A 110,168-nucleotide genomic window follows, 5' to 3' on the forward strand; every position below is an offset into this window, starting at 1 on the left:
AGGCGATCTTCTTGGTTCGCGCCTTCCGCGCCACGCTGCCGCGCCTCGGTGCGAGCGAGCCGGTCAATACGGGGGCCATGCGCGTGCAACGGCGGGTGTCGTCGACCTTCAAGGACATTCCCGGCGGCCAGATCCTCGGGCCGACCTTCGACTATACCCATCGCCTGCTCGATCCCTCGCTCGCTGAGGGCTTTGTGCCGGAAGCTCCGGCGACGGCCGAAGCCTCGACCACGGCGACACCGCGCGTGACGGACATTCTGGGCCGCGACGGGCTGATCGAGTCCTCGCCGCAGGCCGAGGAGGGGGCCAGCGTTGGTGACCTCACCCGCGAACCGCTGAACTTTCCGGCGGACCGCGACCTGCGCCTGCAGAACCTCGCGCGCGGCGATGAGGGTTTTCTGCTGGCGATGGGTTATTCCACCCAGCGCGGCTATGGCCGCAACCATCCCTTCGCCGGCGAGATCCGCTTCGGCGAGGTCGAGGTCGAGTTCTTCGCCGAGGACGTCGGCTTCGCCGTGCCGCTCGGCTCCGTCGCGCTGACCGAGTGCCAGATGGTCAACCAGTTCAAGGGGTCGACGACGGAAGCGCCGTGCTTCACCCGCGGCTATGGCCTTGCCTTCGGCCAGAGCGAGCGTAAGACGATGTCGATGGCGCTGGTCGACCGTGCGCTTCGTGCCCGCGAGCTCGGTGAGGAGGCGCTCGCCCCCGCGCAAGATGAAGAATTCGTGATGTCGCATTCGGACAACGTGCAGGCAACCGGCTTCGTCGAGCATCTGAAGCTGCCGCACTATGTCGACTTTCAGTCCGAGCTCGGCCTGCTGCGCAAACTGCGTCAGGAGTTCACTGAAGCCAATGCGCCTGATGCCCTGAAGGAGGCCGCGGAATGAACGCGCCCGCCTACAATTTCGCTTATCTCGACGAGCAGACCAAGCGGATGATCCGCCGCGCGATTCTCAAGGCGATTGCGATCCCCGGCTATCAGGTGCCGTTCGCCAGCCGCGAAATGCCGATGCCCTATGGCTGGGGCACCGGCGGCGTGCAGGTCACGGCCGCGATCCTCGGCCCCGCCGACGTGCTGAAGGTGATCGATCAGGGCTCCGACGACACCACCAACGCGATCTCGATTCGGAAGTTCTTTGCGAAGACCGCCGGCGTTGCCACGACCACGTCGACCGACGAGGCAACCGTAATCCAGACCCGTCACCGCATTCCCGAGGCGGCGCTGAACGAGAATCAGGTGCTGGTCTATCAGGTACCGATCCCCGAGCCGCTGCGTTTCCTCGAGCCGCGCGAGACCGAGACGCGGCGCATGCACGCGCTCGCCGAATACGGCCTCATGCACGTCAAGCTCTATGAGGACATCGCCCGCTTCGGCCACATCGCGACCGCCTACGCGTATCCCGTCAAGGTGAACGCGCGTTATGTGATGGATCCGTCGCCGACGCCGAAATTCGACAATCCCAAGATGGACAATTGCCCGGCGCTGCAACTCTTCGGCGCCGGCCGCGAGAAGCGAATCTACGCGATCCCGCCCTATACGCAGGTGGTGTCGCTCGATTTCGAGGACCATCCGTTCGAGCCCTACCGCTTCAACGCGCCCTGCGCGCTGTGTGGCGCGGAAAACTCCTATCTCGACGAAATCGTCACCGACGACAGGGGCGGGCGCATGTTCGTGTGCTCCGACACCGATTATTGCGAGGGCCGCCAGGCCGCCGGCCATCACGGCAGCCTCAGCGCCGCGCCGTACAAGGAGAAGGCGGGCTCACATGGCTGATACGCTCGACAATGACCAGCCGCTGCTGATCGCGAAATCGCTCAGCAAGTCTTTCGGCCGCATCGCCGCTTGCCGCGATGTGTCCTTTTCGCTGTATCCGGGCGAGGTGCTGGCGATCGTCGGCGAATCGGGCTCTGGCAAGTCGACGCTGCTGCAGATGCTGTCGGGCCAGCTCGCGCCGAGCGCCGGTCATGTGTCGTATCGCATGCGCGACGGAATCACCCGCGATCTGACGACGCTGGGCGAGGCCGAGCGCCGCTTTCTGTTTCGCACCGATTGGGGCTATGTGCACCAGGATCCCGCGCAGGGCCTGCGCATGGCGGTCTCGGCCGGCGCCAATGTCGGCGAGCGGCTGATGGCGGTGGGGTGGAACCACTATGGCCGCATCCGCGACACTGCGTCGGACTGGCTCACCCGCGTCGAGATCGACATCGCGCGCATCGACGATGCGCCGCGGACCTATTCCGGCGGCATGCGCCAGCGGCTTCAGATCGCGCGCAACCTCGTCACCGAGCCGCGGCTGGTGTTCATGGACGAGCCGACCGGCGGGCTCGACGTCTCGGTGCAGGCGCGCCTGCTCGATCTCCTGCGCAGTCTCGTCGCCGAGCTGCACCTCGCCGTCATCATCGTCACCCACGACCTCGCGGTGGCGCGGCTGTTGTCGCACCGCGTGATGGTGATGAAGGGCGGCCGCGTCATCGAGACCGGCCTGACCGACCAGGTGCTCGACGACCCCCGCGAGCCCTATACGCAACTCCTCGTCTCCTCGATCCTGCCGCCATGAATCTTCCAAGATGAGTGTTCCGATGACCGCGATGATCGACGTCACCGATGCGAAGAAGACCTTTACGATGCACCTGCAGGGCGGCATCGCATTGCCTGTCGTGAGCGGGGTGACCTTCCACGTCGATCCCGGCGAATGCGTCGTGCTCTCGGGACCGTCAGGCGCCGGAAAATCGTCGATCCTGAAGATGATTTTCGGCAATTACCGCTGCGATTCCGGCCGCATCGGCATCCGCCATCGCGGCGCGGTCATCGATCTCGCCTGCGCCGAGCCGCGGCAGGTGCTCAATGTCCGCCGCTCCACGATCGGCTATGTCAGTCAGTTCCTGCGGGCGGTGCCGCGGGTTGCCACGATCGACGTCGTGGCCGAGCCGCTGATCGTGAACGGGATGGGTCGGGCCGATGCGCAGGCCCGCGCCGGCGAGCTGCTGCATCGTCTCAACATTCCCGAGCGCCTCTGGCAACTCCCGCCCGCGACCTTCTCCGGCGGCGAGCAGCAGCGCGTCAACATCGCGCGCGGATTCATCTCGGAGCTCCCGATCCTGCTGCTGGACGAGCCCACCGCGTCGCTGGACGCCGCCAACCGCGCCGTCGTGGTCGAGCTGGTCGCTGAAAAGAAACGCCGGGGCGTCGCCATGGTCGCCATTGTCCATGACGACGAAATCCGGCATCTGATCGCCGACCGCATCGTCGACGTCACCAGCTTCGCCGCCGCGGCCTGAAGGAGGAGGGACATGAACGCCAAGCCGAAAGACACTGTGATCGCCAACGCCAGGATCGTGCTGGCCGACCGGGTGATCGAGCAGGGCTGGCTCGCCCTTGCCGATGGACGCATTGCCGAGATCGGCGAGGGCCGGGCGCCCGCGGGCGCGGAGGATGCCGGCGGCGATCTGATCATGCCCGGCCTGATCGAGCTCCACACCGATCATCTCGAAGCGCATTACGTGCCGCGGCCGAAGGTGTTCTGGAATCCGGTGGCCGCCGTCATCTCCTATGACGGCCAGCTCGCGACCTCGGGCATCACCACGGTGTTCGATTCGCTCCGGGTCTGGCGCGAGGACGGCGCCGAGGAAGTCGACGGCCGTTCCGGCGTGCTCGCCGCCGCGATCACGACGGCGCGCGACGCCAGCCTGCTGCGTGCCGACCACTTCCTGCATCTGCGCTGCGAGATCCCGATGCCGAGCGTGGTCGAGGAGGCCAAGGAGCTGATCGACCGCCCCGACGTCAAGCTGATGTCGCTGATGGATCACACCCCCGGCCAGCGCCAGTTCCGCGACGAGGTGAAGCTGCGCGACTATTACCGCGGCAAGGGCGGCGGCAAGACCGACGCCGAACTCGACGAGCTGTTCGCCAAGCGCTTCGAATATCAGAAACAATATGCCGCGACCAACATGCGCGAGATCGTGGCGCTGGCGCAGGCGTACAAGATCCCGCTTGCCAGCCATGACGACACCACCGAGGAGAATGTCGCGGATGCCGTGCGCGACGGCGTTGCGGTCGCGGAATTCCCCACCACGCTGGAAGCCGCGCGCGGCCTGCATCAGGCCGGCATCGACATCCTCATGGGCGCGCCCAACGTCGTGCGCGGCGGCTCGCACTCCGGCAACATCGCCGCCGTCGATCTCGCCCGCGAAGGCCTGCTCGACATCCTGTCGTCCGACTACATCCCGTCGAGCCTGCTGATGGGGGCGCTGCAGCTGCCCGAGCATGTGCCCGCGATCAGCCTTCCCGCCGCGATCCGCACCGTGACGAAGGCGCCTGCCGATGCGGTCGGGCTCACCGACCGCGGCGAGATCGCGATGGGCAAGCGCGCCGATCTGATCCGCGTGCATGTCGCCGGAAGCGTTCCCGTGGTCCGCAGCGTCTGGCGGGAAGGAAGCCGCGTCGCATGAGCGAGACTGGCGCCATCGCGCAGGAGGCGGCAGGCGGGATTGGCCCCGGGCGGCTCGTGCTCGTGGTCGGCCCCAGCGGCGCGGGCAAGGACACGCTGCTGCGACTGGCGCGGGCGGCGTGTGTCGATGACCACAGCGTCGTCTTTCCGCGCCGTGTCGTGACGCGCGAATCCTCCGCCGACGAGGACAACATCGCGGTCACACCCGACGAATTCCGCCGCGCGCGCGACAACGGCGATTTCGCCGTGCACTGGGATGCGCACGGACATTCCTACGCCTTGTCGACCGAGATCGACGACGATATCCGCGCCGGACGCACGGTCGTGGTCAACGTCTCGCGCACCGTGCTCGGTGCACTGCGCCAGACCTATGCCGACGTCGTGGTGGTGGCGATCACGGCGCCGCCGGATGTGCTGGCGACGCGGCTTGCGGCACGGGCGCGTCACAGTGACGGCAACATCGACGAACGCCTCGCGCGCAGCGTCGATGGCACATCGGCCGTTGCCGATGTCACCATCCTCAATGCGGGCAGCGCCGAATATCACGGCCGCCAGCTCCTGCGCGTGATCAGGAACGAAGGTTGGCAGGAATAGCCGGGGCAGCAAGGAGAACGGAATGTCGGTGATCGAAACGGTCGAGCAGCTGGAAGCCATCTACGGCGCCACCAATGACGCCTCGACCGTGAAAGTCGCCGACCATGTCACGCCGCTCTACCGCGTCTTCATCGAGAAGGCGCCGTTTGCTGCGCTCGCGACCATCGGGCCCGAAGGCATCGACTGCTCGCCGCGCGGCGACCTGCCTGGCTTCGTCCGCATCCACGATCCCAAGACCTTGATGCTGCCGGACCGCCGCGGCAACAACCGGGTCGATTCCCTGCGCAACATCGTGCGTGATCCCAGGGTGTCGCTGATGTTCCTGATTCCCGGCTCCGGCAATGCGGTCCGGGCCAACGGCCGCGCGCATCTTTCGGTCGATGCCGATCTGCTGGCCTCGTTCAAGGTCGAGGGCAAGGCGCCGCGCAGCGTCATGGTGATGAATGTGGACGAAATCTATTTCCAGTGCGCCCGCGCCATCGTCCGCTCCGATCTCTGGAATCCCGACAAGCGCGTCGATCCGAAGACGCTGCCGACGCCCGGCCAGATTCTTGCGGAGATGAGTCAGAACAAGGTCGGCGGCGTGGAGTATGATCGGATTTGGCCCGAGCGCGCGGCTGCGACGATGTGGTGATCTCTCTTACCTTCTCCGGCAAAGGCAGAAGGAAGACGGCGCCCGCGGCGCACGGCAGTGCCCCTCAATTAAACGCCATCCCGCCGCTGAGTGCGATCGTCTGCCCGGTCATGTAGGCATTGTCGACCAGCAGCATCACGGCTTTCGCCACCTCGTCGGCCGTGCCGAACCGGCCGAGCGGGATGCGGCTGACGAGCTGCGGCTGTCCGCTCATCATGTCGGTCTCGATCAGGGACGGCGCCACCGCGTTGACCGTTATGCCGTCCTTGACCAGCCGCGCCGCATAGCCCCGCGTCAGGCCTTCCATGCCGGCCTTTGATGCATTGTAGTGAGGGCCGATCGAGCCGGCGCCGCGCGCGGCCCCGGAGGAGATGTTGACGATGCGGCCCCATTTCCTGGCGCGCATCGACGGCAGCACCGCCTGGGTGCACAGGAACGCGGATTTCAGATTGACCAGGATGGTGCGGTCGAAATCGTCCTCGGTGAGGTCGTCGATTCCGCGCGTGATGGCAATGCCGGCATTGTTGACGAGGATATCGATAGGGCCGAGTCCAGCTGTAACGCGTTCGACCATGCCGGCCACGGCCTCGCGTTGAGACACATCGGCGGCGACGATGATGGCGCGGCCGCCCTGCTTGCCGATCTCGCCTGCCAACTGCTCGGCCTGTCCGATCTGCTCACGGCAATTGATCGCCACGGCCGCGCCGGCGTTGGCCAGTGCACGACAGACGGCCGCGCCGATTCCGCGCGAGCCGCCGGTGACGAGGGCCGTGCGCCCCTTCAGATCGTTCACCATGCCTGGAACTCCGAATTCGTCTGCTGTGTTTCTGCAAGAAGCCTATCATGCCGGCCGCGCAGGAGTGTTGAACTCATCGCGAGATGAATCCGCCTGCCGGTGCTTCCTGCGGGAGAAGTGCTCGAGCGCGCTCTCGGCAAATATGGATAGCCATTTCATTGACCAGGGGCCCCAATCGCTGGATATTCGCAAGACACCAAACTGCTCCTCGAGCGTGATGCCGCGATATGAGATTCGATCACCAGCGCAATCCGAACGGCATGCATGCGTGCATGACGCGGCGCTGTTTCTCGGCGGCAACGGGCGCCTGTTGTTGTTGCTGACCGCCTCCTAGCAGCCCCCAACATCGCACAGGCCTAGTCAGGAACGCCGAGAATTTCGGCGCATGAGCAGCCATGTCCCAAGCACGATCGAACGCTTACATCATCGAAATCCACGACCGCGCCGCCGGTATCGTCACGCGAGATGCGCGCGGTTTCCGCTTCTTCTCCTCCGAGCGCCTGTTCGACAGCCTCGAGGGCCGCCAGTTCCGCTCGGCGCGTGAGGCCGAGCGGGCCGCCCGGGCCGTGTTCTCCGAGCGGAGCCGCCGCGCGAACGCCTCACTCTTCGCCAACTGAACCGAGACGCAAAGATCGTCTGGAAGTGGACGCCTGGCTCCTACGATCGTCCAAGTCTTAGGGCTGCAAGTCTTAGCGCTTGCAAGTCCTAACGCTTGCGGCGCGCCCTCGTGCGCGCCGCCTTCTTGGCGGCGGCGGCGCGAACCTTGGCGCCCTTGGTATGGCTCGCCTTTCGCGCAGCGGCCGATCGCGATGCGGCGGATCGGCGGCTTGCGGCGCTCCTGGCCTGCTTCGACAATGCGCTATGCGATGCCGTCGAGCGCGGCTCCTTCTTCAGGACGTTCTCGACGGCACGCGATACGCGCGGCCGCCGTTTGGGCATGCGTTTGCCCTGGCCGACCTCATAGGCATATTTGGCGCTGCGGCGCGTCGACTTTTTGGTTCGACCTTTGCGCGGCGGCGGCAGATCGACGCCGGCCCGGCGCGCCTCGGAAAGGCCGATGGCAATGGCCTGCTTCGTCGAGCGTGCGCCGTGCCTGCCCTTCCTGATCTTGTCGATCTGGTCCTTGACGAATTCGCCGGCCTGCGTGCTCGCCGATTTTCCGGCGCGCTTGTCCTGCTTGGCTTTGCGGATGATGTCCTGTCTTGGCATGGGTCGAGTTCCCTTGGAATTGCAGGGATGTCCGACCGCAACGCGCTGGCGCGAAGATTGATCCTTCTCAGGTCCTCAGCGCCGCCAGCAGCTCGTCAGGCCGCTCGGCCATGATCATGTGACCGGCGCCCGGCACGACGACGGTCCTGGCATGCGGAATGGCCGCCGCAAGCGCCTTGCCGGCCTTGGCCGGCGTCATCATGTCCCGTTCGCCAAGAATGAGCGTGGTCGGCACCTTCACGCTCGCGGCGGCGGCAAGCGCGTTCGCGTAGGAATTGCAGGCCGACAGATCCCTGAACAGCACCCCCGGCTCGCAAGCCTTCAGCACCGCCTGAGCGCCGCCATGCATCCACAGGCCCGGCGCGAGGCTGCCGCCGAGCTCCGCGTTGAAGCCGAGACCCCAGATCGAAACCATGTCGTTTGCGTCCTGCGAATTGGCTTCGGCCGCCTTCAAGAGATCCGGACCGACCGTCATGGTCGCAGCGGTGCCGATCAGGCTCAGCGCGGAGACCTTGCTCGGGTGGCGTGCCGCCGTCTCCAGCGAGATCAGCGACCCCATGGAATGGCCGATCAGATGCGCCTTCGCCGCGCCCGCCGCGTCAAGAAGCGCCGCGGTCCAGTCGGCCATCTCGGCGATGTCAGACAGCGAGGGGCCGGCCGAGCGGCCGTGGCCGGGCAGATCAGGCGCCAGCACGCCAAAGCCGTGATGGGCGAACCAGCGCGTGTGCAGCGCCCAGGTGGAATGATCGAAGCCGGCGCCGTGGATGAAGACGACCGCGGGCAGGGACTTGTCGAATTCGCGGCCGCCGGTTGCGACAAATACCTCGGTGCCGTTGACGGAGAGATTCATGGCTCAAACCTTTTGCGAGATGCGCAGCGCCTGGGCGAGATCGTCGATGATGTCGCTTGCCGTCTCGATCCCGACCGAGAGCCGCACCAGTTCCTCGCCGATGCCGGCGGCCTTGAGCTGTTCGGCATCCATCTGCTGGTGCGTGGTCGAGGCGGGGTGGATCACCAGCGTCTTGGCGTCGCCGACATTGGCGAGATGGCTGATCATGCGCAGCGATTCGATGAACTTGCGGCCGGCGGTTCGCCCACCCTTGATGCCGAAGGAGATGATGGAGCCGGCACCTCGCGGCAACAGCTGCTTTGCCAGTTGATAGTCCGTGTGATTCTCCAGCGAGGGATGCAGCACCCAGTCCACGGCCTTGTTGGCGCTCAAAGCGTCCAGCACGAGGTGCGTGTTCTGCATATGCCGGTCCATGCGCACGCCGAGCGTCTCCACGCCCTGCAGCAGCTGGAACGCATTGGTCGGCGACAGGCAGGCCCCGAAATCGCGCAGGCCCTCGGTTCGGGCGCGCATGATGAAGGCGGCGGTGCCGAACTGCTCGTCGAAGACGATGCCGTGATAGCCGCCATAGGGCTCGGTCAGCACGCCGAATTTGCCGGATCCGCGCCAGTCGAACCGGCCGCCGTCGACGATGGCGCCGCCGATCGCGATACCGTGGCCGCCGATCCATTTGGTCGCCGAATGCATCACGATGTCGGCCCCGAGCTCGATCGGCCGGCTGAGATAGGGCGTGGCAAAGGTGTTGTCGATCAGCAGCGGAATCTTCGCCTCATGCGCGATCGCCGCGACCTTGGGAATGTCGAGCACTTCAAGTCCGGGATTGCCGATGGTCTCGCCGATCACGAGCTTCGTAATCGGCTTGATCGCCGCGCGGAACGCGTCGAGATCGCGCGGCTTGACGAAGGTCGTGGTGATGCCGAAGCGCGGCAGCGTGTGCGCCAGCAGGTTGATGGTGCCGCCATAGAGCGAGCTCGACGCTACGATGTGGTCGCCGGCGCTGAGCAGCGTCGCGATCGCCAGATGCAGCGCCGCCATGCCGCTGGCGGTGCAGATCGCGCCGACGCCGCCCTCCAGCGCCGCAAGCCGCTCCTCCAGCACGCCGGTGGTTGGATTGGAGATGCGCGTATAGATGTGGCCGGCGCGCTCCAAGTTGAACAGCGCGGCGGCGTGGTCGGAATCCTGGAACACATAAGATGTGGTCTGGTAGATCGGCACCGCGCGGGCGCCGGTCGCGGGATCTGGGTGCTGGCCCGCATGCAGGCTCAGGGTCTCGAAGGCGGGCGGTTTGGGTGCGGGCATGCGTGACCTCGTTGGTCGATCGGCGATGGGGCGTTGTGCCACAAAAGCACGCACGAAGTCAGCCCATTGACTCTTCTCGAGCGGTCGTCATGCCCGGGCATCGCCGTCCGAAGGACGGCGGCGCTTCCGCTCGCCAGGTCCCGTGCATTCACGGTCTTCGTGCGGTTGAAAAGGCGTGGATGGCCGGGTCAAGCCCGGCCATGACGCTGCGGTAGGGGCCGCGTCCTAATCGAGAGTCCCCCGGATCGCCTGCTCGATGCTGCGCGCCTCGCGCAGCAGGATCTCCGCGACCTCCTGCTCGCGGCGCGGGCCGAGCCTCGTCCGAACGGCGGAGACTGTCATCGCGGCAGCCGGCTGCCCGTCCGGCGTCTTGATCCAGGTCGAGATCGATTTCGTGCCCTGCACGAGGCCGATCTCCCGCAGGCCATAGCCGAGCCGTCTTGCCGCGGTCACCTCGCCCATCACCGTCGCCACATCGGTCCGGTAGGCTTCGAACCGCTTCTCGTTCGCCGCGACGATTTTACGGGCGTCCTGCGCCGGCATCGCGGCGAGGATGGCGACGCCGGCGCTGGAGACGCCGAGCGGCCGGCGCGCGCCGACCTCGATCGACAGCACCTGGATCGGATAGACGCCGATCCTGCGATCGACGCACAGCGTGTCGTTGCCGGTGCGCACCGTCAGGAACAGCGTGTCGCCGATCTCGCTGGAAGTGCGCCGCAGGGATGGATTGGCGGCGACCAGCAGCCGCGACGGCCGGGGGCGCGCGAGTGCCAGCTCCGGCACCTGGTTGCCGATCGCATAGCGGCCAGTCCGCTCGTGCCGCTCGACGATGCCTTCCTCGATCAGCACATGGACGATGCGATGCACGGTCGGGCGGGTGAGGCCGGTGGCCCGCACCACCTCGGCCAGCGGCACACCGTCTTCGCGACCTGCGGCAAGAATGCGCAGCACCGCGAGCGCGCGGCGGATTGCCTGCGCGCCCTGGCGCGGCTCCATCGCATTGCGGGCGAATCTCGTTCTGTCCATAATATGGACAAGAACGCCACAATTCCCTCGACAGGACAAGCGCCCATCTGAAGATGCGCCCCGATCGGGATGCCATGCGCGACGTCATCGGCACCCGATATGGAATTGGAAGCGCCGTCGGGAGGTTGAGATGCGATTGATCTGGATTGCCATGGCCGCCGCTGCCGCGATGCTGGCAGGGCCTGCGTCGGGCCAGCAATGGCCGGCGCGCAACGTCAAGCTGATCGTGCCCTATCCGGCCGGCGGCAATGTCGACAGCGCGGCGCGCATCATCGCCGACAAGCTCCAGGAAAAGCTCGGCCAGCCCTTCGTCATCGAGAACAAGGCCGGCGCCGGCGGCATGATCGCGGGCGAAGCCTTCGCGAAATCGGCGCCCGACGGCTACACGCTGTTCGTCGGCGCCAACGGCCCGGTGCTGTTCGCGACCGAGATCAACAAACGCGACGCCTATAGCTGGAAGAAGGATTTTCTGCCGATCTCGACGATCTCGATGACGCCGCTGGTGCTCGAGGTGCATCCGTCGGTGCAGGCGACGAACTTCAAGGCGTTCATCGATCTCGCCAAGCGCGAGCCCGGCAAGCTGACCATGGCCTCGCCGGGTCCCGGCACCACCAACCATCTCCTCAGCGAGCTGATGCAGTCGAACCTCGACCTGCAATGGGTCACCGCGCATTACCGCGGCAACGCGCCCGCGATCAACGACCTGCTCGGCGGCCAGGTGCAGTTCGCGTTCGACCAGCTCACGGTCAGCCTCCAGCACATCAAGGCCGGCCTGTTCCGCCCGCTGGCCGTCACCAGTCCGCACCGCCTGAAATCGTTGCCTGACGTGCCGACCTTCGCCGAGCTCGGCTACAAGGACTTCGACGGCCAGACCTTCACCGGCCTGTTCGCGCCCGCGGGCACGCCGGCGCCGATCGTGGAGAAGCTGCACGAGACGCTGGTTGCGATCCTGAAGGACTCGGCCATTGCCGACAAGTTCGAGAAGCTCGGCGGCGAGGCGACACCAATGACGCCCGACGAGTTCAAGGCCTATCTCGCGCGCGAGGACGCCAAGTGGATCCCGGTCGTGCGCAAGGCCAACATCAAGGCTGACTGATCGATGCGGATCGATCCCACCGAGCTCGGCGCGGAGCGCATCTACCGGCTGATGACCGGCATCGTGGTGCCGCGCCCGATCGCGTGGGTCACCAGCCTGTCGCGCAGCGGCGTGCTCAATCTCGCGCCGTTCAGCGCCTTCACGTTCGTCTCGCAGAAGCCGCCAATGCTCGCCATCAGCGTCGGCCGCAAGGGCGCCGACTACAAGGACACCGCGCACAACATCCTCGATACCGAGGAATATGTCATCCACATCGCCGATACCCCGCTGATGACCGCGCTGCATGACAGCTCGGTCGAGCATCCGCCTGAGATCAGCGAGGTCGAGCATCTCGGGCTGGAAACGCTGTCCTGCGAGCTCATCAAGGTGCGCCGGCTCGCTGCGGCGCCCGTCGCCATGGAATGCCGCTTCCGGCAGTGCCTGGAATTCGGCGAGGCGCGCAGCCGGTTGATCGTCGGCGAGGTCGTGATGTTCCACATCCGCGACGGGCTCGTGAATGACGGCAAGGTCGAGACCGGGGCGCTCGACCCGATCGCGCGCATCGGCGGTCCACGTTATGCCCGGCTCGGCGAGATCGTGACGCTGAACACCGTGTTCCAGACGCCCAAATCGAAAGACTGAGCGCGCGGGCCGGTCATCCCGCCCAGCCGCCTCGAGATCATCGGAGGACATGACAATGCGACTGCTGAGCTATCTCCTCGACGGGGAGCCGCGCTATGGCGCGGCCGTCGAAGGCGGGGTGGTCGATCTGACCAGGCGCATCGGCCGCGATTATTCGGACGTGAAAGCGCTGATCGCCGCCAACGCACTCGCCGATGCGCAGGAAGCAGTCGCCGGACAACGACCGGACTACGCGCTGGACAAGCTCGTGCTGCTGCCGCCGGTGCTGGCACCGGAAAAGCTCTGGTGCATCGGCGTCAACTACGCCGAGCGCAACGCCGAGTACAAGGACAATTCGGAGCTGCCCAAATATCCGAGCCTGTTCGTGCGCAGCATGTCCTCCATGGCCGGCTCCGGCCAGCCGCTCGAGAAGCCGAAGGTTTCCGATCAGCTCGACTATGAAGGCGAGCTCGTTGTGGTGGTCGGGCAGGGCGGCCGTCACATTTCGCGCGACAAGGCGTGGTCGCACATCTTCGGCATGACGCTGTGCAACGAGGGCACGATCCGCGACTGGCTGCGTCATGGCAAGTTCAACGTCACGCAAGGCAAGAACTTCGACCGCTCCGGCAGCATCGGCCCGTGGATCGTCACGTCGGACGAGCTCGACCCGCGCGGGCCGCACGATATCGTCACCCGCGTCAACGGCGAGGTGCGGCAGCAGGACACGACCGAGCGGCTGATGTTCCCGTTCGATGTCCTGATCTCCTATCTCTCCACCTTCGCGACCCTCAAACCCGGCGACATGATCGTGACGGGCACGCCGACGGGGGCCGGCGCGCGCTTCGATCCGCCGCGCTGGCTCAAGGTGGGCGACGTCGTCGAGGTCGAATCCAGCCGCATCGGCGTGCTGCACAACACCGTCGCCGCGGAGCAGTAGACGATGCTGGACGCCGCCACGATCGAACGGCTCGCCGCGCGCCTTGACGAGGCCGAGCGCACGAAATCGCTGATCCCGATGCTCACGAAGGAATATCCCGACTTCAGCATCGAGGACGCCTATGCCGTCCAGCGCGCCTGGACCAGGCTTCAGCTCGGCCGTGGCCGCGTCATCAAGGGACACAAGATCGGCCTGACCTCCAAGGCGATGCAGAACGCGGTCGGTATCAACGAGCCCGATTACGGCGTGCTGTTCGCCGACATGTTCTATGCCGACGCGACGCCGATCCCGTTCGACCGCTTCCATGCGCCCCGCATCGAGGTCGAGCTCGCCTTCGTACTGAAGGCGCCGCTGCGGGGACCCGACTGCACCATCTTCGACGTGCTCAACGCCACCGACTACGTCACGCCCGCGCTGGAAATCCTGGAGACGCGCATGCATCGCGTGGACCCCGAGACGGGCAAGACCCGCAAGGTGATGGACACGATCTCGGACAACGCCGCAAACGCCGCGCTGGTCCTTGGTGGCCGGCCGTTCCGCCCCCTGGATGCGGATCTGCGCTGGATCGGCGCGCTCTTGTTCCGCAACGGCGAGGTCGAGGAGACCGGTCTTGCCGCCGGCGTGCTGAACCACCCCGCCAACGGCATCGCCTGGCTCGCCAACCGCCTCGCGCCACACGACGAGCATCTCGCCGCCGGCGAGGTGGTGCTGGCGGGATCGTTCACGCGGCCGGTCGACATTCGCCGCGGCGACACCTTCCACGCCGACTACGGCGCGTTCGGCTCGGTGTCGTGCCAGTTCGTCTGAACCAACTGGAAACAGGGAGCGCATCATGACGGGTCAATCGCGGCGCAGGAGCATCCACATCGGCGGCTTCAAGCACGTCAATCCGATTCCGAATGCTTGCCGCATCGGCAATCTCGTGATGTCGGGCGTCATCCTCGGCCGCGATCCCGCGACCAATGCGATGCCCGAGAGCCTCGACGCGCAATGCGCCAACATGTTCGCGCACATGAAGGCGACGGTGGAAGCCGCCGGCGGCACCACCGACGACATCATCAAGATGACGGTATGGCTGAAGGACCGCACGCAGCGCGGCCCCGTCAATGTCGAGTGGCTGAAGATGTTTCCGGACGAGCATTCTCGGCCCGCGCGCCACGCGCTGCCGATGGACAACATGGACGGCGGCGCGCTGGTGAGTTGCGACTTCACCGCCGTGATCGACTGAAGGAGCTTCGCGCATGCCGACCTATCTGCCGTTCGATCCCAATCCGCGCCGCCCGGTCAAGGCACCGCCGCCGAAGACCGTGGACAGCCAGTTTCACGTGCTGGGGCCGATCGACAAATATCCGGAGCGGCCCGGCGCGGCCTATCGGATGCCGACCGCGACCTGGGAAGCGGCGCTGCGCATGCACAAGACGCTCGGCATCGAGCGCGGCATCATCGTGCAGACCACCACTTACGGCGCCGACCATGCCGTCGTGCTCGACGGCCTCGCCGCGATGGGCCCGAACTATCGCGGCTGCGCCAACGCGCTGGTGTTTGCGGAGGCGAACGATTCCTATCTCGCCAGGCTGCATGACGCCGGCGTGCGCGGGGCCCGCTTCAGCTTCCGCCAGGAGCTCGGCGCGGTGCTGTCGGATGCCGATTTCGCCCGCGCCATCGCCCGCATCCGCGAGCTCGGCTGGTACGTCAAGATCCAGCCGGAGAAGGACGGCATCGTCTCCAGCGTCGCCAAATACGAGAACCTCGACGTGCCCGTGCTGATCGACCACATGGCGCGCCCCGATCCGGAGGCCGGCAGGAACGATCCGAATCTGCGCAAGATGCTGGAGCTGCTCACGAAGGGCAATTTCTGGGTCATGCTGTCGCTCGGCGAGAAGACATCGAAGGCCGGCGCCCCCTACGACGACGTGATTCCGATCGCGCGGACCTATATCGAGGCTGCACCCGACCGCTGCGTCTGGGCCAGCGACTGGCCGCATCCGGTCTCGGTGAAGCAGCCGCCGAACGATGCCGATCTGCTCAAGCTGATGTACCGCTACGCGCCCGACCAGGCGGAGCTGGAGAAGATCCTCGTCCACAATCCGGCAAAGCTGTTCGGCTTTCCGGATTAGACGGGGCCGCCGTCATTGCGAGGAGCGAAGCGACGAAGCAATCTAGACTGTTTCCGCGAAGGCAGCCTGGATTGCTTCGCGGAGCCTGTCATCGGGCCGCGCTTCGCGCGGACCCGGTGGCTCGCAATGACGAGCGCGATCCCGCTCACACGGCCGGCTGCTTCGCCAGCCGATCCCGCACCGCCGCTGCGATCTCGAACGAGCGCAGCCGCGCGGAATGGTCGTAGATCTGCCCCGTCGTCATCAGCTCGTCGGCCCCGGTCTCGAGGATCAGCGTTTTCAGCTTCTCTTCCCCCACCTCGAGCGAGCCGACCGCGGAGCACGACAGGGACTGGCCGACCATGGCCTTCTCCGCCGGCGACCACAGCGCGTCCATGTCGTCGACGGGCGGCGGCAGCGGGCCGGGCGTGCCGCGGCGCAGGTTGATGAACTGCTGCTGGAGCGAGGAGAACATCCGCCGCGCCTCGGCGTCGCTGTCCGCCGCGAACACGTTGACGCCGACGATTGCATAGGGCTTGTCGAGCTGTGCCGAGGGCTCGAAGCGCGCGCGATATTCGCGCAGCGCCGGCATCATCATCTGCGGCGCGAAATGCGAGGCGAAGGCGAAGGGCAGGCCGAGCATGGCCGCGAGCTGCGCGCCGAAGGTGCTCGATCCCAGGATCCACAGCGGCACCTTCGTCCCCATGCCGGGCACGGCGCGGATCGCCTGGTTTGGCTGCAAATCGCCGAGCAGCGCCTGCAATTCCAGGACGTCATGCGGAAAATTCTCGGACGTGGTGGCGAGGTCGCGACGCAGCGCCCGCGCGGTGAACTGGTCGGTGCCCGGCGCGCGGCCCAGCCCCAGATCGATCCGCCCGGGATAGAGCGATTCCAGCGTGCCGAACTGCTCGGCGATGACCAGCGGCGAATGGTTCGGCAGCATGATCCCGCCGGACCCGACGCGGATCGTCTTGGTCCCCCCCGCGACATGGGCGATCACCACCGAGGTCGCCGCGCTCGCGATCCCGGTCATGTTGTGATGCTCGGCTAGCCAGAACCGCTTGAAGCCCCAGCGTTCGGCATGCTGGGCGAGATCGAGCGAGTTGCGAAACGCCTGCGACGCGTCGCCACCCTGGCGGATGGGCGCGAGGTCGAGCACGGAGAAGGGGATCATGGGGGGCACCGGCGGGAGGGGGAGCGCCATCACATGTAGTGTCACGGCGCAGGATGGGTAGAGCACTTGAGAACCCATCCTCTTCGCCGCCGAACGAGCGGAGGGTTTCACTCCGTTCGACCATCCCACGAAGCTATTCGGGCAGCCCGCATCCTCGTTCACAACACTGTTATTGCGGCCCTTGGCGCCCTTCGTCGCAACTGGGCGTTTTGCGCCTGTTGTTGTAGCCTGCAGGAGCAACCGAAGGGTTGCCAGGAGGAACCGACATGACCACGGTCGTATTCAACCGCCGAAGCCTGCTCGTCGCGGGCGGCTCCGTCCTCGCAACCGGGGTCTTGGCATCAGGCGTTTCCGGATTGCTGTTGCCGGCCCGCGCGGCGGGCCTCGCGCCGACCGAAACGATGTCGGGCGGGGCGAATAATTACCGCAAGGGCGCGGCGGTCGTGGAGCGGATCGGCAAGGGCGGCTTCTGGATGAGCGGCACCGTCCGCCGCGCCGGCGACGGCACGCCGCTCGCGGGGCAGCGCATTCAGATCTGGGCGCACACGGTCGAAGGGCAGGAGCACGAGCCGCAAAGCCACGGCGCCACGCTCACCGACAAGGACGGCAAGTTCCGGCTGGAGATGCCGCAGATCATTCCCATCTTCGGCCAGCCGCATGGCCACCTCGCCTATGACAGCGGTGACTTCAAGACCGTGTTCCTGCGGCCGGTGATGCGCAGCGCAAAGGAAACCAGCCTCGAGGCGCACTTCGTGCTTCAGCCGGCCTGAGCCGACTTGCCGATGAAAGGATGGAGATCGGCAAGGGCGCCCCTGATCTGGGTCGCCCTTGCCTTGGCCATCGGCGTGCCGGTCGCGCTCGCCGCGACAAGCGAGCAGCTCGCATGGCGCGGTCCGGTCTACATCCTCGCCGGATTCACGGGGATCATCGCCCTCGGCCTCGTGCTCGTTCAGCCCCTGCTGATCGGCGGCTATCTGCCGGGCCTGTCGGCCTATCGCGGCCGGCGTGCCCATCACTGGATCGGCGGCGCGCTGGTCGTCGCGGTGGTGATCCACGTCGCCGGCCTCTGGATCACCAGCCCGCCCGACATGATCGACGCGCTGACCTATGCGTCGCCGACGCCGTTCTCCCCCTTCGGCGTGACCGCCATGTGGGCCATCTTCATCGTCGCGCTCCTGGCTCTGCTGCGCCGGCGGTTGGGACTGCGGCTGCGAACCTGGCGCGTCATCCATATCCCCCTCGCGATCGTCATCGTCGCAGGCAGCGTGGTCCATTGCCTGCTGATCGAGGGGACGATGGAGGCGATCTCGAAGGCGGCGCTGTGTGCGTTGATCCTGCTGGCGGCCGCAAAGGTGATGGCTGACCTTTGGCGGAGGCGGGCGCTGCGCGGCGAGAGTGTCGCACGGGAACAGGCCAAGGCGGATTAGCTTCCACCCGACACTTTCCCCATCCCAACCTTTGTGCGCAGAATGACACGCGCCAAGGATCGTCATCGGGCCGGGAGGATCTCGGAATGGCAGAGCAGACAATTCGCTTCGACGACGGTGCCGCCTACGAGCAGATGATGGGAATCTGGAGCCGGTCCGCCGGCGAGATATTCCTCGATTGGCTGGCGCCTCCCGCAGGCTTGCGATGGATCGACATCGGTTGCGGCAACGGGGCCTTCACCGAACTGTTGGTCGAGCGATGCGCCCCCGTCGAGGTCCAGGGCATCGATCCCTCGGCCGAGCAACTCGCCTTTGCGCGGACGCGACCTGCCGCGCGCCTGGCGAAGTTTCGCCAGGGTGATGCCATGGCGCTTCCTTTCGCCGACCGCAGCTTCGATGCGGCTGTGATGGCACTGGTTCTCGTGTTCCTTCCGGACCCCGTCAAGGGCATCAGTGAAATGGTTCGGGTCGTTGTCCCCGGTGGTTCCGTTGTGACGTATATGTGGGACATGCTGGGTGGCGGCTTTCCGCTCGATCCGATCTACGACGAGATCAAGGCCATGGGCATTCCGGCAAACCGGCCGCCGCGAATGGACGCGTCTCGCATGGACGCGTTGCGCGAGCTGTGGCTCGGGGCAGGTCTTGCGGACGTGCAAACGCGGGAGATTACGGTGCAGCGGACGTTTTCTGGCTTCGACGATTTCTGGGCCACGAGCCTGAAGTCTCCCGCGCTTCGGCCGTCGGTTGCCGCGATGAAGCCCGCGGACGTCGAGGCGCTCATCGCGCAGGTCCGTGCGCGCATGCCGACCGATACCGATGGCCGCATCACCTGCAATGCGCGCGCACACGCGATCAAGGGACGCCGGCCCGGATAGCTCGAGTTTGAGGAAGGGGCGATGCCTGCTCTGCTTGCCGCAGATAGCGGCGGGGCGTATCTTAGCGCGATGGTTGTCGCTGTCCCCGACCTGAAAGCGTTCCTGCTCGCGACGCCGTTCTTCGGTGGTCTTCCGGACGCAGGCCTCGACCTCCTGATGTCGATGCTGGTCGAACGCCACTTCGATGCCGGTGCGATCGTGGTGGCGGAAGGCGAGCCGGGACGCTCGATGTTCATCGTCAAATCCGGCCTGCTGGCGGTGAGCAAGCGGGCGAATGCGGGGCGTGTCGTACAGATTTCCCGTTTGAAGCCCGGCGATTTCTTTGGTGAGATGACGCTGATCGAAATGCAAAACCGCTCCGCCACGGTGGTCGCTGAGAGTGCGACGGTGCTGTACGAGCTGACGGCCCAAAATCTCTATGCCTGCTACAAGGCCGATATCCACGCCTACGTGATCGTCCTGCAGAACATCAATCGCGAGCTATGCCGGCGCCTGCGCCGCGCCGACGACCGCCTCACCCGACAGCAGCTGGGTGGCGACAATTGATCGTGCCGGATAGGTAGAGCGTAGCGAAACGCCGCCAGCCGCCTCGACAAGGGCCAGGCGAGGACATTCCAGGGAGGCTGTTCGATCGCCTCGTCGCCGCGCACAAGAAAGCACGTCGGCACTTTCGAGCTAGCAGCGCCCACGGCGACCCGCGATCGGGCGGCCAAGTCGCACCACGTTCGTCGTGCCGCTGGAATCATTCGCAGGTCTCGGCGAGCGGCGACGCATAAAGAAGGATACGCCGCAAAGTGTCTGCTTCCTCCACACGACGCGACAGAAGAACATCCCGGAATGGCCGTCGAATGACAGCTTAAATTCGTGGGCAAATATGTAGTACGGCGTGGAGACGCAGGCCCCGAGGGCGCTGATGTCGCGTACCACGCACGGATACGTTCCGCTCATTTCGCCAAATGACAGCCGGGCCGCCCGGTTGATCGGTATCCGCTTCATGACACGACGTTCGATCATGGCGAGTGTCTCCGAACCAAGAGGTCCGATCGAACGATCTCGATGGCACTCTTCGAGAGATCGGTTTTCCGCGCCCGCCGATGCGCGGAAAATAGCAATGGTCGGCACGTTGATCTGCGCGGCGCGCGCTAACAAGCAGGATTATTGTCTCATTAAAATTGGATCGAGATAAATGGTTAATTGGAACGCCAGACACGAAATTTTGAAGGCTGGCGAAGCTGTTCAGGGATGCATTTTTTACGCGCTTTGTGCGGTGTTTCACAGCTTTTTCATGCGCCTGCCCTACGATTAAATTCGCAGCTTGGGTTGTTTTATTTTCCCGATAACAATTATTTGGCAGTCACAGTAGGGGGCGCTGATGTGTAATCGTGGTCTGGTGCGCGACCGCATCGTGGTTCTGCGCGAACGCATCGGGTTGCTGAGCTCTCAATTGGCCGAGCTTCAAAGCCTTCGCGGCCGGGTGGAACAGGCCGAGAAACGAAGGGCCGAAAGGCGTCCAAAGCTTGCGGATATCTCTGCGATGCGCCGCCGATTGCAGCGATAGCGACAGTTGCGGAGTGTTCATGACCGCAAACCGTGACGCGCCAGAGGGGCATGCAGGCTCGAGCCTTCGTTGAACATCGCTTCGGGCACAAAACAGCTCCCGGGTTGCTTTGGTCGTGAGCGGATGTCGGTCGACCCGTCGGGCAAAACACACTCTCCCGCGCAAGACGAGCGGAGGAACGGCACCAACATCCGGTGAAGCCTCTTGGCGGAGCCGGAAGCTGCGTACGGCGAAAACGCGTGGTCCTTCGTCGTTGCTACGGTCAAGCCTTGCGGAGATGCTTTGAGGCTCGACCGGGCCGAAAGGCATCGCCAATTGCTAATATGCCGAGGTGATCCAGGTGGCAAAAATTGCGATCAAATGATTGATTGCTTCCGCTTTGGGGCCACAACCGGACTGATGAGTTGCGGAGAATGGAAGCTACTCAATCACCTCGTCGGCGCTGGCGAGCAATGCTGGCGGCACGGTGAGACCTAGCGCTTTGGCTGTTTTCATATTGATCACTAGTTCGTATTTGGTCGGCTGCTCGACGGGCAGGCCGGAAGGCGCCGTACCTTTGAGGATTTTATCGACGTAGCCACCCGCACGAAGCCACATATCAGGAAAATCAGGACCGTACGAAATCAGTCCGCCATCAACAGCATAGTTGCGGCCGAGATATATTGCGGGAATCCGATGCTTGGCCGCCAGCGTGGTTATGCGGGTCGAGTTGCGAAGGGTGGTAAAATCGGCAAAAACAACGATTGCTTCGGCATGCTGAGCTGCGGCCGAGACAAACGCTGCATCGTACTCCTCAGCTACCGTCGCTTCTACTACGGGGAACGTGACCCCCAGTTGCCGAGACGTTTGTGGCAGTTCCTCGGCTATCACCCTCCTATGGATCAGGTTGCCAGGATTGCTCAGGATCATGATTCTCGTGGCGTTGGGAACCAGCTCTCGAACGAACTGGACTTGCTTACTGATGAACTGTCCGGGGACAAAGGTCGCAAGCCCCGTTATGTTGCCGCCGGGCCGCGATAGGCTTTGGACAAAGCCGATCCCGACAGGGTCCGCCGTCCCCACGAATACAATTGGTATACTGGACGTGGCCGACTTCAAGGCTGCGGCTGATGCAGGGTTGCCAGCCATAATCAATTCCGGGTTGAGCGCGATCAGTTCAGCGGCCAGAGCAGGCAAACGATCCGCTGATCGAGCAAAGCGATATTCGATGGTCAAGTTGCTTCCATCGACCCAGCCATGATTTCGTAGGCCGCCAAGCCAAGCGCTCTGCCAACTCGGCATGAGCTCATTGACAGCAAGAAAGCCAATGCGCCGACGTGCCTGTTGCGCCAGCGAACGTCGCGAGGAAACAATCAGCGCGGCAGCAGCCGCAACGAATTCTCTTCGCCTCATCTGCTCCTCCCCTGAATGACTGGATCAAGCGTAGTTGCGCTTCGCCGCCAGTCCATGCGGTTGAATGTCCGTTTTGGGGGCACAAGCAGAAATCATCCACCGGTCAATAAACCAATGGCGTCGAGCGCAGGAGCTTCTACAGCCATTTAATCAGTTGTTGCCGTGCCTGCACCAGAACGTAGTTCGGTAGGAGCGATTCCATACCACCGCTTGAACGCGTGCGTAAACGTGCTCACTTCTCGATAACCCAGCAGCCAAGCAATTTGGGATATTGAGAGATCGCCATGTGTCAAATAAGACTTCGCAAGATCGGCCTTGCTTTGATCCAGTATCCCGGAATAGGTGAGTCCTTCCGCTGCCAATAAGCGCGCAAGGGTGCGATGGCTTACGCCAAGCTCCTTTGCGACGATTGTGGCCTTTGCCTTTCCGTGCGGAAGCAGGTGACCAATCGCATGCTCTACTCTTGAGCGAAGGCTGGCTCGTTCCGGTGTCCGCTCCGTTAAGGCTTCATCTGCGTACCGCACCAGCATCTCGTGCAAGTAGGGGTCGGCGCCGACAATCGGAAGCGCGTTCACCTGCGCTGGAAGAACAATTTCGTCAACATCCGCTCCGTATGTCACATCACATCCCAGAAACGTGCGACACTCCGGTGGCGTTGCCTCGCGCGAATGCCTGAAGCTAAACCGTTTCGGCGCAAGTCGCGTCCCGGTGATTTGTCGGCACAAACGCACTATCGAAAATAGCCAAAACTCAAACTGATGCCGGTCAGATAGGCGTTCCACGCCGACGCAGTCGATTGTAATGACTGCGCGGTTGGCCTCAAAATTTATCTTAATGCTGTCATTGACGATACTCGTGTAGCGCTCGCTGTTGCTCATGGCATCCACGAAGCTGCCCGACGACGACAGAATATAGTAGAGCAGCCCGATTTCACGCATCTCAAAAGCCTGAGATAGTCGGAATCCAAGAAGATCATCTTGCAGCGCATCGGCTGCAACCTTCAAAAACTTCACCTGGGCCGCAACTTCAAGCCGACGGCTGGGGTCTTCAACTTCGTCGACCGTCAGACCTGCCCTTTCCAACAAGGGCGGCAGCGGCACTCCGATGGCGTGCAGCTTTGCACATGCCATTCGTGCGGCAGCACCGGCCGCACTTGGGACTGCATATAGCGGTGACTTCGCGGGAATACCCATGCCAGTTACCGTCCTGTCGCAGCTTTGCGACGTAGGCACCAAACATCAAACAATTGGCTCAAGATGACAACATGCGACACGGCTTATTCCAAAAATTGCCATCGACGCATCCAATTTGATCAGCTTAAGAAATTTGAAGAGGAAGTAAATGGTATTTCAGCCATCGTCCAAGATCGGCCTCTTTATCGATGGCCCCAATCTTCATGCAGCGTCCAAAGCGCTCGGTTTCGACATCGACTTCATACGCCTTCTTCGGGAATTCCAGTATTTCGGATCAACATTGCGCGCGTTCTACTACACGACCATTTCCGAGGAGGCGAACCGTTCGATCGGTCCACTAGTCGAGTGGCTCAACTACAACGGCTACACGGTAGTCACCAAGACAGCCAAAGAGTTCGTCGACGCAAATGGCCGGCGCAGGATAAAGGGCGATATGAATGTCGAGCTCACGGTGGATGCGATGGCGCTCGCAAAACAATTTGACGAGATGGTGTTGTTCTCTGGCGACGGCGGCTTCCGCTCGCTAGTGGAAGCTGTTCAGCGTCTGGGCATTCGTGTCTCCGTGGTGTCGACGATCTCAACCCAACCAGCAATGATTGCCGATGAGCTCAGGCGTCAGGCTGACGAATTTATCGATCTTGCCGCGCTGCGGCACAAACTTGACCGCAATACGTCCGAACGTTCGGCTGCGGGCGGGCGGGAGGTTTGATCAGGTTCCCGCATAAAATCAGCACGCCCTGAGGAGCAACATCCGAAGGAATCAACCTGAGCAAATCGGGCCCGCAATGCCTCAAGGAGCGGACCTCATTGGGACGTGCCGCCACTTCGCTCATGGGCCAATTCCGGACGTAACGTAAACCGCCCGTTTCATGCCGACGCCCATCGGACTGACCGTCGTCGGCGGGTGATGAAGTTGGCGCAGAACATCAAACTGTCGATCTCTGCGAACACGTTGCCTTAATAGGTTAGCTTGGGATACCAGTCGGTGCCTCGCCCGCCCGGCGTCAGGTCGAGGATTGACCATAGCGAAGCAACGTCGGGCGCGTCGCGTGGGTCTTGGTCCGGGTCCGCCATTTCTTGCGTCATCTCGCTCGCCCAAAACAACCGCACCTTGTCGCCGTCACGTTTGAACACAACCAGCGCAGGATTTTCCGAGCCGTTGGCGTTGAGCAGGCCGAGGTCGTTGGCATAGTCGTCCCCGACCGTCTGCACGAAGTCGAGATGCCGCCAGGTCCGCTCGCTTGCAAAGGCCAACTGCCGCTCGACACTGCTGCGGCCGAGGATCTTGAGCGCGACCCTCTGTTTAATGTCTGCGGCATTGCCATTCACTGCCCCGAGCCAATTGGTGCACATCGGGCAGGGACGCTCACGTTGCGGGCCATACATCCAGAAATAAGTGACAAGCGCGTCATTTTTGCCGAACAAGTCGATCAGGCCCACATCGCTGCCATTCGCGTCTTTGAAACGATAATCCTTCATAATGAGCGGCCCGGGCGGCAACGCGCGGCGTTCGTCGGCAAGTCGCGTCATATGGCGCCTGAATTCGATCTCGTCCGCGAGCAAAGTCTCGCGCGCCTTGCGATAGGCGTCGCTTTCGCCAGGGAACGGCGTCTTCCCTTTTTTTGCGAGTGTAGCAGCTGGTGTCAGCGTGTTCATGGGTTTCTCCTGGATCATCCATAATTCTGACAACGGCCGACAGAAAATTAGGTTGCGGCGGGACCGAGGGTGCCAGGGCCGAACTCCTACCGGTGTTCATGGTGATCTCGTTCAAGCGGCGGAATGTCTCCTAAGGGTGGTCGTAAACGGTCATCGTCGACCCGTCGGGCAAAACACCCTCTTTTGCGCAAAACCGGTCAACCCCCGCTCGCAAAAAGATTCCACTTTACCGAAATTCGGATTTGCGGCACCATCGTGCCATCCCGGCCCTCGGAGAGGGGCGATCGTACGTCGTAACGAAACGTGGGCGGGGGTGCGGTGGACGCGGCTGCGTCGGGCACGCGAAGGTGAGGCCAGGGCGAGATGAACCTCGTGAGGCTCTCACTGCGTGCGGACGGACGGCGCCAACATCCGGCGAAGCCTTTTGGCGGAGCCGGAAGCTGCGTACGGCGAAAACGCGTGGTCCTGACCGTCGTTGCTACGGTCAAGCCTTGCGGAGATGCTTTTGGGCTCGACCGGGTCTGGATGCATCGCCAATTCGCGAGGTGACGGAGGCCAGAAGGAACTCGGCTCCGGGGAGAGCGCGCATAAGCCGTCAACCCATCGCGCAGGGAAGGCCGGGTGTTTTCCGGCCCACCTGTTGTCCGCCTGTGCATTTGCGTGCGCAAATTCTTCGCACAGCGGATCGTGGGTGCCAGCCGGCACCCGGCCTTCCCTGCGCCCTCTTCACTTCAAGAGGGCGAAAGAGAAGAGCAAAACTCGGGCGCCTTGAGCCGCGAGAACGCCGATCTGTGCGTGATTGAACGGAAGAAAATGGTGCTGCCAGACAGGATTGAACTGTCGACCTCTCCATTACCAATGGAGTGCTCTACCACTGAGCTACGGCAGCATGTGCTGGTGAAGAATCGGGCGCCCGAGGGGCCTACCAAGCGGGCCGATATCTGCCACAAGCCCCCCTCCTGTGCAAGCTTGCAGGTCCCGTCAGAATGAGAAAAACGGGGCGATATCGGGGTCAAAATGGCGATTTTGGCCGGAAAGCATCGACTCTCCGCTGTTCCAGGGGCCATATCCCCGGCCAAGTGGCCAGTTGCCCAAGGGCGGGATTCGATCCATTTCGCGTTTCGCACGAATGGATGGTGTAGGCCTCTTGAGCTGTCGCCATTCGGTGGCATCCTGCCGCCGACCATTGTGATGGACCTGTCATGGCTGACGAGACCGACAAGAGCGCGCGACCGGCGAGGGCGTCCCGCGACGACCGCTTGAAATCGGCGCTGCGCGAAAACCTGAAGCGGCGGAAGCTGCAGGCGCGTGAGCGCGCCGCAACGGCCGCCCCCTCGCAGAACGACGATGGTTCCCTAAATGAGGGGACCGCCGGCAAGTCTGGCGGTTGAAGTCTGGCAGTTGAAGAACTGCGGCTGAATATTTGGAGTGCGTGACAGTGGCCATGGGGCAGGACGGACAGCAGCAAGCCGAACGCGACGCGCTGATGGCGCGCTTCACCCGTCCCGAGCAGACCTTCCCGACGCTGACGCCCGCCGAAATCGAGCGGGTCAGGCATTTCGGCGAGGTCCGCAATTACGCCGATGGCGCGTTCCTGTTCGAGACCGGCAAGCCCGGGCCCGGCATGTTCGTCGTGCTGAAGGGACACGTCGCCATCACCCAGCGCGATGGCCTCGGTCATGTCACGCCGGTGATCGATCAGGGACCGGGACAGTTCCTGGCCGAGCTCAGCCAGCTCTCGGGACAGCCGGCGCTGGTCGACGGCCGCGCTGAGGGCGATGTCGAGACGCTGCTGCTGCCGCCGGAGCGGCTGCGCGCGCTGCTGGTCGCCGAGGCCGAGCTCGGCGAGCGCATCATGCGCGCGCTGATCCTGCGCCGGGTCAATCTGATCCAGGGCGGCATCGGCGGACCGGTGCTGATCGGTCCGTCGCATTCGGCCGGCGTGGTGCGCTTGCAGGGCTTTCTCACGCGCAACGGTCAGCCGCATCATCTGCTCGATCCCGAGCGTGACCGCGATGCGGCCGAATTGATCGCGCGCTATTCGCCGAAGCCCGAAGACTGGCCGCTGGTGGTCGCCGCGAGCGGCGCCGTGTTGCGCAACCCCAATGAGACCGAGCTTGCGCGCGCCATTGGCATGATCGGCGGGGCGAAGGATGATCGTATCTACGACGTCGCGGTCGTCGGCTGCGGACCGGCCGGGCTTGCCACCGCCGTGTATGCGGCGTCCGAGGGGCTGTCCGTCGCCGTGCTCGACATCCGCGCCTTCGGCGGCCAGGCCGGTGCGAGTGCGCGCATCGAAAACTATCTGGGCTTTCCGACCGGCATTTCCGGCCAGGCGCTGACCGCGCGCGCCTTTACCCAGGCCCAGAAATTCGGCGCCGACATCATGATTCCCGTCACGGTGAAGTCGCTCGATTGCACGCGCAAGGACGGCGCGTTTTCGGTCGCACTCGAGGGCTGCGATCCCTTGCGCTCGCGTTCGGTCGTGGTCGCGAGCGGCGCACGCTATCGCCGGCCTGACATCGCGAACCTCGACAAGTTCGAGGGACGCGGCGTCTGGTACTGGGCCTCACCGGTCGAGGCGCGGCTCTGTGCCGGCGAGGAGGTGGCTCTCGTCGGTGCCGGCAATTCCGCCGGCCAGGCTGCCGTGTTCCTGTCGGGTCATGCGAAGAAGGTGCTGATGATCATCCGCGGCGGTGGCCTCGGCGCCAGCATGTCGCGCTACCTCATCGAGCGCATCGAAGCCACGCCCAACATCGAGTTGATGTTCAACACCGAGATCACCGCGCTCGAAGGCGACGAGGCCTCGCTGCTGCGGCGCATCCGCTGGAAGAGCCGCTTGTCCGATGACGGGGATTCTGCCGACATCCGCAATCTCTTCCTGTTCGTCGGCGCCGATCCCGCCACCTCCTGGCTCGACGGCTGCGGCGTGACGCTCGATCGCGGCGGCTTCGTCGTGACGGGCGCGCAGTCCGAACTGAATCAGGGCCGGCTCGTGGCGCCGCTGGAGACCTCCGTGCCCGGCGTCTATGCCGTGGGGGACGTCCGCTCCGGCTCGGTCAAGCGCGTCGGCGGCGCCATCGGCGAAGGCGCGCAGGTCGTGGCCTCCCTGCACGGTTATCTCGGCGACGCCGCAAAACCGGCGCTTTAGAGCACGATCCGGACCCGAAGGGCCGCGCCGGCGCAAAGCGTGGCGCGGTTTTCCGGCAAGATCGTGCTCAAAGAATAAGTCAAGGACAAGACAGGGGAATGGCAAGTCGAATGAGGCTTGCCATCGCGCCGCATCCTGCGGACTATCGCCCGTCGCGAGGCCGATGGCGCTTCGAAGAACAAAGCTTCACATGGGAGGACCAAATGGCTGAAGTCGTCGTGCTCTACAAAACGCCCAAGGATGCTGCCGCCTTCGACAAGTACTATGCCGAAACGCACATCCCGCTCGCGAAGAAACTTCCCGGCTTGAAGAAATACGCCGTCAGCAAGGGGCCGGTCGGCTCCCCCGCCGGCCCTTCCGGAATCCATCTCGTCGCCGTCCTCACCTTCGACAGCGTGGCCGACGTCCAGGCCGCATTCGGCAGCCCGGAAGGCCAGGCCACCGGCGCCGACGTGCCGAAATTCGCCAGCGGCGGCGCCGACATCCTGATCTTCGACACGAAGGAAGTTTGAGATGCGCAACATCGGCCCGCCGATTGCGGGCCGATGTTGCGGCGCTCGATTCAACTTTCGTCGAAAGCCTGCCGCCGTTCGTGACAGCGCTGCAAAAAATCCGGGCATGCGTTGTCAATTCGCACGACGGCGCATGGCTTGCTGCGCATATGCGGCGATAGTACATGTGGCAATCTCATGAGGGCCGTAATACTACTCTCGTCACCTCAATGCTGAGAGTAGGAGAGATGGCATGATGCTTGGGTTGAGCCTGCCCGCCCTGACGCTGATCCATGTCATCATCAGCCTGATCGCCATCGCTGCCGGCCTCGTCGTGATGTTCGGCCTGCTCGGCTCGAAGTCGATGCCGGGCCTCACCGCGACCTTCCTGCTGTTCACGATCCTCACCAGCGCCACCGGCTTCCTGTTTCCGTTCAAGGAGCTCCTGCCCTCGCACATCATCGGCATCATCTCGCTGGTGCTGCTCGCGGCCGCCTGCTTCGCGCTCTACGGCAAGAAGCTCGCCGGCGTCTGGCGCCCGGTCTACATCGTGACCGCGATGATCTCGCTCTATTTCAACGTCTTCGTGCTGGTGATCCAGTCGTTCCTGAAGGTGCCGGCGCTCGCCGCGCTCGCGCCCGCCGTGCCGCCGGCGCCGCCGTCGGGCCCGGTGTTCGCGGTGGTGCAGGGCATCGTGCTGGTGTTCTTCGTCGTGCTCACTGTCGGTGCCTGGCGCCGCTACAAGCCGATGGCGTTTGCCTGATCGGCATGCTCTCCGTGATTCCGGGCATCCGCAGTGATGAATCCGGAATCCTCGATCCAGCAATCTCCAGATTCCGGGTTCGCGCTGGCGCGCGCCCCGGAATGACGTCTTTCACCGAAGGAGCTCCGCAATGCCCACCATCACCACCAAAGACGGCGTCGAGATCTTCTACAAGGATTGGGGCTCGGGCCAGCCGATCGTGTTCAGCCATGGCTGGCCGCTGTCCTCAGACGATTGGGACGCGCAGATGATGTACTTCGTCACACGCGGCTATCGCGTCGTCGCCCATGACCGCCGCGGCCACGGCCGCTCGGCGCAGGTCGCCGATGGTCACGACATGGACCACTATGCAGATGACCTTGCGGCGGTGACGGCGCATCTCGACCTCAAGAACGCCATCCATGTCGGCCATTCCACCGGCGGCGGCGAAGTCGTGCATTATATCGCGCGCCATGGCGAGAGCCGGGTGGCGAAGGCTGCGATCCTCTCGGCCGTGCCGCCGCTGATGGTGCAAACCGCGGCCAACCCGGGCGGTCTGCCGAAGAGCGTGTTCGACGATCTCCAGGCGCAACTCGCCGCCAGCCGCACGCAATTCTATCGCGACCTCCCTGCCGGCCCGTTCTACGGCTACAACCGCCCCGGCGCAAAACCGTCGGAAGCGGTGATCCAGAACTGGTGGCGCCAGGGCATGATGGGCGGCGCGAAGGCGCATTACGACGGCATCGTCGCGTTCTCGCAGACCGATTTCACCGAGGATCTGAAGAAGATCAACGTGCCCGTGTTGGTGATGCACGGCGACGACGACCAGATCGTGCCTTACGCCGATTCCGGCCCGCTGTCGGCCAAGCTGCTGAAGAACGGCACGCTGAAGACCTACAAGGGCTTCCCGCACGGCATGCCGACCACGCACGCCGAGACGATCAACGCGGACTTGCTGGCGTTTTTCAAGGCGTAAAGCTTCAAAAAGATGGGCTCGCGGTGAGAGCTGCGAGCCCGTTGGGGACGCTCCGATGAAAGTCATCGTTTTCGGCGCGACCGGCATGGTCGGGCAGGGCGTCTTGCGCGAATGCCTGATCGATCCCGGTATCGACCGCGTGCTCGTGGTCGGTCGCAGCCCGACCGGCCACCGCGACGCCAAGCTCGTCGAGATCGTGCACGGCGATTTCACGGACTATTCGGCGATCGAGGCGCAGCTCACGGGCTTCGATGCCTGCTTTTTCTGCCTCGGCGTTTCCTCGATCGGCATGAACGAAGAGCGCTACCGTCATCTGACCCATGATCTCACGCTCGCTGCCGCGACGACGCTGGCGCGGCTCAATCCGCAGATGACCTTCGTCTATGTCACCGGCGCCGGCACCGATTCCACGGAGCAGGGATCGCTGATGTGGGCGCGGATCAAGGGCAAGACCGAGAACGATCTTCTGAAGCTGCCGTTCAAGGCTGCTTACATGTTCCGGCCCGGCGCGATCCAGCCCCTGCACGGCGCCCGGTCGAAGACCGCCTGGGTGCAGGCGGTGTATGCCGCAACCTGGCCGCTCTGGTCGGTGCTGCGCCGGATCTCGCCGTCGCTGGTCACCTCGACCGAGCAGATCGGCCGCGGCATGATCCGCGTCGCCCGGGAGGGGTATCCGCGGAAGGTGCTGGAGATGGAGGATATCAATAGCCTCTAATCCGTTGACCCGTTAGCTTGCCGCGGAAATTTCGGCGCCCGCGCGCGTTGAGCCCCATCCGCCCTGAAGGAAAAGCGTCGGCGATGTCTCCCCAGCTCAAACTGATCGCACTCGATGCCGATGATCTCGCTGTCATCTCGACCCATGTCCAGGACGCCCGTGTCCAGGCCTCCGACATCATCTGGCGGCAGAACGAGAAACGGCTCGTGGTCGGCATGAGCCGGCTGGACTGGGAGCAGACGCTGGAAGGCGAGGCCGAGCCGCGCCGGCTGGTCGCCGCGCTCCGCTTCGACCGCGTGCTCGCCTGCAAATCGCGCAATATCGATCTCGCCGCGCCGGACAAGGTTCTGGACCTCGTCGGCATCGAGTTTCACCCCCAGCATGGCCGCGACCAGGAGCCCGGCGGCAGCGCTCTGCTTTTGTTCGCCCAAGGCGGCGCCATCCGCCTCGACGTCGAGTGCCTGGAATGCGAGCTGACCGACCTGGGGGCGGACGCGCTGGGAACGGGACCGGCGATCGACGGGGAGGGGTGAGGTGGCCTGCAAAGGTCTCGCATTCCGCCGTCGTCCTGGCGAAAGCCAGGACCCATAACCCCAAGACCCTCCTGTTGAAACGAGCTGTGGCTCGATTCCGCCTCCTCACATCCGCCGGTGGCAATGGGTCCTGGCTTTCGCCAGGACGACGCCGAGGGGTAACGGATCGGCCGAAGGGTTGACGCCGCTTCCCCGCCGCGCCATTGAGCAGGGGGTCGGGTCAGCCAACCCGCCCAAAGACCAGCCAAAAGACCATCGCAAAATGCCCGTTCGTCTCGACCGCAGCAGCGCCGATTTTGACCAGCGATTCGCGGCCTTCCTCGCCGCCAAGCGCGAGGTGTCGGCCGACGTCGAGGCCGCCGCGCGTGCGATCGTCGACGACGTCGCCAGACGGGGCGATGCGGCCCTGCTCGAGGCCACGCAAAAGTTCGACCGGCTGACGCTGGATGCGGCGTCCATGCGCGTCACGGCCGCCGAGGTCGACGCCGCGACAAAGGCCTGCGATGCGGCGACGCTGGACGCGCTCAAGCTCGCGCGTGACCGCATCGAGGCCTATCACCGTCGGCAGCTGCCGACCGACGAACGCTTCACCGATGCCCTCGGCGTCGAGCTCGGCTGGCGCTACACCGCGATCGAATCTGCTGGCCTCTACGTGCCCGGCGGCACCGCGGCCTATCCGTCCTCGGTGCTGATGAACGCGGTGCCCGCCAGGGTCGCCGGCGTCGCGCGCCTCGTGATGGTGGTGCCCTCGCCCGACGGCAAGCTCAACCCGCTGGTGCTGGCGGCAGCGTCGCTCGGCGGCGTCACCGAGATCTATCGCGTCGGCGGTGCGCAGGCCGTGGCCGCGCTCGCGCACGGCACCGCGACGATCGCGCCGGTGGCGAAGATCGTCGGCCCCGGCAACGCCTATGTCGCAGCGGCGAAGCGGCTGGTGTTCGGCAAGGTCGGCATCGACATGATCGCCGGTCCGTCCGAGGTGCTGGTGATCGCCGACGACACCGGCAATGCCGACTGGATCGCCGCCGATCTCCTCGCACAGGCCGAGCACGATGCCAGCGCGCAGTCGATCCTGATCACCGATTCCGCGCGCCTTGCCGCCGATGTCGAGAAGGCGGTCGCGGCGCAGTTGAAGACGCTGCCGCGCGCCGCGATCGCCGGCGCTTCCTGGGCCGATTTCGGCGCCATCATCATGGTGAAGACTCTCACTGAGGCCATCCCGCTCGCGGACGCCATTGCCGCCGAGCATCTCGAGATCATGACGGATGATCCCGATGCGCTCGCCGCAAAGATCCGCAACGCCGGCGCGGTGTTCCTCGGGGCGCATACGCCGGAGGCCATCGGCGACTATGTCGGCGGCTCCAACCACGTGCTGCCGACCGCGCGCTCGGCGCGATTCTCCTCAGGGCTGGGGGTCGCCGACTTCATGAAGCGCACCTCGATCCTGAAATGCGGCCCGGATCAGCTGCGTGCGCTGGGACCTGCCGCGATGACGCTCGGACAAGCGGAGGGGCTCGACGCCCATTCGCGCTCGATTGGATTGCGCCTCAATCTGTCATGACAAAGCCGCCCGAACAGGACGACTCGACCAATCGCATCGTCGGCGTCACGCTCGACGAGGACTCGATCGGCCGTTCCGGGCCCGACATCGAGCATGAGCGCGCCATCGCGATCTACGACCTGATCGAGCAGAACCTGTTCGCGCCCGACGGTGCCGAGGGGCAGGGCCCGTTCACCCTGCATATCGGCATCACCGGCAATCGCCTGATGTTCGACATCCGCCGCGAGGACGCTACGCCCGTCGTCGCGCATCTGTTGTCGCTGACGCCGTTCCGGCGGATCGTGAAGGACTATTTCATGATCTGCGACAGCTACTATCAGGCGATCCGCACCGCGACGCCGGACAAGATCGAGGCCATCGACATGGGCCGCCGCGGCATCCATGACGAGGGATCGCGCACGCTGCAGGAGCGTCTGAAGGGCAAGGTGCGGATCGACTTCGAGACCTCGCGCCGGCTGTTCACGCTCATCACCGTCCTGCATTGGAAGGGGTGAGCGCGCATGATCCCGAAAAGTGGGAACCGGTTTTCGGATCGGATCATACGCAAAAACAAAAGAGCGTAGACGATGGCTGCGCCGCCACGCGCACGCGATCCGCAATCGGTGCTGTTCGCCTGCGCGATGAACAGCGTGCGCTCGCCGATGGCCGTGAGCCTGTTGCAGCATATGTTTCCGCAGGGCCTCTACGTGAAGTCGGCTGGTGCCAGGAAGGGCGAGCTCGACCCGTTCGCGGTGTCCGTGATGGCCGAGCTCGGCCAGGACATCTCCGCCCACAAGCCGCAGACCTTCGAGGAGCTGGAGGACTGGGAGGGGTTGAACTTCGACCTCATCATCACGCTGTCGCCGGAAGCTCACCACAAGGCGTTGGAGCTGACCCGCACGCTCGCGGCCGATGTCGAATATTGGCCGACGCAGGATCCCACCACCATCGAAGGCAGCCGCGACCAGAAGCTCGCCGCCTATCGCGAGGTCTGCGACCAGCTCCTGATGCGCATCCGCCGGCGCTTCGCGAAGGTGGGCGCAGCGAGCGGGTAGCGGTGCGGCCCCGTAACACCCGCGTCACAGACTAAGGGCACACGCGTGGTGGCAACCTCGAATCACCTCCGGTTCCCGGGTTGTGAAATCAGCCCCCTTCCGATAGGTTCCGCGCGCAATTCACCCCGCTTCATCCCCCAAATCACCTGATGCTTGGCCGCCCCAAATTCGTACTTGCCTCCGGTTCGCCGCGACGCCTGTCGCTGCTCAACCAGGCCGGCATCGAGCCGGATGCCCTCCGGCCGGCCGACGTCGACGAGACGCCGAAGCGGGGCGAGCTGCCGCGCGCCTGCGCCAACCGGCTCGCCCGGGCCAAGGCCGATGCGGCGCTCAAATCGGTGCAGCTGGACGATGAGCTGCGCGGCGCCTTCATCCTCTCCGCCGACACGGTGGTGGCGGTCGGCCGCCGCATCCTGCCCAAGGCCAACCTCGTCGACGAAGCCGCGCAGTGCCTGCGGCTGTTGTCGGGCCGCAACCACCGCGTCTACACGGCGATCTGCCTCGTCACGCCGCGCGAGGCCTTCCGCCAGCGTCTGGTCGAGACCCGCGTCCGCTTCAAACGCCTCTCGGAAGACGACATCCAGGCCTATATCGGCTCCGGCGAATGGCGCGGCAAAGCCGGCGGCTATGCCGTGCAGGGCATCGCCGGGTCCTTCGTGGTCAAGATGGTGGGGTCCTACACCAACGTGGTCGGCCTGCCGCTCTACGAGACCACCACGCTGCTCGGCGGCGAGGGCTTTCCGATCCGCTTCGGCTGGCTCAACGCCACCACCGCGGTGTGAGCGAACAGCCGATTCCGCAAAAATCGCGAAAACAACCCCATGCACAGTAGAATGGCCCGGCAGGGGACGCCGCGCCGTCAGCCGAGGAACCCGTTTGCCGGCAGGCGTTTGAACTGCCTCACCTCGTGTAGGCCGCGCCGATCATGAACGACCACGTCAAAACGCCCGCCGCCCCGCTCAAAACCTGCCCGATCTGCGGCAAGCCGCAGTCGCAGGCGACCCGCCCGTTCTGCTCCTCGCGCTGCCGCGACGTCGACCTGAACCGCTGGCTGAAGGGCTCCTACGTCATCCCCGGACGCGATGACGAAACCGATGATGTAGAATAGATAAGTAACATCAATAGCTTGATTTGAGGGGCGACTCGCTGCCCGCCAGCCACGGCAGGATCGCCCCACCTTGTGCACAGCCGGGCCGCGCCCGGCGAAGCCACTTGGCGAAGCCGGGTGGACAGGCCGCTTCCAGCCCACTATAAACCGCCCGCTCGATGGGCTTTGGCCCCTCTCTTGGAGCACGCCCAGGTAGCTCAGTTGGTAGAGCATGCGACTGAAAATCGCAGTGTCGGTGGTTCGATTCCGCCCCTGGGCACCATTTTCTTGCCCCGAACATCGCAGCCCGCCTCTGCTGGCGAAGTCCCCGGGGTCCTGACCCGCGTCAGCTTTGGCGTGCAAAGACCAGCTGCCGGACGTCGATCTTTCCGGCCCTGAATCCTGCCTCGCAGTAACAAAGATAATACTCCCAGAGCCGCCGGAAGGATTCGTCGAACCCAAGCGAGATCAGGCCGGTCCATGCTCTGCCGAAGTTCGTTCGCCACATCGCAACCGTCTTTGCATAGTCCTGCCCGAAGGCGCGCTCACGAACCAACGGAACCTGGAAGCGCTCGCCGAGCGAGAGCAAAATACCAGGCGAAGGCAGCATCCCTCCGGGAAATATGTAACGTTGGATGAAGTCCACACGCCGGCGATAGCTCTCGAACAGCTCGTCTCCGACGGTGATGGCCTGGATACCGGCCAGACCGCCAGGCTTTAGCCGCTGGTGCAACTGGCCGAAATATGCGGGCCAGAACCGCTCGCCGACGGCTTCGATCATCTCGATCGAGGCGATGCGATCGAAATGACCGTCTTGATCGCGATAGTCCTGGAGTCGGACCTCGACCTTTTCGGCAAGCCCAGCTTCGTGAATCCGCCGGCGTGCAAATTCATACTGCTCTTTGCTGATGGTCAGCGCCAACACGCTGGCGCCATAAGTCTTGGCGGCAAATTCAGCAAAGCCACCCCAGCCGCATCCGATCTCGAGCACGGTCTGGCCGGGTTGCAACTCGATGGCCTTCGCGAGCTGCCCATACTTGTTCTGTTGAGCGGCGAAGAGGTCGGGCGTCTCCGCCGAGAACAGGGCCGATGAGTAGGTCATGCTCGGATCGAGCCATGCCGCGAAGAACACGTTTCCGAGATCATAATGCGCGTGGATGTTGAGTCGCGATCCCTGTCTCGTATTTCGGCGCACCCGATGAAGCGCACGCCGGCACAGCCGGACCAGCATATTGCCTGCGAAGGCGCTGTCGACCAGGTCTGCGTTGAGGCAGAACACGTACAGAAGCTGGGTCAGATCCGGAGTGGTCCAATCTCCTCGGACGTAAGCCTCCGCCATGCCGATGTCGCCGCCCAGCACCAGGCTTCGCGCAAATCCGTAATTGTTGAGCTCGATGACCGCCGCCGGACCCGGCTGCGATCCGCGCAACGCAATCGTCCTGCCGTCGGGAAGGCGAACGCTCACCGCGCCGCGTTTCAGCCGCGATGCTAAACGCAGGGCGAGCCGCGCGAGGATGGGAACGTCATCGAAATGGGCAGATTGACGAGCGGCTGCGAGGTCCATTGGATCACATCTGGCTTGGGTTCGGACGGGGAACGTAAGGGACACCTTTCAGCCATAGCCGGATGGCTTCCCAATGAATGGCTGCGATGACCTTGAATGTGAGGAAAGGCAGGGTGATGAGTGCCCCCAACAGCGAGCGACTGGTCAGCGCGCGGCGCCGTCCCGAGAATGCTGCTGCGAACACCGCACCATGCTCGTCAGTCTGCAGGATCCTGACCGTCACTTGCTGTGCCGGCGGCGAAACCCTGAAGTGATAATGGGTCTGCATTCTCATGAAGGGCGAGACGTAGAATTCTTTCGCCTGGCTTTGTCGTATGGCGTAGCCGGCAGGAGCGTTCTCTACCGGGAGGATGTAGGAATGCATGTCGCCGAAGGTATTGCGCACCTCGTAAATCAGCAGCGCAAGGTTGCCACAACGGTCATAGCAGAAGTAGACCGAAAGCGGATTGAACACGTAGCCGAAGACCCGGGGGTAACACAGGAGAAGGATGCGCCCGCCCGAGAGATCTATCGCGCGTTCTGCCGCCAAGCGCCTCACATACTCGCCCAATGATCCGCCGTGTCGCTCCCCGTGATCGGACTCATAAAAGCCGAAAGCCGCCGCCCGATTGACGCCGAACAAGCGGGACTGGCGATCCGCTTCATCAAGCCGGTCGAGGTCGACCAGCAGACTCATGACGCGATAGCTGAACCTGTGATGCGCAGGCCGCAATCGCGCATGCATCACGCTGCCGCGGTAGAGCGCGGCTGCTAATGAGGCTTCTACTCGCTCGGGTTCGGTCGGCATCGGCTTACTCGGCGGCCTGCGCCAGTGAACCGGACTGCCGCCACGGCACGACGGCGCCGAGGGCCTCGGCGACGGATATGCCGGAGCGCAAGCCGTCCTCATGGAAACCGTAGCCGGTCCAGGCGCCGCAAAACCACGTGCGGCGGCTTCCCTGAATTTCGGGCAGCCGCCTCTGCGCGCCGAAGGCTGCCGCATCATATTGTGGATGAGCGAAGGTGAACTTGCCGAAGGTGAGGTGGGGGGCCGGCGCGCAGGGGGGATTGAGGCTGACGAACAGCGGCTTGCGGTCGTCGATCCCCTGGAGCCGGTTCATCCAATAAGTGACCGAAACGTCGTTCTGGACAGGCATTTCGCGCCGCCACCGCAGAAAATTCCAGGACGCCCACGCATTGCGGCGCTTCGGCATGAGGTTGTGATCGCGGTGCAGATAGGCCGTGTTCGGCGCGTAACGGATCGCGCCGAGGATCGACCTCTCGCTCGGATCGGCATCCGACAGCGCTGCCAAAGCCTGATCGCTGTGACAGGCCATCACGACGGCGTCATACGTGCTCTGATGGCCGTGACTGTCGCGGATCGCCACACCGTGATCGGTTCGGTCGATCGACGTCACCGCACAACCTAGCCGGATGCTGTTCCTGAACCTGGAGGTCAGCTTCTCGACATAGTGCCGGCTGCCGCCATGTACGGTCCGCCACCGCGGCCGCTCCAGATGCAGCAGCCGATGATTATCGAAGAAGCTGACGAAGTTTTCCGCGGGGAAAGAGAGGATATCGCTCGACGGCGAGGACCAGATGGCGGACGCCATCGGTCCCAGGTAATCGGTGAACACGCGCGCTCCGAACCCTTCCTTGCGCAGGTATTCGCCGAGGCTCAGGTCGCGGAGCCGGCCAGAACGCAAGTCCGAGACACTTTGCCGGTTGAACCGCTGGACTTCGGCGAGCATGCGGAAATACGCCGGCGAGATGACATTGCGGGGTTGGGCGAACAGGCCGGAGGCAATTTGCGACAAGGTCTCGCCACCGCCCCGCCACTCGAAGCGGCCATGGTCGGCAGACATCGCGAAGCTCATGCATGTCTCGACGGTCTTCACGCCCAGATGCTCGAACAGAGACGTCAATTCCGGATAGTTTGGCTCGTTGAAGACGATAAATCCGATATCAACGTCGATCAGGTCGCCATCGTAGTCAACGCGCACGGTGTGACTGTGTCCACCCGGCCGCAATTCCCGCTCATACACCGTCACCGCGTGACGTTCGGACAGGAGCCATGCAGCCGCATTGCCCGCAATTCCCGTTCCAATCACCGCCAAACGCATGCTTTGCTGCCCCGCTGCAATACCACTAGCTACGCCGGGATGGACATCCGGTTTCGTGGTCGATGTCTGCCGCGGCGTGGCCTTGGCTCAGCTCGAATGCTGACCAGCCACATGCGGCATCTGGAAACGACCGAGCGCCTGGCGTGGATCACTCTGTTCAGCTCAATCGCCCGGGCCCTGTTGTGAAACCGGGGGACGGGAGCGGACGTAATGAGCAGAGCCTGGTGTGAGACGCGTGGGACTTCTGCAAATTCAGATCATTGTTGGCATCGCCCTGGCCCTTTCAGTGTTGATGGGGCTGGCCTGGGTCGCTCAGCAGCGCACGGGCAATTCCGGCTGGGTGGACACGTTCTGGGCCTACTCGGTCGGCCTCGTTGGTGCGGTTGCTGCGCTGTGGCCGCACGGCGATGGGCTGCCGGCGCGCCAGGTGCTCGTCGCCGGCCTCGTGCTGCTCTGGTCGGCGAGGCTGGGGACTCATATCGCGCGCCGCGCTGCATCCGGCATCGACGATCCGCGATACGCGAATTATGCGCGCGAATGGGGCCGCAGGGCGCCGTTTCGCATGTTCACCTTTCTGCAGGCGCAGGCCTGGGTTTCGGTGCCGCTCCCATTCGCCGTTTTCCTGGCGGCGCACGCCCCAAGGCCTGCATTGGGTGTCCAGGACTTTGCCGGGGCCGCCATCATTCTGACCGCGATCGTCGGGGAAGCGATCGCTGACGAGCAATTGCGCCGCTTCAAGCATCATCCGTCGAACGCCGCTCTGGTCTGCGATGCCGGGGTTTGGCGCTGGTCGCGTCATCCAAATTACTTTTTCGAATGGCTGGGATGGCTGGCCTACCCAATCATTGCGTTTTCGTCCGACTATGCATGGGGGTGGGCGAGCCTGGTGGCGCCGGCGCTCATGTACTGGATATTGGTGCACGCAACCGGAATACCTCCGCTCGAGGAACAGATGCTTCGCTCCCGCGGCCACCGGTATCGGGACTACCAGACCCGAACCAGCGCATTCTTTCCACGGCCGCCGAAGCGACCGCCCGAATGAGTGACGCGCACTGTCTGCTTGACCAGGTCGGGCAGGCTCGTTGGGCGATCCGCAAATTGCGCTTCGTTTGATCCGGCGCGAGGTTTGGATCGTTTCAACAGGCCGTTGCTTTTGGTCATACCGGTTTACGAGACACCCGGACGGAGATCCGACATGAACTTCCTCGTTACGTATCTTTCTGTCGCGGTGACCTTCGTCGCCCTCGACATGATCTGGCTCGGGACCATGGTTGAGCGGCTCTACCGGCCGGTAATGGGCGATATGTTGCGATCCGAACCCAATCTGGCCGCCGCTGCGCTGTTCTATCTGACTTACCCACTCGGGTTGATCTGGTTCGCAGTGCTGCCCGCGCAGCAGGATGGCAGCGCGCTCCGCGCCTTCGCGTCCGGCGCGTTGCTGGGCTGCTTCAGCTACGCAACTTATGATCTGACCAACCAGGCAACACTGCGGAATTGGTCGACCGGATTGACACTCGCAGACGTATGCTGGGGGGCGCTTCTTGCCGGAGTCAGTGCGTGGACCGGATTTCTCCTCGCCCAGAAGATGGCGCACTGATCATTCGTCCCCGGGAGCCGCGCGATAGCGGCCCTATTGGAAGGGCGTTGTTATTGCCGGATTCATGAATGCTTCGGATCCCCAAGCTCATCGAATGCTTCTCTGGTGTCCGCGATCTTGGCCGACAAGGATTTGAATGCCGCCCGGCCCTGTCCGTTGGCATGGTCGTCGCGCAATAACGAAGCGGATTCAACCAGCCTGTGTCCCAGGCGCTCGATGACGGTGAGCAAACGATCGAGACCGTCCGTGGGCTGTTCGGCTGCGAGACGTTCGACCTCCCGAACGAGCTCCTCGAGCCTCATGACAGCGGACACGAGGCGATCCCCGTGCCTACGCACGGGGAATTCAAAGATCTGCGCGGTCAACCCCGATTCTCCATCGGCTTCAGGCTGTGGCAGATGCCGCAAGGCAGTCCTTGCGCACCACCAGGAGTGTTCGGTGCAGCCAGGTCTTGATGGTACCCACCGGCACGCCGAAGCGCCTCGAAAGGCTCGCGCGGCTTTCGCCTTCCAGATAGGCCAAGGCCACCAGCCTGCGGCGATCTTCCGGCAAGCGAGCCAGCGCTCCGAACGCGATGGGCTCGGCGCTGGCGTAATCCAGGCCGTCGGTCGGGGACGGATCGGCGTTCGCCGTGATCAAAAGCGTCTCGTCCAGCACGTCAGTCGGCAGTCTTCGTACCCGCAGATGATCGATGGCCGTATTGCGGACGATCGCAGACAGCCAGGCTGTCGCAGGTGCGCGGCCAGCGTCGAAGCGACCGGCGTTGCGCCAAATCTTCAGATAGGCATCCTGCAAAATGTCCTCGATGTCGTGAGGCGGCGCTCCGACTGCGAGCGCGGTCCTGCGCAGCCTGCCGCGTGTCCGCATGTGCAGCTCCGAGAACGCTCGGGTGTCGCCGCACGAAACCCGCGCGAGGAGTTCGGGCAATGCGTCGTTCTCTGCCTGTCTTGACGTGCGCGCGCAGGCCATGGCCGATCTCCCTTGCGTTTGCTTTTGAAACGCTCCGGGCTCGTGCCTGGATCACCCGGCCGGGAGAAGACTGAATATGATCAGAGCCGCACGAACGGTCCGATCAGCCGGCCAAGCAGCCCGTGCATGCGCAGATCGCCTGTCATCGCGACCAGGCAGACACACGGCCCCTCGTCGCCGACGATCGGCCGGTGATCGATCTCGTCATCACCGTAGTCGAAATCGCCAGGACCAAAGCGGCCGCCTTTGTGGCTGAAGCTGCCTTCAAGAACGAGGGTCAATTCGGTACCGGTGTGAGTATGCTCGAGCATCCGCGTGCCAGGCGCCGACCGAAGCAGGAAGGCTCGCGCCTTGCCCGAGCCCGAAAGCTCGATCGGTCGCAGGCTGAGCCCTGGTGCCACGCGTCTGGGTTTGCCGATCCGGTAGTTTCGCAATGCCACCGGAACATCTCGCTCGACCTCGCCAGTGTTCGTCGGGCGCGGCGGCACCTCACGTTCGGAAGCGTCATCGATCCGCGACAACACGCGCTCGAACGCATCCGAGGCCATCGGTACCGGAGGGACGTCCTCGAGTGCCAGGCCCGCAAGCTGCTCTATCGCATGTACGAACCGGGCGCACCGCGCACATTCTGCCACATGCACGCCCACGACCAGGTGATGGGCCTCTTCCAGCCTGCCGGCGGCATAGTCGGCCAGAAGATCTTCCGGCGGATGATGGCTGATGGTCATGCTTCTTCGTCCAATATGTCTCTCAAGCGGTTCATCGCCAGTCTGATCCGCGACTTCACCGTTCCGAGCGGAATTCCGAGCAGGCCTGCGATTTCGGGATGCGGCCTCTCCTCGATAAATGACAGCCTCACCACCATGGATTGCTCCGCCGACAATCGCGCGATGGCCAAAGTGATCCGGGCGGCATCCTGCACGCGTGACACGACCGCATCCGCCGGCTCGGCGGGATCCGGCGCATCCGTCAGTTCGGAGACGCCCCGCAGGCGGTTGGCGCGCGCCCTGCTACGGAACAGATCGATCCGCAAGTTACGCGCGATCGTGAATATCCATGCTGCGGCCCCGGATGTCGCCGGATCGAATTGGCCCGCCTTTCGCCATACGGCGATCAACGCACCCTGGGCGATCTCCTCCGCCTCATCGGAGCTGCATCCGGCCTTCTGCATCAATCCCTTGATGCGCGGCGCGAAATGCTCGAATAGGCGTCTGAATGCCTCCCGGTCACCGGAAGAGGCGACGCGTCCGATCAAATCAGCCCAGTCCACCTTTGCCTTCGGCCCTTTGCTCGCATTGGTCGACAGCCGCGCTACAACCCCGCGAGGGCGACCTGCCTCGGCCCGGATTGGTACGTTCAAAGCTCGGATAGCAGCGATCATAGCGCCTCGACAAGCGACCTCTGAGGTCAGAACGAATCTAAGGGGGCGCCAGATCACAGAGCGGCGGTCGATAATCATCGGTTCCAGGCGGGTGCCCGGACCCGCTTGTTCGAGAAGGGGCAGCCGCTTGAAAGCAGTCCGCCGCTGCGGGACCGGTCAAAGCGCCCTGGCCGTAACGCCAGTGTCCATTCGCAGTTTGTGAGGCTTCAGCACGAGCCGCCGTCGCGCCTCCGTGCTATGGCTGCTCCCGGTCATCTGCGTGAGGACATCCATGCTTCCCTTTCCTGCCGACATCTTCACCGAGCCCGAGGACGTCTCGCCTGACGGCCTTGCCAATCTCGGTCCGCTCCGCCGTCTCGCCGGCAGCTGGCAGGCGGACAAGGGCATCGACGTCAATCCGAAAGCGGAAGGGCCGGAGCGGCGCACCTTCATCGAGCGCATCCGCATGGATCCGATCGACCCGCAGGCCAATGGGCCGCAGCTGTTCTACGGGCTGCGCTATCACATCCACATCAACACGCCCGAGGAGGACGTCACCTTCCACGACCAGGTCGGTTATTGGCTGTGGGAGCCCGCGACCGGGCTGATCATGCAGACGCTGGCGATCCCGCGCGGGCAGGTGCTACTGGCCTCGGGCAAGGCCGGGCCGGACCACAGCACGATTTCCGTGACCGCAAAGCGCGGCGACACCGCTTACGGCATCTGCTCGACCGACTTCCTGGAGCAGGCCTTCCGCACCGATTCCTACCGCTGCGACATCAGCTTCAATGCCGACGGCAGCTGGACCTATCTGATCCAGACCGAATTGTTCGTGCGCGGCGCGCCGTTCAATCACCACGACACCAACACGCTCAAGCTCGTCGCCCCGCCAAAGCCCAATCCGCTGGCGGCGATCGTGAGCGACCGCGCCGGGACTGATCGAGCCGGGCGCGGCGGGCCGGCAGCGTGAGGCACAGCATGGGCCTGAGGGACGTTTTCGACGGTCGCATGATCGGGGTCATCATGCGCGTGCGGAGCAGCCGCCGAAGGAGGCGCGGTCGTGCCGCCGCAATCCCGGGGGCCGTCTCGCTGCCGGCCCTGCTTCTGGTTTCGGCCGCTGCTGCCGAGGAGGGCACATATCGCGAGCGCCTGTCGAGCCATATCGCGAGGTTTCCCTATTATCCGGATGCCGTAGCCGACCTGACCATTTCTGGAACGACCTATGTTCGCTTCAGAGTGAGCAGGGATGGACGGTTGCTCGGAAGCGACGTCAAGCAGAGCTCGGGAGACGACGACCTGGACAGAGCTGCGCTCGACGCCGTCGAGCGGAGCCAGCCGTTTCCAGCCGTTCCGCCGGAAATTCCCGACGCCAAGCTCGAATTCATCGTTCCGTTCGTCTTCAAGGACAGGACGGGCTTGGTGACATCGGTGACGGGAGATCTGCACCTTGCGGCGCGCATGACCGGAATGTGCGGATCGACGGCCGGCGGGATGGAGTTTTCCTGCAGGTTCGCCGCCTACTATCTGAGCAAGGCCGGCACCTCCTATTTTCGCATGCCGCTTGCCGGCTTCCGTTTCGGGCGTGAGCTCTGGTTCGCGGGATCGGCGGTTGCGATCACCGGCATGTCCTATCAGCTGACCGTCGATCGCGTGATCTTGCGAGGCCTGGCGGGGCAGGATGAAAATCCCGAGCCATCGATCAAGCCGGCGATAGGCAGCTGCGCGCAGATCGGAAACTTCACGCGGCGCAAGGTGTCCACGATCTCATGCGAGGCAACCGACGAAGCGGGCAACAAGTATACCGCGAATTTCGCGACGGATGGCTCCGCCGTAAAGGTCATGCGGGATACCGACGAGCGGCAGCTCGTTCCGGCAAAGTGACCGGTCCGTCGCGCGGCGATCTCGATCGCACATGAGTTCACACTATATTCGGACTGACCGGCCATTCCCGTTTCGTTGATATCCGAGCTTGGAGCTCCACATGAAGCCCTACGTGATCTGCCTGATGCACTCCAGCCTCGACGGCCGTACACATCCCAGCCGCTGGCGTCCGAAGGGCGCGGGCACGGATTGGTTCGAGAAGATCCACGACGAGCTTGGCGGGGATGCCTGGGTGATCGGCCGCGTCACCGGCTCGGAATTCGCCAAGGGCAAGCCCTACCCCGAGACGCCGGGCGAAAAACTTCAGCGCGAGAACTGGTTCGCGCGACGCGACGCGAAAACCTACGGCGTCGTGCTCGATGCCCGGGGCAAGATCGGCTGGGGCCGCTCCGACATCGGCGGCGATCCGATCGTCGTGGTGCTGACGGAGAGCGTGCCGGATTCGCATCTCGCGGGGCTCCGCGGCGAAGGCGTGTCCTACATCTTCGCCGGCAAGACCGAGATCGATCTGGCGCTGACAGTCGACATCCTCAATCGTGAGCTCGGCGTGAAGCGCCTGCTGGTGGAGGGCGGCGGCGTCGCCAATGGCGCATTCCTGCGCGCCGGCCTCATCGACGAATTCAATCTGATCCTCAGCCCCGCGATCGACGGCGCGACGGGCGCCCCCTTCGTGTTCGATTCGACGGAGGCGGACAGCGACAAGCGTGCACCCATCGCGGCGATGACGCTGGAGAGCATGCGCCAGCTCGGCGGCGGCGTCCTGCTGCTGCGCTATCTGATCCAGAACGATCCGCAAGCGGCGGCCAAGTAAGCGCCGTCATGTCACAACAATCGGAGCACATCGTCATCGTCGGCGCCGGCGCCGCCGGGCTGATGGCGGCGCGCGAGCTGGCGCGCGCGGGCCGGCGCGTGACCATCCTGGAGGCGCGCGAGCGCTGCGGGGGGCGTATCCATCCGCTGCCGGCATCGCAATTCGGCTATCCCGCCGATGGCGGCGCCGAGTTCGTCCATGGCGAGGCGCCGGTCACGCGGGCCCTGCTGCGCGAAGCCGGGCTGTCTCTTCAGGAGATCGAAGGCACGCAGTGGAGCTTTGACGGCGCAGGCCTGTCGCGTGCAGGCCGGCACGACCCGCATGAGGCCGAGTTGCACGCTGTGCTCCGGGACCTGAAGGACGATCTCGCCGTCGCCGACTTCCTGCGCCGCCATTTTGCCGGCGAGGAGTATGCGCGGCTGCGGTATTCGATCGGGCGCATGGTCGAGGGCTATGATGCGGCAGACCCCGAGCGCGCCTCGACGCTGGCGCTGCGCGAGGAATGGATGGATGGCGGCCACGCGCCGCAGGCGCGCATCAAGGGTGGCTATGGCGCGCTGATCGATTTTCTCGCCGCCGAATGCCGCGCCGGCGGCGTTGCGATCCGGCTCGGTTGTGCCGTAACGGCGATTGAGGAATCGGGCGGCGCCGCGGCGGTCCGCTGCGCCGGCGGCGATGGGCTTGCCTGCGACCGCGTCGTCCTCACTGTGCCGCTGCCGCTGCTGCGCGAGATCGCGCTGCCGGCGAACGCAAGCGCGAGGGCCGCGGCGGCCGACGACATCGGCTTCGGCAACGTCATCAAGATCCTGCTGCGCTTCGCGCGGCCATGGTGGCGCGACCATCGCGACGACCTGGGGAACATGACCTTCCTGCTGTCGGACGAAGCGATTCCGGTGTGGTGGACGCGATATCCAGATCAGCATCCGCTGCTCACCGGATGGTTCGGCGGCCCACGGACGGCGGAGTTGTCGCATCTCGATCCGCAAGGGCTGATCGAGGCCGGGCTCGATTCGCTCGCCGCCATCTTCAAGCTGCGAGCTGCCGAGATCGCGCGCGAACTCGTCGCGTCGGCCGCGACCAATTGGGCGCACGATCCCTTCGCCCGCGGCGCCTATTCCTGGGCGACACCACGGACGCGGCAGGCGCAGGCAATCCTTACGCGCGCCGACGGCGCGGTGCTGTTTTCCGGCGAAGCGCTCTATCGCGGCCGTGACATGGGTACGGTCGAGGCGGCGCTGGCGAGCGGGCTCGAGACGGCGGGGATGATCCTGCGGCGATAAGAAAGAAGGCCCGCATCTCTGCGGGCCTCTTGTCTCACCAGCGTCCGCCGCCGAAGCTGAACGTCACGCCGGGACCGCCGCCGTAATATCCATACGGGCCGCCGCCGTAATAGCCGTGGTGGCGCGGGTAATAGCCGTAGCTGCGATAATGCGGGCGATAATGGCCGTGGTGGTGATGTCGCCAGTGGTGATGGTGCCGATGACCATGATGGTGGTGCCTGTGCTGCGCACTGATGTCGGTCGATCCGCTTCCTTGCGTGGTCTGCTTCGCACCTGAACGATCGGCCGCGTTTGCCGCCGATCCGCCGGCAATCGCCGCAGCGCCGAGGGCCATCGCGACAAAGAGATACTTCATGTCATCACTCCAGTTGAATGTCGTGTGACAACAGATGAGTATCCGGCGCGTTCCGGCTAGTCGCAGGCGTCGAAACGACGCAGCGTGCGACACCTCGTGAGCGATCGCATTAACCAGATTTGTTGTTGCATGGAACGCGCGGCCGCATCGCCGCCATCACTCCGCCGCGAATGAGGCGGCGACGAATCGCTCGCCGTGATCTTCGCGACGCTGGAGAAAGCGTTCACGTGAAGGTCCGATATCGCGACCTCGCTGGCCTCCGCGATATGCAGCTATCGTTGCGCCGCCAGCGGCAGGCTGACGTGGAAGACGGCGCCCCCTGACGGTACGTTTTCGGCCCAGATGCGCCCGCCATGTGCCTCGACGATGGTATGCGCGATCGAGAGGCCGATGCCCATGCCTTGCGCCTTGGTCGTGAAAAACGGCTTGAAGATCTCGGTCATCTTTTCGGCGAGGACGCCGTCGCCTGTATCGGCGATGGAGACCAGGGCTTGATTGCCGTCGACGAGGCTGGTTCGACCGACGACATGGCGCCGATCGTCCGGAAGATGCGCCACCGCATCCATGGCGTTCACGACCAGATTCAGGATGGCTTGCTGCAATTGAATCTTGTCGGCTTTCACACGGATGTTCGCGGGCGACGGCTCGGTTGCGAGTTCGACATCATGGGTCAGGGCCTGCACGGAGAGGAATCGAAACACCTCGCCGACTGTCGCATTGAGGTCGAGCTCGCGCCGTTCGGCCGGGTCTCGCTTCAGAAACGAGCGCAGCCGGTGGATGACCTCGGCTGCCCGCTGATCGTCGCGGCGGATGTGGTCCAATATCTCGCTGATCTCGCCAAGGTCGGGAGCCGGATGTCGCAACACCTGCTGGGCCGCCTCGGCGTTGATCAGAATCGCGGCGAGCGGCTGGTTCAGCTCGTGGGCGATCGAGGCGGACATCTCTCCGACGGTCGCACGGCGGTTCAAGTGGGCGAGCTCAGACATGCGCTGGCGCGCCTCGATCTCGGCCAGGAAGCGCAGCCTGCGCTCGCGTAACAGAGCGGTGATCATCAACGCTTGTATCAGCACCACGCTCGCGACGATCGTGGAGTGCCAGTAATGCCGCTCCCAGAAGCTGGGCTCGCGGAACCGCACCTCGCTGCCTGCGGGCAGATTGGCTTCGTCGACGTTCCAGCGTTGCAGCTCCCGCCAGTCGAAGATCGGCTTCACGTTGTCCCCGCTGAAGGGCGGGATGCTCGACGGCGCTTCGCCGTCGAGGATCCGCATCGCCACTTCGCCGGCTTCCCGTCCGATGCTGTCAGGTAGTAGCAGGAAGCCGCCCACTCCCGACCGTCCGAGGAAGGTATCGGATGTGATGACGATCGGGCGGTTCGCGCTTTCGGCGACGCGTGCGAGCGCTGCAGCGGGGGAATAGTAGGTGCCTTCGCCGTCGGAATACATTGCCGAGGTCAGGATCGCAGAGCGGGCGGGCAGGGCGGCGACTTGCTTGCGGACCTCACGCAACGTTGCGTCGGACAGATCGGTGACCTCGAGACCGGGCATTGCGGCCGCGAAATCCTGCTTCCATTGGCCGTAGACCAGTGGATTCTTCCAGGCGCCACCGACGAGAACGACGTGGGTCAAGTCGGGAACGATCGCGCGCGCCGCAGTCAGGAGATGGGTGGGCCTCACCCTGGCGAAGATCGCCGTCGTGTCCGGCAGAAACAGCGCGCGCGTCTCGGGCAGATCGGGCACGAATCCGTAGACGACAGGAGCAGTGGGCCAAATCTCCTGCTTCCGCGTCTGAAGGAATTTCGCCGATGCAACGCCGATCGAAACGATGACGTCGATCTGGCGCTGCGCATATTTGGACTTGAGGTGGCCGACGAGGCTCTCTTCGTAGTCCGGTCCCGGGAAGCGGGCGAGATCGAGGCTCTCGCCGTAGATCACGGTGTGGATCTTGCCGTTCTGCTTCGCTGCAGCGCTGATGCCGGTGAAGATCTCCAGATAGAAGGGTGAGCGAAAATCAGCTTCCTCGAGCACGAGAATCGAGCGCTGCCGCGGTCCGTCTGCCCCTAAGCATTCGTGCGAGAGGATGACGAACAGGCAGACGATCAGGATGCGTGCGAGGCCGCTGAGGATGCGCATGCGTGCTGGCCCCGCCTCCGCTTGCAATCGGGCGCCTCGGTGAGGACGCACGAAAGAGCATACAAGGCCGACCTGGAGTTTCAACGGATGGATGCGCGCGCTCTTCGAGGCGCGGAAGGCGGTTACTTGAACGGGTCCTGGATCGACGGCGATGATTGCCGGATGCGGCGCACGCTCACCGGGGTGCCGTCGGAGACGAACAACAGCTCGTATTTGCGGCCCTCGCTGTCGGTGGCCGAGCAGGTGACGTCGTTCACCTTCCTGGCGGCGAAATTGCCGGTCTGGCGGCAGACACCCGTGGAGGTCTGCTCGGCCGGCACCGGCAGGCCGTCGACCTTCGGCCGGTGCTTGGAGTTGAGCAGCATGCGGTCGATCGGCAGCTCGTAGGAATTGTCGTCGGCGCGCTTGCCGTTCTCGCCGGAGAAGGAGACGACGTGATTAGCGTCGGCGGGATCGTCGACCGCGACCGCGAAATTGACCCGGCCCTTGTCGCCGTGGGCGTAGGCCACCGTCTTGCACGCCAAGGTCCGCCCGGCGATCTTCAGCGTCTTGCAATGGCCGGACATCAGCGCCAGCAGGTCAATGAAGTCGTTCTGCTGCGCCGGCGGATTGTTGACCGGGATGGGAGCAGAAGGCTCGGCAAAACAAGGACTTGCCAAGGCGAGTAGGGCAATACCGAGGACCGGCCAGCGGAGGCGCATCGGAAGGCTCACATGCCAGGGAACCATGGAAAAGTTCCGTTCGATAACCATCGAACCGCAAATTGGTTGCGATCCCGTTTGTTTTGCCGAACCCGACTGGAATACCATCGCGCCACCTCAAAGCGATCTGCCGAAAATCGCCCAGCCTCACCCGCCGTCACTTGCCGTCAGTCTGGTGTTTTTTTCGTGGCAGAGCTAGCCGGCCGCCGCCTGCCAGCGCGTATCGCGCAGGGACGGGCGGCGATGCAGGCGGGCGTCCAGCAGGGCGCGGGCGCGGGGCAGCCCGCCGCAGCGCATGAGGGCGACGATATAGGTGTCCTCGATCAACTCGCGCTGGGCGTGGCTGCCGCCGATGCGCACGACCTCGGCGAGAACCGGCGCGAGCGTCTGCACGCAGGCCGCGTAATCCTCATCCGCAAAGGCCAGAAGCGCGCGGCAGATCGCGGGCACCACCGGGCCGGCCGGCAGCTTGCCGTCCGCGAGTCGCTGTTCGATCACGGCGAGGCGCGCGGCAAGTGCCTCGCGATTTTGGGTTGCGGCAGCGAACAGCGCCATGTGGACGTCGGCGAAGGGCAGGCCGGATTTCGGGAATAGTTCTTGCGCGGCCGCGTCGGCCTCGCGCCAGAGCGGCGCGGGCACGGCGTGACCGTAGGCCGACAGGCGCCAGAGCAGCGAGGCGCCGTCGGTGACGACGTTGAGCGGCGGCGCCTGCGTGACGGACGGCTGGAGCACGTCGGCATAGATCGACAGCGCCCGCGCCGCATCGCCGTGCTCGAGTGCGCCGAGCGCCTGGTGCCAGCGGATGTGGCCATGCAAGATGCCGGCGCGGTCGTAAGAGGGGATCCAGTCGTCGACGAGACGATCGGCCTCCTCGATCGAGCCGTCCTCGAACATCGCATGCAGCACGGCATGCGCGGCATGGGCGTTGGCGCGGCGCAGATTGAAGCCGCGCTCGGTGACGCCGCGGCCGCGCGCGACATCGCCGTTCTCCGTCATCGCCCAGCCAGACATGGTGAGAAACCACCAGTCCTCGCCATAGTGCCGCGCGACGCGCTCGCACAGCTCATGTCGCGCGCGATCGTGATCGGCCATGCCGGAGAAGGCGAACAGGCCGAACGCGCCGAGCGGCAGCGACAGCACCAACGCATCGCGCGGCCAGCTCGCGACGTGCTCGCGCATCGCTGCAATCGCCTCGGGCAGCCGTCCCTCGATCGCCAGCGCCAGCGTCTCGACATGAGCGCGCTCGCGCTCCGTGCCGCGCCTGGCGACGAGCTCGCGCGCGACCGCCGCCTTGGCGCGCGCGAGATCGCCCTGCTGATAGAAGGCGTGCACGCGGGCACGGGCGATATGGGCCAGCGCAAAATCCGGGTCGGTCGCAATCGCGCGTTCCAGCGCTTCCGCCGTGCCGGTCCATCCCGCGAGCATGAGATCGACGCCCTCGCGATAGGCGGATGCCGCTTCGTGCGACGAGGTGGAGAGCGGAAGTCCGTAACGGTCTTCGAGCGTCATGGCCGTCTCCCCGTTCTCAAGCCGTCCGCGCGCGGCGTCCTTCGATCGGATAGGCCGGGTCGTTGTAGCCCGGCGTCGAGGGATGGCCCGGCACGACCAGGCGATCGATCAAGGCTTCGTCATCCGCAGTGAAGCGGTAGTTGAGCGCGCTGATGTAGTCGTCCCACTGCTCTTCCGTGCGGGGGCCGGCGATGATGGAGGTCACGAAGGCGGAGTTCAGCACCCAGGCGACCGCGAACTGGCCGGCGGTGATGCCCTTTTTCTCGGCGTGAGTCTTGATCTCCTGCGCGAGCTGGAGCGATTCCGGCCGCCATTCGGTCTGCATCATGCGGGTGTCGTTGCGACCCGCGCGCGTCTCCTTGTCCGGCGCGGCATCGGGCCTGTACTTGCCGGTGAGGACGCCGCGCGCGAGCGGACTGTAGGGCACGATGCCGAGGCCATAATAGGCGCAGGCCGGAAAATGCTCGACCTCCGGCATGCGGTTCATCGCGTTGTAATAGGGCTGGCTCACCGCGGGCCGGTCGATGCCGAGCCGGTCGCAGATGTTGCAGATCTCGGCGAGGCGCCAGGCGCGGTAATTGGAGACGCCGAAATAGCGCACCTTGCCGGCGCGGATCAAATCGCCCATCGCGCGTACCGTCTCCTCCAGCGGCGTCGCATGGTCTTCCTTGTGCAGATAGTAGATGTCGATGTGGTCGGTGCCGAGCCGCTTCAGGCTCTCGTCGGCGGCCTGCAACACCCAGCGCCGCGACAGCCCGCCGCGGTTGGGGTCGTTCCCCATGGGATTGGCGAGCTTCGTGGCGAGCACCCAGGCCTGGCGCTTGCCGCCAATGGCACGGCCGACGACCTCTTCCGATGCGCCCTTCGCATAGGCGTCCGCCGTGTCGATGAAATTGATCCCGGCATCGTGTGCCTTCGCGATGATCCGCCCGGAGCTGGCTTCATCGGTCGGCCCACCGAACATCATGGTGCCCAGACAAATCGGCGACACTTTCAGGCCGCTGCGGCCGAGCTGGCGGTATTGCATGGGCTGTCCTCGAGATTTTTGATTGCGACCAGCATAGCCGTCCGGTGCCGTCATTGCGAGCGCAGCGAAGCAATCCAGAGATGCGTCCGCGGAAAGATGCTGGATTGCTTTGCTGCCCTCGCAATGACGGGGGTGGGGGGCGCGTGCGCCTCATACTCGGTGTCATCGCCCGCGAAGGCGGGCGATCCAGTACTCCGAGACGGTTGCGATAGAGCCGAGAGGCTGCGGCGTACTTGATTCCCCGCCTACGCGGGGAATGACAGCGGTGGGTGTGGTTGGCTGCAGCGGCAGCCAGACAGAGCGCCTACCCCGGCCCTTTCAAAATCTTGAACACGCCATTCGCCATCACGATGCAGCGATCGTCCACCGTCACTTCGGTGCTCATGAAGATCAGGCTGCGCGTCGAGCGCACCACGCGCGGGCGGGAGATCAAGATGTCGCCGATCTGGCCGGCTTCGACGAAATGGGTATCGAGCTGCACCGTCGCCAAGTACTCCCTGCCGGAGACGTAGCGGGCGGTCATGCCGCAGGTGCGATCGGCGAAGGTCATCATCACGCCACCCTGGACCATGCCGCGGCGATTGTGGTGCTTGTCTTCGGTCGCAAGCGCGAACTCGTAATGGCCGTCGACCTTGCGCTCCCACAAGGGACCGATCAGATGCAGGAAGCCCGTGGTCTCCAGGATGGTCCAGCCGTCTGATTTGAGCCTTGCGGCGGCCTTGTTGGTCATCTCGTCCATTCCCGTGCATGCGATCTCGTTTCATCGAGGCCGGAGGTGGTGTAGTCAAGCATCATGAGACCGTTCGACGATGCCACACGGCGGAATATCGCGGCTGCCTGCGCCGCATTCGCGCGGCTGCCGGAGGAAGAAGCGCCGGCGGCATTGAAGCGGGCCGCGGTGGCGGTTGCGTTGACGGCAGCAGGCGAGGGCGACGACACCGCGTTGCTGCTCACGCTGCGCGCATCGCATCTGCGCGCCCATCGCGGCCAGTGGGCCTTGCCGGGCGGACGCTGCGACGCCGGCGAGACGCCGGTCGAGGCCGCGCTGCGCGAGCTCGACGAGGAGCTCAGCCTTCGCCTCACCAGCGCGGACGTGCTCGGCACGCTCGACGACTACCCGACCCGCTCGGGTTATCTGATCACGCCCGTCGTGGTCTGGGCCTCGAACAGCGCCGCGATCAGGCCGAACCCGGACGAGGTCGCCTCGGTCCATTGCATCGCGCTCGCCACGATCGAGCGCGAGGACGCTTTCGACTTCATCGCAATCCCCGAGAGCACGCGACGCGTGATCCGCTTCCATCACCAGATGAGCCTGATCCACGCGCCGACGGCGGCGCTGATCTACCAGTTCCGCGAGGTGCTGGCGGGGCGGCACACCCGCGTGACCGAGCTGGAACAGCCGGTTTTCGCCTGGAAATGACATGGTAAACGGCGCGTTAACGTGACGGTTACCGGATGCCTGCTAAGACGGCGTCATGCATCATTCGATTCGACATCGCCTTGCGCTGGTTCCACTCGCGCTCGTCCTGCTCGCGCCGGCCGCGCGCGGCGGCGAGGCCGACGCGTTGCCACCGGCCGTCCGCAATGCCAATGCCCAGCTGCTGTCGCAGTTTTTCGCGCAAGGCGGGGCCTCGCCCGCCGTGCTCGAATATCGCCGCAAGCTGGCGGAATATCAGGCGGCGCGCGCGGCCTTCGACGCCGAGGCCGGCGCCTATTGGAGCCAGATCTCCGAGAAGCGTCGTGGCCGCAACGCCAAGCGACGCAGCGGACAGCAGGTCACGATGGATGATTACGTGCTGGAGCATCCGCCGCTCTACAACGGGCCCAAGCGGCCGGTGAACCCGGAGCCGGAGGAAACGCCGGACCGCCCCGCCAAAAAGCCGATCCCCGTCGTGGCCGATTTCCTGCGCGCGGCGCAGGAGCTCTACCAGTTCACGCCGCAGCGCCCGGCCAGCGAGGTCGAGTTCAAGCGTGCTTATGCGCGCTACGCGCTGGCCAACGGCCTGACGCGCGAGCAGGCGGTGCGGGTCTATTCGTTCGAGACCGGCGGCACCGGCAGTTACGACGTGCAGGCGGGGATCGAGCACGGCGGCAAGCGCGCGATCTCGACCGCGATGGGTTACAACCAGCTCCTGACCACCAACAGCGTCGAGCTGCTGGCCGAGCAGGGCCATGAACTGATCCGTGCGCTTTCCGAGAAGGTGGCGCGGACCTCCGGGCCGGCGCGGCATGGGCTCGAGCACAAGCTCACTGTTCTCAAGAAGATGGTGGCCCACGCGAAGTCGGTGCCCGACACATGGTCCGAGCACGAGAAGATCGGCAACACCCCGCAGGGCTGGGCCATGCACGCGATGGTGCTCGACGTCGATATCGGCCCGATGCTGCAGACCCACAAGCTCCTGACCTCGGTGCTGTTCGCGCGCGCCAAGGGCTACACCCGCCCGCTCTCCGCGGCTGAGCTCGAGATGATGAACCTCACCGGCGATGGCACCGGTCTCGACATGGTCACGATGCCGCAAGCGATGCGCGAGCAGGTGCCGACCTCGAATTTCTTCCAGCGCGGCGGCTATGAGCGCAACCCGGTCGCGATTCGCCACAACACGGTGGCGAAGTTGCTCGCGGTGACGGATGAGCGCATGGACGTGAACAGCGGCAAACCCGGCGCGAAGGAGCTGGCGGGGGCGTTTTAGGAGCGCCCGCTTTTGCCGCGTCTTCCGCTGTCATGCCCCGGCTTGACCGGGGCATCCAGTACGCCGCGGCCTCTCCGCGTCCAATCGCCGTCTCTGGAATACTGGATCATCCGCCTTCGCGGGTGATGACACCGCGCATGTGCCGCCAGCTGGCGCCCCCTACTGATCTGGCCCGAACTTGAACTTGCCGTCGCCTTCGAGATAGGGGCCGGTGCGCATGTAGAGCTGACCGTTGTGGCCGATGAAGAACAGCGTGCCCTTCGGCACTTTCTTGGCGCCCTTGAGCAGCTCGCCGGCGTTGCTGGTGCCCATCTTGTAGGAATAGGTCTTGCCGTCCCTGTCATAGGCGTAGCCCATGTCGGATTTGAGCTCCCACGGCGTCGCTGCGGTCTGCGCCAATGCCGGCGCCGCAACGGCGCCGAGCGCGACTGCAATCGCAAATGTCTTGATTGAAAATGCCGTCATTCCCATCCTCCCGAGGTCGGGACATTCCAGGCTTGAACAAATCACGAACGGTATTTCAGGGTCAATTCGCGAAAGCGCCGCAGCGCATCACGTCCTGCCCAGCAGTTTGTGATTTTCCCTTCGTCCCCTCGCGACTATGTTCCGCTTTCCGTCTAGAACGCAACTCGACAAAATTATTGGCAGGGATGATTCGGATGCGCCATGTGATTAAATTTTGCTGGGCCGTTGCATTGTCGCTGACGGCGCTGTCGCCGGCCGCCTGGGCCGACGATTACCAGCTCAGCCACAACCAGCGCATTTCGTGCAGCCGCGGCCTCGCCCCCGGCAAGCTGAACACCGCGACCTGCAAGTCCTACACCTATCTGTTCAACACCAAGACCTCGGAATATTTCCGCTGCCAGGTCTCGCTGGCGCTGACCCGCGACAACAAGGAGGTCATCAACGTCCAGACCGACGGCGGCTGCACCAAGAGGCCGCGCATCTTCGAGACTGACGGCAAATACGATTTCGACGCCACCGAGACCGAGCCGCCGAACACCAACTCGTTCTTCGGCCCCGGCGGCTATTCGATCTGGGCCGCCGATGTCGGCGCGCAGAAGGTGCGCGGCTGCATCACGATCTCCTCCGGCCTCGGCTCCGACATCTCCAAGTGCCTGGACATGACGTTCCAGTGAGGGCGCTGCGCCACCTCGCCGCACCGTCCGGTTCCCGAAAATCCAGCCGGAACGGCCATTTACCGCAGTCCTGTTTTGCCTTTTGGATGGGTTGACCCGCTCCCCTCATCCGGCCAATTTCCCGGCCGGTTTGGGGAGTACAACAACCATGAAACGGACTTTCTTCGGCGTGGCCGCGGCTGTGGCTCTGGCGGCGTCGGTGCCTTGCGCACATGCGCAATCCTTCATCAACGTGCTGACCGGCGGCACTTCCGGCGTCTATTATCCGCTCGGGGTCGCGATCGGAAAGATCTACGGCGACAAGATTCCGAACGTGAAGACGCAGGTTCAGGCCACCAAGGCGTCGGTCGAGAACCTCATCCTGCTGCAGCAGGGCCGCGGCGAGCTGGCATTCACGCTGGGCGACTCGCTCAAAGCGGCCTGGGACGGCGAGGAAGAGGCGGGCTTCAAGACCAAGCTCGACAAGCTGCGCACGATCGGCGCGATCTATCCGAACTACATCCAGATCGTCGCGACCGCCGAGAGCGGTATCAAGACGCTCGCCGATCTCAAGGGCAAGAGCCTGTCGGTAGGTGCGCCGAAGTCGGGCACCGAGCTGAATTCCCGCGCGATCCTCGCGGCCGCCGGCATGAGCTACAAGGACCTCGGCAAGGTCGAATACCTGCCGTTCGCCGAATCGGTCGATCTCATGAAGAACCGGCAGCTCGCCGCGACCCTGCAATCGGCCGGCCTTGGCGTTGCCTCGCTGAAGGACCTGTCGACCTCGAGCCCGATCACGGTGGTGTCGGTGCCGAAGGAGACCGTCGACAAGATCGGCCCGCCCTTCATCTCCGCGATCATTCCGGCCAACACCTATACGGGTCAGGACAAGGATGTGCCGACGGCTGCCGTCGTGAACTACCTCGTGACCAGCTCGGCCGTGTCGGACGATCTCGCCTACCAGATGACCAAGCTGGTCTACGAGTCGTTGCCGGAGCTCGCCAATGCGCATGCAGCCGGCAAGGAGATCAAGCTCGAGGCGGCGGCCAATGGCAGCCCGGTTCCGCTGCACCCCGGCGCGATCCGCTATTACAAGGAAAAAGGGCTGATCAAGTAATTCTCTTCGACGTCATTCCGGGGCGGCTCGTCAGAGCCGAACCCGGAATCTCGCCATTCCGGGTTCGATGTTGCGCATCGCCCCGGAATGACGAAGAGGGAGTTTCGCAAATGCCCGGGAAATCCCGGGCATGACGTTTTTTGGACGCTGTGCCAACGCTAAAGGCGCATGGGCAGGCTGGGGACGAGTTAAATGCTGGAAAAGGCAGAGGGCACCGAAGCTGCGCCCATCAAGGTCGAGTTCGACAATTTCGAGCACGGCTTTCCCGAGGGCTTTGGTCCGGGCTGGTGGGGCCAGCTCGCCTACTGGATCGGCATCGCGTTTGCGACCTTCCAGCTCTATGTCGCCGCCTTCAACTATCTGCCGAGCCAGGTGGTGCGCGGCGTCCATGTCGGCTTCCTGGTCCTGCTCACCTTCGGCCTGATCGCCAACTTCACCGCGAAGGGCGCTTTCGGTCGCGCGCTCGGTTGGGTGATCGGCGGCGCGGGTTTCTTCTGCGGCCTCTACCAATGGATCTTCTACGCGGATCTGATCGCGCGTGACGGCGATCCGACGCGGCTTGATCTCGTGGTCGGCACGCTGCTCGCGGTGCTGATCTTCGAGGGCACGCGGCGGCTGATGGGTGCGGCGCTGCCGCTGATGTGCGGCGCGTGTCTGGTCTACTGGTTCTTCGGCCAATACCTGCCGTCGCCGCTCAACCATCGCGGCTATGATTTCGACCAGATCGTCACGCATCTGTCGTTCGGCACCGAAGGTTTTTACGGCGTGCCGATCTACGTCTCGGCGACCTACATCTTCCTGTTCATCCTGTTCGGCTCGTTCCTGGAGCGCGCCGGCATGATCCAGTTGTTCACCGATGTTTCTCTGGGGCTGTTTGGCAGGACCCGCGGCGGACCTGCCAAGGTCGCGGTGTTTGCCTCGGGCATGATGGGCACGATCTCCGGATCGGGCGTTGCCAACGTCGTCACCGTCGGCCAGTTCACGATTCCCCTGATGATCAGGTTCGGCTATCGCCGCGCGTTCGCCGCGGGCGTCGAGGCGACGGCCTCGATGGGCGGACAGATCATGCCGCCAGTGATGGGCGCGGTCGCCTTCATCATGGCCGAAACGCTCGGCGTCCAATATTCGGAGATCGTCAGGGCGGCGGCGATCCCTGCGATCCTCTATTTCGCCTCAGCCTTCTGGATGGTGCATCTGGAAGCCGGCAAGCACGGCCTTGTCGGCATGAAACGCTCGGAGATCCCCAACGCCTGGAAGGCCCTGGTGACGCGCTGGTACCTCGTGCTGCCGCTGGCGGCGCTGGTCTACATGCTGTTCGAAGGTTTTACGCCGCTCTATGCCGGCAGCATGGGCCTCGCTCTGACCGTGGCGCTGATCCTGGGCACCAGCATCACCGCCGGCGTGCCGGCGACGGTCGTCCGCTACATCTTCTGGATCGGCCTTGCGCTCGTCGTCGCCGCGCTGTCGCGGGACGGCCTGCAGATCGTGCCGGTCGCTTGCGTCGTGGTCGGGCTGATCGTGATCACCGCCTTCGTGCGCGGCGGCTTTGCGGCCTTGCGCGCCTGCCGCGATGCTTTGGCCGAGAGCGCGAAATCCGCCATCACGGTTGGCATGGCCTGCGCCATCGTCGGCGTCATCATCGGCATGATGTCGCAGACCGGTGTCGGCACCATTTTCGGCGGTTGGGTGATCGGGCTCGGCGAGAAGAGCCTGTTCCTGGCACTGGTCATGACCATGCTGCTGTCGATCCTGCTCGGTACCGGCATTCCGACCATCCCGACCTACATCATCACCGCTGCGCTTGCCGCGCCGGCGTTGGCAAAGCTGGGGGTACCGCTGATCGCGAGCCACATGTTCGCGTTCTACTACGGTATCATGGCCGATCTCTCGCCGCCCGTCGCGCTCGCGGCGCTTGCCGCGGCGCCGATCGCCAAGGAGAATCCGGACAAGATCGGCTGGGAGGCGATGCGCATCGCGCTTGCCGGTTATGTCATTCCCTTCATCTTCGTCTACTCGCCGGCCTTGATGCTGCAGGCCGGCGATCCCATGGCGGCCAAGCTAGGCTTCTACGGCGCGGTAGCCCTCGCGAGCTTCAAGGCGCTGGTTGCGATCGCGCTGTTCGGCATGGTCGCGATCGGCTTCCTGTTCACGCGGCTGACGCTGATCGAGCGCCTGATCGCGCTCGGCGCCGCGTTCTGCCTGCTCGGCGAATTCCCGTTCAGCGACACCGCGGGTTTTGTGCTCGCTGCGGCGCTGGCGCTGTGGCAATGGCGGCAGCGCCCGCCGGTGACTGTCGAGGCGGTGTGAGCCTCTGCCTCGCAACAGCCGGCAGCGTGAAAGCGCTCGCGCTGTCCGCCTTCACGCTGGTGTGGACGCATTCGATCGCGAAGGTCGATTGGCAGGAGGACTGGCGCGTCACGCGCGCCGGTCTCGAACTGGTGCAGGCCCGCGTCAAGGGCACCGGCCCCGGCATGGAGCCGCCGCCCGAGGCGCGGCTCGTTGGCGGCTGGTTTCAATGGCGGCCGAACCGCGCACCGATGCCGGAGGTCGTGCTCGGCAATTCCGGCGCGGCCGGCGAATGGCGGCTGTGCCATAATGGAAGCTGCCGCACGCTTTCGGAGATTGTCGGCCATCCCGTCGGTGCTAACGTCACCACGATGAAGGTTTGCGAAGATCCGTAGCCCGGATGAGCGCAGCGACATCCGGGAACAGTGGCCCCGGATATCGCTGCGCTCATCCGGGCTACAATCAGAACAACAACAAAGGAGAATCCCGATGGATCGGCTCAAGGGCAAGGTTGCGATGGTGGTGGGGGCCGGCTCGATCGGCCCCGGCTGGGGCAACGGCAAGGCCACCGCGGTGACCTTTGCGCGCGAGGGCGCGCTGGTGTTTTGCGTCGACCGCAATGCCGCTGCGGCCGCGGAGACCGCGAAGATTATCAATGACGAAGGCGGCAAGGCGACGGCGTTCACGGCCGATGTCTCGCGGCCGGCCGAGATCGAGGCGATGGTCGCATCGTGCCTGAAAGCCCACGGACGGATCGACGTGCTCGACAACAATGTCGGCATCGCGGAGATGGGCAGCGTGGTCGATGTCAGCGAGGAGAGCTGGGACCGCGTCTTCACCGTCAACCTCAAGAGCGCTTATCTCACCATGAAGCACGTCATCCCCGTGATGGTGAAGCAGGGGAGCGGCTCGATCATCAACATCTCCTCGATCGCCTCGATCCGCCATGTCGGGATTTCCTACGTCAGCTACAACGCCAGCAAGGCGGCGATGAACCAGTTGACGCGCTCCACCGCGATCGAGTTCGCGAAGCACCATGTGCGTGTGAATGCGATCCTGCCCGGTCTGATGAAGACGCCGATGGTCGAGCATTCCGCAGGGCTGGCCAACAGCTACGCCAAGGGCGATGTCGAGGCGATGTGGCGGGCCCGCGATGCCCAGGTGCCGATGGGGCACATGGGCGAGGCATGGGACGTGGCGAATGCTGCGCTGTTCCTGGCGTCGGACGAGTCGAAATACGTGACCGGGATCGAGCTCGTCGTGGACGGCGGGATCACATGCAAGGCGGGGGCGTAAGCGCCGCCTCACACTCCGCTGTCGTCCCGGGGCGCGCAAAGCGCGAACCCGGGACGACACCGAGAGCTACTGTGCCAGCGCGAGGATGCCGCCGGCAAACGCGTGCCAGGCCGCCGTCTCGCTGATCGGCCAGTTCAAGAACTTCACCGCCAGCAGCGCGAGCGTGCCGTATATATAGACGGGATGCACGCGGCCTTCGCTGCGCCAGTCGCGGACCATGGCAACGACGAGCAGAAGGCAGGCGACCACGGCCGGCGCGATCGTGACCGGCACCGGCGGCGGGCCCGGCGGTCCTGGCGGCGCGAGGAAGGTGAGAAACCAGCGCGCGATCGCGGCGTCGAGGATCGAGACAGCGGCGAGCAGCATCAGGCGCTTGTGGACCTCGGGCCGTCTCGTATTCACGATCGCGAGCACGAACACCACTGCGAAGAACGCAATTCCGCTCATTGGCACGATCGAGAAGCCGACGCCGGCCTCCTTCTGCCCGAGCGCGGCCGCGTGCTGCATCACGTGAACGGAGGCAAGGAAGCCGAAGATCGTCATCGCCGTCGCCAGCGACACGCCGGCGATGCCGAGCGAGCGATGGTTGACGACCCGGCCCGAGGCAGCGAGCCAGCTCTGGAGCACGAAATAGAGCGACCAGGTGAAGAACAAGAGCCCGTGAAAATGAATCACGGGACTGGCCGAGAGCGTCCGGTTGGCGAGGGGGATCCAGTAGGTCGGTGCGAAGCCGAGGAAAGCAGTGGCGGCGCAGGCCAGCGACATGTGGAAGTAAAAATATCGTGCAGGCGACGCATCACGCGCGCGAACACGACGGTCGTCGATCAAGGTCGTCATCTCGAGTAAGTCTGGAGAGGAAGGGATCGGTTCAACACCGCTGTCGCCGCGAAATGACGTAAAGCACCGATCCAGGGCCCATAACCACAGGATTGTGTTTGGCGAAGGCCCGGGTTACCAACCTCGTGTCATAAGCACGCCCTGTGGCTATGTCTTCCGGCTTTCGCCGGGACGACGAGAATCATCCGCCCGCGCTCAATTCTGCGCGATCCAGCTCTTCCTCGATCCGATGAAACGCGTCGTCGCCGATCACCTCGGTGGCGCGGAGATCGAAGATCGATTTGCGCGCAGCCTCGATGGCACGGAGGCGCAGCGCATCGGCGGGCAATCGGCCGTTGGTGACGCCGCCGTTCGGATCGTTCTCGGCCTGCATCAGGACCGCGCGATATTCGAGCCGCAGGATTTCCGCTTCCTCCGACGGATCGTCCTCGATCGTATCGAGCGCGGCGCGATAGGCCACCGCGCGTGCGCGGGCGACCTCGATACTGACCGGATCGTCGTCCCTAAGGCCAAAGGCCAGGATCAGCGGCCGCAAGGTCAGGCCCTGGATGATCAGCGATCCCAGCACCACCGCAAAGGCGATGAAGACGATGAAGTCGCGATAGGGAAAGTTCTCCGGCAGGGCAAAGGCGGTCGCGAGCGTGACGAGGCCGCGCATGCCGCACCAGGAAATGATGAGGCCGCCCTTGGCCGAGGCGACCTGCTTCGGATCCTTCGGATGATAGATCCCGTGGGCGACCAGCACGCGCAGCGTGGTGCGATAGAACGTGATCCAAAGCAGCCGCACTAGCACCACCGTGAGCAGGATCCAGGCCGCGGCCACGCAATATTCCCAGCGCACTTCCGCATCGAGGCGCGTCCAGATCGGGCGCATCTGCATGCCGATCAGCATGAAGGCAAGCACGTTGAGGACGAATACGATCGTCTCCCACACCGCATAGGAGGGTACCCGCAGCCGTGCCGGCATGCGCGCCCCGGCCGTGCGCGCGACGGTGATGGCGTAGACGACGATGGTGAGGATGCCGGAGAGACCGAGATGCTCGGCGGCAATCCAGACCATGAAGGTGGTGGCGAATTGCACGATGATCGCGCTTGGCGCTTCCTTCACGCGCTCCAGGAACAGCGGGATGATGCGCCCGGCGAGAAGACCGGCGAGGACGCTCCCGACCAGCCCGAGCGCAATCGTCGGCGCGACCTCGCTCCACTTCAGGTGCTCCATGACGACCGCGCCGACCGCGATGCGATAGATCAGCAGCGCGCTGGCGTCATTGAGCAGACTCTCGCCCTCCAGCACCTTGACCATGCGGTAGGGCAGCTTGACCTGGCTCAGGATGGCGACAGCTGCCGCAGCATCGGGCGGCGCCACGATGGCGCCGAGCGCGATCGCGGCGGCCCAGGGCATGTCAGGCATCAGCCGGTGCGCGACGAAGGCCACGCCCACCGTGGTCAGGCCGACCGCGGCCACTACCAGGGTCGACACCGGAACCCAGTTGTTGCGCAAGTCGCGCAGCGAGGTGTCGAAAGCGGCATCCATCAGCACCGGTGCGACAAAAAGCGCCAATGCCAGGTCGGGTTCGAGCGTCCAGGACGGGCTGTTGGGCACGAAGGCGATCAGGGCACCGCCGATGGCGAGAAAGGTCGGGTAGGGGACCTTGATCCGCCGCGCCAGCGCCGATAATGCAACGGCGCCGAGCAGGAGCGCGATGATCCATTCGAATGTCGACACGATGATCCCCGAAACCGATTTGAGCGACGCCACAACGTAGCACCAATCCGGCCGTAATGATGGATAGTGCAAGTCCAAGGCAAGACCTTCCGACTGCAACGAGCATGCGTTCTTTTCTCATTCAACTGACAGGCGCCGGACTGCTTTGCGCGCTCTCGCTCGCGGCGGCCCAAGCCGCGACCGGCGGCGAGCCGGTCGCGGTGCCGCAGATCGACGTCGCGCCTTGTCTTGCGGCCGCCGCAGCCGACGACATCGACAAGGCGGTCACGGCCTGTGCGGCCGTGATCGACAACGAGAAGACGGCGAAGGGGGATCTGGTCAAGGCGCTGATCGCGCGCGGCGCGCTCTATGCACGGCGCGGCCAGATCGACCGCGCGATCGCCGACGACAGCCGTGCACTTCTGCTCGACCCCGGCCTCGCGGACCTCTTCAACGCGCGCGGCGAGCTCTGGTTGAAGAAGGGCGACAAGCCCAAGGCGGTGCAGGATTTCGGTGCGGCGCTCAGGCTCGATCCGAACCACGAGAAGGCCAAGGCCAACCACAAGAGGATGGCGCGCGAGCTCGAGCGGATCGGGGCGCAGATGGCGGTTGCCGGCAAGCCGAGCTTCAATTGCGCGCGAGCGCGCCGTGCGGTGGAACGGGCGATCTGCGGCAATCGCGAGCTCGCCGATCTCGACCGGGAGATCTTTGCGTCCAACGCCCGCGTGATCCGCGAGGCGCGCAATCCGGGCGAAGCCAAGGACCTTCAGCGCGCGCAGGAAGATTTCATTGCCCGCCGCAATGCCGAATTCGGGCGGCCGGGTTATGATCTCAAAAAGGCGATGCAGGAGCGGCTGCAGCGGCTGAACGGGGTGGACGGCGACTAAGGCGCCTTCGTCTGAAGAAAGGTACTGATGCCCGGGCTCGTTCTGCCTTCCGGGCCGACTGAACTTCGGCCCAGCAGGCCGGACAGTCGCGTCCCTGACGGTGTGCACAGTGCCGATTTGAACCCATCCCTTGCCCGCCGCGACAACGGTGAGAACCCGACGTCACGGAGCCCTATGCCATGTGCGGCACCCATTCTTCCGCGCAAATGCCCCCGTTTGCCAAAATCTCGCTCCGCGCCTTCTTTCTCGGCGCGGCCATGAGTCTTGCTCTGATCGGCCCGACCTCCGCCGGCACCGATTGCGTGCTGGGCAGCAAGGCTGCTCCCGCGGAGCTGATCTCCGCGTGCAGTGCCATCATCGACCAGACGGCAAATGCCGCGCCTGACCGCTCCATGGCGCTCGTTGCTCGCGCCGACGCCAATGCGCGAACGTCCGGCGGCCTCTCGCAGGCCCTGCGCGATCTGGACCGCGCCATCGCGCTCGACGGCAAGAACGCAAAGGCCTGGCGCGTGCGCGGCGACCTCCTGCGCGAGGCGGGCGGCGACCTCAATCGCGCCGCGGCAGATCTGACCAAGGCGATCGAGCTCGATCCGAAGGATGCGGAATCTTACGAGCTGCGCGGCGTCGTCTACACCAATCAGCGGCGGCTCGACCGCGCGCTCGCCGATTACGACCAGGCGATCAAGTTGAAGCCGGACAACGCGCAAGCCTGGTCCGACCGCGGCGTGGCCTATTATCTCGGCGGCGACAACGAGAAGGCGATCAGGAATTTCGACGAGGCGCTGCGGCTGGAGCCCGACCGGGCGCGCACTTACACCAATCGCGGTGCGGCGTACAAGAAGCTCGGCCAGCTCGACAAGGCGGTCGCCGACGACGGCGAGGCGATCAGGCTCGATCCGAAGGTGCCGGAATATTACGACAATCGCGGCCTGACCTATGCCGCGATGGGCGAGTACGACAAGGCGATTGCCGATTACGACCAGGCAATCCGGCGGGAGCAGCGCGCCAACTTCCTGACCAACCGCGGCGATTCCTATCAGTTCAAGGGTGAGCTCGGGGCGGCGCTGAGCGACTATGAGGCTGCGCTGAAGCTCGATCCGAACTTCGCAAAGGCCTACAACAACCGCGCCGTGCTCTACAAGAAGATGGGCGAGCGCAGGAAGGCGCTGGCCGATTATGAGATGGCGCTCAAGCTGGACCCCGGCAACGAGAACGCGGCAAACGGCCGCCGCAGCATGATCGCCGAGATCGCGAAGTTCGGCGCCGAGCCACCGCGTGCTCTGAATGCGGAGGCGGGTAACGGCCCGTCCTTCGATTGCGCCACCGCGAAGCGCGAGGTCGAGAAGGTGATCTGCGCCGATCCCCAGCTCGGCGTGCTGGATCGTCAGATCGCCGAGACCTATGAACGTGTGCTGCGGATCTCGAAAGGACGTTCCGCGGGCGACCTGCGCAAGACCCAGCGTGCCTTCCTCACGACCCGCAATGCCGGCTTTGGCCGCCCTGGCTATGATCTGAAGAAGATCATGCAGGATCGCTTGCAGCGGCTGAACGCACTGCAAAGCTGAGAGGCGGTTCGTCTCCCTCGCCCCGTAAGGACCGGGGCAGGGATAAGACGTTCTTTTCGGCTTGAACAGCGGCCCGTTCCCGGGAAAATACCCGCCAAACAAGACCGGCACTTGATCCTGGTCATGGCGGGACGCTCGTCCTGTCGTCAGGTCAGGGCCAGGCGAGCAGCGGGAACGGGAGCGCGGGAATGAAGGTCCAGGGCAAGAGTCTCTATCACGACGTCCATGCGCGCTCGCTGGCGGATCCGCAAGGGTTCTGGGCCGAGGCGGCCAAGGAGATCGACTGGATCGAGCCGCCCAAGACCGTCTTCGATGCCACGCAAGGAACCTACGGCCGGTGGTTTGACGGCGGCGTGGTCAATACCTGCTACAACGCACTCGACCGCCATGTCGAACGCGGCCGCGGCGAGCAGGTCGCGCTGATCCATGATTCTCCGCTGACGAACAGCGTCACCGAATTCACCTACGCCGAGCTCCTGAAGGAGGTGCAGGCGCTCGCCGCCATCATGCAGGATTTCGGCGTCGCCAAGGGCGAACGCGTCATCCTCTATATGCCGATGGTGCCCGAGGCGGTGGTCGCGATGCTCGCCTGCGCGCGCATCGGCGCGGTGCATTCCGTGGTGTTCGGCGGCTTTGCCGCCAAGGAGCTCGCCACCCGCATCGACGACGCCCAGCCCAAGCTCATTCTCTCCGCCAGCTGCGGCATCGAGCCCGGCCGTATCGTGCAGTACAAGCCGCTGCTCGACGAGGCCATCAGGCTCGCGAGCACGAAGCCGAAGGCCTGCATCGTGCTGCAACGTCCGCAGCACACCTGCGACCTGACCCCGGGGCGCGACTACGATTGGGCGAGCCTGCGCCGCAAGGCGCTGAATGACGGCAAGGTGGCGCCTTGCGTGCCTGTCGCCGCCACCGATCCGCTCTACATCCTCTACACGTCGGGCACCACGGGCATTCCCAAGGGCGTGGTGCGCGACAATGGCGGGCACCTCGTCGCGGTGAAATGGTCGATGTTCAACCTCTATGGCGTCAAGCCGGGTGAGGTCTGGTGGTGCGGCTCCGACATCGGCTGGGTGGTCGGCCACAGCTACATCGTCTACGGCCCGCTGCTGCACGGCGCGACCTCGATCATGTATGAGGGCAAGCCGGTCGGCACGCCCGATGCCGGTGCGTTCTGGCGCGTGATCTCGGAGCACAAGGCAGTTGCCTTCTTCACCGCGCCGACCGCGTTCCGCGCGATCCGGAAAGAGGATCCGGAAGGAAAGTTCATCCGGCAATACGACCTCTCCACATTCCGCACGCTGTTCCTCGCCGGCGAGCGTGCCGATCCGCCGACCGTGGAATGGGCGGAGCAGCAGCTGAAGGTGCCGGTGATCGATCATTGGTGGCAGACCGAGACCGGCTGGTGCATCGCCGGCAATCCGGTCGGTCTCGGCATGCTGCCGGTGAAGCACGGCTCGCCGACGGTGCCGATGCCGGGCTATCAGGTCGACGTGGTCGACGAGGCGGCAAAGCCGGTCGGCCCCAACACGATGGGCTCGATCGTCATCAAGCTGCCGATGCCGCCGGGCTGCCTGCCGACGCTGTGGAATCAGGACGCGCGCTTCAGGGAAGCGTATTTGAGCGAATTCCCCGGCTATTACAAAACCTCCGACGCCGGCTACAAGGACGAGGACGGCTATGTCTTCGTCATGGGCCGCACCGACGACATCATCAACGTCGCCGGCCATCGTCTCTCCACCGGCGGCATGGAGGAGATTTTGGCCTCGCATCCGGACGTGGCCGAATGCGCCGTGCTCGGTGTCAAGGACGCGATCAAGGGCGAGGTGCCCTGCGGCTTCCTGGTGCTGAAGGCGGGCGTGACGCGTGCGCCTGCCGAGATCGAGAAGGAGATCGTCGCGCTGGTGCGCGACAGGCTCGGCCCGGTCGCCGCCTTCAAGCTGGCGATCACCGTCGGCCGCCTGCCCAAGACACGCTCCGGAAAGATCCTGCGCGGCACCATCAAGAAGATCGCCGACGGCGAGGCCTGGACCATGCCGGCGACGATCGAGGATCCCAAGGTGCTGGACGAGATCGGCGATGCGCTGAAGGGGCGGGTGTGAGGTTTGGGCTTCGGTTGTCATGCCAATGAGGCGCGACACCGTTGCACCAGCTTCCGCTGTCATCACCCGCGAAAGCTGGTGATCCAGTATTCCAGCGACGGCAATGCTAGAGCCGAGAGGCCGCGGCGAACTGGATTCCCCGCCTTCGCGGGGAATGACTGTGGGCGGGAACGGCGTCCAGCGACTTACATTCTCCGCATTCCGCGCTAAACAGGGTCGCCAACAGGGGACCTCATATGCCACTCGCCACCGCCTCGCGCCTGCTCACGGCGGTTCTGCTCGCCATCGCTCTCTCCGCCTGCTCCGCGCGCTATCAAACGCCGGTGGCGGTGGGCGGCGACGATGACGACGCGGTCTGCCAGAGCCGGGGCTATGCGCAAGGTTCGCCGGAATACGTGGCCTGCCGCAAGGACCGCGACGTCCAGCGCAATGCGGCCGTCGCCCGCGCCGACCGCCGCCAGCGCGATCTCGGCGAATACATGCTGAACAATCCCGTGCGGCCGTGATGCCGTTCGGCACGATCGTGCCGCAGCGCTCGCGTGCGGTCGCGTTTTCCGTCGCGACAAGAGATGGTTGAAGGAGAACGCAGACGGTTATCCCGCGTGCACCGTCCGCGGATGCCGCTCATGCAACAGCTTCGCCAGCGCGTCCCGATCGCCGGGGCGGTCCTTGACGGCAAGCTCGAACAGAGTTTCCTGGATATCCCGGGGCATGTCGCCCCACGCTGCCAGGACGGCGCGTCCCAGCATCGGAGCAAAATGGTTCTCGTCGTCCCGCATGGCTGATCCTCCGCGCTGGAAACAATGCAAGGTCAACCGCATCGTTCCCGGCGGAGCATGATCCGGAGCAGTGTGCAGCGGTTTTGGCGAGGATCACGCTCAAACAAAAACGAAAGCGCGATGACCTCGTCGCGCTTTCCTCCCACCGCGGAAGTTCCGCTCCCAAACGAAAACGCGACGGATCGCTCCGCCGCGTTCGAACCGGATACGGGACAGGGAAGGAAGACTACTCCTCCTCTTCCTCCTGCTTCTTGCCGCCGAGCGTCTTCAGCTTGGCGAACACGGCGTCGACATTGAGGTCGTCGCTGGATTTCTCCGCCGGCTCGTACTCGTCCTTGCGGGTGGTCTCGGAGGCCGGCAGCAGGGTGGCGCCACCATAGGCCGCGTCGATCGGCTTTTCCTTGGCGGCGCGCTGCACCTCGAAATCGAGCTCGATCTGCGAGCAGAGACCGAGGGTGACAGGGTCGATCGGGGTCAGGGACGATGTGTTCCAGTGGGTGCGGTCGCGCACGCTCGCGATCGTGCTCTTGGTGGTGCCGACCAGGCGCATGATCTGGGCGTCCTTCAGCTCCGCATGGTTGCGCAGCAGCCAGAGGATGGCGCTCGGACGCTCATGGCGGCGCGAGACCGGGGTGTAGCGCGGGCCCTTGCGCTTGGGCTGCGGCGGCAGCACCACCTTGCTCTCCTGGAGGCGGAGCCGGTAGTCCGGGTTGTTTTCGCCCTTTTCGATCTCTTCGCGGGTCAGCTGGCCGTTGGAGAGGGGATCCATGCCCTTGATGCCCTGGGCAGCGTCGCCGTCGGCAATCGCACGCACCTCGAGGGGATGCATCTTGGTGAAATCGGCGACCTGGTCGAAGGTCAGCGCTGTGTTGTCGAGCAGCCAGACGGCGGTCGCCTTGGGCATCAGAGGTGCGTTGCTCATGGCAAATCTCCTTTGTGCTTCGCCCACCCCTCTGGAGGCGAAACCGGTGGTCATCAGCGATGACAGGGAATTCGCGCTATATAAGCCCGGAGGGGGTGGACACGCAATGGTTCTGCTATAGATAGTGCCTTGACAGCGCCCGAAAGGGGGCCCCAATTCCGTTGAACCGCCGTAAGGTTCAAGCCGACCCTTTTAAGCCTATTCCATCCATCGACCGCCCCCGCCAGAAGGCGAAACGGGTGATTCGGTCCCGAGATCGCTCAATGTCAGCCAAACCAGACCTCAAGATCGTGCTTTGTTCTCCCCGCGGCTTCTGTGCCGGCGTGGTCCGGGCGATCGACACCGTGGAACGGGCGCTCGATAAGTACGGCGCCCCCGTCTATGTTCGCCACGAGATTGTGCACAACAAATACGTCGTCGACGGGTTGAAGAAAAAGGGCGCCATCTTCGTCGAAGAGTTGGCGGAAATCCCCGAGAACACGACCGCTCCGGTGGTGTTCTCGGCCCATGGCGTCCCGAAATCGGTTCCGGCCGATGCCCAGTCGCGCAATCTGTTCTCGCTGGATGCGACCTGCCCGCTGGTGACCAAGGTGCACCGCGAGGCCGCGATCCACTTCAAGCGGGGCCGCGAGATCTTCCTGATCGGCCATTCGCATCACCCCGAAGTGGTCGGCACTCTCGGCCAGCTTCCGGTCGGCGCCGTGACCTTGATCGAGACCGCCGAGGACGCCAAGACCATCACGCCGAAGAACCCTGACAATCTCGCCTTCGTGACCCAGACCACGCTGTCGATCGACGACACCGCGGAGATCGTGGCGCTGCTCAAGGAGCGCTTCCCGAACATCAACGGCCCGCACAAGGAAGACATCTGCTACGCCACCACCAACCGCCAGCTCGCGGTGAAGAAGGTGGCGCCGGTGGTGGACGCCTTGATCGTGGTCGGCGCGCCGAACTCGTCGAACTCGCAGCGCCTGCGCGAGGTCGCCGAGCGCGAGGGCTGCAGGATCGCGGTGCTGGCGCAGCGCGCCACCGACATCGACTGGGACAAGTTCGGCAACATCGCGAGCCTCGGCATCACCGCGGGCGCATCCGCGCCCGAAGTGATCGTCGAGGAGATCATGGACGCGTTCGCCGAGCGCTACACGCTGCATGTGGAGACGGTCTCGGCTGCGGAAGAGAACGAGTTCTTCCCGCTGCCGCGTCAGGTGCGCCCCGAAGCCGCCGCCGAGTAAACCTTTATGGCGGTCTACACCGACGTCGCCGCCGACGAGCTTGCGGATTTTCTGAAGCAATACCATCTCGGCGAATTGCTCTCCTACAAGGGCATCGCCGAGGGCGTCGAGAATACCAACTTCCTGCTGCACACCAGCCAGGGGTCGTTCATCCTTACGCTCTATGAGAAGCGCGTGGCGAAGAACGATCTGCCGTTCTTCCTCGCGCTGATGACGCATCTCGCCGAGCATGGCGTCACCTGCCCGTTGCCGGTGAAGGGAAGCGACGGTGAGGCGCTGCGCGAGCTGTCGGGCCGGCCGGCCGCGATCATCACCTTTCTCGAAGGCGTCTGGCCGCGCAAGCCGAACGCAGCCCATTGCGCCGGCGTCGGCGAGGGGCTGGCGAGGATGCATCTGGCCGGCGCCAATTTCGCGGTTCGGCGCGCCAATGCGCTCTCGGTCTCCGGCTGGCGGCCGCTGTTCGATGCGGCTGCAAGCCGTGCCGACGAGGTGCAGCCGGGCCTGCGCGGTTTTCTTTCCGCCGAGCTCGATCATCTCTCGAGCGGGGTCTGGCCCACCGGTCTGCCCGAGGGCGTGATCCACGCCGACCTCTTCAACGACAACGTCTTCTTTCTCGGCGACCGGCTCTCGGGCATCATCGACTTCACCTTCGCCTGCAACGACATGCTGGCCTATGACGTCGCGATCTGCCTCAACGCCTGGTGCTTCGAGCCGGACCATTCCTTCAACGTCACCAAGGCGCGCGCCTTCCTCAATGCCTATGGCCGGGTGCGAAAGCTCACCATGGCGGAAGAGGCGGCGCTGCCGCTGCTCGCGCGCGGCGCGGCGATCCGTTTCCTGCTGACGCGGCTGGTCGACTGGCTCAACGTGCCGCCCGGCGCGCTGGTGAAGCCGAAGGATCCCTTGGAATATGTCCGCAAGCTGCGCTTCCACCAGAGCGTGACGAGCGTGCGCGATTACGGGCTGATGCCGTCAGGACTGGTCGCGTGAGCGAGCTTCCCAAGGTCACGATCTATACCGATGGCGCCTGCTCGGGAAATCCCGGGCCCGGCGGCTGGGGTGCGATCCTGAAGTTCGGCGACAAGGAGAAGGAGCTGAACGGCGGCGAGCGCCACACCACCAACAACCAGATGGAATTGATGGCGGCGATCTCCGCGCTCGAAGCGCTGAAGAAGCCGTGCACCGTCGACCTCTACACCGACAGCCAATATGTCCGTCAGGGCATCACGGGGTGGATCCACGGCTGGAAGCGTAACGGCTGGCGCACCGCCGATAAGAAGCCGGTGAAGAATGTCGAGCTGTGGCAGCGCCTGGATGCCGCGCTGAAGCAGCACGAGGTCCGCTGGCACTGGGTCAAGGGCCACGCCGGGCACCCCGAGAACGAGCGCGCCGATCAGCTGGCGCGGGACGGGATCGTGAAGGCAAGGACGCAGCAGAGGGTGGGCGAGTAAGGCGCCGCATTTCGCTTGTGCCGTCGTCTCGCGCCCCAATCCCCGCCGTCATCCCGGCGAAGGCCGGGTTCCATAACCACAGGATCAAGTTTGGCGAATACTCGTGGTTGCCAGCTCGCGCCGCAACTCTACCCTGGGAGTATGGGTCCCGGCCTTCGCCGGGACGACACCGAGAATGTGGCTAAGAGCGGGCCGCCTACAGCTGCCCGAGCAGCGTATCGCCGCCGGAAACCTCGACCTTGCCGGGCATCGCCTCGAGGTTCAGCTTCTTGACCACGCCGTCCTCGACCAGCATCGAGTAGCGCTTGGAGCGGATGCCGAGGCCGTTGGCGGAGGCGTCCAGCTCCATGCCGATCGCCTTGGCGAACTCGGCGTTGCCGTCGGCGAGGAAGATGGCCTCGTCGCGCTGGTCGGTATCGCGCTTCCAGGCGTTCATGACGAAGGCGTCGTTGACCGAGACGATGGCGATGGTCTCGACGCCCTTGTCCTTCATGGCGTAGGCGTTGAGGAAGATGCTCGGCAGATGCATCTTGTGGCAGGTGCCGGTATAGGCGCCGGGCACCGCGAACAGCGCCACCTTCTTGCCCTTGAAGATATCGTCGGTGGTCTTCACCTGCGGGCCTTCCGCCGTCATCACGCGGAATTTCGCCTCGGGCAGCTTGTCGCCAGTCTGGATCGCCATCGTCAGTCTCCCTGAATTTCGGTCCCGCTTTTTAGACCGTGGCGCGGGCCTGCACAATATTGCCGGTGGCGGAAGCGGCGGGGCTGCCGCCGTTCACTGCGATGTCATCAGCCGGCAAAACCGCCGCCGTCGAGGAAGGCCTGCTCCTCTTCGGTGGTGTCGCGGCCGAGCAGACGGTTGCGGTGGGGAAAGCGGCCGAACCGCTCGATGATGTCGGCGTGCTCGCGCGCATATTTCAGGTTCTCGGCATTGTCGGTGCTCTCAAACAGCGCGACGCAATGCAGCTGGTCGGCCAGGTGCTCGGAATGCATGAAAGGCAGATAGAGGAATTCGAGCAGGACAGGATCGACCCTGCGGTCGACGGCCTTCGCGATGGCGCGGCGGGCGACGTCGCGGGCTCGCGCGTCGCTGGCAAAGGCCTGCGGCGTGCCGCGAAACATGTTGCGGGGAAATTGGTCGAGCACGATGACGAGCGCGAGCGCGCCGTCGTCGCTGGCCTCCCATGACGTGAGCTCGCCACCCGCCGCCTTCTGCCACAAAGCGAGAAAGCGGCGCCTGATCTCTGCATCGAAGGCGTCGTCGTGCTCGTACCAATGCTCGCGACCGGCCTTTCGCCAGAAGGCGAGAATGCCTGACGGCGTGATGTCGTCGGCCTCCAGCATGAATGCAAGGCGGCCTTACGCCGCCTCCGCCTTCTTCTCGTCGCGCAGCTGCCGGCGCAGGATCTTGCCGACATTGGTCTTCGGCAGGTCGTTGCGGAATTCGATGTGCTTGGGCACCTTGTAGCCGGTGAGCTGCTCCTGGCAGAACTTGATCACGCTTTCCGCCGTCAGGTTCGGGTCTTTCTTGACGATGAAGGCCTTCACCGCCTCGCCCGATTTGGAATCGGGGATGCCGATCACGGCGCATTCGAGCACGCCCGGATGGCTCGCGATCACTTCCTCGATCTCGTTGGGGTAGACGTTGAAGCCGGAGACCAGGATCATGTCCTTCTTGCGGTCCACGATCTTGGTGTAGCCCTTCTCGTCCATGATGCCGATGTCGCCGGTGCGAAAATAACCGTCCGCGGTCATCACCTTCGCGGTTTCTTCCGGCCTGTTCCAGTAACCCGACATCACCTGCGGGCCCTTGGCGCAGATCTCGCCGGCCTGGCCGAGCGGCAGCTCGTTGCCGTCGTCGTCGCGGATCGAGATCCAGGTCGAGGGCACGGGAATGCCGATCGACCCCGAGAACTCGGTCGTGGTCGCGGGATTGCAGGTCAGCGTCGGCGAGGTCTCCGACAGGCCGTAGCCTTCGGCGATGAAGCAGCCGGTCACCGCCTTCCACTGCTCGGCCACCGGGCGCTGCACCGCCATGCCGCCGCCGTTGGAGATCTTCAGCTTGGAGAAATCGAGCTTCTTGAAATCAGGATGATGCATCAGCCCGTTGTAGAGCGTGTTCACGGCCGGGAAGCTGTTGACCTGGTATTTCGCCAGCTCCTTGACGAAGCCTGCGATGTCGCGCGGATTGGGGATCAAGAGATTGCAACCGCCGGCGCGCACCGCCAGCAGGTAGCAGGCCGTCAGCGCGAAGATGTGATAGAGCGGCAGCGCACAGACGATCATGAGCTGATCGACATGCGGCGGCGCGGCGAGCGCCGGCTGGAGCCAGGCGTCGTTCTGCAGGACGTTGGCGACGATGTTGCGGTGGAGCAGGGTGGCGCCCTTGGAGACGCCGGTGGTGCCGCCGGTATATTGCAGGAAGGCGACGTCGCCGGGCGACAGCTTCGGCTTGTTGAAGGTCATGCCGCGGCCGGCCGAGAGCGCGTCGTTGAAGGACACCGCGCCCGGCAGCGACCAGGCCGGAACCATCTTCTTGACGCGGCGGACGACGAGATTGACGATCACGCCCTTGAAGCCGAGCAGGTCGCCCATGCTGGCGACGATGACGTGCTTGACCTGAGTCCTGGCGATCACCTGCTCGACGGTGTGCGCGAAGTTCTCCAGCACGATGATGGCCTCGGCGCCGGAATCCTTGAGCTGATGCTCGAGCTCGCGCGGGGTATAGAGCGGATTGACGTTGACCACCGCGAAACCGGCGCGCAGCACGGCGGCCGTCGCGACCGGATATTGCAGCACGTTCGGCATCATGATGGCGACGCGCGCGCCGCGCTGCAGTCCGCGGCCCTGCAAATAGGCAGCGAGCGCAACCGACATCTGGTCGAGGTCGCGATAGCTGATCGACTTGTCCATGCAAATGAACGCCTTGCGGTCGGCGAACTTGGTGAAGCTCTCCTCCAGCAGGTCGACCAGCGATGCGTATTGCGTCGGCTCGATATCGGCGGGCACGCCGGGCGGATATTGCTTGAGCCAGATGCGCTCCATGGAAACTCCCCTCATCTCACTGAGCCCGTTGTGTCTCGGGATTGCCTCATTGCCGCCAGTATCGAGCTTGCCGGAACGCGTGGCAAGCGGTCGAGGCTTAGGGCAAAGGTCGGGGAGGAGCTACTGGAATCGTCGCAAACCGCGCTGCCGCAGGTGCGAAGTGCGGGCGCGGTCGAGCTCCGAGGGGCCGCTAACTGTTGTTGGCGGGCTTGGCCACGGGCTTGGTCGCGGCGGGGTTAGTTGCCGCAGGGTTAGTTGCGGCCTTGGGCTTGGCGGGCTTGGGAGCCTGATCGCCGGTGGCCGCGGGCTTGGCGGCAGGTTTCGCCGCCGCATCGGGCTTCGCCGCGGCATGCTTGGCCCCGGCGGGCTTGGCTGCGGTCTTGGCGTCGCTCTTGGTATCGGGCTTGGAGGCGGCAGGCTTGGCGGTAGCAGGCTTGGAAGCGTCCGGCTTCGCCGCCGCCGTCTTGGCCTCCTTGTTGGCCTCCTTGGGCTTGTCCGCCGGCTTGTCGGCGGCGTCGGGCTTCTTGGCGACGCGCGACTTCTTGCCACGCGGCTTGGACGCCGCCTGCTGGTCGGCATCGGCCGCGACCGCGGCGATCAGGGCGGTGCCGGTGCGGGTCGGGCCGGTATAGACCAGCACGGGCTCCGTCGCGGCCGGAGCCGAGGCCATCAGCTCGGAGGCCTTCATCAGGGGTGGTGGCTGGAGGCCTGCGGTGAAGAAGCTGACCTGGGCTTCTCCGCCGGTGGCCGATGCCGATCCGGACATGCCGCCATTGGTCGCAATCAGCGCATCGTCGTCGTCGCTGGCCGGCCGCTTGCGGTGGGGCCCGCACATCTCGTCGCGAAGGTTCGGCGGCGAGGCGTCGACCGGCACGAGGTTGTCGACGGTGCCGAGCGAGGGCCGCAGCCAGGTCAGATTGTCCTGCGCGAAGCCACGCTCGAGCAGCTGCGCGGCCTTCACCGCGCGCGAGGTGCCGGAATTGGCGCCAAGCACCACCGCGATCAGGCGGCGACCGTTGCGCGTGGCCGAGGCCACGAGATTATAGCCGGAGGCGCAGATGAAGCCGGTCTTGAAACCGTCGGCACCGGGATAGCGGCCGATCAGCTTGTTGAAATTGCCGGTGGTACGCTTGCCGAAGCGGATCGCCGGGATGTGCACGAAATATTCGTATTCCGGCAGGTCGCGCAGGAACGCGCGCGCCAGGATTCCGAGATCGCGCGCGGACGTGATCTGGCCGTCGGCGGGCAGGCCGTTCGGATTGACGTAGCTCGTCTGCGTCATGCCGAGCCTCTTCGCGGTGTCGTTCATGATCGCGGAGAAGCCATCGACCGAGCCGCCGACGCCTTCGGCCAGCACCACGGCCATGTCGTTCGCCGACTTGACCATCATCATCTTCAGCGCGTTGTCGACGGTCAGCTGTGTTCCAGGCCGGAAACCCATCTTCGATGGCGACTGCGACGCTGCCGTCGGCGAAACCGTGAGCAGCGAGTCCAGCGTGAGCCTGCCATCCTTCACCGCCCTCAGCGTCACATAAGCGGTCATGATCTTGGTGACGGAGGCCGGATACCAGGGAATGGTCGCGTTGTCGGCCTGCAGCACCTTGCCGCTGTTGGCTTCGATCAGGAGCAGCGCTTCGGCACTCGCCTCACGCGGCGCAAGCAATGCGGCGCATGCGAGGCCGGCAGCGAACAGTTTGAACAGGGATTTGCGAAGCAGCGGGCGAAGGGCGTGCACTATCCGATTCCGGTCCTTGGAGATCCGCCGGTTCGGACGGTTCTCGTGATCTGATGTTCGGTTTTGAAATCCAGCGCCGCCGCTTGCGGCGTCGCAAACCTATACCGGCTGGTGCGTCGAGAATAGGGGGCTGGGCGCGGTATTCCGCAACGAAATAGGCCGAATTTCGACGGCCCCATGGGGACTTGCTACGGAGATTTGGCCGCCGTCGCAGCCGTCTCGGCCGCCGTCACGCTGGCCCGTGCGCTTTCCTGAACCATGAACTGGGCCCTGGCGAGCTCGGCGAAATGGCCGCCTTTGGCCACCAGTTCGTCGAAAGTTCCGCTTTCGCTCACCCGGCCGTTCTCGAACACCAGGATCCGCGTGGCGTTGCGGATGGTCGAGAGGCGGTGGGCGATCACGAAGGTGGTGCGGCCCTTCATCACTTCGTCGAGAGCGGCATTCACTTTGGCCTCGGTGACGGCGTCGAGCGCGCTGGTCGCCTCGTCCAGGATCAGGATCGGCGGATCCTTCAGCAGCGCGCGGGCGATCGACAGCCGCTGCCGCTCGCCGCCGGAGAGCATGCGGCCACGCTCGCCGGCATTGGTTTCGAAACCGCCGCTGCGCTCGATGAATTCGAGCGCCTGTGCGCGCTCGGCCGCCTTGCGCATCTCGGCTTCGGTCGCATCCGGCTTGCCCACGCGCAAGTTCTCCGCGATCGAGCGGTTGAACAGCAGCGCCTCCTGGAACACGACGCCGATGTTCCGCCGCAGCGAGGTCAGCGTGACCCCGCGCACGTCCATGCCGTCGATCTTGATGAAACCGGACTGCGGATCGAAGGCGCGGTGCAGAAGCGCGATCGCAGTCGACTTGCCGGCGCCGGTGGGGCCGACCAGCGCGATGGTCTGGCCGGGCAGCGCCGTGAAGGTGAGATCCTCGATCGCCGGGCGCTTGCCGTCATAGGAGAAGGTGACGTCGTTGAACTCGACGAGGCCGGAGAGGCGTCCCGCATCGATCGCGTCGGGCCGGTCGTGGACCGCCGGCACGGCGTCGAGCACATTGAAGAACTCGCGCAGGCGCGGGGCTTCCATGAACACGTTGTTGATGAAGCTGACGACCTGTTCGAGCTTCTGGATCAGCATGGTCGCAAAGCTCACGAACATCACGATCTCGCCGACCGAGGTCAGCCCCTGGTCGTGCAGCGCGATGCCGAGGGTGAAGATCGCGAGCACCGTGATGGTGGTGGAGGCGCGCGTGATCACCGTGACGAGCGCCCACCACGACAGCACCGGCATCTGTGCCGCGAGCAGTTGGTTGGCGACGGAGCGCAAACCTTTGACCTCGGATTCGACGCGGACGAAGCTCTGCACCAGCGCGACGTTGCCGAGCGCGTCTGAGGCGCGCGCGGAGAGCTCGCTGTAATGCTCCTCGACCTCCATCTGCATGCCGAAGGTCTTGCGCACGACGAAGGTGGTCAGCGCGGTGAAGACGATGCAGAGCACGAACAGCAGGATCGCCAGCCGCCAGTTCAGGTACAGCGACAGCGGCAGCAGCACCACGACCGAGAGGATGGCGGCAAAATGCTCGCGGAAAAAGCCGAGCCAGAGCCGCCACAGCGCGTCGGTGCCGTTGAGCATCACCTTCATCAGCCGGCCCGAATGGGTGCCGGAATGGAACGTCAGCGGCAGCTGCAGGATGTGCTCGAAATAATCGGTCAGCACGGCCTGGCGCTGGCGGTGCGAGAGCCGGTCGGCCTGCAAGGCCACGAGCGCGCTGCATGCGATGGTGAACAGTCCGAACGCGACCCAGGCGCCCAGGAACGGCCAGGCCGAGTTGGAGCCGGCCACGGTCTTGCCCGAGAGCACGTCGACGATCCGGCCGAACAGCACGGGCTCGGCGAATTGCGAGGCCGCGAGCAGGAGATTGGCGATCGCGAGCACCCAGCCCAGCCGCGCCTCCTTGCCGAGCAGTTCGAGAACGCGGGTGTAGAGGCGAAGGATGGACATGCGGGCGAGGAACTCGGCGACGACGGGGCCTGTATTCTAAGCAGGGATCGCCCGCGAGATACAGCGGAAGCTTTCGGTTTTGCTCAGTTGATCAGACGCCCCGCCACCGGCGGCAGGAATCGGTCGTCGAAGATGTCGCCTGCCGCGGGCCGTTTGCGGAATTTGAAGTCCTGCGCGATCTGGCCGATCGAGCGATCGAGGCGCGCCGGGTCGATGCCGCCGAGGCCGTTGCGCCTGACCTCGTCGGTCACGATATTGTCGGCGATGACGATGCGCAGGCGGTCCAGCTCCAGGTTGCGGTCGCCGTCGTCGATACGGTTTGCGGCTTCCTCCGCCGCGCGCCCCGGCTCCCCGACGGTAGCGTTGATGCCCGCGATCAAGGCGCGGACGAAGCCCCTGACGGCGTCCGGCTTTGCCGCGGCGAAAGCGGGATTGGCCACCACGGCAAAGCCGTAGGCCTCGCAGCCATAGTCGGCATAGCGCAGCACGACGAGATCGGCTCCGGGCACGCCGCGGTCGCGCAGGTTCACCGCCGAAAGATAGCTGAAGCCGGCAACCGCATCGACCTGGCCCGCCGAGAGGATCGGCTCGCGCACCGCCGCGCCGATCTTGTGGAATTTGACGCGCGATGCGTTGATTCCGTTCTGCTGCGCCAGCGCCGGCCATAGCCGCATCGACAGATCGCTGTCGGCAACGCCGACGGTCTTGCCGTCGAGATCGGGCAGCAAATGGATGCCGCGGCTCCTGCGCGCGACGATGGCGTAAGGCGCGCGGTTGAACAGCACGAACACCGCCTTGATCGGCGCCGCCTGGTCCGTGTCGCGAAAGCGGATCAACTCGTTGATGTCGACGAGCGCGAGTTCGCTGTCGCCCTTGGCGACGCGCGCCAGAGCTTCCGGCGATCCGGACGCGGTGTTGAAGGACACGCTGAGATGCTCGGCGCCGAACCTGCCGTCCTTTGCGGCCAGGAAGAACGGCGCCATGCTCGCGTCCAACGGGCGGTCGAAGGAGAAGTGAATCGCGACCGAGGGTGCCGCGGTCTCGGCCGCGCCGACATCGCGCGCAATCAGTGTCGCAAGCGCGACCGAGAGGGCCAGCAGGCAACGAAGCGCGATCGTCTTGAATTCCGACATCGGTTGCGCCGGTCCCGCAATGTTATGGTTTCGTGACGCTCGCAGCGCCGGCCGGCAATCAGCCTGCCGGCGCCAAGATGAACGGAGCATGAGCGGCGGTTGCGTCACGATTACGCAACCCCGTTCAGCTTGCGTTGGGGTGGTGGAACCCAACATGGGATGCGGGTGTTTGAGAGACATGAGCCTGTCTCAAGGCACCATTGACGGTCCCAAGGAGGGTCCAGCACATGTTTGACAGCTTTTCGAAATTTGCCGGCCGCAAGGCCACTATCGCCACCGCCGCGGTGCTGGCGCTGACCGCGGCCGCCCCGACTGCCTCCTATGCAGGCGGCCGCCACTGGCATGGTGGTGGTGGAGCAGCCTTCGCCGGCGCGGCCATTGCCGGCGCCATCGGCACTGGTTTGGCGATCGCGGCAACTCGCAACGCCTATGCCTACGATGCCCCGGCTTACTATGGCGGCGGTCCTGTCTACTACGACGAAGGCCCGGTCTATTACGGTGGCGATTCGTATATTGGCCCGCGCCCGTTCCATCGTTGCGGCGGTCCCTATCAGTCCGCGCAGGGCGGCCAAGGCAACATTGGCAGTTGCTACTAGACCCGGCTACCAAGGATTGACCAAAACAGGCCGTCGCGCTTCCGCGGCGGCCTGTTTTCTGCTTTTATTGTCTCACGTTAACTCGCTTGCCAGTAGTTTCGAGTAGTTTGAGTACATGAGTGATTCGCTTGAGCGGCTATATCTGGCTGTGCTCGCGGCCAGGGATCTCGATCCCGCAACATCGCGTACGGCCCGGCTGTTTCAGCGCGGGCCTTCCAAAATGGCGAAAAAGCTGGCCGAAGAGGCCATCGAAGTCGTGATCGACGCCGTCAATGGCGACGGCGAGGCGGTGGTCCGGGAAAGCGCCGACCTGCTGTACAATCTCACCGTGCTCTGGGCCTCGGCCGGCGTGCGTCCCGAGGATGTCTGGCGCGAGATGGCGCGGCGGGAAGACATGCTCGGCATTGCCGAGAAACTGCCGAAATCAACGGTGAAACTGCCCAAAGTCGCGTCACCGCGCGTGGCTGTCAGGCGGCCAATTGTCGCGCTCGAGAGCCGCGGCACGCGCAAGCGCCATTGAGGCGCGACGAGATCGGAATGAACGGCCATCGGGCCTTCCTTTTGTTCGAGCATGATCTTTTCGGGAATCCTCTGCACATTGTTCCGGATCGTGTTCTAGAAACGTCATAATTCGCCTCAATCTCGGCATGGACAAATCCGTCCCATGGTGCTTCATCGCGGCGCCATGCTGAAACGTATCTACGACTGGTGCATCGACGCCGCCCACAAGCCCTACGCGCTCTGGATCATGGGTGTCGTATCCTTTGCCGAAAGCTCCTTCTTTCCGGTCCCGCCGGATGTGATGCTGATTCCGATGTCACTGGCGCGTCCGCAGCGCGCCTGGCTCTATGCCGCGGTCTGCACCGCGACCTCGGTGCTCGGCGGGATCGTCGGCTACGCCATCGGCGCGCTGTTGTTCGACTCGCTCGGCCAATGGCTGATTCAGGTCTACGGCCTCGCCGACAAGGTCGACGCCTTCCGCGCCTCTTACGCGGAATGGGGTGCGGTCATCATCCTGCTCAAGGGGCTGACACCGATCCCCTACAAGCTCGTCACGATCACCTCGGGCTTTGCCGGCTACAACATCCTCCTGTTCATCCTGTGCTCGATCGTCGCGCGCGGCGGACGCTTCTTCGTCGTCGCGATCCTGCTCAACCGCTATGGCGACTGGATCCGGGTCAGGATCGAGCGGCATCTCGGATTGTGGGTCGCGCTCGGCGCGATCGTGCTGGTGCTCGGCTTCGTGATCGCGATCAAGTTGATCTAGCGTCATCCGGGCCCGGAGACCGCGTCTGCGCAAATCGTGGAGTGGCCCCTTTCGCGTCGAGTGGGACCCTTCGCGGCGATCATGCTCGCTCGAGAGCACCGTGGCGCTTTGCCGCGGCGTCAGCATCGGCTACGTTGCCGTCATGATGGGTCGATCCGGCAATCGGGCCGTGCGTTTCGTAACGCTGACTTCGGCGGCGCTGCTGCTCCTCGTCAGTGGCGGCATCGGGTGGACGCAATCCGGGCCGCCGGCGCTCGGTCTCCGGGAGCAGGGGGCGCAGGCTGCGCCGCCGCCGTCGGCACCCGCTCCGTCGGCGCCGCCGGCGCGCGAGGAAAACCCCGGGCTGATCAATGAAATGGGCAAGCTGTTCGACAAGCTGCCCTCCATCCTGCCGCCGATCAAAAGTCCGAGCGAGACCATGAACGATCTGTCGCGGCTGGCGAAGCCTTCGACCATGGTGTCGGGGCGTGTGGCCTGCCCGGCCTCGTCCAACGGCGCGCCCGACTGCAAGCAGGCCGCCGACCAGCTCTGCCAGAGCAAGGGCTACAAGGAAGGCAAGAGCCTGAATGCCGACTCCGCCGAGAAATGCTCGGCCAAGGTCCTGATCCCGGGCCGGCAACGCAAACCCGACGACTGCCGCACCGATACTTTCGTGACCAGCGCGCTGTGCCAGAATTGACGCGATGGCCTCGCGCGCATGCAACAGGGAGCGCCCATGAGCCGTACCGAGCAGGATTTCCTCGGGCAGCGTGAGATCGCCGACGACATCTATTACGGTGTCCAGACCATCCGCGGGAAAGAGAACTTCCACATCACCGGCATTCCGATGAACCAGGAGCCTTACTTCGTGAAGGCGCTCGGTTACGTCAAGAAGGCCGCGGCCATGGCCAACCGCGATCTCGGCGCGATCGACGCCAAGGTCGCGGATGCGATCATCCTCGGCTGCGACCGCGTCATCGCCGGCGACATGATGGATCAGTTCGTCACCGATTTCATCCAGGGCGGCGCGGGCACGTCGACCAACATGAACGCCAACGAGGTGATCGCAAACCTCGCGCTGGAATCGCTCGGTTTCGGCAAGGGCGAGTACCAGCACGTCAGCCCAAACGATCACGTCAATTACGGCCAGTCCACCAACGACACCTATCCGACTGCATTTCGTCTCGCCCTGATCCTGCGGCTCGAGAGCTACATGACGGCGCTGCGCCAGCTCCAGGAAGCCTTCTTCGCCAAGGGCCGCGAGTTCGACCGCGTGCTGAAGATGGGACGCACGCATCTTCAGGACGCCGTGCCGATGTCGCTCGGCGCCGAGTTCCGGGGATGGGGCACCACGATCGGCGAGGAGGTCGATCGCATCTCCGAGGCGCGCGCATTGCTGCGCGAGATCAATCTCGGCGCCACTGCGATCGGCACCTCCGTGACCGCGGCCGTCGGCTATCCCAAGCTCGCGGTCCGGCATCTGAGCGCGCTGACCGGGGTCGATTTCATCCTCGCCGGGGACCTCGTCGAGGCGACCTCCGACACCGGTGCCTATGTGCAGCTCTCGGGTGTCCTCAAGCGCACCGCCAGCAAGCTGACGAAGATCTGCAACGACATCCGTCTGCTCGCGTCGGGTCCGCGCGCCGGCTTCAACGAGATCAACCTGCCGCAGCTTCAGCCGGGCTCCTCGATCATGCCGGGCAAGGTCAATCCCGTGATCCCCGAAGTGGTCAACCAGACCAGCTTCCTCGTCATCGGCCTCGACACCACGGTGACGCTGGCGGCCTCAGCCGGCCAGCTCCAGCTCAACGTGATGGAGCCGGTGATCTCGTTCGCGCTGTTCTTCTCGATCCGCACCATGGAGCGCGCCGTCAACAGCCTGCGCCAGAATTGCGTTGTCGGCATTACCGCCAACGAGGAGCACACCCGCAACATGGTGCTGAACTCGCTCGGTATCGTCACCGTGCTGAAGCCGCTGCTCGGCTACAAGCAATGTGCCGAGATCGCGCGCGAGGGCTACAGAAGCGGCAAGTCGCTGCACCAGATCGTCGTGGTCGAACGCAAGCTACTGACGCAGGAGAAATGGGACGAGATGTTCTCGTTCGAGCGGCTGATCAATCCGGATCTGATCGGGTAGACAGTCTCTCCTCTCGTCATTCCGGGATGGCCGACAGGCGCAGGCCCGGAATCCATTTCGCCGCGCGTACTGACGCCCGATGGATTCCGGGCTCGCGCTTCGCGCGCCCGGAATGACGAGGAAGGAAGTTACGCGCGCCGCCGCCCTCGACGGCTGCGAATTCCGCGCGTTGGAATTGCGGTAACGGCGTCCGCTCCGGCGTCAAAACGCAATACTTGACAGTGGAAAGATTGCCTTGTTGGTATCATTCCAACACTCGATTTTGACCGCCAGAAGAGGATCGTTCTGCAATGTCCATGCCTGCCTTGTTCAAAGGGCGCTTGTCGATCCCGGTGATCGGCTCGCCGCTCTTCATCATCTCGGTGCCCGATCTGGTGATCGCGCAGTGCAAGGCGGGTGTGGTCGGCTCGTTCCCGGCGCTGAATGCGCGGCCGCCGGAGCTGCTCGACGAATGGCTGGCGCGGATCACCGAGGAGCTCGCCGCCTATGACCGCGCGCATCCGGACAAGCCGTCGGCGCCGTTCGCGGTCAACCAGATCGTGCACAAGTCGAACAACCGGCTCGACCACGACATGCAGCTTTGCGCCAAGTACAAGGTGCCGATGGTCATCTCCTCGCTCGGCGCGCGCGAAGAGCTGAACCAGGCGGTGCACGGCTGGGGCGGCATCGTCTTCCACGACGTGATCAACCAGAAGTTCGCACACAAGGCGATCGAGAAGGGCGCCGACGGCCTGATCCTGGTCGCGGCCGGCGCCGGCGGCCATGCCGGCACCATCTCGCCGCTGGCTTTCGTTGCCGAGACCCGCAAGTGGTTCGACGGCCCGATCGCACTGTCGGGTGCCATCGGCAACGGCAAGGCAATCCGCGCCGCGCGCGTCCTCGGCGCCGACTTCGCCTATATCGGCTCGGCCTTCATCGCGACCAAGGAAGCCAACGCGGTCGAGAAGTACAAGGAGATGATCGCGGGCTCGACGGCCGACGACATCGTCTATTCCAACCTCTTCACCGGCGTGCACGGCAATTACCTGAAGCCGTCGATCCTCGCCGCCGGCATGGATCCGGAAAACCTTCCGACCTCGGACCCGTCGAAGATGAATTTCGGCACCGACGCCTCCGGCGAGCGCGCCAAGCCGAAGGCCTGGAAGGAGATCTGGGGCTCGGGCCAGGGCATCGGCAGCGTCGAGGGCGTCGTCCCCGCCGCCGAGATGATCGCGCGCTTCAAGAAGGAGTACGAGGAGGCGATCGATCCGCCGTTGTGATTGTTGGCTGCGGAGCGCCTATTTCTCATTCGTCGTCCCGGCCCCCGTGCGCAATTGCGCACGAGGCCGGACGACATCTGTTTTTGAACTGCGAATCTGTGCCACGGAGCGATCATGCCCCCCATCTACCGCGTCGACGGCAACGACGTCGTCACCAGCCCGGACGCTGCCGGTCCCTGGGACCGGCGCATGCAGCATGGCTCGGCGCCGGCTTCGCTGGTGACGTGGGCGGCCGAGCGCATCCCTACGCCGGTGCCGATGAACATCGCGCGCGTGACCATCGACCTGATGCGTCCGGTGCCGGTCGCGCCGCTCACGATCGCGACCGAAATCCTGCGCGAGGGCCGCAAGATCCAGCTCTGCGAGATCAAGCTGCTGGCGGACGGCGTGCAGGTCGTCGGTGCCACCGTGCTCAAGATCAAGGCGCAGGCACAGACGCTGCCCGATGACGTCGGGGAACTGCCGGTGACGTTGCCCTCGCCCGAGGATTCGCTGGTCGAGGACGGTCATGCCGCCACCAGTCCGTTCGTGCGGTCGGTCTCGATGCGCGCCGCGCGCGGCCGCTTCGGCCAGGCCGGTGCCGGCGCGATCTGGTTTCGCGTCGACCATCCGCTCATCGAGGGGGAAGCCATCTCTCAGGCGATGCGTGCCGTGGTCGCCGCCGACTTCTCCAACGGCACCGCCTCCACGCTCGACTTCCGCGCCTGGACCTACATCAACGCCGATCTCACCGTGAACCTTGCGCGCCAGCCGGTCGGCGAGTGGATATTGCTCGACGGTGAATCCTGGATTGGCCCCGACGGCGCCGGCCTTGCGATGTCACGTCTTGCCGACAGGCAAGGCTATTTCGGCCGCGCGGTGCAGAGTCTCGTGATCGAGAAGCGGTAGCCTCAGCGATAAAACATCGACGGCGGCACGCCGAAGTGCCGGCGGAACATGGCGGCGAATGCGCTCTGGCTGGCGTAACCGCAATCGAAGGCGACGTCGATGATCTTCTCGCCGGATGCGATGCGGCGCAGCGCATGCAGGAGGCGCGCTTGCCGCCGCCATTGCGCGAAGCTCATGCCGGTCTGTTTCGCGAACAGGCGATGAACCGTCTTGGCGGTGATGCCGACGCGCTCTGCCCATTGCTCGACGGTTGAGCTGTCTGACGGATCATCGGCGATCGCTGCGCAGATCGTACGAAGCCTCGCGTCATCGGGGAAAGGCAGATGCAGCGGCAGCACGTCCGAGACGCGCAGCTCGTCGAGAAGCAGCCGCATCAGCCGGCCGTCGCGACCGGCCTCGTCGTAGTCGACCGGAATGCGCGTGGCTGCGACGATCAGCTCGCGCAACAGCGGCGAGACCGCAATCACGCAGTTCTTCTCCGGAAGATACGGTGAGGCATCGGGGTCGACGAAGACAGTGCGGATGCGCACGCGTCCCGACATAACCGTCTCGTGGTCGAGACCGGGGGCGAGCCATACCGCCCGGTTCGGCGGCACGATCCATGTGCCCGCGATCGAACGCACCACCATGACGCCTTCGATGGCGTAGAGCAGCTGCGCGGTCGGATGTGCGTGCACCCCGGTGGAGACGCCATCCGGATAGTCCACCTCCATCGCGGTCAGGGCTCGATGCGTGGCGTGGAAGGCAAGATGGCGTGTGGTGAGTTCGTCCAGCATGTCTCAATCTCGACAGTCCCGGTCATTCTAGAGCGATACGGACGCCGACGAAAGCGTTACGCCCGGCCTTGCCATCTTGAATTCAATGGATGAAGCCATGACCAACCGGGCCGCTTTCCTCTTTCCGTTCTTCGCCATCGTGCTGTGGGCGGGCAACGTCATCGTCTCGCGGCTGTCCGCCCACACCATCGGGCCTGAGGCGATCACGTTTTATCGCTTGCTGCTCGCGGTCGGATTGATGAGCTTGTTCGTCGCGCCGCCGGCCTGGCGCAACCGCGCGGTGATCTGGCCGCATCTCGGTCAATTCGCCATCCTCGGCTTTCTCGCGATGTGCCTGTTTCAGAGCCTGTCATACCTCGCGGCCGAGACGACCACCGCGACCAACATGGCCGTGTTTACGGCGCTGACGCCGGTGCTGACGGTGCTCTTGAGCGCGGTGCTGCTGCGGGAGACGCCGACCTTCGGCCTGATCGGCGGCGGCGCGCTGTCGCTCGCCGGCCTCGTCTATCTCGTCAGCGGCGGGGATCCCGCGGCGTTGCTGCGCAACGGCGTGCATCCCGGCGATCCCCTGATGTTTGTCGCCGCGTTGGTCTATGCGCTCTATGGCGTCCTGCTGAAGCGCTGGGACCTGCCGGTCGCCGGCTGGCAATCGACCTATATGCAGGCGCTGTGCGCGCTCGCAGTCATGTTTCCGGCCTTTCTCGCGACGCCGGCGCCGATGCGCGCGCTCAACGCCGAGACGCTGCCGCTGATCGCCTATGCCGGCGGGCTTGCCTCGATCGTGCTGCCGTTCCTGTGGGTCCGCGGCGTGCAGATCCTCGGTCCCAACCGTTGTGCGATCTTCATGAACCTGCTGCCGATACTCACCGCGCTGGGCGCCATCGCGCTGCTCGGCGAACCCGTCCGCGCCTTCCACGTCATCGGTGGTGGTGTTGCGCTTGCCGGCGTTGCCTGCGCTGCGCTGTTTCGTCGGCCGTTATGGATTTCGGTGCCGGCTGCGCCGGCGCTGGCCGATTGAACGGCAGGCTTCCGCCGCCGCGGAAGGGATGCTTGGTCGTGTTCGACGGCGGCATCCTGCCAGTTCATATGCCGTAGAAGATCTTGATCCCCCACAGCATCACGATGATAGCCGTGATCAACGTGATCGCGGCGACTGCACTTTCCAGGGAAGCGACTCTCATGTCTTACTCCGCTTCCCAGCCCCGTCAGCGGTCTAGTTGATTCCCGGATTCGCGGGCAATCGCGCGGACGTCGCCGGCGCGTACTCCGTGGCACATTGTGGTGTCCCGGCCACAACAACACCGTAGAATTCCGGGGTATTTACCCTACCATCCGGTCCCGCCCGCTCCAGAAGCCCGCACGCAATACCTTCTTGTCGACCTTGCCGACGCCGGTCATCGGCAACTGCTTGACGAACTGGATCTGCTTCGGCGCATGCGCCGAGCCCTTTCGCGTCTTCACCAGATTGATCAGCTCGTCCGGATCGGGCCTTGCGCCCTGGCGCGGCACGACGACGGCGGTGACGGCTTCGCCCCATTTCTCGTCGGGAATGCCGACGACGGCGACCATCGCGACATCGGCGTGTTGCGACAGCACGTCCTCGACCTCGCGCGGAAAGATGTTGAAGCCGCCGGAGACGATCATGTCCTTCTTGCGGTCGAGGATGAATATGTAGCCGCGCTCGTCCTTGCGCGCGATGTCGCCGGTGTGAACCCAGCCGTTCTTCAGCGTCTCGGCGGTGATGTCCGGCCGTTTCCAGTACTCCGCCATCACATGCGGCGCGCGCACGCAGATCTCGCCGGCCTCGCCCGTCTTCACCTCCTGGTCGTCGTCGTCGAGGATCCTGACCTCGCAGGCCGCGATCGGGAAGCCGCAGGACAGGAACAGCTCGGGCCGTCTGGGGTCGTGATCCGCCTTGCGCAGCACCGAGACGGGATAACATTCGGTCTGCCCGTAAAGCTGCGAGAACACCGGCCCGATGCGCTCGATGCCTTCGACCAGCCGGCTCGGCGACATCGCGGAGGCGCCATAGAGCACCAACTCGAGCGAGGAGAGATCTGTCTTGTCCAGCGCGGGCTGATCAAGCAGTACGTAGATCATGGTCGGCACGAACAGCGTGAAGTTGATGCGCTCGCGCGCAACCGTGGCCAGCACGGCTTCGGGATCGAAGCCCTTCAGCATGTGCACGGTGCCGCCGCGCATCAGGGTCGGCAGCACCTTGGTGCCGGCGACGTGGCTGATCGGGGCGACCGTGAGATAGCGCGCGGCCTCGGGGATCTCGAAATCGGCGAGGATCGCGCCGGCGGCGCCGGCGTTTTCGCGGTGATAGCGCAGCGCGCCCTTGGATTTGCCGGTCGTGCCGCCGGTGTAGTTCAGCGTGGCGAGATCGTCCGGGCCGGCGAGGCACTGCGCGCTGGCGTACCCCGCGCTCTCGATCGCCGCCAGGAGATCGACGCCGTAGCCGGCCGGCCCCATCGTGAAGACGGCCTTGAGTCGGCCGGCCTTCGCCGCGAGTTCGCCGCCGCGGTCGTGGAAGGCGGCGGCATCGACCACCAGCATCTCGGCCTCGGAATCCTCGAGCTGAAACAGCTGATCTGTCTCCGATCCCAGCGGATGCAGCCAGGTGATGCAGAGCCGGGCCAATTGCGCCGCGACACCGGCGCACCAGCTGTCGGCACGGTTCGCGGTGAGGAAGGCGACGCGCGCGCCGGGCTGCAAGCCGAGCCGCATGAACACGCCCTGGATGCGCCCGATCAGGTCGATGGTGCCTTGATAGCTCAGCGATCCCCCGGGCCAGGCGAACGCGGTGCGATCGGGATGGCGCGACAGCGCCCGTAGCGTCTGCGCACAAGCCGGGGACGATGCGTGGAGCAGATCAGGCATATGTTTCCTCGTTGCTTTGTCACCGGCTTCTGACGTGCCAATGTTGCCGATGACGCTAGCACAGAGATTGCGGGATGGAACGACAAAGCCCGCGCAGGGAGGCAGGCTTGCCATCGGATCGACTGCAACGCTTTCGCGATCGTCTCGCTCTGCCGCTGATTGCAGCGCCGATGTTCCTGGTGTCGGGAGTCGAGTTGATGGTCGCGGCCTGCCGGAGCGGCGTGATCGGCAGCTTCCCCACTGCGAATTGCCGTGACACGGAACAACTCGATGGCTGGCTCACCGAAATCGAGACGCGGTTGCGGCAGCACGAGGAGCAAACCGGCCGCCGGGCTGCGCCGCTCTGCCCCAACCTCATCGTGCATCGTTCGAACGCCCGGCTCGAGCAGGATCTCGCCATGCTGCTGCGGCACAGGCCGGAGATCGTCATCACGTCGGTCGGCTCGCCCGCGCCCGTGTTGAAGCCGCTGCATGATTGCGGCGCCCTGGTGCTGGCGGATGTCGCGTCGATCCGCCACGCCGAACGCGCGGCCGAAGCGGGCGCCGACGGGCTGGTGCTGCTGACCGCCGGCGCCGGCGGCCAGACCGGCTGGCTCAATCCATTCGCCTTCGTCCGCGCGGTTCGCGCATTCTACGACGGCATCATCGTGCTCGCCGGCGGCATCAGCGACGGCCGCGCGCTGCGTGCCGCCCAAGTGCTCGGCTGCGATCTCGCTTACATGGGCACGAAGTTCATCGCGACGCGCGAAAGCATGGCGGATGACCGCTACAAACGGATGCTGGTCGAGGGCAGCGCCGACGACGTCCTGCTCACCACCGCGTTCACGGGACTTCAGACCAGCATGCTGAGGCCGTCGATCGTGGCCGCAGGGCTCGATCCCGACGACCTGCCGGCGCATGGAGCGATCGACATCGCCAAGGACATCGACGTCGCCGCGCGCGAAAGCCGGCCGAAGCGCTGGCGCGACATCTGGAGCGGCGGCCACTCGATCTCGGGTGTCACCGAGGTGCTCGCCGTCGACGATCTCGTTGCGCGGACGATCACCGAATATCGCGGGGCGGCCGGGCAGTAGGCATCGCGGACGGAAGTCCGGGCGCCGTCCCCGATCACGGTTCATCCCGCGCTCTCCCGCCCCGCCCACTTAACGGCAGATTAACCATCGCCAGCCAAGAATCCCCTTAACGGCCGCCAATCGGGACGAGAGGGACAGGCGATGGATTTTGACTATCTCAACAGCAAGACAGCCGCGACGCTGGACGAAATCCGCGTTCGCGTGGCCCATGCGCTGGCCCGTCACCCGCTGTGCCGCAATGTCCGCTTCGACATCGTCAGCGTTCCCCGCACCCGCCGGGGCGGCAACTGGACGGTGACGCTGCAATCGGTCGAGCCGCGCGCGGTCTGGGAGGCTTCCGAAATCGTCGCCGATATCCAGGACGCCTACGACCTGTCGGCAGCTGCTTGATTTCATTGGACTTTTTCGAGCGGTGTCGCTACTGGCATACCGATTGTCGCAACGAAGGCACACTCAAGCCTTATTTCGCGCCCTTTTCCCGGGCAACGTTAACAAACTCGTGAAGCGGCCCCTCCCCGGAGAGACGTTTGTCCAAAGCCATCACCATCACCGTGCTGACCTGTTTCCTCGTCCTCGGCGTCGCCACGACCGCCATTCTCGGCCGTGACAGCGTGCCCAGCGTCAGTGCGGAGATGATCACGCAGACGCCTCCCGCCAAGCCGCTCGCGACCAACCGCGCCGCCAAGGCCGACCGTCTGGTTCCGACCCTGGCGCTGGCCTCGGCTGCCTTCGAGCCGGTCCAGGTCGCGGCCGACAAGCTCGCCCAGGCCCCGGTGCTGACCGAGCCGCTGCGCCAGGCCTTTGCCGCCGCCACCCCGTCCGACTTCCCGATGCCAAAGGCCAGCACGCACGAGGCGCCCGCCACGGCGGAGGTGCCCGCCGTCGAAGTCCCGGCCGCCAAGCCGAAGGTCGTGGCCAAGCCGCCGCCGCAGAAGCATTATACGCTGCTGTCCGACGCGCAGATCGCGGGCATCCGGGATCGCCTGAAGCTGTCGTCGTCGCAGGAATATTACTGGCCCTCGGTCGAGACCGCGCTTCGCAACGTCGTCCGCAAGATTTCGGCCAACAAGCTCTCCAATCCGAATGCGCCGGGCGTGCCGATCGATCCGAATTGCGACGAGGTCCAGCAGTTGAAGTCGGCGGCGATGCCGCTGCTGTTCCAGCTGCGTGACGACCAGAAGGAGGAAGTGCGCAAGCTCGCCCGCATCATCGGGCTGGACAAGGTCGCGCAACAGATCTGACCCGCAAGTTCCTTCGGGAACTGCGCGCGGATCAGGAACATCCGGCAATCAACGTGCGTTGCTCGCCCCAAAGAGGGAGTGGATCAATGCGCGCCTCGACTGCCTATTTCGTCGGTGCCGGAACCATCATCGCGGCCATCGCCATTGGTCTCGGCGGCGGCATCGTCGCCGGCAACATCATGAACCCTGTGTCCAAGCAGGGCCCGGACACCAGCAAGATGGCGCAGCGCGCCGAATTCGCTAGCGCACCGGCGGCAACCAACGCCTCATCCGAGCGCGTGAATTACATCACCGGCTCGCAGGCCTTCGGCGCGATGATTGCCACGCCCGCGCAGGCCGAAGCCAAGCCTGAAATCGCCAAGCCTGAAGCCGCCAAGCCTGACGCCGCAAAGCCCGACCCTCAACCCGTTCAGGCGAACGCTGCGCCGCCGGCGCCACCACCCTCGCAGGCCGCTGCTGTCGAGCCGCCCAAGGAGCAGGTCAAGCCGGCCATCGCATCGTCACAGAGACCCGCAACTCCGGCCGAGCAGCAGGCATCGGCCGACCCGACCGCCTCGCCTGAAAACGCCTATGCCAAGGCAAGAGAGTCCGACGCCAAGCGCGCCGCGTCAGAACGGCGCCGGATCGAGCGCCGCGAGCGCTGGGCCGAGCGCCGCCATTATTACGACGCCCGCGAGCCGCGCAGCATGCGCGACCGCACCGATTGGGACGACGTCGCGCGCAACGTCCGGGAAGATTCCGATGCACGCGACTATGGAGGCCGTTCGCGCAGCGGCTTCCCGCAGATCAGGCTGTTCGGGCCTGACGACGACTGACACCGACGACACCAGCGAAACGAAGTCCGGGTTCGCTCTAGGCAAGCGCACCCGGACCGCGCACCGGCTCAGCCTCCGTGAGATTCCACCACCTTGCGGCAGCTCTCGGAGAGCTTGGCCTTGTTCTGGCGCAGGCAGGCATTCATCTGCGGCGGCTTGCCGATATGTTCGGCGCAGAATTTGCCGGCATCGCCGCGGCAGGCCATCTGCTCCTGCGGCGTCGGACCGGATTGCGCAGCGGCGGACGCGGCAGTGGCGGCGAGCAGCAGCGCGGCAAGAACCGAAATCTTCATAAAGCACCTCTTTGGGAATGTCGTTGGTCCCGCCTGGGATCAAGCGGGCCGGACGATCTCGCGAAGGTGGGGCGCATGTCGATGCCATGTTCATGGCACCGGGTGCGTCCACCGGGCCGCGACACCCCATCTTCATGGCATGTATCGGCGCACCGTCTTTTGCCATTCAGGCTGCACCTCGGCTGCGAAACCCGGTGATTGCACCGGGACGCCGGACGGGAAGCAGGAGAACAAGATGTCGAAAAGAGCGGGAGCGCTGAGCGCCGGGCTGACGATCATGGCGCTGGCGGGTGCGGCGATGGTGTCGTTGGGCACGAGCCCGGCGCAGGCCGTCGTCTATTGCAAGACGGTCGGCGTGCCCAAGGGTTGCGTGGTGCGGCCGACCGCGGCCGTGGTGGTCGCGCCGGGAGCTCCGGTTGCGCGGGCGGCGATCGCGACACCCGGTGTCGGCGCGCCCGGTGTCGGCGTGCGCGCCGGTACGCCGATGAACCGCGGCGGCCCGGTCAATCGCGTCGGCGTGCGCTGATCGTCCATTCAAATGATTTGATGGCATTGCTTCGGGCCAATGGGCCCTGCGGACGAACACCCCCGTCCTCCGCAGGGGCAACACCCGGCCCGTTCCCTCTCTCCGTGCGTCCCACACGTCCGGGGAGGGGGGCTTTTCAGCCCGCGGCGGCGGCGTCGCTGTCGGGAAAACGCTGCGGCAATTGCAGCCGCACGCGCGTGCCTGAGGCATCCGAGCCCAGATCGAGCACCGCTCCGCAGCGTGCGGCGCGGCTCCTCATGTTGCGCAAGCCCCGCGCGCCCTGGCCGGTGCTCCCGCTGGCGCAACTGCCGGCAAGCGCAAAGCCCTTGCCGTCATCCGCCACGATGATCTCCCCATACGGCCCGTGACCGTCGTCGCGCGTCTCGATGCTGACCGCGATGTGGCGCGCCTCTGCGTGCTTGACCGCGTTGGTCACGGCTTCGTCGAGGATACGCACGATCTGGATGACGTGCCATGGCCGCAGCTCGGGATGCAGCGGCAGGCCCTGCGGCGTTGCCACGCGCCAGTCGAGCGCGATGTCGTGCGGCCGCAATTGCGCCGCCGCGCGCTCGCGCCAGGAGCCGAGTGCGAGCATGAGGTCGCCGCCGATGTCGTCCATGGAGTCGATGACGAGCCGCAGGTCCTTCAGCGCGGCCCGGGCGGCATCCGTGATGGTCGCGCCCTCATGGCCGCGTTCGGACAGCGCGACGATGCTGACGAGCTGGCCGCCGAGACCGTCATGCAGGTCCCGCATCAGGCGCGTGCGCTCGTTGGCGAGCGCCGCGGCGCGGGCGCGTTCCTCCTCGCGGGCAAAGCTCGCCTTCAGCCGCTCCTCGGCTTCGCGCACGCGTGCAACGAGCTGGCCCGCAAAGCTGTCGACCTGGTTCAGCGCGCGCGCAAAGCGCCAGGTCAGCCCGGCGCCGATCGCGACCAGCATGGCCGAATAGGACAGGCGCGAGACGAAGATGCGCTCGTTGGGCATGATGTCGAACACCGACAGCATGTCGTGGACCCAGCAGGTCAGCACGATGCTCACCGCGCAGCCGATCGTGAAGCTCGCCGCGTCCTGGCGCCGTACCACCGCCGCCGCCGTGACGCATGCCATCAGAAACAGGCAGAGCCCGACGGTGGGAATGCCGAGCAGCAGAAACAGGATGCGCGGCATCGGCGGGCCTGCGATCAGCCCCACGGCGAATATGATCAGCCCCGGCGCAAACAGGAGTGTGCCATAGCGCGGCCAGCGCCAGCCGAAGAACAGCACGCCGAATACGACGATCAGCGCGCTCTCGATCGGCGCGGAGGCGAGCAGCACGGCGGCGATCCGCGAGGTCGTCGCCGGCGGTACCGGCGGCGGCAGGAATGCCTGGATGACGCCGAGCACCATTGCCACGGCCAGCACGCCGTAAACCGGCTCGTGCCGCCGCATTAGCCACATGATCGCGAGGATGACGGCGAGGATCGACTGCCAGGCGGAGAACACCACCTGCAGCGTGATAAACAGCAGCGTGCGCGTCTCATAGGCCGGCCGCAGGCTTTGGTCGGGGCCGACATAGACGGTGTCGAGAAAGCCCTTGAGCGGCCCCCACACGAACAGCCGCACCGTGAGCTCGTTGCCGCCATCGCGCAGCAGCGAGGACGGAATCGCCGCGATCTGCGGCGTGTTGCGGTCGGGCCGGTTGGCATTGCCGTCACGCCGGGAATCCAGCACCACGACGCCGTTGACGGCGACCTCCACGGCGTTGCTGAACCGCGGCAGATACACCGACCATCCCGATCCAGCATCGTCCCTGCGGAACGTGAAGGCGCCGGTATAGAGCGGAGGATCGGCCAGCGAATGGCGCGATGCGGTGAAATGCGGCAGCGTCACCGCGCGCGTCGCGCCGTCCTCGCGCGCCGAAAACGCGCTCACTGCGAAATCTTCGGGGTCGCTCGGCTGAAGCAGCCGCAGCCCAAGGATCGTGCTGATCACGATGAGAGCTTGCAGCAGCAGATAGGGCACGAGGCGCGACACGATCAGACGGCGCCTTGTGCGCGTGGGGGCCTTCGCCGCGATCTCGCTCACAGCTTGATCAGGCCCTGCTGCACGGCTTCGAACACCGCTTCGCCGCGCGTGTGCACCTCGAGCTTGCGGTAGATGTTCTTGATGTGGCCGGGCACGGTCTGCCTGGACAGGCCGAGATGGCTCGCGATCTCGGCATAGCTGAAGCCTTTCGCGATGCCCCAGAGGATGTCGATCTCCCGCGGGGTCAGCCTGGCCGTGTTGAGCGCGGGGCCGGGCGCTGGCTCCGCCGAATTCTGCGCGGCACCTTGTGTTCTGCGCACGATGAAGCGGGCGATCGAGGCCGAGATCGGCGAATGGCCGGCGACCAGGTCGCGCACGGTGGTGGCGATGTCGGTCGGGAAGGCATCCTTGAGCAGATAGCCGGTGGCGCCGACCGTGATCGCCGAGATCACGCTTTCCTCGTCGCCGAGCGCGGAAATCACCATGATCTCGGTATCAGGAAAGCGCTGGCGGGTCTCGCGGATCAGCTCGACGCCGTGGCCGTCGGGCAGCCTGAGATCGGTAAGCAGCACGCGAGGGGTCGCCTCGCCGAGCGCGACGCGGGCTTCTCCGAGCGCGCCGGCGCTGCGCACCTCGTAGCCGGCCTTGATCAGCGCGTCCTGGAGCCGCCAGCAGGTCGGCGCGTCGTCCTCGACGAGGAGGATGGTGATGGGCTCACCCGTCTCGCCCTGTTCGCTCATGTTCATCGTCCCGCGACCCGCGTGTCCCCCGCGGCGCGAGGCAAGTCTAGCCGGAGCGCGGAGGCCGCGACACCCATAATCATGGGGCGGCGATCATGGGGGCCGCGATGCGGCGGTTATTGCTTCATTGCGCCCGCTTTCTCCGGCGGCATCGGAGGACTTGGCCGAGCAAGATTGGGAAGAGCGGGACTTGGGAGAGCGGGACTTGGCAGCCGCTGGACGACGATGCGCGCGGTGCCGGCATTGTTGCCGTAGAACTGATCGTACGGACCCTGGACGACATCGAGCTCCGCCGGGCGCAGCCGGGCCGGCAGCAGCGTCGGGTAGATCTGGACGGCGTCGTTGACATAGAAGAACAGGTCACCGGTGTCGGGCGCGACGAATTCCGCGACCAGTCGGCCTCCCAGCTTCTGGGCCTCCCAGATCGCGCGCGCCGCGGGGTCGTTCGGCATCGACTCAAACGGCCCGAGCTTGCCGATGGCGAGCTTGAGCGAATTGTCGCTTGGAAGTGCCTCGAACTCCTTGGTCTCGTCGAGCCTGGTCGGATACCTGCCCTTGTTCTTGTCCCCATCCTGCTCGGGCGGAATTGTCGGATGCATCCGGCGCGGCAATTCCTCCGCCGGAATCACGTTGACGGCTTCGAGCGCAATATCGCTCATCCCCTTCGTGCCAACCCGGACCACGGGCTGGAACCAGGCGGCGCCGAACTGACGGAGCGTCGGCAGCGCGAGATAATGGTGCGCGAAATAGGTCTTGAAGCCGTTGGTCCCGCTCATGATGGTGCGATCGAACCAGGGCTCGTCGATCTCGATCCAGACGCGGTATTTGCGGCCCTTCTCGACCGCAAGGCCGCTCCACCAGCAAAACTCACTGGTCGCGAACCGACCCCGTGCATCGATCGGCTCGTCCAGCACCGGCGTCCCGGCCTCCGGCCCCGGCGTCGTGCAGATATTTCCGGTCGCGGTGCGCGCCGTGAAGACGCTGGTCGATGCGATCAGGAGCGCGGAATAGAAGATGACGAACAGGAAAATTGCGGGCAGCACGAGCCTGGAAAACAACCACCGGGCCGGTCCCCCATTCGCGCGCATCCATCGGGCGAAACCGAGCAGCATGCCGGGCTTCTCGGCATGCTGCGGCCTTGCCATCCGGCGCGGCCTGCTCCAGGCCAGCCGGGCGCGTTCCTGAATGGCGTCGCGCAACACCGTATTGCGGCGCCATACCAGGTAGGTGACGAGAAGGACGAGCGAGGTGAGGAACGGATAGTACAGCGTGATGTCGAGCCACGGCGCCGCATAGGACGGCAGCACGTTTCTGACCAGATTGGCCAGCGGACCCAGGACGGCGCCGACCAGCCAGTCGATGGTGGTGATGACGCGGAGCACGAGCGTGCCTTGCAGGCCATTGTCCTTCGACGCCCCGACGAGGCTGCGTGCGACCCATGGCCAGACGACGATCAGACCGGCCATGAACAGCAGCGAGAAATAGGCGACACGCCGCCACCACACGGTGTCGCGCGTGAGTCTCGCGATTTCGGCGCTGGGCCGGCCCATGAGGGTGAAGGCTTCGGCCTCCGTCTCGCGTCGCGGGCCGCCGGCTTTTGCCAGATAGGCCCGTTTCATCGCGTCCTGCGTCGTGTTCTCGGTCAGGTTGAGCTTGCTGCCATCAGGCATCAGCACCAGCGCGTCTGCCGGCAGCATGATCGGCGCATAGGCGTCGCAGCCAAACAGCATGCGTTCGATGACGGCGAAGTGCACGACCGGCAGCCCGCCATTGACCTCGCCGGCGAGGATCGGGCGCGGCCCATAGCGGTAGAAGACCGCCGCGCCGCTGCGCGAATCGTGCATCGGTCCGATCGCCGACTGGTACTCCTTGAAATGCTCGATCTCGCCGTCCTTGAAGCGGAGCCTGCCTTCGAGCCGATCGGCCATCCAGACCAGCGGCACGAAGGACAGGGTGGATTCCGGATAGCCGCCGCCGATGTCGGAATGGACGCCTGCGAACCACACCTCCTCGACGGTCTGACCGGCCGCCAAACGGCTCTGGTCGATCCGCAGCGGATGGAAGGTCGTGCGCTCGTCATCCAGCGCCAGCGCGTGGCAGATGTGCTTCACCTTGTGCGCTGGCCGGTGGTTGCGGAACGAGATCGGCCAGATCGCCCAATCGATCGCAACGCGCAGCTCTTCGACCGGCACGCCGAAGGCTTCGACCGTGTCGAACAATCCGAGGAACTCGATGTCGACGTCCTTGCGGCCGTTCATCGCCGCGCGGACCTCGGCGTAGGAACGGTGCCCGCAGATCCAGTGATAGAGGTAGAGCAGGACGTCGCGGATGAGGCGCGCGATCCAGATCGTCGGCAAAGTCTTCCTCAACGGCACAGTGCCGCGGCGGTATTTGCGCCATGCGGCCATGGCGTTGCGGTCCATCTCCTCGTGCGAGACCGGCGTGTCGCCAATCACCGCAGGCACGAGGCCCTGGCTCGCGATCAGCGCGGCCAGCGTGCGCGCCGTGAATGCGCCGCGACTGAAGCCGAAGATGTAGATCTCGTCGCCCTCCTGCCAATTCCAGCACAGGAAGCGATAGAGCTTCCGGACGTTGGAGGGCACGCCGATGCCGGTGGCGCCGTCGAGCGCAGCGAACGGAGCCCAGCCGGCGGTGCCCACGCCCTTGATGTAATAGGCGATCTGGTCCGGCTGGGTGTGGTCGAGCGCCTCATAGAGTCGCCAGACGCTGGATTCCCGCGTGGTGAAGGCGTTGCCGGTGCCGTCGGCGAACAGCACCAGCTTGCGGCCGGAAGGCTTGGTAGCCGTCGTGCCGGTGGCATTGGGAACGTCGCGGTGGGCCTCAGATATCGCGGGATCTCTGTTCAGCGCCCCATCTTCTCGTGACATGGGCCCCTCCGGCAATCGGAAGCACTTCAAGCCACGGTCGGGCAGTGCTTCCCGGATTTGAGCAATGGTTGAGTGATTGAAAAAAGCGAGTGTATTCTGTGCATAATCCCGTTGAGGTAGCAAGCAGGATCGAGCGCCTCGACGTGGCGGACGGTCGCCGGGATGATGGCGGCGCCGACCGGGGGGCCGCGCCCACCGGTCTACGAGAGATCGGCGCGCGGCGGCGGATAGCGCCGCGCCAGCGCCGATAGCGGCAGCTGCCGTTCGTCTAGCGGCAGCTCCAGATAGGCCAGCACCAGCGGCCGCTTCCAGCCACCGACGCCGAAATCCATCGCCATCCATTTCTGTGGCTCGGGCCCTTCGAGGCCCCGGACCCAGACGAAATAGCGGGGCAGGTCGTCGGCGTCAGTATCCGTCGTGCGTCTCCTGGCCATCGAAGCTGTCCCGCTGCGTCAACAATCATTGCCGCACGATATAGGGACTATCCGGGCGAAGTCGAATGCCCTGAGGCGATCGGCGAGGCTTGCCACGCGTGCCGGCGCCGAGCGGCATGGCTGCCGTCGCCCGCTAGGATTCGATCCGTTCCAGAAACGATCGCATCAGCGAAACAACCTCATCGAGGTTGGTTTCCAGCAGCCAATGGCCGCCATTCAGGAGATGCAGTTCGGCATTTGGCAGGTCGCGGAGATAGGCCCGCGCTGACTCTTCGGGCATGTAATGATCTTGCGGCCCCCACACGATCAATGTCGGCGGCTTGTGCTGCCGAAGATATCGGCGGTGCTCGGGAAACCATCGGCGGTTCGCCTTGAGGCCAGACAGAACGTCCGCGCTGACGTCCTTCCGCCGCTCGGTCATCAGCGACCAGTGCAATTGCCAAAGGTCCGGTGCGATGAGTTGAGCCAAATCTGCACGCACGTCATTCAAGAACTCGTCGCGGAAATTCTCTTCAGTGACGGCCTCCCTCATCGCAGCACGCATCTCCTGATCGGGCAGCGACCAGGACTTCTCGATGTCGGCGTATTTCGGGCCCAGCGCATCTTCGTAAGGTATGTCACCGTTCTGAATGATCTGGGCCGCCACCCTCTCAGGCCGCATGATGGCCAGCCTCGCGCCAATCGGTGAGCCGAAATCATGAAGGTAGATCACGAAGCGCTCGATCTTCAGCTGCGTCACGAACCGGTCGAGCCACATGGCATAGCCGTCGAAGCTGTAGTCGAAGTCATCAGGTGTGCCGCTATAGCCGAACCCGGGATAGTCGGGCGCAATCAGCCGCCATTTGTCGGCCAGTCGCGGCATCAGATTGCGGAATTCGTAGGATGAACAGGGATAACCGTGCGGCAGGAGAATGACGGGCGCGCGTTCTGGTCCGGCTTCACGGTAGAAAGTATCCACCTTTCCGATCTGAACCCTGCGATGTCTGACGCGTGTGTCCATGGTTTGCTTCCTTTGTAAATAAAGCCCCTTTCTGCGACGGCGTTCCCGGCATCTGCATCGTCTGGCGCTGGGTGTTCTGACGGAACAACGCCCGAAAGCCATCGTTACGAAACAACATCGGAACGGGAGGTCGTCGTGATCCACCATGTCTCGGTAGGGACGAATGATGTTCAGCGGGCGAAGCGCTTCTACGATGCCGTCTTGCCCATCGTCGGCATCATGCCGATGGCCGAGGACGAGGGTGGACTGGGTTACGGCAGCGGCACGTTTCACTTCAGCGTTCAGGTTCCAATCGATGGAAAACCCGCGACGGTGGGCAATGGCACTCATATCGCCTTTGCCGTCGAGGACCGATCGATGGTCGATCGTTTTCACGCGGCAGCATTAAAACATGGTGGCAGCGATGATGGCGCCCCGGGGCTGCGACCGACTTACGATGCCAACTACTATGGGGCGTTCGTCCGTGATCCGGACGGTCACAAGATCGAGGCAGTGACCTACTCGGCGAAATAGTCGCGAACGGGAGGCGTCCATGCCGGCCATTCCCTATGCCATTATCGAAGCTCCTTCCACGCTGGGCCTTGCGACCGACGGCGTGGAGCGCTTGCCCGAGCGGCTCCTGAACCTCGGACTTGCGGAGCGCATCGGCGCGCGCCGCGCCGGCCGGCTTGTGGTGCCTCCGAAGAATCCGGTGCCCGATCCCGGGACCGGCACATTGAATGCCGCGGCAATCGCGGCGTGGTCGCCCAAGCTCGCCGACGCGGTGGAAGCTGTGCTCGATGCGGGCGAGTTTCCGGTGGTGCTGGGCGGCGATTGCACGATCGTGCTGGGCTCGATGCTCGCGCTTCGACGCCGCGGCCGCTACGGCCTGTTCTTCATCGACGGCCACGCCGATTTCTTCCAGCCGGAGGCCGAACCCAATGGTGAGGGCGCTTCGATGGACCTCGCCTTCGTCACGGGCTTCGGTCCGTCGCTCCTGGCCGACATCGAAGGCCGCGGTCCCCTGGTCCGCCCTGAAGACGTTGTCGCGTTCGCTTATCGCGACCACAGGGATCAGCAGGAGTACGGAAGCCAGCTGCTTCCCGAAGCGCTCAAGGCACTTGACCTCCCCGCTGTGCGCGCGATCGGCATCGAGGCCGCAGCACGCGAGGCGGTCGATCATCTGACGCGCGCCGAGCTGGACGGCTTCTTCATCCATCTCGACGTCGACTGTCTCGACGACGTCATCATGCCGGCTGTCGATTTTCGCGTGCCGGGCGGGTTGTCGTGGGACGAGCTATCGATGGCACTCCGGTTAGCCCTGAGGAGTGGCAAGGCAATCGGCCTTGAAATCACCATCTACAATCCGCGCCTGGATGAAAACGGAAGCGCCGGGCGCGGCCTGGTCGATGTGCTCACGGCAACGCTCGAAATAGCGGGAGCCTGAACACGCTGAATGACGTCTGCGCAACCCGACGGACCTTGATGGCGCGTGATCGAAAGCCGATCCGACATTTCCGATTGACAGAAATTCGGAAATATCGTAGATGTGAGCCATCCCGGCCCAAGGATAAGGGGCGTTTCGCGATCGTCACGTTACGCGGGCCGGGTGGCGGTGGACGTGGAGCGCAGCGGCGCGCTGCGCAATCGCAGGGCGGGTTTGACCCGTGAGCGGTTGAGCTGCGCGCATACGACGCGTGCGATTCGCGTACGGCAAAAGCGTGTCGTCCTGACGCCCGGGGCCTGTGCGTCAAGGCTTGCGGTGATGCGTGCTGCCCGACCGGGCGGGCGCATCAGTCATCCGCAAGACGACGGGGGCAATAGTGCATCGCTCCCCGGGGAGAGCGCGCCATAAGCCGTCAAACCACTGCGCAGGGAAGGCCGGGATGTCCAGGCTGCCCTGTATGCCGCTGTGCATCCATCTCGCGCAATTTGCGCACAGCGGACCGTGGGTGCCAGCCGGCACCCGGTCTTCCCTGCGCCCTTTCCATGGAAGGGGGCGTCGAGAGAAGCACAAGGCTCGGGCGTCATGCGTCGCGAGGCCGTACGGGCGCGTCTTGCAGCTCTTTGAAAATTGAAACGCTCGTCCTTCCCGTCACTGCCAGAGCTCGCTCTCTGCCACGCGATTGATGTCGGCGAGCCGGCGGGGGGCGTCGGCGTTCAGGTCGATGCTCTCAACCAGCGTCAGCAAGCGCCGATAGGCGCCGTCCGCGATCTCGACCGGCAGTGGGTCCTCGTCAAACGCCTCGACGTAGTCGCCGACGAGACCGCTGAGCAGGCGGCACAGTCCGCGCTGGGCGGGGTCGTCCCGGCCGAGCGTCTCGAGCTTTTGCTGGAATGTCCGGAAAGTCCGCAGGCCGTGATGCTGCTGCGAAAGCCAATGATGCAGGTGGTTCATGGGAGCCTCTTCGGGTCATGGAAGAAGCTACCGGTTTATACAGTGTGGATATGACGATTGCTAGGGAGGGGAGGATCAAGAGTTGCTGAACCCGTCCGTCTTCGCCAAGAGGCTTCGCCGGCCACGCTTCGCCCTTCGGTCTAACCCGGCTGCGCCACGCGAAGCCCGACGGGCGAAGCGTGGTGCCCCTGGCCGATAATTGCCTAGAGCCATAACCATCTGAATTTGAAACCACTTTTATCGTCGATTGCTGCCGATACCAGCACAAATACCAGCAGGATGATGCGCGGTATTCGCCGACAAAGATAAATCAGCGGGCTTCCCGCAGCGGGCACGCCTATGCCGTTCCGGGCTCCACAATCGCGCTGATCGGAATCGAAATCGGAATCGAACCCGGCTCGGGACCCGAAAATCCCGGAGAGATCTACCGCGAGGTTAAGGGTAGGCTCCTGTCATGCGTGCCCCATCCATTGTCCTTCACGATGCCGAGGGGGAGACCTAATTCGTACTGGACGACCTTGGGGCGACTCGATTGCCGCTCGGTGCGGGACCGACGCCGAAATCGCTGATCGCGCGCCGCTGATTTCGTACCGCGGTCAGATATTTTGCGTTCGCAACGCTTAGTTGGGCCGGCCACTCCCATTGTGATTACCGTTGCGTGGGTTTGACTCCCACTCCCTCCGCCATTTTCCCGTTCGTGTACGCCAAGATGCGATTTCCTGCGACTCGGTTCGCCCGCTTTGGCGTACCGCGACACGTCGACCTTGTGACGATACCGTGGCATTCCGCGCACTTGCACACGGGCCAGGCAGTGCGCGGACCTCGCGTTCACGATGTAATCAACGGCGAACGACGCAACCAGGCATCGGTATGCAGTTGGTCCAAGACGAAGGTCGCAACGTCTCTTCGCGATATGGTCCCACCATGGAAGTCGGAGAGATCCGTCAAAGCGCGGATCGAGCCGCGGCCGGGCTTGTCGCTAAGACGGAGGGATGAACCAGGATCCAGTCGAGTCCGCTGTTTCTGATGGCGGCCTCCTGCCGGTTCTTGTCGGCGTAGACGTTCTTCAGGAGAAACGGGAAGATCACCTTGTCGAACAGAAAGCCGCCGTGGCCGGCACTGTCGCCGGCGCCGATGCCCGTGATGCAAACCAGGCGAGAGACATGCTCGGCGCGTTGACGAGCACGCGCGTCGCGGTTGAGAGCAGCGTCACCTCGCGGAAGGGGGCTCGCCGGTGTACCCAGCGCGCTGACGACGGCGTCCTGACCTTTGAGAGCTTCGCGCAACGCTTTTTCGTCGCGGACATCTCCGACAACGAGCCTGGCGCCGTTCAGTTTGCTCGCCTTCTCGGGTGACCGCACCAGCGCCGAGACCTGATGTCCACGCTCCAGCGCCTGGCTGGCGATCAGACGTCCGGTAGCGCCGGTTGCTCCAAGGACCAGTACCTTCGATCGGACGGTCTTGACGCCATCGTTGGTGAGATCGTTCATAGATGCCTCCTTGGCGGAATGCCTCCGAGGAGGCCGTCCCGCGGTTTCGATTTCGGGTGATGGTCAGAGCTTGCCGTCCGCGAGCAGCTCGCGGGTCCGCTTCAACGTTGACAGCAAGGCGGCTTTGTAGCCCTTGTCGCCGTCGAACAACGCCTGCTCGGCCTGCTCTTCCGGACCGAAAGGTTTCTTGCCGCGCAAGCCGGTATAGCAATAGAACCGCAGTTGCAGCGCGCCGGTCTCGTCCTTGAATAGCTCGTTGACGATGGCGCCTTCGCGCGGGCCGGTGGCCTGGAAGAAGGTGACCTTCTGTTCCGGATCGAAGGTAATGATCTCATGCAGGTCATCGCCCGCGATGGTCGCTTCACGCACGATGTGCGTCGCGCTTTCCTCCACCACCTCACAACGGGTGCAGAGGTTGGGCGGCAGAAACAGCCGGGCGTCGCGAGCCTTGAGAACCAGGCCCTTCCACACCTGCACGCGAGTCAGCGGGGTCTCACCGTCCGGATTAATCCGGACGGTGGCAGTCGAATAGATCATGGTCGTATTCCTTGATTGTCGTGGTCGGGTATTGCCGCTGCCCTCAGGCCGCGGCCGCGATCTCGGCGACGAAGTCCCGATAAGAGCGCAGAGGTCGGCCCAGGAGAGCGGTCAAACGCTCGACGTCGCCGGCTTCGGGGATCATTCCGTCCTTGAGGAAGCGCTCGCTCATCAGCCGCATGTCGAAGGCCATCCAGCTCGGCATGAACTGCCGCAGATTCGTCTCGAAGCCCGCGGTGTCGTCGCCGGGATAGGCGATCGTGCGGCCCAGCACGTCCGACCAGATGGCAGCGGCCTTTGCACCGGTCAGCGTGTCCGGACCGACGAGATTGATCCGGAGAAGCGGAAGCGGCGTGGCGGACGTCTCGCGGCGGACGAGCTCGATGGCGGCGATTTCGCCAATGTCGCGCGCGTCGATCATGGCGAGTCCCTTGCTGCCAATCGGCATCGGGTAGATGCCGTAGCTGGTCACGATGTCCTTGATCGTGAGCTCGTTGTTCATGAAGTAGGCGGGGCGCAGGATGGTCGCCTTGAAACCCATCTGCTCGATCATGCGCTCGACGCCGAACTTGCCGGCGAAGTGCGGCACGTTCACATAGACCTCGCTGTGGATGACGGAGAGGTAGACGAGCCGCTCGACGCCGGCTTCGCGCGCCAGGTTGAGCGCAATCAGCGCTTGGGTGAATTCGTCCGGCACGACGGCGTTGAGCAGGAACAGGGTCGAAACGCCTGAGAACGCGCTGCGCAACGAGTCGACGTCCAGCAGATCGCCCTTCACGGCGGTCACGCCGGCCGGGAAGTTGGCCTTCGCGGGATCGCGGACGAGGGCGCGGACATCGGCACCGCGTTTGACGAGTTGTTCGACAACGCTGCGGCCGACGGTGCCAGTGGCGCCAGTAACGAGGATGGTCATGGGATCACTCCGGGGTTGGGTTAGTGCGTACCCCGCAAATTATCGATCCGCATTTGGACCGATAGACGATATATTTGGACACACTGTCTCAGTGGTGGAACATATGGATTTGCTTGCCCTCGCCGACTTCAACCTCGTGGCCCGTCACGGCGGGTTTGGACGGGCTGCCCGGGCTGCCGGTCGCCCGAAAGCGACACTCTCCCGCCGGGTTTCCGAATTGGAGCGCAGCCTCGACCTACGCCTCTTCGAGCGTGGGGCGCGCACATTGAAGCTGACCCAGGAAGGAAGCGCACTCTACGAGCGGACCGGCGTGCTGCTCGCCGAACTCGACGAGACAGCCGCGGCGATCGCTTCCGGCGGGGACAAGCCGCGAGGCAAGTTGCGGGTGAGCGCACCCCTGCTGTTTTCGCAGACCGCGATGGGGAAGCTCGCTGCCGCCTTCGCACTGAAGTATCCAGAGGTTCGGCTCGAGATCACGACAGAGGACCGCACCGTCGACATGATCGAGGAAGGCTATGACGTGGTGATCAGGGTCAATCCGGATCCGGACGAAAGCCTTGTCGGACGAATCCTCATGCGCGATCGGCTGGTGGTCGTCGCGAGCCCGAGCCTGGATCGTCCTACCGGCGATCGCGCCGTTCCGGCCGTGGCGCGCGGGACAAGCGATGTGACTTCCAGCTGGGATGTGGTCGCTTCAAGTGGAAACGCACGCATCATGATCGAACCGGTGCTTCGCCTGTCGTCGCTCATCATGGTCCGCGATGCGGTCCGGGCGTGCGTGGGCGCCGCGCGTCTTCCCGTCTCGCTTGTGAGTCACGACCTGGCAGCGGGAAGGCTTGTCCGCTGGGGTGACATCGACGGACCGGAAATCGCTCTCTGGACGCTCTATCCGTCGCGCCGACTCCTGAGCGCTCGCGTGTCCGCGTTTCTCGACTTTCTAAAGGAAGCCTTCCCCTCCGGGACACCCGAGGAGCTTGCATCGTTCATCGACTGAGCAAACTGGCATTACTTTTGATCAGGAGCACGCGTTCAATCCAGTCGATGAAGACGCGGACAGGATCTGATCAAAGCGGTGGAAGGGCTAGGTGAGGAGGTTTAGGCAGGACCGCGCGGATCGAGTCCCCCGCTGACACTTCGCCACCCTCAGATACGACGGCCATGACGCCGGCCCTGAAGCGCAGTCCGAGCGGGCCGTTTCGCAACTCATCCTTCAATCCGGCCTCGAAGCGATCGATTAGTACGCAGGGCGTGCGTAGGCCGGTCAGCCGAACGGTCGCCGAGGCGCCAAGGCGGAGCATGGTGCCCAGAGAAAGGCATTCGAGATAGAGGCCCATGGTCGTGATGTTTTCGCCCAGGTTTCCTGGATAGACTTGGTAGCCGCACGTCCGCAGCGCATCGAACAGTTCGCTCGGGATGAGATGGACCTGACGGAGGTTAGGCGCCGTAGGGGCGCGCCGCGCGAGGTATCGATGCCTCACGACAGGTCCGTAATGCGCATCGCCTTCGATGCCGTGGCCTTTCGTCAGATTGATGGACAAGCGAGGCGTCTTGCTGAAGCGATGCTTGTCGTCGATCGACTCGGCGACTACCGAGCCTTCCGTGGCGGGATGATCATGTTGATGGATTTGGTACTCAGTTTCGCACACGTGCGCGGAACGGCTGGTTCAACCGGACAATCTGGAGATTCAGAACGGCCGCGAAAGTCACCCAAAGCAGGTAGGGCAAAAGAAGCCAGATGGCCAATGTCGAATACCGCCCGACCCCGAACATGAGGGCGGCGATCGAAAGCCACAGGAACAGAACTTCGGCCAAGGCCCAGTCTGGTCTTTTCAGCGCGAAGAAAAGGGGACTCCAAAGCATGTGCAGGACGATATTGCTGGCGAAAAGCGAAAGGATAAGAATTCGTCCCGCTTCGTCCGTGGCGTTCATCCACGCCAGAACGCCGGACCAGGCGGCCAAGGCCAATATAGCCGTCCAAGCCGGCCCGAAGAGCCAATTCGGAGGGTTCCACGGCGGCTTACGCAGATCCTCGTACCAAGCCCCGACTGTCGTGGTCCTGCCGCCGACGGCCAGCATCAATATCACAATGAGAATCGCTGCGACGACAGGGAGGGTCAAATGCGGCACTCTGATCAAAATGACGGCGACATCCATCTCGCTCGGAACTCGTTTGATTTAGGATAGCGCCGGTAGACTACAAGCGCTGCCTCGCGGGACATGTCATATCCGTCGGCAATCGCGCCCGAACAGGCGCTACCGGGTGACTTGAGGCAGGTAGAAGGACCTTGGGCAGCACGACTAGGAGTTCGACTTCGCGCTGCAGGATCCGGCTCGCCACATCGGCAGCTGGCGGCCAGCAGAGAGAAGTCGTCCTCGATATCGCCGAATTTGACGGCGAAACCGTGCTTGCGCGGAGCCGCTGGACACTAGCCGTTAAGCCGCGCTCGACGCCTTCGCGTTCACCCCCTTGCGCAACGCCACCGTGTTCAGCTTGGTGTTCGCCGCTTTTTCCTCGTTGAGGTTCGTGTTGAGGAAGCGGACGATCTCGTCATGGCCGAGCTCCTCGGCCCAGGCGATTAGCGTGCCGTACCGGCACATCTCATAGTGCTCCACTGCCTGCGCGTTCGCGACGATAGCCGCGTCCAACACGGCCTTGTCCTCGATTTCGCTGGCGGTCTCGTCGGATTCCTTGATGATGCCGTCGATTGCAGGGCACGTCGTGCCGCTTGGCTGCTTGCCGAGTTTTGCGAAGGCCTTCTCAAGTCGCTCGACCTGCTTGTTGGTTTCCTCGAGATGGCTCTTGAGCCCTGCGACGAGATCGCGATTGGTGGCCTTGTTGATCATCTTGGGCAGCGATTTCAGAATTTGCTGCTCGGCGTAATAGATATCCTGAAGACCGTGGATCAGCAGGTCTTCCATCGTCTTGATGTCCTTGGTGAAGATTCCCATAATCGTTTCTCCTCACAACGATGGCAAGGAAACGCAGCCTCTCGCTGCTGGTTCCGTGTCAAAAACCATCGCCCGGTGGCTCGGCCGATTGGTGAATCCTGGGCAGGTAACAGATGTCCCCGTGGCAACGAAGGGCCATCAGTTGACGGTAGGGTCGGCCGTACCCATTGGATCAGGTGTGCTACCGCCGGATCGGACCGATGATCAAGCGATAGGTTGGCACTTGCCTGTCGGTCCAGGTCTCAAGCGTCTATCCGCAGATCAAACATTCGAAGTCGCCGATCTCGGTCATCGGGGTCGTGATCACGATACGACGATAGACCGCGCCGCACTCACACGACCGATGCTCTGCTGCGGCGATGGCTGACATGAAAGTCCTATGAGCCCACTTGCGGCAGTTTCCGCGTGAAGGCGATCGAGCGAGGTCGGAGATTTCTCGCGGAAGTGCGCTTGCAGCCGTGCCTCAGTTGATGCTGGCCGAATCATGAAGCTGCCACACATCGCCCCGACGAATAATTTCGATCGTCTCCCCACGCGGTCCGAAAGCCTCATCGAGCAAATGGGCGCACCACCCCTCGGGAATGGCGTTTAGAACCCTATCGACCGCTTCCTCCCGGGGAGTCGCGGCTGCCCAAAGCTGATGTGTACCGTCATCGGGCGTGACTTGAACAACATGTATATCGTTGGGATTCATTGCAATCGCCTTTGTGCAATCGTTGACCTTGGGACCCGCGTTGTCAACCACGGCGCGATTACCCGAGAGGCGACTTAGTGCATGGCGCGAAATGAGT

Annotated in this window: 119 protein-coding genes and 2 tRNA genes (1 of these 121 cut by a window edge); 69 read left to right on the forward strand and 52 right to left on the reverse strand. The window is 64.6% G+C overall.

Going from position 1 to position 110,168, the window contains the following annotated elements; genetic code table 11:
• The 7 genes in view from HAP40_RS04800 to HAP40_RS04830 are tightly spaced (at most 22 nt apart) and all read left to right on the forward strand, a layout consistent with a single transcriptional unit that may run on beyond the window.
• A protein-coding gene (locus tag HAP40_RS04800; protein ID WP_166818869.1) for a carbon-phosphorus lyase complex subunit PhnI crosses the window boundary here: on the forward strand, positions 1–887 show its 3' portion. 217 nt of this gene lie to the left of the window's left edge; the window shows 887 of its 1,104 coding nt (coding positions 218–1,104); its start codon lies beyond the left edge, outside the window; its stop codon occupies positions 885–887.
• Positions 884–1,774: an alpha-D-ribose 1-methylphosphonate 5-phosphate C-P-lyase PhnJ gene (locus tag HAP40_RS04805; protein ID WP_166818868.1), complete on the forward strand. Its 891-nt coding sequence runs from the start codon at positions 884–886 to the stop codon at positions 1,772–1,774. The genes HAP40_RS04800 and HAP40_RS04805 overlap by 4 nt, the downstream gene beginning before the upstream one ends.
• Entirely contained in the window at positions 1,767–2,558 is a 792-nt protein-coding gene (phnK, locus tag HAP40_RS04810) for a phosphonate C-P lyase system protein PhnK (protein WP_166818867.1), read from the forward strand. Before HAP40_RS04805 ends, phnK begins: the two co-directional genes overlap by 8 nt.
• Positions 2,559–2,580: 22 nt before the next feature.
• Complete coding sequence (gene phnL, locus HAP40_RS04815) at positions 2,581–3,279, forward strand: phosphonate C-P lyase system protein PhnL (RefSeq protein WP_166818866.1); 699 nt, start codon at positions 2,581–2,583, stop codon at positions 3,277–3,279.
• Positions 3,280–3,291: 12 nt separating this feature from the next.
• Positions 3,292–4,449 (forward strand): alpha-D-ribose 1-methylphosphonate 5-triphosphate diphosphatase, encoded by a 1,158-nt coding sequence (locus tag HAP40_RS04820; RefSeq protein ID WP_166818865.1) that lies wholly within the window; start codon positions 3,292–3,294, stop codon positions 4,447–4,449.
• Entirely contained in the window at positions 4,446–5,042 is a 597-nt protein-coding gene (phnN, locus tag HAP40_RS04825; RefSeq protein ID WP_166818864.1) for a phosphonate metabolism protein/1,5-bisphosphokinase (PRPP-forming) PhnN, read from the forward strand. The genes HAP40_RS04820 and phnN overlap by 4 nt, the downstream gene beginning before the upstream one ends.
• Positions 5,043–5,064: 22 nt before the next feature.
• Positions 5,065–5,676, forward strand: coding sequence for a pyridoxamine 5'-phosphate oxidase family protein (locus HAP40_RS04830; protein ID WP_166818863.1), 612 nt, complete (start codon positions 5,065–5,067; stop codon positions 5,674–5,676).
• 64 nt (positions 5,677–5,740) lie between these two features.
• Here the strand turns inward: HAP40_RS04830 and HAP40_RS04835 are convergent, their stop codons facing one another.
• Positions 5,741–6,472: an SDR family NAD(P)-dependent oxidoreductase gene (locus HAP40_RS04835; RefSeq protein WP_166818862.1), complete on the reverse strand. Its 732-nt coding sequence runs from the start codon at positions 6,470–6,472 to the stop codon at positions 5,741–5,743.
• A 395-nt stretch (positions 6,473–6,867) separates the two neighbouring features.
• Between HAP40_RS04835 and HAP40_RS04840 the strand changes: the two genes are divergently transcribed.
• On the forward strand, positions 6,868–7,089 hold the full coding sequence (locus HAP40_RS04840; protein WP_166818861.1) for a hypothetical protein: 222 nt from the start codon (positions 6,868–6,870) through the stop codon (positions 7,087–7,089).
• Between the two features lie 88 nt (positions 7,090–7,177).
• Here the strand turns inward: HAP40_RS04840 and HAP40_RS04845 are convergent, their stop codons facing one another.
• From HAP40_RS04845 to HAP40_RS04860, 4 genes are all read right to left on the reverse strand, one after another.
• On the reverse strand, positions 7,178–7,681 hold the full coding sequence (locus tag HAP40_RS04845; RefSeq protein ID WP_166818860.1) for a DUF6496 domain-containing protein: 504 nt from the start codon (positions 7,679–7,681) through the stop codon (positions 7,178–7,180).
• Positions 7,682–7,748: 67 nt separating this feature from the next.
• Positions 7,749–8,531: an alpha/beta fold hydrolase gene (locus HAP40_RS04850; protein WP_166818859.1), complete on the reverse strand. Its 783-nt coding sequence runs from the start codon at positions 8,529–8,531 to the stop codon at positions 7,749–7,751.
• 3 nt (positions 8,532–8,534) lie between these two features.
• Complete coding sequence (locus HAP40_RS04855; protein ID WP_166818858.1) at positions 8,535–9,830, reverse strand: O-acetylhomoserine aminocarboxypropyltransferase; 1,296 nt, start codon at positions 9,828–9,830, stop codon at positions 8,535–8,537.
• Between the two features lie 225 nt (positions 9,831–10,055).
• On the reverse strand, positions 10,056–10,856 hold the full coding sequence (locus tag HAP40_RS04860) for an IclR family transcriptional regulator (protein WP_166818857.1): 801 nt from the start codon (positions 10,854–10,856) through the stop codon (positions 10,056–10,058).
• A 130-nt stretch (positions 10,857–10,986) separates the two neighbouring features.
• On the opposite strand from HAP40_RS04860, the gene HAP40_RS04865 reads away from it, so the two are divergent.
• Genes HAP40_RS04865 through HAP40_RS04890 form a run of 6 tightly spaced genes read left to right on the forward strand, consistent with a single transcriptional unit; the run spans position 10,987 to position 15,606 of the window.
• Complete coding sequence (locus HAP40_RS04865; RefSeq protein WP_166818856.1) at positions 10,987–11,952, forward strand: Bug family tripartite tricarboxylate transporter substrate binding protein; 966 nt, start codon at positions 10,987–10,989, stop codon at positions 11,950–11,952.
• A 3-nt stretch (positions 11,953–11,955) separates the two neighbouring features.
• On the forward strand, positions 11,956–12,573 hold the full coding sequence (locus tag HAP40_RS04870; RefSeq protein ID WP_166818855.1) for a flavin reductase family protein: 618 nt from the start codon (positions 11,956–11,958) through the stop codon (positions 12,571–12,573).
• A gap of 55 nt (positions 12,574–12,628) precedes the next feature.
• On the forward strand, positions 12,629–13,489 hold the full coding sequence (locus HAP40_RS04875) for a fumarylacetoacetate hydrolase family protein (RefSeq protein WP_166818854.1): 861 nt from the start codon (positions 12,629–12,631) through the stop codon (positions 13,487–13,489).
• A 3-nt stretch (positions 13,490–13,492) separates the two neighbouring features.
• The gene (gene hpaH / locus HAP40_RS04880; protein ID WP_166818853.1) at positions 13,493–14,296 is read left to right on the forward strand and encodes a 2-oxo-hept-4-ene-1,7-dioate hydratase; all 804 of its coding nucleotides are present in this window, start codon (positions 13,493–13,495) and stop codon (positions 14,294–14,296) included.
• Between the two features lie 25 nt (positions 14,297–14,321).
• On the forward strand, positions 14,322–14,717 hold the full coding sequence (locus tag HAP40_RS04885; protein WP_166818852.1) for a RidA family protein: 396 nt from the start codon (positions 14,322–14,324) through the stop codon (positions 14,715–14,717).
• Positions 14,718–14,730: 13 nt separating this feature from the next.
• A complete protein-coding gene (locus tag HAP40_RS04890) occupies positions 14,731–15,606 on the forward strand; it encodes an amidohydrolase family protein (protein ID WP_166818851.1) in 876 nt (291 codons plus the stop codon).
• A gap of 145 nt (positions 15,607–15,751) precedes the next feature.
• On the opposite strand, the gene HAP40_RS04895 is transcribed toward HAP40_RS04890, so the two are convergent.
• Positions 15,752–16,759, reverse strand: coding sequence for an LLM class flavin-dependent oxidoreductase (locus tag HAP40_RS04895; protein ID WP_166818850.1), 1,008 nt, complete (start codon positions 16,757–16,759; stop codon positions 15,752–15,754).
• 266 nt (positions 16,760–17,025) lie between these two features.
• On the opposite strand from HAP40_RS04895, the gene HAP40_RS04900 reads away from it, so the two are divergent.
• The 4 genes from HAP40_RS04900 to HAP40_RS04915 all read left to right on the forward strand — a co-directional run bounded on the left by HAP40_RS04900 (position 17,026) and on the right by HAP40_RS04915 (position 19,607).
• Positions 17,026–17,529 (forward strand): Twin-arginine translocation pathway signal, encoded by a 504-nt coding sequence (locus HAP40_RS04900; protein ID WP_166818849.1) that lies wholly within the window; start codon positions 17,026–17,028, stop codon positions 17,527–17,529.
• A gap of 12 nt (positions 17,530–17,541) precedes the next feature.
• Positions 17,542–18,186 carry a ferric reductase-like transmembrane domain-containing protein gene (locus tag HAP40_RS04905; protein ID WP_166818848.1) on the forward strand — a complete coding sequence of 215 codons (645 nt, stop codon included), beginning with the start codon at positions 17,542–17,544 and terminating at the stop codon, positions 18,184–18,186.
• Between the two features lie 86 nt (positions 18,187–18,272).
• A complete protein-coding gene (locus tag HAP40_RS04910; protein ID WP_166818847.1) occupies positions 18,273–19,061 on the forward strand; it encodes a class I SAM-dependent methyltransferase in 789 nt (262 codons plus the stop codon).
• A gap of 69 nt (positions 19,062–19,130) precedes the next feature.
• On the forward strand, positions 19,131–19,607 hold the full coding sequence (locus tag HAP40_RS04915) for a cyclic nucleotide-binding domain-containing protein (RefSeq protein ID WP_166819619.1): 477 nt from the start codon (positions 19,131–19,133) through the stop codon (positions 19,605–19,607).
• Between the two features lie 129 nt (positions 19,608–19,736).
• Here the strand turns inward: HAP40_RS04915 and HAP40_RS04920 are convergent, their stop codons facing one another.
• The 4 genes from HAP40_RS04920 to HAP40_RS04935 form a co-directional block, all read right to left on the reverse strand.
• Complete coding sequence (locus HAP40_RS04920; protein ID WP_246741171.1) at positions 19,737–20,210, reverse strand: PilZ domain-containing protein; 474 nt, start codon at positions 20,208–20,210, stop codon at positions 19,737–19,739.
• Between the two features lie 205 nt (positions 20,211–20,415).
• Complete coding sequence (locus tag HAP40_RS04925) at positions 20,416–20,640, reverse strand: hypothetical protein (RefSeq protein ID WP_166818846.1); 225 nt, start codon at positions 20,638–20,640, stop codon at positions 20,416–20,418.
• A gap of 399 nt (positions 20,641–21,039) precedes the next feature.
• The gene (locus HAP40_RS04930; protein WP_166818845.1) at positions 21,040–22,011 is read right to left on the reverse strand and encodes an ABC transporter substrate-binding protein; all 972 of its coding nucleotides are present in this window, start codon (positions 22,009–22,011) and stop codon (positions 21,040–21,042) included.
• Between the two features lie 146 nt (positions 22,012–22,157).
• Positions 22,158–23,204, reverse strand: coding sequence for an AraC family transcriptional regulator (locus HAP40_RS04935; protein ID WP_166818844.1), 1,047 nt, complete (start codon positions 23,202–23,204; stop codon positions 22,158–22,160).
• A 148-nt stretch (positions 23,205–23,352) separates the two neighbouring features.
• Here HAP40_RS04935 and HAP40_RS04940 point away from each other — a divergent pair, with 148 nt between their 5' ends.
• Positions 23,353–23,913, forward strand: a complete 561-nt coding sequence (locus tag HAP40_RS04940) for an NYN domain-containing protein (protein WP_166818843.1) — start codon at positions 23,353–23,355, stop codon at positions 23,911–23,913.
• A gap of 248 nt (positions 23,914–24,161) precedes the next feature.
• On the opposite strand, the gene HAP40_RS04945 is transcribed toward HAP40_RS04940, so the two are convergent.
• Positions 24,162–24,860 (reverse strand): DUF899 family protein, encoded by a 699-nt coding sequence (locus tag HAP40_RS04945; protein WP_166818842.1) that lies wholly within the window; start codon positions 24,858–24,860, stop codon positions 24,162–24,164.
• 814 nt (positions 24,861–25,674) lie between these two features.
• A tRNA-Thr gene (locus HAP40_RS04950) sits at positions 25,675–25,749 on the reverse strand.
• Between the two features lie 313 nt (positions 25,750–26,062).
• Here HAP40_RS04950 and HAP40_RS04955 point away from each other — a divergent pair.
• The 13 genes from HAP40_RS04955 (at position 26,063) to HAP40_RS05015 (ending at position 35,430) form a co-directional block, all read left to right on the forward strand.
• Positions 26,063–26,251: a hypothetical protein gene (locus HAP40_RS04955; protein ID WP_166818841.1), complete on the forward strand. Its 189-nt coding sequence runs from the start codon at positions 26,063–26,065 to the stop codon at positions 26,249–26,251.
• A gap of 53 nt (positions 26,252–26,304) precedes the next feature.
• Positions 26,305–28,011: an FAD-dependent oxidoreductase gene (locus HAP40_RS04960; protein ID WP_166819617.1), complete on the forward strand. Its 1,707-nt coding sequence runs from the start codon at positions 26,305–26,307 to the stop codon at positions 28,009–28,011.
• A gap of 203 nt (positions 28,012–28,214) precedes the next feature.
• Positions 28,215–28,523, forward strand: a complete 309-nt coding sequence (locus HAP40_RS04965) for an EthD family reductase (protein WP_166818840.1) — start codon at positions 28,215–28,217, stop codon at positions 28,521–28,523.
• Positions 28,524–28,755: 232 nt separating this feature from the next.
• On the forward strand, positions 28,756–29,265 hold the full coding sequence (locus HAP40_RS04970; protein WP_166818839.1) for a hypothetical protein: 510 nt from the start codon (positions 28,756–28,758) through the stop codon (positions 29,263–29,265).
• Between the two features lie 130 nt (positions 29,266–29,395).
• Complete coding sequence (locus HAP40_RS04975) at positions 29,396–30,220, forward strand: alpha/beta fold hydrolase (RefSeq protein ID WP_166818838.1); 825 nt, start codon at positions 29,396–29,398, stop codon at positions 30,218–30,220.
• Between the two features lie 55 nt (positions 30,221–30,275).
• Positions 30,276–30,935 carry an NAD(P)H-binding protein gene (locus HAP40_RS04980; protein WP_166818837.1) on the forward strand — a complete coding sequence of 220 codons (660 nt, stop codon included), beginning with the start codon at positions 30,276–30,278 and terminating at the stop codon, positions 30,933–30,935.
• Between the two features lie 83 nt (positions 30,936–31,018).
• A complete protein-coding gene (locus HAP40_RS04985) occupies positions 31,019–31,468 on the forward strand; it encodes a DUF2948 family protein (protein ID WP_166818836.1) in 450 nt (149 codons plus the stop codon).
• A 262-nt stretch (positions 31,469–31,730) separates the two neighbouring features.
• Positions 31,731–33,026 carry a histidinol dehydrogenase gene (gene hisD, locus HAP40_RS04990; protein WP_166818835.1) on the forward strand — a complete coding sequence of 432 codons (1,296 nt, stop codon included), beginning with the start codon at positions 31,731–31,733 and terminating at the stop codon, positions 33,024–33,026.
• Complete coding sequence (locus tag HAP40_RS04995) at positions 33,023–33,520, forward strand: UPF0262 family protein (RefSeq protein WP_166818834.1); 498 nt, start codon at positions 33,023–33,025, stop codon at positions 33,518–33,520. The genes hisD and HAP40_RS04995 overlap by 4 nt, the downstream gene beginning before the upstream one ends.
• Before the next feature lie 72 nt (positions 33,521–33,592).
• Positions 33,593–34,060, forward strand: coding sequence for a low molecular weight phosphatase family protein (locus tag HAP40_RS05000; RefSeq protein WP_166818833.1), 468 nt, complete (start codon positions 33,593–33,595; stop codon positions 34,058–34,060).
• Between the two features lie 149 nt (positions 34,061–34,209).
• The gene (locus HAP40_RS05005) at positions 34,210–34,842 is read left to right on the forward strand and encodes a Maf-like protein (RefSeq protein WP_166818832.1); all 633 of its coding nucleotides are present in this window, start codon (positions 34,210–34,212) and stop codon (positions 34,840–34,842) included.
• Positions 34,843–34,985: 143 nt separating this feature from the next.
• Positions 34,986–35,168, forward strand: a complete 183-nt coding sequence (gene yacG, locus HAP40_RS05010; protein ID WP_166818831.1) for a DNA gyrase inhibitor YacG — start codon at positions 34,986–34,988, stop codon at positions 35,166–35,168.
• Positions 35,169–35,354: 186 nt separating this feature from the next.
• Positions 35,355–35,430, forward strand: a tRNA-Phe gene (locus HAP40_RS05015).
• Positions 35,431–35,493: 63 nt separating this feature from the next.
• Here HAP40_RS05015 and HAP40_RS05020 read toward each other — a convergent pair.
• From HAP40_RS05020 to HAP40_RS05030, 3 genes are read right to left on the reverse strand one after another with little or no spacing between them, the layout of a single operon-like run.
• The gene (locus tag HAP40_RS05020; protein ID WP_166818830.1) at positions 35,494–36,711 is read right to left on the reverse strand and encodes an SAM-dependent methyltransferase; all 1,218 of its coding nucleotides are present in this window, start codon (positions 36,709–36,711) and stop codon (positions 35,494–35,496) included.
• A gap of 4 nt (positions 36,712–36,715) precedes the next feature.
• Positions 36,716–37,498 carry a DUF1365 domain-containing protein gene (locus HAP40_RS05025; RefSeq protein WP_166818829.1) on the reverse strand — a complete coding sequence of 261 codons (783 nt, stop codon included), beginning with the start codon at positions 37,496–37,498 and terminating at the stop codon, positions 36,716–36,718.
• Positions 37,499–37,502: 4 nt separating this feature from the next.
• Positions 37,503–38,813, reverse strand: a complete 1,311-nt coding sequence (locus HAP40_RS05030; protein WP_166818828.1) for an NAD(P)/FAD-dependent oxidoreductase — start codon at positions 38,811–38,813, stop codon at positions 37,503–37,505.
• A gap of 292 nt (positions 38,814–39,105) precedes the next feature.
• On the opposite strand from HAP40_RS05030, the gene HAP40_RS05035 reads away from it, so the two are divergent.
• Positions 39,106–39,855: a DUF1295 domain-containing protein gene (locus tag HAP40_RS05035; protein ID WP_208024957.1), complete on the forward strand. Its 750-nt coding sequence runs from the start codon at positions 39,106–39,108 to the stop codon at positions 39,853–39,855.
• Between the two features lie 153 nt (positions 39,856–40,008).
• A complete protein-coding gene (locus HAP40_RS05040) occupies positions 40,009–40,410 on the forward strand; it encodes a DUF2177 family protein (protein WP_166818826.1) in 402 nt (133 codons plus the stop codon).
• A 62-nt stretch (positions 40,411–40,472) separates the two neighbouring features.
• On the opposite strand, the gene HAP40_RS05045 is transcribed toward HAP40_RS05040, so the two are convergent.
• The 4 genes from HAP40_RS05045 to HAP40_RS05060 form a co-directional block, all read right to left on the reverse strand.
• A complete protein-coding gene (locus tag HAP40_RS05045; RefSeq protein WP_166818825.1) occupies positions 40,473–40,775 on the reverse strand; it encodes a hypothetical protein in 303 nt (100 codons plus the stop codon).
• A 19-nt stretch (positions 40,776–40,794) separates the two neighbouring features.
• Positions 40,795–41,379 (reverse strand): RNA polymerase sigma factor, encoded by a 585-nt coding sequence (locus HAP40_RS05050; RefSeq protein ID WP_166818824.1) that lies wholly within the window; start codon positions 41,377–41,379, stop codon positions 40,795–40,797.
• Positions 41,380–41,459: 80 nt separating this feature from the next.
• Entirely contained in the window at positions 41,460–42,107 is a 648-nt protein-coding gene (locus HAP40_RS05055) for a ChrR family anti-sigma-E factor (RefSeq protein WP_166818823.1), read from the reverse strand.
• Positions 42,104–42,649, reverse strand: a complete 546-nt coding sequence (locus HAP40_RS05060; RefSeq protein ID WP_166819616.1) for a sigma-70 family RNA polymerase sigma factor — start codon at positions 42,647–42,649, stop codon at positions 42,104–42,106. Before HAP40_RS05060 ends, HAP40_RS05055 begins: the two co-directional genes overlap by 4 nt.
• Positions 42,650–43,031: 382 nt before the next feature.
• On the opposite strand from HAP40_RS05060, the gene HAP40_RS05065 reads away from it, so the two are divergent.
• The 4 genes from HAP40_RS05065 to HAP40_RS05080 all read left to right on the forward strand — a co-directional run bounded on the left by HAP40_RS05065 (position 43,032) and on the right by HAP40_RS05080 (position 46,711).
• Positions 43,032–43,709, forward strand: coding sequence for an FABP family protein (locus tag HAP40_RS05065; RefSeq protein WP_166818822.1), 678 nt, complete (start codon positions 43,032–43,034; stop codon positions 43,707–43,709).
• A 38-nt stretch (positions 43,710–43,747) separates the two neighbouring features.
• The gene (locus tag HAP40_RS05070) at positions 43,748–44,620 is read left to right on the forward strand and encodes a TonB family protein (protein WP_166818821.1); all 873 of its coding nucleotides are present in this window, start codon (positions 43,748–43,750) and stop codon (positions 44,618–44,620) included.
• 100 nt (positions 44,621–44,720) lie between these two features.
• Positions 44,721–45,431: a RibD family protein gene (locus HAP40_RS05075; protein ID WP_166818820.1), complete on the forward strand. Its 711-nt coding sequence runs from the start codon at positions 44,721–44,723 to the stop codon at positions 45,429–45,431.
• Positions 45,432–45,439: 8 nt separating this feature from the next.
• Complete coding sequence (locus tag HAP40_RS05080) at positions 45,440–46,711, forward strand: flavin monoamine oxidase family protein (protein ID WP_166818819.1); 1,272 nt, start codon at positions 45,440–45,442, stop codon at positions 46,709–46,711.
• 34 nt (positions 46,712–46,745) lie between these two features.
• Here HAP40_RS05080 and HAP40_RS05085 read toward each other — a convergent pair whose 3' ends face one another.
• The 3 genes from HAP40_RS05085 to HAP40_RS05095 form a co-directional block, all read right to left on the reverse strand.
• Complete coding sequence (locus HAP40_RS05085; RefSeq protein WP_166818818.1) at positions 46,746–47,066, reverse strand: hypothetical protein; 321 nt, start codon at positions 47,064–47,066, stop codon at positions 46,746–46,748.
• A 272-nt stretch (positions 47,067–47,338) separates the two neighbouring features.
• Complete coding sequence (locus tag HAP40_RS05090) at positions 47,339–49,195, reverse strand: sensor histidine kinase (protein WP_166818817.1); 1,857 nt, start codon at positions 49,193–49,195, stop codon at positions 47,339–47,341.
• A gap of 122 nt (positions 49,196–49,317) precedes the next feature.
• Entirely contained in the window at positions 49,318–49,896 is a 579-nt protein-coding gene (locus HAP40_RS05095) for a hypothetical protein (RefSeq protein ID WP_166818816.1), read from the reverse strand.
• Between the two features lie 25 nt (positions 49,897–49,921).
• Between HAP40_RS05095 and HAP40_RS05100 the strand changes: the two genes are divergently transcribed.
• Positions 49,922–50,095, forward strand: a complete 174-nt coding sequence (locus HAP40_RS05100) for a hypothetical protein (RefSeq protein ID WP_166818815.1) — start codon at positions 49,922–49,924, stop codon at positions 50,093–50,095.
• Here the strand turns inward: HAP40_RS05100 and HAP40_RS05105 are convergent.
• The 3 genes from HAP40_RS05105 to HAP40_RS05115 form a co-directional block, all read right to left on the reverse strand.
• Positions 50,092–51,405: a tetratricopeptide repeat protein gene (locus HAP40_RS05105; RefSeq protein WP_166818814.1), complete on the reverse strand. Its 1,314-nt coding sequence runs from the start codon at positions 51,403–51,405 to the stop codon at positions 50,092–50,094. The two genes, HAP40_RS05100 and HAP40_RS05105, sit on opposite strands and share 4 nt — an antisense overlap.
• Positions 51,406–51,421: 16 nt before the next feature.
• Positions 51,422–52,432 carry an aldo/keto reductase gene (locus HAP40_RS05110; RefSeq protein WP_166818813.1) on the reverse strand — a complete coding sequence of 337 codons (1,011 nt, stop codon included), beginning with the start codon at positions 52,430–52,432 and terminating at the stop codon, positions 51,422–51,424.
• 304 nt (positions 52,433–52,736) lie between these two features.
• Positions 52,737–53,162: a PaaI family thioesterase gene (locus HAP40_RS05115; RefSeq protein ID WP_166818812.1), complete on the reverse strand. Its 426-nt coding sequence runs from the start codon at positions 53,160–53,162 to the stop codon at positions 52,737–52,739.
• Between the two features lie 60 nt (positions 53,163–53,222).
• Here HAP40_RS05115 and HAP40_RS05120 point away from each other — a divergent pair, with 60 nt between their 5' ends.
• Together HAP40_RS05120 and HAP40_RS05125 are read left to right on the forward strand one after the other, a co-directional pair.
• Entirely contained in the window at positions 53,223–53,852 is a 630-nt protein-coding gene (locus tag HAP40_RS05120; protein ID WP_414645391.1) for an NUDIX hydrolase, read from the forward strand.
• A 55-nt stretch (positions 53,853–53,907) separates the two neighbouring features.
• Positions 53,908–55,122, forward strand: a complete 1,215-nt coding sequence (locus HAP40_RS05125) for a hypothetical protein (protein WP_166818810.1) — start codon at positions 53,908–53,910, stop codon at positions 55,120–55,122.
• A gap of 159 nt (positions 55,123–55,281) precedes the next feature.
• On the opposite strand, the gene HAP40_RS05130 is transcribed toward HAP40_RS05125, so the two are convergent.
• Positions 55,282–55,587, reverse strand: a complete 306-nt coding sequence (locus HAP40_RS05130; RefSeq protein WP_166818809.1) for a hypothetical protein — start codon at positions 55,585–55,587, stop codon at positions 55,282–55,284.
• Between the two features lie 194 nt (positions 55,588–55,781).
• On the opposite strand from HAP40_RS05130, the gene HAP40_RS05135 reads away from it, so the two are divergent.
• The 5 genes from HAP40_RS05135 to HAP40_RS05155 all read left to right on the forward strand — a co-directional run bounded on the left by HAP40_RS05135 (position 55,782) and on the right by HAP40_RS05155 (position 60,939).
• Positions 55,782–56,261, forward strand: coding sequence for a hypothetical protein (locus HAP40_RS05135; RefSeq protein WP_166818808.1), 480 nt, complete (start codon positions 55,782–55,784; stop codon positions 56,259–56,261).
• A gap of 148 nt (positions 56,262–56,409) precedes the next feature.
• The gene (locus tag HAP40_RS05140) at positions 56,410–57,357 is read left to right on the forward strand and encodes a TAXI family TRAP transporter solute-binding subunit (RefSeq protein WP_166818807.1); all 948 of its coding nucleotides are present in this window, start codon (positions 56,410–56,412) and stop codon (positions 57,355–57,357) included.
• Positions 57,358–57,549: 192 nt separating this feature from the next.
• Positions 57,550–59,664 carry a TRAP transporter permease gene (locus HAP40_RS05145; RefSeq protein WP_166818806.1) on the forward strand — a complete coding sequence of 705 codons (2,115 nt, stop codon included), beginning with the start codon at positions 57,550–57,552 and terminating at the stop codon, positions 59,662–59,664.
• Positions 59,625–60,038 carry a DUF1850 domain-containing protein gene (locus tag HAP40_RS05150; RefSeq protein ID WP_166818805.1) on the forward strand — a complete coding sequence of 138 codons (414 nt, stop codon included), beginning with the start codon at positions 59,625–59,627 and terminating at the stop codon, positions 60,036–60,038. The genes HAP40_RS05145 and HAP40_RS05150 overlap by 40 nt, the downstream gene beginning before the upstream one ends.
• Positions 60,039–60,132: 94 nt before the next feature.
• Complete coding sequence (locus HAP40_RS05155) at positions 60,133–60,939, forward strand: SDR family NAD(P)-dependent oxidoreductase (RefSeq protein ID WP_166818804.1); 807 nt, start codon at positions 60,133–60,135, stop codon at positions 60,937–60,939.
• A gap of 66 nt (positions 60,940–61,005) precedes the next feature.
• Here HAP40_RS05155 and HAP40_RS05160 read toward each other — a convergent pair whose 3' ends face one another.
• Both HAP40_RS05160 and HAP40_RS05165 read right to left on the reverse strand, forming a co-directional pair.
• Positions 61,006–61,776, reverse strand: coding sequence for a hypothetical protein (locus HAP40_RS05160; protein WP_166818803.1), 771 nt, complete (start codon positions 61,774–61,776; stop codon positions 61,006–61,008).
• A 181-nt stretch (positions 61,777–61,957) separates the two neighbouring features.
• Positions 61,958–63,535: a cation:proton antiporter gene (locus HAP40_RS05165; protein ID WP_208024815.1), complete on the reverse strand. Its 1,578-nt coding sequence runs from the start codon at positions 63,533–63,535 to the stop codon at positions 61,958–61,960.
• A gap of 71 nt (positions 63,536–63,606) precedes the next feature.
• On the opposite strand from HAP40_RS05165, the gene HAP40_RS05170 reads away from it, so the two are divergent.
• From HAP40_RS05170 to HAP40_RS05185, 4 genes are all read left to right on the forward strand, one after another.
• Positions 63,607–64,368, forward strand: a complete 762-nt coding sequence (locus HAP40_RS05170) for a tetratricopeptide repeat protein (RefSeq protein ID WP_166818801.1) — start codon at positions 63,607–63,609, stop codon at positions 64,366–64,368.
• A gap of 179 nt (positions 64,369–64,547) precedes the next feature.
• The gene (locus HAP40_RS05175) at positions 64,548–65,933 is read left to right on the forward strand and encodes a tetratricopeptide repeat protein (RefSeq protein ID WP_166818800.1); all 1,386 of its coding nucleotides are present in this window, start codon (positions 64,548–64,550) and stop codon (positions 65,931–65,933) included.
• Positions 65,934–66,121: 188 nt separating this feature from the next.
• Positions 66,122–68,032, forward strand: coding sequence for a propionyl-CoA synthetase (locus tag HAP40_RS05180; RefSeq protein WP_166818799.1), 1,911 nt, complete (start codon positions 66,122–66,124; stop codon positions 68,030–68,032).
• Between the two features lie 236 nt (positions 68,033–68,268).
• Positions 68,269–68,538, forward strand: coding sequence for a hypothetical protein (locus HAP40_RS05185; RefSeq protein WP_166818798.1), 270 nt, complete (start codon positions 68,269–68,271; stop codon positions 68,536–68,538).
• Between the two features lie 87 nt (positions 68,539–68,625).
• Here the strand turns inward: HAP40_RS05185 and HAP40_RS05190 are convergent, their stop codons facing one another.
• Both HAP40_RS05190 and HAP40_RS05195 read right to left on the reverse strand, forming a co-directional pair.
• Positions 68,626–68,811, reverse strand: a complete 186-nt coding sequence (locus tag HAP40_RS05190; protein WP_166818797.1) for a hypothetical protein — start codon at positions 68,809–68,811, stop codon at positions 68,626–68,628.
• Positions 68,812–69,037: 226 nt separating this feature from the next.
• On the reverse strand, positions 69,038–69,733 hold the full coding sequence (locus HAP40_RS05195; RefSeq protein WP_166818796.1) for a DUF1013 domain-containing protein: 696 nt from the start codon (positions 69,731–69,733) through the stop codon (positions 69,038–69,040).
• 263 nt (positions 69,734–69,996) lie between these two features.
• Between HAP40_RS05195 and ispH the strand changes: the two genes are divergently transcribed.
• The 3 genes from ispH to rnhA are packed head-to-tail and all read left to right on the forward strand — an operon-like array spanning position 69,997 to position 72,416.
• The gene (gene ispH, locus HAP40_RS05200; protein WP_166818795.1) at positions 69,997–70,965 is read left to right on the forward strand and encodes a 4-hydroxy-3-methylbut-2-enyl diphosphate reductase; all 969 of its coding nucleotides are present in this window, start codon (positions 69,997–69,999) and stop codon (positions 70,963–70,965) included.
• Positions 70,966–70,971: 6 nt separating this feature from the next.
• Complete coding sequence (locus HAP40_RS05205) at positions 70,972–71,955, forward strand: homoserine kinase (protein WP_166818794.1); 984 nt, start codon at positions 70,972–70,974, stop codon at positions 71,953–71,955.
• Positions 71,952–72,416, forward strand: coding sequence for a ribonuclease HI (gene rnhA, locus HAP40_RS05210; protein ID WP_166818793.1), 465 nt, complete (start codon positions 71,952–71,954; stop codon positions 72,414–72,416). Before HAP40_RS05205 ends, rnhA begins: the two co-directional genes overlap by 4 nt.
• A 196-nt stretch (positions 72,417–72,612) precedes the next feature.
• Here rnhA and HAP40_RS05215 read toward each other — a convergent pair whose 3' ends face one another.
• The 6 genes from HAP40_RS05215 to HAP40_RS05240 form a co-directional block, all read right to left on the reverse strand.
• A complete protein-coding gene (locus HAP40_RS05215) occupies positions 72,613–73,098 on the reverse strand; it encodes a peroxiredoxin (RefSeq protein WP_166818792.1) in 486 nt (161 codons plus the stop codon).
• A gap of 107 nt (positions 73,099–73,205) precedes the next feature.
• Entirely contained in the window at positions 73,206–73,760 is a 555-nt protein-coding gene (locus tag HAP40_RS05220) for a DUF924 family protein (RefSeq protein WP_166818791.1), read from the reverse strand.
• Between the two features lie 15 nt (positions 73,761–73,775).
• Entirely contained in the window at positions 73,776–75,461 is a 1,686-nt protein-coding gene (locus HAP40_RS05225) for a long-chain fatty acid--CoA ligase (RefSeq protein WP_166818790.1), read from the reverse strand.
• Between the two features lie 190 nt (positions 75,462–75,651).
• A complete protein-coding gene (locus HAP40_RS05230) occupies positions 75,652–77,196 on the reverse strand; it encodes a D-alanyl-D-alanine carboxypeptidase family protein (RefSeq protein ID WP_166818789.1) in 1,545 nt (514 codons plus the stop codon).
• A 188-nt stretch (positions 77,197–77,384) separates the two neighbouring features.
• Complete coding sequence (locus tag HAP40_RS05235; RefSeq protein ID WP_166818788.1) at positions 77,385–79,181, reverse strand: glucan ABC transporter ATP-binding protein/ permease; 1,797 nt, start codon at positions 79,179–79,181, stop codon at positions 77,385–77,387.
• A gap of 83 nt (positions 79,182–79,264) precedes the next feature.
• Positions 79,265–80,314: an ABC transporter substrate-binding protein gene (locus HAP40_RS05240; protein WP_166818787.1), complete on the reverse strand. Its 1,050-nt coding sequence runs from the start codon at positions 80,312–80,314 to the stop codon at positions 79,265–79,267.
• Positions 80,315–80,541: 227 nt separating this feature from the next.
• Here HAP40_RS05240 and HAP40_RS05245 point away from each other — a divergent pair, with 227 nt between their 5' ends.
• From HAP40_RS05245 to HAP40_RS05275, 7 genes are all read left to right on the forward strand, one after another.
• Positions 80,542–80,910, forward strand: coding sequence for a hypothetical protein (locus HAP40_RS05245; protein WP_166818786.1), 369 nt, complete (start codon positions 80,542–80,544; stop codon positions 80,908–80,910).
• 115 nt (positions 80,911–81,025) lie between these two features.
• Positions 81,026–81,430, forward strand: a complete 405-nt coding sequence (hisE, locus tag HAP40_RS05250) for a phosphoribosyl-ATP diphosphatase (protein WP_166818785.1) — start codon at positions 81,026–81,028, stop codon at positions 81,428–81,430.
• A 144-nt stretch (positions 81,431–81,574) separates the two neighbouring features.
• Positions 81,575–82,177 (forward strand): YqaA family protein, encoded by a 603-nt coding sequence (locus HAP40_RS05255; RefSeq protein WP_208024814.1) that lies wholly within the window; start codon positions 81,575–81,577, stop codon positions 82,175–82,177.
• Positions 82,178–82,319: 142 nt separating this feature from the next.
• Complete coding sequence (locus HAP40_RS05260; protein ID WP_166819614.1) at positions 82,320–82,856, forward strand: hypothetical protein; 537 nt, start codon at positions 82,320–82,322, stop codon at positions 82,854–82,856.
• A gap of 36 nt (positions 82,857–82,892) precedes the next feature.
• On the forward strand, positions 82,893–84,293 hold the full coding sequence (locus HAP40_RS05265; protein ID WP_166818784.1) for an aspartate ammonia-lyase: 1,401 nt from the start codon (positions 82,893–82,895) through the stop codon (positions 84,291–84,293).
• A gap of 290 nt (positions 84,294–84,583) precedes the next feature.
• Positions 84,584–85,552 carry an NAD(P)H-dependent flavin oxidoreductase gene (locus HAP40_RS05270; protein ID WP_166818783.1) on the forward strand — a complete coding sequence of 323 codons (969 nt, stop codon included), beginning with the start codon at positions 84,584–84,586 and terminating at the stop codon, positions 85,550–85,552.
• A gap of 114 nt (positions 85,553–85,666) precedes the next feature.
• Positions 85,667–86,440: a thioesterase family protein gene (locus tag HAP40_RS05275; protein WP_166818782.1), complete on the forward strand. Its 774-nt coding sequence runs from the start codon at positions 85,667–85,669 to the stop codon at positions 86,438–86,440.
• A 2-nt stretch (positions 86,441–86,442) separates the two neighbouring features.
• On the opposite strand, the gene HAP40_RS05280 is transcribed toward HAP40_RS05275, so the two are convergent.
• Positions 86,443–87,216, reverse strand: coding sequence for an AraC family transcriptional regulator (locus HAP40_RS05280; protein WP_166818781.1), 774 nt, complete (start codon positions 87,214–87,216; stop codon positions 86,443–86,445).
• A gap of 97 nt (positions 87,217–87,313) precedes the next feature.
• On the opposite strand from HAP40_RS05280, the gene HAP40_RS05285 reads away from it, so the two are divergent.
• Positions 87,314–88,234, forward strand: a complete 921-nt coding sequence (locus HAP40_RS05285) for a DMT family transporter (protein ID WP_166818780.1) — start codon at positions 87,314–87,316, stop codon at positions 88,232–88,234.
• Between the two features lie 302 nt (positions 88,235–88,536).
• Here the strand turns inward: HAP40_RS05285 and HAP40_RS05290 are convergent, their stop codons facing one another.
• Entirely contained in the window at positions 88,537–90,099 is a 1,563-nt protein-coding gene (locus HAP40_RS05290) for an AMP-binding protein (RefSeq protein ID WP_166818779.1), read from the reverse strand.
• Between the two features lie 107 nt (positions 90,100–90,206).
• Here HAP40_RS05290 and HAP40_RS05295 point away from each other — a divergent pair, with 107 nt between their 5' ends.
• The 4 genes from HAP40_RS05295 (at position 90,207) to HAP40_RS05310 (ending at position 93,228) form a co-directional block, all read left to right on the forward strand.
• On the forward strand, positions 90,207–91,172 hold the full coding sequence (locus tag HAP40_RS05295; protein ID WP_166818778.1) for an NAD(P)H-dependent flavin oxidoreductase: 966 nt from the start codon (positions 90,207–90,209) through the stop codon (positions 91,170–91,172).
• Between the two features lie 141 nt (positions 91,173–91,313).
• Entirely contained in the window at positions 91,314–91,562 is a 249-nt protein-coding gene (locus HAP40_RS05300) for a hypothetical protein (protein WP_166818777.1), read from the forward strand.
• Positions 91,563–91,699: 137 nt separating this feature from the next.
• Entirely contained in the window at positions 91,700–92,413 is a 714-nt protein-coding gene (locus HAP40_RS05305; RefSeq protein ID WP_166818776.1) for a hypothetical protein, read from the forward strand.
• A gap of 86 nt (positions 92,414–92,499) precedes the next feature.
• Positions 92,500–93,228, forward strand: coding sequence for a hypothetical protein (locus tag HAP40_RS05310; protein WP_166818775.1), 729 nt, complete (start codon positions 92,500–92,502; stop codon positions 93,226–93,228).
• Positions 93,229–93,296: 68 nt separating this feature from the next.
• Here the strand turns inward: HAP40_RS05310 and HAP40_RS05315 are convergent, their stop codons facing one another.
• Positions 93,297–93,521: a hypothetical protein gene (locus tag HAP40_RS05315; protein WP_166818774.1), complete on the reverse strand. Its 225-nt coding sequence runs from the start codon at positions 93,519–93,521 to the stop codon at positions 93,297–93,299.
• Positions 93,522–93,756: 235 nt separating this feature from the next.
• On the opposite strand from HAP40_RS05315, the gene HAP40_RS05320 reads away from it, so the two are divergent.
• Positions 93,757–94,047: a hypothetical protein gene (locus HAP40_RS05320; protein ID WP_166818773.1), complete on the forward strand. Its 291-nt coding sequence runs from the start codon at positions 93,757–93,759 to the stop codon at positions 94,045–94,047.
• Positions 94,048–94,183: 136 nt separating this feature from the next.
• On the opposite strand, the gene HAP40_RS05325 is transcribed toward HAP40_RS05320, so the two are convergent.
• From HAP40_RS05325 to HAP40_RS05345, 5 genes are all read right to left on the reverse strand, one after another.
• Positions 94,184–96,109, reverse strand: a complete 1,926-nt coding sequence (locus HAP40_RS05325; RefSeq protein WP_166818772.1) for a sensor histidine kinase — start codon at positions 96,107–96,109, stop codon at positions 94,184–94,186.
• Complete coding sequence (locus HAP40_RS05330) at positions 96,106–96,789, reverse strand: response regulator (protein ID WP_166818771.1); 684 nt, start codon at positions 96,787–96,789, stop codon at positions 96,106–96,108. Before HAP40_RS05330 ends, HAP40_RS05325 begins: the two co-directional genes overlap by 4 nt.
• A 116-nt stretch (positions 96,790–96,905) precedes the next feature.
• Complete coding sequence (locus tag HAP40_RS05335) at positions 96,906–99,677, reverse strand: DUF2235 domain-containing protein (RefSeq protein WP_166818770.1); 2,772 nt, start codon at positions 99,675–99,677, stop codon at positions 96,906–96,908.
• 200 nt (positions 99,678–99,877) lie between these two features.
• Positions 99,878–100,111 (reverse strand): hypothetical protein, encoded by a 234-nt coding sequence (locus HAP40_RS05340; protein ID WP_166818769.1) that lies wholly within the window; start codon positions 100,109–100,111, stop codon positions 99,878–99,880.
• 133 nt (positions 100,112–100,244) lie between these two features.
• Positions 100,245–101,111, reverse strand: coding sequence for an alpha/beta fold hydrolase (locus tag HAP40_RS05345; protein WP_166818768.1), 867 nt, complete (start codon positions 101,109–101,111; stop codon positions 100,245–100,247).
• Positions 101,112–101,246: 135 nt separating this feature from the next.
• Here HAP40_RS05345 and HAP40_RS05350 point away from each other — a divergent pair, with 135 nt between their 5' ends.
• Both HAP40_RS05350 and HAP40_RS05355 read left to right on the forward strand, forming a co-directional pair.
• Positions 101,247–101,624: a VOC family protein gene (locus HAP40_RS05350; RefSeq protein ID WP_166818767.1), complete on the forward strand. Its 378-nt coding sequence runs from the start codon at positions 101,247–101,249 to the stop codon at positions 101,622–101,624.
• A 19-nt stretch (positions 101,625–101,643) separates the two neighbouring features.
• Entirely contained in the window at positions 101,644–102,537 is an 894-nt protein-coding gene (locus HAP40_RS05355; protein WP_166818766.1) for an arginase family protein, read from the forward strand.
• Between the two features lie 648 nt (positions 102,538–103,185).
• Here HAP40_RS05355 and HAP40_RS05360 read toward each other — a convergent pair.
• The 4 genes from HAP40_RS05360 to HAP40_RS05375 all read right to left on the reverse strand — a co-directional run bounded on the left by HAP40_RS05360 (position 103,186) and on the right by HAP40_RS05375 (position 106,428).
• Positions 103,186–103,488, reverse strand: coding sequence for a hypothetical protein (locus tag HAP40_RS05360; RefSeq protein WP_166818765.1), 303 nt, complete (start codon positions 103,486–103,488; stop codon positions 103,186–103,188).
• Between the two features lie 944 nt (positions 103,489–104,432).
• Entirely contained in the window at positions 104,433–104,978 is a 546-nt protein-coding gene (locus HAP40_RS05365) for an NAD(P)-dependent oxidoreductase (protein ID WP_246741169.1), read from the reverse strand.
• A 63-nt stretch (positions 104,979–105,041) separates the two neighbouring features.
• Positions 105,042–105,515 carry an SRPBCC family protein gene (locus HAP40_RS05370; RefSeq protein WP_166818764.1) on the reverse strand — a complete coding sequence of 158 codons (474 nt, stop codon included), beginning with the start codon at positions 105,513–105,515 and terminating at the stop codon, positions 105,042–105,044.
• A 43-nt stretch (positions 105,516–105,558) separates the two neighbouring features.
• Positions 105,559–106,428 (reverse strand): SDR family oxidoreductase, encoded by an 870-nt coding sequence (locus tag HAP40_RS05375; RefSeq protein WP_166818763.1) that lies wholly within the window; start codon positions 106,426–106,428, stop codon positions 105,559–105,561.
• Between the two features lie 103 nt (positions 106,429–106,531).
• On the opposite strand from HAP40_RS05375, the gene HAP40_RS05380 reads away from it, so the two are divergent.
• Positions 106,532–107,422: a LysR family transcriptional regulator gene (locus HAP40_RS05380; RefSeq protein ID WP_166818762.1), complete on the forward strand. Its 891-nt coding sequence runs from the start codon at positions 106,532–106,534 to the stop codon at positions 107,420–107,422.
• Between the two features lie 70 nt (positions 107,423–107,492).
• On the opposite strand, the gene HAP40_RS05385 is transcribed toward HAP40_RS05380, so the two are convergent.
• From HAP40_RS05385 to HAP40_RS05400, 4 genes are all read right to left on the reverse strand, one after another.
• Entirely contained in the window at positions 107,493–107,966 is a 474-nt protein-coding gene (locus HAP40_RS05385; protein WP_246741168.1) for an MOSC domain-containing protein, read from the reverse strand.
• A gap of 94 nt (positions 107,967–108,060) precedes the next feature.
• Positions 108,061–108,582, reverse strand: coding sequence for a TspO/MBR family protein (locus tag HAP40_RS05390; RefSeq protein WP_166818761.1), 522 nt, complete (start codon positions 108,580–108,582; stop codon positions 108,061–108,063).
• 279 nt (positions 108,583–108,861) lie between these two features.
• A complete protein-coding gene (locus tag HAP40_RS05395) occupies positions 108,862–109,377 on the reverse strand; it encodes a ferritin-like domain-containing protein (RefSeq protein ID WP_166818760.1) in 516 nt (171 codons plus the stop codon).
• A gap of 463 nt (positions 109,378–109,840) precedes the next feature.
• A complete protein-coding gene (locus HAP40_RS05400; protein WP_166818759.1) occupies positions 109,841–110,071 on the reverse strand; it encodes a hypothetical protein in 231 nt (76 codons plus the stop codon).
• Positions 110,072–110,168 lie beyond the last annotated feature (97 nt).

This window comes from Bradyrhizobium sp. 1(2017), assembly GCF_011602485.2.
In the GTDB taxonomy this organism is placed as follows: domain Bacteria; phylum Pseudomonadota; class Alphaproteobacteria; order Rhizobiales; family Xanthobacteraceae; genus Bradyrhizobium.

Bases quoted from the DNA above. Each gene is read 5' to 3' on its own strand.
- HAP40_RS05110 (WP_166818813.1), bottom strand. From the start codon at position 52,432: ATGCAATACCGCCAGCTCGGCCGCAGCGGCCTGAAAGTGTCGCCGATT.
- HAP40_RS05140 (WP_166818807.1), top strand. From the start codon at position 56,410: ATGAAACGGACTTTCTTCGGCGTGGCCGCGGCTGTGGCTCTGGCGGCG.
- HAP40_RS05160 (WP_166818803.1), bottom strand. From the start codon at position 61,776: ATGACGACCTTGATCGACGACCGTCGTGTTCGCGCGCGTGATGCGTCG.
- HAP40_RS05380 (WP_166818762.1), top strand. From the start codon at position 106,532: ATGGATTTGCTTGCCCTCGCCGACTTCAACCTCGTGGCCCGTCACGGC.
- HAP40_RS05265 (WP_166818784.1), top strand. From the start codon at position 82,893: ATGAGCCGTACCGAGCAGGATTTCCTCGGGCAGCGTGAGATCGCCGAC.
- phnL (WP_166818866.1), top strand. From the start codon at position 2,581: ATGACCGCGATGATCGACGTCACCGATGCGAAGAAGACCTTTACGATG.
- HAP40_RS05235 (WP_166818788.1), bottom strand. From the start codon at position 79,181: ATGTCCATCCTTCGCCTCTACACCCGCGTTCTCGAACTGCTCGGCAAG.
- HAP40_RS05040 (WP_166818826.1), top strand. From the start codon at position 40,009: ATGAACTTCCTCGTTACGTATCTTTCTGTCGCGGTGACCTTCGTCGCC.
- HAP40_RS05185 (WP_166818798.1), top strand. From the start codon at position 68,269: ATGCCACTCGCCACCGCCTCGCGCCTGCTCACGGCGGTTCTGCTCGCC.
- HAP40_RS05355 (WP_166818766.1), top strand. From the start codon at position 101,644: ATGCCGGCCATTCCCTATGCCATTATCGAAGCTCCTTCCACGCTGGGC.
- HAP40_RS04865 (WP_166818856.1), top strand. From the start codon at position 10,987: ATGCGATTGATCTGGATTGCCATGGCCGCCGCTGCCGCGATGCTGGCA.
- HAP40_RS05025 (WP_166818829.1), bottom strand. From the start codon at position 37,498: ATGCCGACCGAACCCGAGCGAGTAGAAGCCTCATTAGCAGCCGCGCTC.
- HAP40_RS05320 (WP_166818773.1), top strand. From the start codon at position 93,757: ATGTCGAAAAGAGCGGGAGCGCTGAGCGCCGGGCTGACGATCATGGCG.
- HAP40_RS05240 (WP_166818787.1), bottom strand. From the start codon at position 80,314: ATGTCGGAATTCAAGACGATCGCGCTTCGTTGCCTGCTGGCCCTCTCG.
- HAP40_RS05050 (WP_166818824.1), bottom strand. From the start codon at position 41,379: ATGGCCTGCGCGCGCACGTCAAGACAGGCAGAGAACGACGCATTGCCC.
- HAP40_RS05370 (WP_166818764.1), bottom strand. From the start codon at position 105,515: ATGATCTATTCGACTGCCACCGTCCGGATTAATCCGGACGGTGAGACC.
- HAP40_RS05275 (WP_166818782.1), top strand. From the start codon at position 85,667: ATGCCCCCCATCTACCGCGTCGACGGCAACGACGTCGTCACCAGCCCG.
- HAP40_RS05070 (WP_166818821.1), top strand. From the start codon at position 43,748: ATGATCGGGGTCATCATGCGCGTGCGGAGCAGCCGCCGAAGGAGGCGC.
- HAP40_RS05190 (WP_166818797.1), bottom strand. From the start codon at position 68,811: ATGCGGGACGACGAGAACCATTTTGCTCCGATGCTGGGACGCGCCGTC.
- HAP40_RS05215 (WP_166818792.1), bottom strand. From the start codon at position 73,098: ATGGCGATCCAGACTGGCGACAAGCTGCCCGAGGCGAAATTCCGCGTG.
- HAP40_RS05170 (WP_166818801.1), top strand. From the start codon at position 63,607: ATGCGTTCTTTTCTCATTCAACTGACAGGCGCCGGACTGCTTTGCGCG.
- HAP40_RS05080 (WP_166818819.1), top strand. From the start codon at position 45,440: ATGTCACAACAATCGGAGCACATCGTCATCGTCGGCGCCGGCGCCGCC.
- HAP40_RS05270 (WP_166818783.1), top strand. From the start codon at position 84,584: ATGTCCATGCCTGCCTTGTTCAAAGGGCGCTTGTCGATCCCGGTGATC.
- HAP40_RS05195 (WP_166818796.1), bottom strand. From the start codon at position 69,733: ATGAGCAACGCACCTCTGATGCCCAAGGCGACCGCCGTCTGGCTGCTC.
- HAP40_RS05115 (WP_166818812.1), bottom strand. From the start codon at position 53,162: ATGACCAACAAGGCCGCCGCAAGGCTCAAATCAGACGGCTGGACCATC.
- yacG (WP_166818831.1), top strand. From the start codon at position 34,986: ATGAACGACCACGTCAAAACGCCCGCCGCCCCGCTCAAAACCTGCCCG.
- HAP40_RS04925 (WP_166818846.1), bottom strand. From the start codon at position 20,640: ATGAACACTCCGCAACTGTCGCTATCGCTGCAATCGGCGGCGCATCGC.
- HAP40_RS05300 (WP_166818777.1), top strand. From the start codon at position 91,314: ATGGATTTTGACTATCTCAACAGCAAGACAGCCGCGACGCTGGACGAA.
- HAP40_RS05020 (WP_166818830.1), bottom strand. From the start codon at position 36,711: ATGGACCTCGCAGCCGCTCGTCAATCTGCCCATTTCGATGACGTTCCC.
- HAP40_RS04860 (WP_166818857.1), bottom strand. From the start codon at position 10,856: ATGGACAGAACGAGATTCGCCCGCAATGCGATGGAGCCGCGCCAGGGC.
- HAP40_RS05255 (WP_208024814.1), top strand. From the start codon at position 81,575: ATGGTGCTTCATCGCGGCGCCATGCTGAAACGTATCTACGACTGGTGC.
- HAP40_RS04995 (WP_166818834.1), top strand. From the start codon at position 33,023: ATGACAAAGCCGCCCGAACAGGACGACTCGACCAATCGCATCGTCGGC.
- HAP40_RS05205 (WP_166818794.1), top strand. From the start codon at position 70,972: ATGGCGGTCTACACCGACGTCGCCGCCGACGAGCTTGCGGATTTTCTG.
- HAP40_RS05330 (WP_166818771.1), bottom strand. From the start codon at position 96,789: ATGAGCGAACAGGGCGAGACGGGTGAGCCCATCACCATCCTCCTCGTC.
- HAP40_RS04850 (WP_166818859.1), bottom strand. From the start codon at position 8,531: ATGAATCTCTCCGTCAACGGCACCGAGGTATTTGTCGCAACCGGCGGC.
- hisD (WP_166818835.1), top strand. From the start codon at position 31,731: ATGCCCGTTCGTCTCGACCGCAGCAGCGCCGATTTTGACCAGCGATTC.
- HAP40_RS05280 (WP_166818781.1), bottom strand. From the start codon at position 87,216: ATGCTGGACGAACTCACCACACGCCATCTTGCCTTCCACGCCACGCAT.
- HAP40_RS05245 (WP_166818786.1), top strand. From the start codon at position 80,542: ATGTTTGACAGCTTTTCGAAATTTGCCGGCCGCAAGGCCACTATCGCC.
- HAP40_RS05030 (WP_166818828.1), bottom strand. From the start codon at position 38,813: ATGCGTTTGGCGGTGATTGGAACGGGAATTGCGGGCAATGCGGCTGCA.
- HAP40_RS05345 (WP_166818768.1), bottom strand. From the start codon at position 101,111: ATGGACACACGCGTCAGACATCGCAGGGTTCAGATCGGAAAGGTGGAT.
- HAP40_RS05375 (WP_166818763.1), bottom strand. From the start codon at position 106,428: ATGACCATCCTCGTTACTGGCGCCACTGGCACCGTCGGCCGCAGCGTT.
- HAP40_RS05055 (WP_166818823.1), bottom strand. From the start codon at position 42,107: ATGACCATCAGCCATCATCCGCCGGAAGATCTTCTGGCCGACTATGCC.
- HAP40_RS05000 (WP_166818833.1), top strand. From the start codon at position 33,593: ATGGCTGCGCCGCCACGCGCACGCGATCCGCAATCGGTGCTGTTCGCC.
- HAP40_RS04805 (WP_166818868.1), top strand. From the start codon at position 884: ATGAACGCGCCCGCCTACAATTTCGCTTATCTCGACGAGCAGACCAAG.
- HAP40_RS04900 (WP_166818849.1), top strand. From the start codon at position 17,026: ATGACCACGGTCGTATTCAACCGCCGAAGCCTGCTCGTCGCGGGCGGC.
- HAP40_RS04905 (WP_166818848.1), top strand. From the start codon at position 17,542: ATGAAAGGATGGAGATCGGCAAGGGCGCCCCTGATCTGGGTCGCCCTT.
- HAP40_RS05220 (WP_166818791.1), bottom strand. From the start codon at position 73,760: ATGCTGGAGGCCGACGACATCACGCCGTCAGGCATTCTCGCCTTCTGG.
- HAP40_RS05095 (WP_166818816.1), bottom strand. From the start codon at position 49,896: ATGCGCCTCCGCTGGCCGGTCCTCGGTATTGCCCTACTCGCCTTGGCA.
- HAP40_RS05150 (WP_166818805.1), top strand. From the start codon at position 59,625: ATGGCGGCAGCGCCCGCCGGTGACTGTCGAGGCGGTGTGAGCCTCTGC.
- HAP40_RS04980 (WP_166818837.1), top strand. From the start codon at position 30,276: ATGAAAGTCATCGTTTTCGGCGCGACCGGCATGGTCGGGCAGGGCGTC.
- HAP40_RS04870 (WP_166818855.1), top strand. From the start codon at position 11,956: ATGCGGATCGATCCCACCGAGCTCGGCGCGGAGCGCATCTACCGGCTG.
- HAP40_RS05135 (WP_166818808.1), top strand. From the start codon at position 55,782: ATGCGCCATGTGATTAAATTTTGCTGGGCCGTTGCATTGTCGCTGACG.
- HAP40_RS04985 (WP_166818836.1), top strand. From the start codon at position 31,019: ATGTCTCCCCAGCTCAAACTGATCGCACTCGATGCCGATGATCTCGCT.
- HAP40_RS05125 (WP_166818810.1), top strand. From the start codon at position 53,908: ATGCATCATTCGATTCGACATCGCCTTGCGCTGGTTCCACTCGCGCTC.
- hpaH (WP_166818853.1), top strand. From the start codon at position 13,493: ATGCTGGACGCCGCCACGATCGAACGGCTCGCCGCGCGCCTTGACGAG.
- HAP40_RS04895 (WP_166818850.1), bottom strand. From the start codon at position 16,759: ATGATCCCCTTCTCCGTGCTCGACCTCGCGCCCATCCGCCAGGGTGGC.
- phnN (WP_166818864.1), top strand. From the start codon at position 4,446: ATGAGCGAGACTGGCGCCATCGCGCAGGAGGCGGCAGGCGGGATTGGC.
- HAP40_RS04890 (WP_166818851.1), top strand. From the start codon at position 14,731: ATGCCGACCTATCTGCCGTTCGATCCCAATCCGCGCCGCCCGGTCAAG.
- HAP40_RS04945 (WP_166818842.1), bottom strand. From the start codon at position 24,860: ATGAACACGCTGACACCAGCTGCTACACTCGCAAAAAAAGGGAAGACG.
- HAP40_RS05390 (WP_166818761.1), bottom strand. From the start codon at position 108,582: ATGGATGTCGCCGTCATTTTGATCAGAGTGCCGCATTTGACCCTCCCT.
- HAP40_RS04910 (WP_166818847.1), top strand. From the start codon at position 18,273: ATGGCAGAGCAGACAATTCGCTTCGACGACGGTGCCGCCTACGAGCAG.
- HAP40_RS05035 (WP_208024957.1), top strand. From the start codon at position 39,106: ATGGGGCTGGCCTGGGTCGCTCAGCAGCGCACGGGCAATTCCGGCTGG.
- HAP40_RS05335 (WP_166818770.1), bottom strand. From the start codon at position 99,677: ATGTCACGAGAAGATGGGGCGCTGAACAGAGATCCCGCGATATCTGAG.
- HAP40_RS05225 (WP_166818790.1), bottom strand. From the start codon at position 75,461: ATGGAGCGCATCTGGCTCAAGCAATATCCGCCCGGCGTGCCCGCCGAT.
- HAP40_RS05290 (WP_166818779.1), bottom strand. From the start codon at position 90,099: ATGCCTGATCTGCTCCACGCATCGTCCCCGGCTTGTGCGCAGACGCTA.
- HAP40_RS04975 (WP_166818838.1), top strand. From the start codon at position 29,396: ATGCCCACCATCACCACCAAAGACGGCGTCGAGATCTTCTACAAGGAT.
- HAP40_RS04835 (WP_166818862.1), bottom strand. From the start codon at position 6,472: ATGGTGAACGATCTGAAGGGGCGCACGGCCCTCGTCACCGGCGGCTCG.
- HAP40_RS05315 (WP_166818774.1), bottom strand. From the start codon at position 93,521: ATGAAGATTTCGGTTCTTGCCGCGCTGCTGCTCGCCGCCACTGCCGCG.
- HAP40_RS04915 (WP_166819619.1), top strand. From the start codon at position 19,131: ATGGTTGTCGCTGTCCCCGACCTGAAAGCGTTCCTGCTCGCGACGCCG.
- HAP40_RS05065 (WP_166818822.1), top strand. From the start codon at position 43,032: ATGCTTCCCTTTCCTGCCGACATCTTCACCGAGCCCGAGGACGTCTCG.
- HAP40_RS05090 (WP_166818817.1), bottom strand. From the start codon at position 49,195: ATGCGCATCCTCAGCGGCCTCGCACGCATCCTGATCGTCTGCCTGTTC.
- HAP40_RS04955 (WP_166818841.1), top strand. From the start codon at position 26,063: ATGGCTGACGAGACCGACAAGAGCGCGCGACCGGCGAGGGCGTCCCGC.
- HAP40_RS05075 (WP_166818820.1), top strand. From the start codon at position 44,721: ATGAAGCCCTACGTGATCTGCCTGATGCACTCCAGCCTCGACGGCCGT.
- HAP40_RS04820 (WP_166818865.1), top strand. From the start codon at position 3,292: ATGAACGCCAAGCCGAAAGACACTGTGATCGCCAACGCCAGGATCGTG.
- HAP40_RS04940 (WP_166818843.1), top strand. From the start codon at position 23,353: ATGGTATTTCAGCCATCGTCCAAGATCGGCCTCTTTATCGATGGCCCC.
- HAP40_RS05180 (WP_166818799.1), top strand. From the start codon at position 66,122: ATGAAGGTCCAGGGCAAGAGTCTCTATCACGACGTCCATGCGCGCTCG.
- HAP40_RS05400 (WP_166818759.1), bottom strand. From the start codon at position 110,071: ATGAATCCCAACGATATACATGTTGTTCAAGTCACGCCCGATGACGGT.
- HAP40_RS04840 (WP_166818861.1), top strand. From the start codon at position 6,868: ATGTCCCAAGCACGATCGAACGCTTACATCATCGAAATCCACGACCGC.
- HAP40_RS05310 (WP_166818775.1), top strand. From the start codon at position 92,500: ATGCGCGCCTCGACTGCCTATTTCGTCGGTGCCGGAACCATCATCGCG.
- HAP40_RS04970 (WP_166818839.1), top strand. From the start codon at position 28,756: ATGATGCTTGGGTTGAGCCTGCCCGCCCTGACGCTGATCCATGTCATC.
- hisE (WP_166818785.1), top strand. From the start codon at position 81,026: ATGAGTGATTCGCTTGAGCGGCTATATCTGGCTGTGCTCGCGGCCAGG.
- HAP40_RS04875 (WP_166818854.1), top strand. From the start codon at position 12,629: ATGCGACTGCTGAGCTATCTCCTCGACGGGGAGCCGCGCTATGGCGCG.
- HAP40_RS04930 (WP_166818845.1), bottom strand. From the start codon at position 22,011: ATGAGGCGAAGAGAATTCGTTGCGGCTGCTGCCGCGCTGATTGTTTCC.
- HAP40_RS05145 (WP_166818806.1), top strand. From the start codon at position 57,550: ATGCTGGAAAAGGCAGAGGGCACCGAAGCTGCGCCCATCAAGGTCGAG.
- HAP40_RS04885 (WP_166818852.1), top strand. From the start codon at position 14,322: ATGACGGGTCAATCGCGGCGCAGGAGCATCCACATCGGCGGCTTCAAG.
- HAP40_RS04830 (WP_166818863.1), top strand. From the start codon at position 5,065: ATGTCGGTGATCGAAACGGTCGAGCAGCTGGAAGCCATCTACGGCGCC.
- HAP40_RS04935 (WP_166818844.1), bottom strand. From the start codon at position 23,204: ATGGGTATTCCCGCGAAGTCACCGCTATATGCAGTCCCAAGTGCGGCC.
- HAP40_RS05285 (WP_166818780.1), top strand. From the start codon at position 87,314: ATGACCAACCGGGCCGCTTTCCTCTTTCCGTTCTTCGCCATCGTGCTG.
- HAP40_RS05340 (WP_166818769.1), bottom strand. From the start codon at position 100,111: ATGGCCAGGAGACGCACGACGGATACTGACGCCGACGACCTGCCCCGC.
- HAP40_RS04960 (WP_166819617.1), top strand. From the start codon at position 26,305: ATGGGGCAGGACGGACAGCAGCAAGCCGAACGCGACGCGCTGATGGCG.
- HAP40_RS04965 (WP_166818840.1), top strand. From the start codon at position 28,215: ATGGCTGAAGTCGTCGTGCTCTACAAAACGCCCAAGGATGCTGCCGCC.
- phnK (WP_166818867.1), top strand. From the start codon at position 1,767: ATGGCTGATACGCTCGACAATGACCAGCCGCTGCTGATCGCGAAATCG.
- HAP40_RS05395 (WP_166818760.1), bottom strand. From the start codon at position 109,377: ATGGGAATCTTCACCAAGGACATCAAGACGATGGAAGACCTGCTGATC.
- HAP40_RS05100 (WP_166818815.1), top strand. From the start codon at position 49,922: ATGGAAAAGTTCCGTTCGATAACCATCGAACCGCAAATTGGTTGCGAT.
- HAP40_RS05005 (WP_166818832.1), top strand. From the start codon at position 34,210: ATGCTTGGCCGCCCCAAATTCGTACTTGCCTCCGGTTCGCCGCGACGC.
- HAP40_RS05365 (WP_246741169.1), bottom strand. From the start codon at position 104,978: ATGAACGATCTCACCAACGATGGCGTCAAGACCGTCCGATCGAAGGTA.
- HAP40_RS05360 (WP_166818765.1), bottom strand. From the start codon at position 103,488: ATGAACCACCTGCATCATTGGCTTTCGCAGCAGCATCACGGCCTGCGG.
- HAP40_RS05085 (WP_166818818.1), bottom strand. From the start codon at position 47,066: ATGAAGTATCTCTTTGTCGCGATGGCCCTCGGCGCTGCGGCGATTGCC.
- HAP40_RS04855 (WP_166818858.1), bottom strand. From the start codon at position 9,830: ATGCCCGCACCCAAACCGCCCGCCTTCGAGACCCTGAGCCTGCATGCG.
- ispH (WP_166818795.1), top strand. From the start codon at position 69,997: ATGTCAGCCAAACCAGACCTCAAGATCGTGCTTTGTTCTCCCCGCGGC.
- HAP40_RS05130 (WP_166818809.1), bottom strand. From the start codon at position 55,587: ATGACGGCATTTTCAATCAAGACATTTGCGATTGCAGTCGCGCTCGGC.
- HAP40_RS04845 (WP_166818860.1), bottom strand. From the start codon at position 7,681: ATGCCAAGACAGGACATCATCCGCAAAGCCAAGCAGGACAAGCGCGCC.
- HAP40_RS05105 (WP_166818814.1), bottom strand. From the start codon at position 51,405: ATGACGCTCGAAGACCGTTACGGACTTCCGCTCTCCACCTCGTCGCAC.
- HAP40_RS05155 (WP_166818804.1), top strand. From the start codon at position 60,133: ATGGATCGGCTCAAGGGCAAGGTTGCGATGGTGGTGGGGGCCGGCTCG.
- HAP40_RS05175 (WP_166818800.1), top strand. From the start codon at position 64,548: ATGTGCGGCACCCATTCTTCCGCGCAAATGCCCCCGTTTGCCAAAATC.
- HAP40_RS05260 (WP_166819614.1), top strand. From the start codon at position 82,320: ATGATGGGTCGATCCGGCAATCGGGCCGTGCGTTTCGTAACGCTGACT.